The following is a 115,343-nucleotide window of genomic DNA, read 5'->3' on the forward strand; positions in this document are numbered from 1 at the left end:
CTTCCCCCGCTAGTGATGCCAGTTTAGACACTTGGTTAGATTACCTACTTGCTATTCATCCAACAGAAATTGAGATGGGGCTAGGGCGGGTGTCTGAAGTTGCCGACCGCTTAGCACTGAGAGACTTAGGTAAAACTAAAGTCATAACCGTTGCTGGCACTAATGGTAAAGGCACGACCTGTGCCATGGTTGAGCAGATACTCCTGCTTAACGGCGAAACAGTAGGCGTTTATAGCTCACCGCATATGCTTAAGTACAATGAGCGAGTGAGGCTAAATGGTAATGATGCCGCTGATGCGCTATTTATCGAGGCATTTGAGGCTATCAATGTCGCTCGCGGCGAGATATCGCTAAGCTATTTTGAGTTTGCGACCTTAGCTGGCTTATATATTTTTAAAGCGGCAAAGCTAGATGTTGTGTTACTTGAAGTGGGATTAGGTGGCAGACTCGATGCCATTAATATCTTAGATGCTGATATTGCTGTCATCACATCTATCGATTTAGACCATCAAGAGTACCTAGGTGATACACGTCGCTCTGTGGGCATGGAGAAAGCGGGGATATTCCGGTCTAACAGACCTGCAATAGTCGGTGAGCCAGACTTACCTACAAGTGTTATCGAAGTGGCAACAGAAGTTGGGGCGAACCTGTACCGAGTTGCTACTGAATTTAACTACCTTGCTGAGCAAGGTGGCACCACATGGGGCTACCAAGGACAGCATCAGACCCTTGCTAATATCCCTTTACCCACACTTCCACTCCCTAATGCAGCAACCGCCCTTGCAGTCATTGAGCATGGCTGGCCAGATTTAAAGGCTGATACTATTCGTCAAGGTATCGAGATGGCGACCTTAACAGGTCGTTTAGAAGTCGTCAGTCACGACCCCTTGGTTTTACTCGATGTTGCGCATAACCCACATGCAGTCCGTTATTTGCTTAAGCAGCTCGAAAAGCGCCAACCTAAGCGATTAATTGCCTTGTGTGGTATGTTAAAAGATAAGGATTGCAGCGAGGTCATTAAGGTATTAGCCCCGCTAGTAGATGTTTGGGCCTTTACTAGCCTTCAAACCGAACGAAGCGCCTCTGGTGAACAGCTATTAAATTTGCTGGAAGGGAGTGATATCTCAAGTGGCGTGAAAATGAAAGCCGCGCACTATGCAACATTAGCGCATGCATGGGAGTCAATCGAAGCAGAAATAACTCCAACAGATGTAGTAATTGTATTTGGCTCATTTTACACTGTGGCAGAGTTTAAAAATATCCAACTAGGCGGTCGTGATTAATCATGGATACAAAAGAAAAACAGCAAGTTCCAGAGCAAAATAGCAAAGTATCTAACCACTTTCAGAATCGTCTCGTAGGCGTTATCGTATTTGTTGCACTCGGGGTTATTTTTCTACCTGATATTCTTGATGGTAAGAAAGTGCATCAAGAGGAGCAGTTTGCTGAAATTCCTTTAAGGCCTGAAGTGGCTGAGTTGACCTTGCCCGATGATGCCATTCAAGCCGTTGACTTGAGTGATAAAGAGCAGGCTTTTGAAAGTGATGATCAAGCTAGTGAACAAGGTGGTCAAGATACCTGGGAGCTCGTTGAGACTAATGTTGAGACGACAAAGCCTGTAGAAACCGCAAAAGTGAGCCCTGAGACGAAGCCAAAGCGTCTTTCAGAGGCTAAAGCAGAAACTAGCTCCGAGACTAAGCCAAAACAGAAACCTGCTCAGGAAGTGGTTAAACCAACATCTGCTTATACTCTTCAACTTGGTAGCTTTAATAATGCAGCCAATGTAAAAGGCCTAGTAAGCAAGCTTAGAGCGGGTGGCTTTAATGCGTATACCTTGCCTGCAACACCTGTTGATGGCAAGCTGACCAAAGTATTTGTTGGTCCTGAGACCTCAGAATCTAAGATAAAATCCCTTCAGCCTGGTGTCGAGAAGTTGACCAAACTTAAAGGCCGTATTGTCGCTTATAGCCCAACGGCCTCATAGGCAAAAACAGTGGTTAGAGATCGAAACAATAAATTATCCCATTTGGGGGTGAGAATGTGCTCGGTCTCTGTTAAAATCCCGCCGTCTTAACCCTATGCCGGATTATCATTAAATGGTTTGGATCGATTACGCCATTATCGCAGTTATCGGAGTCTCGACGCTAATTAGTCTACTTCGAGGTTTCGCCAAAGAAGCTATGTCCTTAGTCGTCTGGTTTGCGGCTTTTTTTGTTGCGAGTCAATTTTATCAAGACCTCGCCGTTTATCTCACCCAAATGCAAGACGAAATGCTCCGAAATGGAGTGGCAGTTGCTATTCTGTTTATAGCGACCCTGATTGTAGGGGCGTTAATTAATTATCTAATAGGTCAACTGGTCGAAAAGACGGGTTTATCTGGCACAGACCGAGTACTTGGTTTGTGTTTTGGTGCACTTAGAGGCGCCTTAATTGTCAGTGCGTTACTGTTTTTCATGGATGCGTTTACCGGCGCACCCAATACGGATTGGTGGCAAGATTCGCAGCTTGTTCCCGAATTCGGCGTTGTTATCCAGTGGTTTTTTGACTACATAGAAAACACGTCAAGCTTTGTACCCAAAATATAAAATGCAAAAAGCATTATTAGTTTAGCTTAAGTGGATTGTTAACTTATGCGACTGAAATATTATAAATATCAGAACATCTTACAATGAGGAATCTCACCCATGTGTGGTATCGTCGGAATAGTTGGCCGTTCATCGGTTAACCAGCCTATCTATGATGCATTAACTGTACTTCAGCATCGCGGACAAGATGCAGCTGGTATCGTGACTGTTGATGGTAATGCCTTTAGATTACGTAAGGCCAATGGTCTGGTTAAAGACGTATTTGAAGCTAAACATATGCAACGCCTACAAGGTCACACTGGCATCGGCCATGTGCGCTACCCTACAGCAGGCAGCTCTAGTGCTTCTGAAGCGCAACCTTTTTATGTTAACTCTCCATTTGGTATTTCATTAGCCCATAACGGCAACTTGACCAATACTGTAGAGTTACATGAGCGTTTACTTAAGCAACGTCGCCATGTGAATACGACTTCTGACTCTGAAGTTTTATTGAACTTGTTAGCGGATGAGCTGCAACAGTGTAAAGGTGAAAACCTGAGCTCAGATGAAGTATTTGATGCCGTTGCTACCGTCCACAGTTTAACCCGTGGTGCCTATGCGGTTGCTGCTGTGATTATCGGCCAAGGCTTAGTCGCTTTCCGTGATCCTTTTGGCATTCGTCCTTTGGTTCTTGGTAAGCAGGAAACCGAAAATGGCACAGAGTATATGGTTGCCTCGGAAAGTGTAGCACTCGATGCTGTTGGCTTTGAGCTAATGCGCGATGTTGCCCCAGGAGAGGCCATTTATATCACACTCGATGGTGAATTATTCACTCGCCAATGTGCTCACGACCCAAGCTATGCACCGTGCTTGTTTGAGTTTGTTTATTTTGCACGCCCTGACTCAACGATTGATAAAGTCTCTGTCTATGGTAGCCGTGTGAACATGGGCGCTATGCTAGGTGAAAAGATCAAGCGTGAGTGGGAAGAGCATGATATCGATGTAGTTATCCCAATTCCTGAAACTTCATGTGATACGGCGCTAGAAATTGCGCGTCATTTAGAGCTTCCATACCGTCAGGGTTTTGTTAAAAACCGTTATATCGGTCGTACCTTTATTATGCCAGGCCAACAGGAACGTAAGAAGTCTGTTCGCCGTAAGCTTAATGCGATTGGTGTTGAATTTAAGGGTAAGAACGTTTTACTTGTGGATGATTCTGTTGTGCGTGGCACAACGTCAGAGCAAATTATCGAGATGGCTCGTGAAGCCGGTGCTAAGAAAGTTTACTTTGCTTCTGCAGCCCCAGAAATTCGTTTCCCGAACGTGTACGGTATTGATATGCCTACAGCCAGTGAGTTGATTGCTCATGGGCGCGATGTTGACCAAATCAGCAAGATGATTGGTGCCGATGGCATGATCTTCCAAGATCTTGAAGATTTAGCTGAAGCGGTTCGCATGGAAAACCCTGAAATCAAACGATTTGAGACTTCAGTATTTGATGGTAACTACATCACTAACGATGTCGATCAAGCTTATTTAGACCATATCACTCAACTGCGAAATGATGATGCGAAAGCGAATCGCAGTAAAGATATTGGTACCAACCTAGAGCTACATAACGTTTGTCATCCATAAGCGTCAGCGTATGGTCTTACAGACTTAAAAGTCTTAGGTTTAACACCTTCATGACGAAGGTGCAGTATTAGTTAGAAAGCCGACATATCAATGCTGAGTGTCGGCTTTTTTATTGTGCAAATTTAGGGAATCGAGATGGATAAACAAAACAGCTACTCAATTGGTACTCGTGGACAAAAGTGGGGCGAAGCAGAAAAAGCGCAATGGCTGAAAGTACAAACGATTAAGCGCTCTTACCAGCAAGAGGTGGTAGCTAAGATTTTGCCATTGAGTGATCGCTTTCAAGTCGACCAATATGGCAGCTTGTCATATAACCCAAGTGAATATCCGCTGTTTGTGGTGAAATCTAAACAGTGGAGTGAAGATAAGCCTACCGTGCTAGTCACAGGTGGCGTTCATGGATATGAAACCAGTGGCGTACAGGGCGCGATTCGTTTCTTGGAAACGGCTGCGCAAGCCTATCTTGATAGATTTAACCTGGTTGTCGCTCCGTGTATCAGCCCTTGGGGATATGAAACAATTAATCGCTGGAACCCGAATGCGGTTGATCCTAATCGCTCATTTTATCAAGATAGTCCAGCGGAAGAGTCTGCAGCTATCATGGCATATATTGCTGGTTTAGGCGTTGATATCACGGCCCATATCGACTTGCATGAAACCACTGATACCGATAACTCTGAATTTAGACCTGCATTAGCGGCTAGAGATGCTGTTGAGCATACTAATTGGAATATTCCTGATGGGTTTTACTTAGTTGGGAATACTGAGTTGCCAGCAGATGCGTTTCAGACTGCGATTATCAAGTCTGTTGAACAAGTCACCCACATTGCCCCTGCTGATGATGCAGGTAAGCTGATTGGTGTAGAGCTTTCACAATTTGGCGTGATTAATTACCCAACGAAAGCGTTAGGTTTATGTATCGGCTTTAGTGACAGTGTTTATGCTACGACGACAGAAGTCTATCCTGATAGCCCTCAAGTCGATGATGAAAACTGTATCTTAGCCCAAGTCGCTGCTATTACTGCGGGTCTAGATTACATCTTGCCTTTGGACTAACGCTAAAAAGCAATTCTAAAACTATACAAAAAGCGTTAACTCTGTTGTGGAGCTAACGCTTTTTTGTGAAGGCTTATCAGTATTAAGCTAAGTGAACACACCAGACGAGCATCCAAACAGCAAAAAGAAGACTCGCCGCACGTCTATTTATGGTATGTCCCATACTTAAGCCTATCAAGGTACTGATGCAGGTTAGGGCAATCTGCATACTCACTAATAGCATGAGTTCAAACAACTTGTTATCAGTGATCAAAGGCGTGATAAGTAATGCAACCGCTGTCACCATCAGAAAATGATAGAGTAAAATTTTATCTAAGCTAGTGCCGCTTTCAGTTGTCGTTGCAATCATGATGCTACTCCTTCAATGCTGTTCAATGGAGGAATAATACCTAATTGATAATCATTCTCAATTGAATTTACATTATGACACTGGTATTTATTGCCTCTATATCTTGCTTAGGTTAAAGTTACTGGTAATTTGTACAGTAGTTTAAGCCCACACTCTATGATCCTCTATATTGCTGAAAAACCATCACTTGGCCGCGCGATTGCCGATGTTCTGCCAAAGCCGCATAAAAAAGGCGATGGCCATATCATGGCTGCTAATGGAGATTGCGTTTCCTGGTGTATTGGCCACCTGTTAGAGCAAGCTGAGCCAGATAGCTATGATGCTGAATATAAGTCCTGGAAGTTTGAGCACCTACCTATCATTCCCGAAAAATGGAAGATGAAAGCTAAACCTAAAACACGCAGCCAATTAACTGTACTTAGAGGCTTAGTAAAAAAGGCATCACACTTGGTTAATGCTGGCGATCCAGATAGAGAGGGGCAGCTGCTGGTTGATGAGGTCATTGCACACCTTGGGGTAAAAGGCGAAAAGCTTAACAATACTCAACGACTGTTGATAAGCGATCTTAATCCTCAGGCTGTTAAGCGAGCATTAGGGCAGATGCGAAGCAATCGCGAGTTTATACCGCTATCAACCTCAGCATTAGCACGCTCACGTGCAGATTGGCTCTATGGTATGAATATGACCCGAGCCTATACCTTACAAGGGCGCAAAGTGGGATACCAGGGAGTGCTGTCAGTGGGGAGAGTACAAACTCCCTTACTCGGGCTCGTCGTTCGCCGAGATGAAGAGATTGCCAATTTTGTCTCAAAACCGTTTTATGAAGTGCTAGCAAATCTAACGACCGAACAAAACGAAGCGTTTAAAGCTAAGTGGCAACCCAGTGAAGCCTGCCAGCCTTATATGGATGAGGAGGGCAGAGTGCTTGCTAAGGGGTTAGCGCAAAATGTTGTTGGCCGTATCACTGATAAAGCGGCAAAAGTGACTCAAGTGATCGCAAAAGATAAGCAGCAAAACGCCCCTTTGCCCTATAGTCTATCCTCTCTACAGATTGATGCGGCTAAGCGCTATGGCATGAGTGCCAAAGAGGTGCTTGATACCTGTCAGTCACTGTATGAAAGGCATAAACTGATCACATATCCCCGTTCTGATAGCCGCTATCTACCTGTGGAGCAGTTTTCGCAGGCTTCGCAAGTGATAAAAGCGGTGAGTTCTGGGGCTGCAGAGCTGCTTGATAAATGCGAGCTGCCAGATGCTAAAAGAAAGTCAAAGGCTTGGAATGACAGTAAAGTCGATGCTCACCATGCCATCATCCCCACAGAGAAAACAGCTAACCTGACCGCTCTCAATGTGCGTGAGAAGCAGATATACCTGCAGGTGGCCAGGCAATATCTTGCGCAGTTCTATCCGCCCTACCTTTACAGTGAAACCGAAGTTCAGATATTGATTGAAGGTGGACTGTTCAAGACCAAGGCCAAGCAGGAACGCGCACTTGGCTGGAAGCAACTTTTTAACCGAAATAGTGAAAAGAGTGCAGCAAAAGCGAACACTAAAGATGGCAATGATGAGGATGAACTGGCAAAGCAGAACTTGCCATCACTTAAGAAGGGACAAGTACTAGCTTCTGGGCAAGGCGAGCTTATTGAAAAAAATACTCAGGCCCCGAAACATTTTACCGACGCGACGCTGCTAAGTGCCATGACTGGGATTAACCGTTATGTGACCGACCCTGAGGTTCGTAAGATCTTAAAAGATACCGACGGGATAGGCACTGAAGCGACCCGAGCTGGGATTATCGAACTGCTTTTTAAGCGCAGCTTTTTATCAAGACAGGGTAAGTCTATTGTGGCTACTGATGTCGGTAGTGGTCTGATTAACAGTCTACCTTTAAGTGCGACAACACCAGATATGACCGCACTTTGGGAGAGCAACCTTGATGCCATTAGCCGTAAAGAGGCAAAATATGCCCATTTTATGATGCCGTTAGTGGACTCGCTTAAGGGGCTTATTACACAAGCTGGTGCCCAGTTACCCACCTCTTTACAAGGTGTTAAAGCGCCCGCGAGTAAGTTTAAAAAGCGGCGGTATTCGAAAAAGAAAACAACTAGAGCGGCTAAGTAACTTAGTTAGATAGACACAGCTTTATATTTTCCTTCATGGTTTGGTAACGCTGGGCAAGCTGGCGGTTTCTTTTTTGAACCAGATATACTTGCTCTGTGACAATGTTCTTTGGCTGGTGGATGTAGAGCTGTGCTTTATTTGGGAAGCTATCGAGTGCACTTCTCGGTAATACAGTAAAGCCGAGCCCCAGAGAAACTGGTAATAAGATCTGACTTAACTGGTTGACGTAACTGCTTGTCGTCAAACTCTCAATTTCAAGTTGAGCCAACTCAGGCTCTCCGCTGTGCTCAAAATATAACGATAGGTAATGCCCTGCATCTGGATGGGCGACAAGACCGCAATGTTTTAGTTGCTCAGCATTAATAGGTTTGTCTTTATATTGATTAGGTAAGATCAAACAAAGGGGTTCATAACCGATTACCTCTGAGGAGAATTGGCTTGCAGCAGGTAGGTGAGTCACTAAGCCTAAATCGATATTACCTGCTTGAATATCATCGAGAATCTTATAGTTGGGCGCTGCTTCAAGGTGGAATGTTATAGCCTGATGCTCAGCTTGAAGCTTGAGGAGTTCAGGGTAGAGCCGTAGCGCTAAGGCCCCTGAGCTTGCGAGTTTGCATAACCCTGAATAGGGGTTATCGAAGTTGAGTTTTTCCAGTAATTCAACGTGGTTATTTGCCATTTGAATAGCAAAATCATAGACCTGCCGACCTTGCTCGGTGATCTCAAAGCTTTTATTTTCACGCTTTATCAGTGAGTGGCCACAAGCTTGCTCTAGCTTTTTTATATGCTGGCTCACCCCAGGTTGCGTCATATGAAGCTTCTCAGCAGTATGCGTAAAGTGGCCGATGTCGATTAAACTTTTAAAGGTGTGTAACCATGCAGGATTTAGCATATGCGTACTTAATACAGAGTCATAATTAAAAATTATTATAATGAGAGCATTTAATAAATTCTAACTGTTATTTCATTTGGCTGTTTTATCTTATTGAAACAAGCTTGCTGCTTCTTTGAGATACGAGACGCACAGTTAGCATCATCATCTAAGGTTACAAGCGATGATAGTGCCCATGTTCGTAATAGTTACAAGGTCTTTAAGTCTGTTGCTATTTGAGTGCTCGATATTGATTACTTAGTGCATCATATTGAAAACCTGCATCGCTAAGCTTCTTCTCCAATTGGCTGATGGAAATATCCAGATCGTAATACAGTGCTTGTTGATCTTTGCAGTTCAATCTTAGGTGTTCATTGGCAATGCCCACTAAGATCTCTCCAGATAAGTTACATAGTTCAGTACTGATCATAAGCTCCTCCCAACATTCCAATACAAATAGTATTTCACACTGCTCTTTTAGTATGAAACTAAAGTCCAATATTACCAATAGCAGGGGGGAGTGAGGAGTAGAAGGTGTAACTGGGCGAAGTAGAAATCATAGTGAATAGGCATGTACTATGATTTCTACATGATACAGGTAAGCTAGAGTATCTTTGTGAGTTTTAATGCATACCCACCATTTTGTGCCATATTGATCTTTACAATATCCTGTTTGGTGACGGTTTTAGTGATTAACTTATAATCTTCAGCAAAATTATCGGCGTTAATACCATCCTTAACTAATTGCATCTGATACTCGCCTGCATCTAAGAAGCTTAAAGGTATCTGTTGCTCTCGTTGTTGCTGATTGGTCATGCCGCCGATGTACCAATTTTTTCCAGAGCGTCTTGCGATGGTTAAGTATTCTCCTATGCTGGCATATAGCACCTTATAGTCATCCCATACTGTAGGAACGCTGGAGATGAATGTCGGGATTTCAGGTTCAGACTGATAACGGGTTGGTGTATCAGCGAGCATTTGCAGTGGACTCTCATAGAGGACATACATAGCGATTTGATGTGCACGTGTGGTTAAACTCATGGGACGTGACCATACTTCATTAAAGTTTTTCTTTTGAGCATTTGCCATTGCGCCAGGGGTATAGTCCATTGGTCCGGCTATCATACGAATAAATGGCAGGTGAAGGTTATGAGTCGATGTTACCTCTGACCACTTATTGTTTTCTAATCCTCGTACCCCTTCTCGTGTCATGACATTGGGGTAAGTGCGGTGGATCCCCGCTGGTTTATATGAACCATGGAAGTTGACCATGATCTTATATTTTGCAGCCATGGCTGCTGCACGCCAGTAAAAATCGACACGCTTGATGCTATCGCTGTCCATAAAATCGATTTTTACGCCATTGATCCCCCATTTGGCATAAAGGGCAAAGGCAGCTTCCATATCTTTGTCTAATGCATCGAATGGCACCCATAGCTGGACGCCGACGTCTTTAGATTTAGCGTGTGAGATGATGGCTTGCATATCAATATTTGGTAGAACTGTGAGCACATCATCTTGAGATGACCAACCATCATCAATGAGAATATTTTCAATACCGAACTCGGCAGCAAAATCGGCGTAGTATTGGTACGTTGCAGTATTTATCCCCGCTTTAAAATCGACCCCTTTGAGGTTATTTTCGTTGTACCAATCCCAGGCAATTTTTCCTGGTTTTATCCAAGATGGATCCTTAATTCGACTAGGCTCAGCTAAGGTGTAACTCATCTGATTGTCGAACAAGTCAGCATCAGTTCTAGCGATGGCCATAATGCGCCATGGGTAATCACGTTGTTTGCTGACTAGCCCAAGATCTTGAGTAAACTCATCCTTATCATTTAAATCAAAAGGATGTACACCATAGATTCCTCCATCGCTGCTACCTCTAAGCCATAATCCCGGAAAGCTTTGCAGATCTGTTTCCGTTAATAGCACATTGACCCCATTGACGACAAATAATGCTGGCAAACTGCCGAGTTCATCTGGGTCAATACTTTTAGCTGATACAGGAGTAAATCGGGGTTGAGTCGCGGTTCGGAATTTTTTCTCAAAGGGGAAGTAGGAAAAAGCACCATCGACGAAGTTGAAATGAGCAGTTTCAGATTTAAGGTGGCTTTCACCAGTTTGATTGGCTGAAAAGCGATAGGCTACGCCTTCATCAAAGGCTCTAAATGATACGTGGTAGTTATCGTTAAAATTGACCGTTAATTGGTTATAGCGATTGTCGATCTTGGCCGTTCTGATTGGGAGCACTGGGGTGAGTGTTTCAGAAACCGAATGGCGTTTTATATTTTTAACTTTAGGGCGTGAGCCAAATTGGGAGCCGTCTGTAAATGTCATGGCGATATTAGATGGACTGATCAGCTCTCGTCCATCGATACTCACTTGATAGCTTAACTGCTTATCGGTAGATACTGTGACTTGAATACTCCCATCTGGGGAGCGGAGCTGATAATCATCGGCTATAGCGATAGATGTTGGTAACAGGACCAGCCCAATAAGTAGTGGGTATTTACTTGTTGATTTTCCCTTTGAAAAGCACTGCAACATATTTCCTTTCTCCTGCAATAATCGTGGATAGACAGCGGGGCATTCTGCTATGTCTAATTATCATTGAAGCATTTACACTCCAGTGAAGCGCATTAAAAAAGTGTTATTATTTCCCAAAAAATCACCTATGACATTAAGGTGAATGGTGACATGGCATTAAAGTCGGTGAGGTATATATTTGAGGTAGAGAGTGTATATGTTTAAGCACTAAAAAAGCCCATCAAGTAAGTGATGGGCAAATAATGAAACCTGCGATGGAGGCACAGACTTCATTTTCAGGGTTAAAAATTAAAGCGAACACCTGCACGATAGCTACGTCCCCAGCTGGAAATGTAGTCAACGTGGTTTTTATCGCCATTGAGGTACTGAACGTAGTCAGGGTCAAGTAAGTTATTTGCCTCGAATGTTAAGGTAATATGTTCATTGATATCATAGCCAAACTGCATATCTAATTGGCCCCACTCATCAACTTGTAATGTTTCTGATGTGTAATCACTGAGCTCATTAGACCAATACCATTGCTTACCTAAACTGTATTCAGAGCGGTAGTTATAAGCGATATTAACCATGAACCCGTGCTGCTCATAAAAGCCAACAATGTTGTACTGGTTATCTGATAGGCCTTTGAATGGTAGTTGCTCACCATCTTCAGTAAATTCACCTGATTCACTGTTGTTATAAGTATAGTTGGCTGATATACCAAATCCTGCCAGTGAGTCGGGTAAGAGCTCATCAAATGTTTGTAACCAGTTCAGTTCATAACCGCGGATCCTAGACTCATTATCATCGTCGTTATATGGACGTGTTATTTCAAAGTCCGCTCCAGCAATGGTTTCATGAGTTGGTTCATAGATGACAAAACCATGTAATTCTTTATAGAAAAAGGCGGCGTTTAATGTGCCTGTGTCGCTGTAATACCACTCTAAAGCGGTATCAAACTGATCGGCGTAATAGGGTTCTAAACCAGGGTCGTTCTCGTACATGAAGTTTTCTGGTGGGGTTTTCTCCTCGTTTTGCCAAAGTGATGTTACGGGAGACAGGTTGGTCAGTGGCGGTCTGGAGATGGCTTGAGAGAGTGCGACACGCAGGTAGAGATCGTCAGTTAGACCTAGTTTAGAGTTTATACTGGGAAGGAATTTAGAGTAGTTACCTTCAAACTCTACTAAACCAACTTGATCGACGGCATCAGTAAATAAACCGTTTTCATCGAATACAATATTGGCTGGATCTTGGGAGTAGCCCCATGATGTAACGGTGGTATCAATGTAGCGTAGACCAAAATCAAGCATATATGGCATGCCTGCTATCTCATCCTCAATGATCAGCTCTGCGTAGGCGTGTATGGTTTCCTCCTTTACACCATAAGTGTTACCGCCAGACAGGTTAGGGTGTGTGGTTAGGTACTGGTCAAAAGCGTCAGCATCTAGCGAACGGTAATAGTCAAATAGTCCTGGAATATTTATTCCTGCCCAGGTATTCGGTAAGTTTGCACCTGTGCCGCCCATGAAGTCGTCAAAGCTCCCAGGGTTGATTGCACTATCAGGCAGTGGCCCCCAGAGGGTATTACCGGCAATATCTACTTTTTCACTGTCAGGTGCATTAACCCATTCACTGTCTGTTGCGCCATTACGGAAAGTATAAGCACTGGCATTTTCCTGATCCCAGAAGGTTTTTCCCTTATCCTGCATGTTATAGCCAGTTCCAAAAAGAACTTTGCTTATGAAGCTATCTTCAGGTTCATAGGTACCATCAAAAATAAAGTTTCCAGTCTTATCTTTTATCTTGTCGCCGTTGACCCGAGCATACCAACCACCGTAATCAATGTTCTCATCTAAAGTTGTATCACCAAAGCTAATATCAGGTACCTGTTGGCCGTTATCCCAATTCATGGTTAAGGTATCAATGGCGGTACGGATCACTACCCAGCTCACTGCGGCAGAGGAGTCTTCAGCTTCAGAGTATGCTGCGTCAAAGTTGAAGTTAAAATTGTCCCAGATATAGTTAACATTCAGACCGACTTGGTAGGTTTCACTGTCACGGGGATTTTGTGCTTCAAGTAGTTCCGCGATAGCTGGTGACCCCATGTTGCCTGGTTCACCAATGGTGATGCTGTTTGAATGGCCATCTTCACCGAAAGACACATCTTGGATATTGTCCATATTGGTGCCTTCAAATAGAGCAAGTGAGATCATATTACCAGTCGATTCAATCTCATATTTGGTATATAGCGCATCGAAATTTATGTCTAGTTCAGACGTTGGACGCCATTGAATACCTAAGGTTCCACCAGTACGCTCTCGCTTATCGGTGCTAACCATCACATTAGGCCAGCTAGGTAAGCGACCAGCAATTTCAGGGTTGCCCCCCTCCATCAATTCAGCTTCATTCCATTCATTCCAACCCCATTGAGCGCTGTGGCTATCAAACCGGGTGAATGAAGAAGTACGGTTGGCTGAAAATAGGATCCCTAACTCCTCATCATTGAAAGTCTCACTAATTAAAAATGAGGCTTGGGGATCCACTTCTCCAGCTCGTTCGTTATAGTATCCCTCAATTGAACCCGCAATTTTGCTACCGACATTGAGTGGCTTTAGTGTATCAATGTTGATGATTGCACCAATGCCGCCTTCAGGCAGTGAGGCTTGTTGGGTTTTGTTGACCTGAACACCGCCAATCAATTCAGCTGCAATCAAATCATAATTGAAATCACGGCCAACGGTTTCGGAAGCAATTTTTCGTCCGTTAAGTGTGGTTACGTTATAATCGCCACTTAATCCTCGAACTGTAATGCTTTGCCCCTCACCTCGTAACCGATTAACGCTGACTCCTGGGATCCGCTGCATGGCCTCTGCGACATTACTGTCAGGGAATTTTCCGATATCTTCGGCAACAAGCGCATCAACGACATTATCGGCTTCTTTCTTAATAGATTGGGCTTCTTTGAGACTGCTCAATACGCCTCGAACTTGAATGACCTCTATCTCGTCTTCCTGGTTTTGAGTGTCGACTTCCTCAGTGGAATAAGCAGAGGTAGTCGCCAATGCTAAGCTGATCGCAATGGCAAGGTGATTTCGTTTCATAGTGTTCCCTTTTATTCTAGACACAGCATGTGTTTTTATCGTTATCTTGGTTTGAATTAATAATTTCCAAACTCAGCAAGCCAATAGTTATTCAGCTCACGTTAATATTTATATCGCTAGAACACAGGCCGATACTTCCCGAAATGATGCCTATCGTTACTGTAAAATATCCTTAACATTTTTTAGCCTGCGATGGACGCAGTGGTCATTTTTAATGCGATTCATCTAATGGGATGGACAGTTATTCCTACTTACTGGCTATTTATTCCTGAAAAATAACTTTGGTTTGTTAATGAAATGTATTTATTGTAATTTATATTTTTCTTTATTAATCAGGGAATGATCATGTTTGAATGGGTTGAAAGAATTTCATTTAATGAAGAAAGTCCGTTAACAGTTCAAGCACAAGATAATAAATTTGGTTTTCATAGGAAGACGCCTGAGATCATGGAACACAGCCATTGGCACGGGCATATTGAGATTAATTATTTGTTCGATTGTTCTGCTGACTACCTGATTAATGGAAAAAGAATTACCGTACCAGAAGGAAGAATGATCATCTTTTGGGCCTCATTTCCGCACCAGATGACTGCATCACGAGGGGAGGGGGAGATCGTCAATATTTACATCCCCTTGCAAGCTTTTTTGACCTGGATGCTGCCGAGCAGTTTTGTCAGCCAGCTATTGCATGGTGAGGTTATCGTATCGGACAGCCTGTATTCCTGTGATCAGGAGCTGACCTTGATTTGGGAGACCGATATCAGCAGTAATAAACCCTTGCTGGCTACTCAAGTTATCAATGAACTTCGAGGGCGTATTCGTCGTATGGCCATTGAGGATTACAGTACCTATGACTTGGCTAATAAAGTGGCGACGGGTGGCGATAAACCTGTGTTTGGTGGCTTGAGCCATATCCAGTCAATGTTGCGTTATATTGCCGATAACTACGATCAAAAAATTACCATTGAAAATGTATCCACTTCGACGGGCTTGCATAAAAACTATGCCATGAAGCTGTTTAATCGAGTGATGAAGGTGTCGATAAAGCAGTACATTAACCAATTGCGCTTGCAGCATGCGCAAGCGTTGTTGATTGATACGGAGAACCCTGTGCTCAATATTGCCCTGGAAGCAGGCTTTGGTTCGGTCAGCCGATTTTATGATATTTTTCAGCGTGAATTTGGCATGTCACCGTTAGAGTTTCGCCGTAAAGTTAGCTAGCGAGGTGATTTTTCAGGACGGTTTTATTGTGTTTTAGTAAGCCTGTTGCTAAATGTTCATGCTTCAATCAGTCAATCTATTTTCCTTACTCCCATTTGATGTCGATATGCTCAGTCGATGACGTCATCAATTGGGGGATGCCACTACATAATAACAACGCTAACTATAAAGAGACCATTATGAGATCTGTATTTTTGTTGTCAGCCTGCGCCATTGCACTATTATCAGCCTGTTCAAATGAATCGCAGCAGGTCACCACGGCGCTGCCGTCAGTCGATAACAACGTTGCCATCAATGCATTGGCTGATACGTTACAAAATCGCTGGACCCTATCTGATAACACTCTGATTTGGCAGGTCAAAGACAGCCATGAAGATCATATTGAATTCAGTGGTGAACAGGCCTCAGCCATTATCTATTACGGCAGTGATGAGCAGGGCCTGTTAACCCTTAAGCGAAAACTCGTTTGGCCTATGTTGCGGACGATCCCCAATGATACCCATGCCAGTTTAATTCATGACTTTCCATTATCGGTGTCACCCAGTGTAGAGATCAATGGCCAAGCGGTGAGCCAAGAAGCCCTAAAGCAGGTGAAACTCGACGGCAGACTCACGCTTAAGAGCCAGCTCAATCAAGATGTCAGCTTAACCCGTACGTTATCACCGAGTCCGACGCAGCCGTTAATGGTTGAGCGACTCGTGTTTAGCAATACGGGCGCGTCGACCATTAATCTCTCGCTGACGGCTTTAGATTATCAGGTTGATACGCCAGCGGATGAAGGGGTCTATGGCAGCTATAACATTCAGGCTAGCAGTGATAAAGCCGGTGAGTTTGCGTTAGCGTCAGGTGAAAAATTAACAGTCTATGTTGATTTCAAAGCCACAAAAGCGGGGCAGAGCAAAGACTTTGATGCCGCGAAAGAGATGGAGTTACGTCAAGATTATGTGGCGGGTTTACGCCAAAACCTGCAACTAGTCACGCCGGATGACAACATCAATAGCATGTTTGAATTTGCCAAGTTGCGCAGCGCTGAGTCAATTTTTAGAACCAAGGGCGGGCTAATGCACGCGCCGGGTGGTGGGCGTTACTATGCAGCGATTTGGGCCAATGATCAGGCGGAATACATCAATCCCTTCTTCCCTTTTCTGGGTAATAAAACGGGTAACGAATCGGCCATCAACAGTTTTCGTCATTTTGCTCGCTTCATGAACGATGAAGGCCACGCATTGCCGTCATCGATTATTGCCGAAGGCGATGATATTTGGAATGGCGCGGGGGATAGGGGGGATTGTGCCATGATTGCCTACGGTGCCAGTCGCTTTGCCTTAGCCTATGGCGATAAAGAGCAAGCGCGTGCTTTGTTACCCCTCATTGATTGGTGTATTGATTTCAGCTATGCCCAACAAACGGCCCATGGTGTCATAGCCTCTGACAGTGATGAACTGGAAGGGCGCTTCCCTGCGGGTGATGTGAACCTGAGCACCAATATGCTTACCTATGGGGCGCTTATCTCCTCGGCGCATCTTAACCGTGAGCTTGGCCGAGCCGAAGAGGCTGCGGATTATCAACAAAAAGCGAAGTTGTTAGCGAGCAATGTCGAGCGTTACTTTGGCGCAAACGTACAAGGCTATGAGACCTATCAGTACTATGAAGGTAATGACAAGCTCAGAGCCTGGATCGCATTGCCACTGACCTTTGGTTTGTTTGAGCGTAAAGATGACACCTTAGATGCGTTACTGTCTGAGCACTTGTGGAGTCCTGAGGGGATCTACAGCGAAGCGGGCAACAAGACGTTCTGGGATCGCGCGACATTGTATGCGTTTAGAGGTATTTTTGCCGCTCAAGAAACGGATACGGCGATGCGTTATTTTAAGTACTACTCTCGTAAGCGTTTGCTCGGCGAGCATGTGCCTTATGCGGTAGAGGCGTGGCCAGAAGGGAATCAACGCCACTTATCAGCGGAAAGTGCGCTGTATGCACGTGTGGTAACAGAGGGGATCTTCGGCATTGAGCCCACCGGCTTCAACCGCTTTAAGCTGGCACCATATTTACCTACAGGTTGGGATAACATGTGTCTCAAGCACATCCGCGCCTTTGAAAGTGACTTTGATGTCTGTGTGACTCGTACTGAGGGCGCTAATAGCCAAGGCTATCAGGTGGTTATCGAACAACATCAAGGAGCGCGTCAGCAGATCAACTGGGATGGTCAGGCGCCGATCAGTGTAAGCCTTTAATTACAAACAAGGCAGGAGGCAGGGATGCGCATTGAACATATTGCGATTGTGGGTGGAGGCACTGCGGGCTGGTTGGTGGCGAACCATCTGGGTAAAGCCCTGCTGGCCCGACGAGAGGCGGGAGATCCTGTCAGTATCACTGTGATTGAGTCGCCTGATATTCCTATCATAGGTGTGGGGGAAGGCACGGTTCCCACCCTGCGTGAGTCACTGCAAGGCTTTGGCATTGATGAATCCGAGCTGTTCCGCTGTTGTGACGCATCCTTTAAACAGTCAATTAAGTTCGTCAATTGGCGGGATAAGGTGGCATTTTCTCAGCCAAATATGCAGGAAAATGCGTTTCATCATCTGTTTGATAGCCCCAGTCCATTTGGTAAAGACTTGTCTGATTATTGGTTGCAGTTGGCGGCCAATACGAATATGACTCGCCCTTATGCTGAGTTCGTGTCGCCGCAGTATGCCAGCTGTGAGCGAAATCTAGCGCCAAAAACCGTGACATCGGCGCAATACAAGGGCGCTCATGGCTATGCCTACCATCTTGATGCAGCCAAGTTTGCCAGATTACTCAAAGATAATGCCATCAATAAATATGCAGTGAAGTGTCTGTCCGATACCGTTGTTGAGGTCGAACTTGCTCCGAACGAGGAGGGGATCTGCGCCCTACACACGAAACAGAAAGGCCGTTTGGCGTTTGATTTTTTTGTTGATTGTTCTGGTTTCGCCGGCTTGCTGATGGAGAAAGCCCTCAAGGTGCCGTTTGAGTCGAAGGCAAAAGCGTTGAGAATGAACAAGGCGCTGGTGGTGCAAGTGCCCACCGACGGGCAACAACCGCTGCCGCCCTATACGTTGGCTACGGCGCATCAAGCGGGCTGGATCTGGGATATTGCCTTGCCGGAGCGCCGTGGTATCGGTTTGGTGTATTGCGATGACTACTTAAGTGATGAAGAGGCAAAAACCAAGCTAAACCACTACTTGGGGACAAGCGATTATCAAGCAAACTATCGCTTCTTACCCATGCGCGTCGGGCATTTGCAGAAGTTTTGGCATAAAAACTGTGTCGCTTTGGGACTCGCACAAGGGTTCTTAGAGCCGTTAGAGGCGACCTCTATTTTGCTGACAGACTTTGCCGCCAGTTTTTTAGCGAGAAAGTTTCCGATGACTGTAGATGATATGGCTCCACTGCAACAGCGCTTTAATCGGGTGATGGACACAGCATGGCAACGGGTGATTGACTTTATCCAGCTGCATTACTTCTTGTCAGACAGGCAGGATTCCGGCTTTTGGCGCGATAATCATGCATCTTGGCTGGATAAAAGAGCGTTGTCTGACATTGTGATAGAAAGGCTTTCTCTTTGGCAGCAGTTCCCGCCTCATCCTGATGACTTCTTTGCTCAGTTTGAGGTATTTGGCGTCGATAACTATCTCTACCTGCTTTATGGCATGCAGTTTAGTACACGAAATCGTATCTTCACTGGCAGTGAATGTTCCGATAGTGAGGGACATGTACAAAAAATACGTCACGCTACTCAATTTCTCCAAGGAAAACTCCCTGCACACAGGACCTTGATAGAACAGATTAAACAATCTGGCTTTGAAAAAGCTTCCTTCTAGGAGATGAGCTGCGTTCAGTTTTAAACTTCTAGTCCCTAGTCCCTAGTCCCTAGTCCCTAGTCCCTAGACCTAAGATTTAAGCCCCACGTAATAAGTCCCAAGCGCTAAGTCGTAAGCCCCAAATCATAAGCCCCAAGTAATAAAATAAGTCATAAACCATCAATAGAAAGCGGCACTCATAGAGTGCCGCAAAATCACCTTTTCACCTCGTTTGATATCAATTACTTAACTAATCGAGGCTCTGCCCAATCAGCATGATCGGCATAGTTGCCATCTCCGCCATCAGTGGCGATAAGCTTAAGCTCGTGCGCGCCCTGTACATCGATATCTATGACTCGGCCACCATCGGCTAAGGTCAGGACGCCTGAATCAAACGCCAGCACGCCATCGACATAGACCTCGAAGCTGACTGAGCTGCCGTCATTGCCCTCATCATCCACACCGACAATACTGCTAAAGCGTTGGTATTGTGCGTTGAGGTCGAAGACCATTTCACTGATCGCATGGGTGCCAAACCCTTCACTGTAAATCTGTTGTTCAATGGACAGCGGATTTCCAGCAATGCTGCGGTTCACCTGGGTAGTGCCCCAACCGCTGCTGATACTTTCTGCTGGAAAGTACGTCAGTGAAAGGGGGAGTGCGCGGCTTAATGTGGGGGCGGCCCAGTCTGCGTGATCCCAGCTGATGCCATCGCCAGCATCTAGGACCTGTAGAGTGAGTGTCTTACTGCCCAGTATGGCGAGTTGTACCTGCTGACTTTGGCCGCCAGTCATGGTGCCACTGCTAAAGGCAAGTTGATCATCGAGTAAGATTTGAAAGACCACTGAGCCATTAGTGCCCACTTCATCATCTAACCCTATGGTGGTCGTGAATGTTGAGTATTGCCCGTCAAGTGGGTACACCAGCTCACTGTATGCATGGGTGCCGATGCCTGTGTCATAGGTGACCCCCGCAATGGTGAGCGGGTTTTGATACACGCTGCGGTTAAATTGGGTGACGCCCCAATCCGTTCGATTCACAATAGGTGTCAACGCCATTAATGGCACAGGAGCTGGGTCTAAAATTGTAACGGTACTTGAATCAAGCGTACTGAGGCCTTCATTGTCGGTTACCGTTAAGCTGATACTGTACTGACCAGCATTGATGAACACATGCGATGGGTTGGCGGCATTAGAGACCATTCCATCACCGAAATCCCACAGGTAGCTGACGATACGGCCATCACTGTCATCGCTGCCCGCACTGCTAAATGGCGTAGATGCGCCAGTGACGGCACTGTCGGGGTGGGTGAGTTGTACGGTCGGGGCCACATTAGCGATCTTTATGCCGACCATTGCGGTATCAGTGGCAGTGTGATTGTCATTATCGGTGACGGTTAACGTCGCGGTGTAGTTGCCATTGGCGTGATAACTATGCGTAGGGTTGGCATCAACGCTATTAGTGCCATCACCAAAGTCCCACAGGTAACTGACGATATGACCGTCAAAATCGGTACTGCCAGCACTGCTAAAGGCAATGCTTTCATCGATCGCGGCGTAATATCCGCCATTGGCTTCGGCGACAGGCAGCGTTGAATCGAGCTGTCTTTCATAATAGACCTGCAAGGTGGCTGAGTAGTCACTAAATGGGTCAACCATGACCTCTAGAGTGTTGCCTCTGGCATCAGCGCCGAAGATACACAATTCACTTAATCTAGCACTCATGTAGGGACGACAATGGTATTGCTCTAACGTGGGCGCGCTATTGATGGCTACAAAGAGATCGGGATCGCCCTGATAACCGCCGGGCAGCACCACCGTAGTGTTAATCGCATCAGTTGGTATGGCAAATTGATAGCGAAGCGGCGTCTCACCTTGTGTGCCTGAGAGTGAATCGTCGGCGAGGAAGATGCGCTCACAGCCTTCACATAAACTGCTGTCATCGACGGCAATGATGCTGAATGTGGCATTGCTGTAGGCCGAGAAGGCATCAATGGCTGTGTGGTAGTTTTGATGTGACGCCGGGGAGGTGATGGCAACTAACTCTGGGGTGCCCGTTGCTTGAAATGAGATAAAATCGGCTATCCAGGTATCACCATTTTTATAGGGTGCACTGCCTTTTGAGACATACAAATCGGGATCTTCGCTAAAGCCATCAAGGTAAAAGGCGACAGCTTCAGTGCCTTGGGGGATGGTGATTTCATAGTGGTCGATGTCGCCCAGTGTCGCGCTCAGTGGCGTGTATTGCTCTAATAATTCGCCTTGGGGGACATAGTCAGCGCCTGAGCCATCCCAGACATGCTCAACGTGACTGGTCAGTTGGACTAAGCCTGTGTCGATGAGGTTGCTGTTACTCCACAAATTAGCTCTAACCGGCCCGTGTAGCGCGGCGGTCATGCGATTAACCTGGCCTTGGGTGTACATGGCATAGTTATCTGAATAGTGCATAAAGTTTTCGGTGTTGGTGGCTTGCCCTAAGCAGTTAGGGAAGTTGTTTTGTAAACTGCTGAGACTGATCTGCGGCGTATCGCAGTTATTGTCGCCAGTCGCCTCACAAAAGGCGGCCTGATGTATGGAGCAGCTACCGCCTTCGAAGGTGTGTGGCAGATTGAGCCAATGGCCAAATTCATGGGTGAACACCGAGCGAAAGTTTTCATTGGTATTGTCACCGAAATAGTGGCCGTTATAGACCACCCTGGCGGTGCCTGCAGCTGACATGCCTTGCTCTGGATACCAGGCTACACCGGAGTTATTGGTGGCGCCGTTATTGTACAAGTCATGTTGAATGTAGATATTCATGTACTTGAAGTTGTCCCAAGAGTCATCAGCAATGGCTTGATTGAAATCAGCCCAATGGCCATATCCTGCCCCCGTTTCATACCTGACTATACCGTTGGTTGGGTTGCCATTAGGGTCGAGTTTGGCCAATACAAATTCAATGTCCAGGTTGGCGCGAATCGCCTTGAATTCATCGGCGATAGGCCCATCAAACTGATTGAGGCCGCGAAAGTCCTCCGTGGTTTGGTTTAAACCCGCAATGATTTTCTCTTCGGTCAGGCAGGTCGATGCGGCGTCATCACAGTTGTATTCATCGCCATAGACGTGAACAACCACGGGAATGTAGTAGCGACCCGGCTCGCCTTCTCCTTGGTCAATGAGCGCATTGCGCTGCGTTACCTGTGCAGAGGATAGTGTGCTGGCGCGTGACTGGGCCTTTGATGCGTTTTGGCTTAATGCGTGTTTATTGGTGACCTGTAGTTGATGCCAATTTTGGTTGTTGGTGTCAGTGCCGCACAGGGAGCTTGAGGGGGAAGTTTGGGCGTTCAGGGCAGGTTGCTCACTCAGCCCTTGTGTCATTTTCGACGCAGTTTGTACTGGGTTATGAGGTAACTGTTTTGCTGGCTTTTCCCCTACAAAATGGGCACTGGCATTGGAGTCTGTGTACGTTGGGGAGGCGATGGTTACACTGCCTGCGAGGGTATAGGCGCTAGACAGTGCGATCGCGATTGCACTCAAGCCGATGGCTTTTTGAGTTAATGTCATGATTATGTCTCTTATTAGCGGTTAATCAGAGAGTCGACGGTCGCCTCTGTGGGCAACGCGCCGAGTTAGGGCTTTAAACCAACCTACATAAATACTGATCATTCTTACTGGTTAAAACCGCTGATAACTACGTTATGAGTTTTGTAATTAGAATAACTAGTTATCTGCAACTCAAGCCTTGTTCTAAGCGGTTTTTCCTGCGTAATGTTATGAACACTTACTTATCCAGATTGGTATTACATTATGCTGGGATGAACGGAGCACTTATTGGCGCAGCATTGGCGCGCCCCAGTCTGCATGATCATGATTGATATTATCGCCGCCATCGGTGGTGATAAGTGTCATCTCAATTGCACCTGAAATGTCGATATCGATGTCATGGCCTGCATCCGTTCCCAGTAGCACCGGGCTGGCGTAAGCGAGGGTTCCATCCAGGTAGATCTCAAAGGCCACACTGCCGTTATTGCCGGTTTCATCATCGAGTCCGACGGTGGTCTGGAACCGCTGATACTGTCCTTGGAGATCATAGACAATCGCGCTGGTGGAGTGCGTGCCAATGCCGTCGCTATAGACGGTGCCATTAATGGTGAGCGGATTACCTTCGACGCTATTGTTAAAGTGGGTAGTGCCCCAGCCTGTGCTGATACTGGTGGGGGTGAGTGTGAGTAGCGACACATCGCTATCGACAGTCAGCTGAGGGGTTAACCAATTGGCATGATCGCTGTTAATGCCGTCACCGCCATCCTCAACCACTAAACGCAGTTCAAAGGCGCCACTGACATCGACACTGAGAGGGACGGCGCCATCAGCTCCGGTCAGTACGCCGGAATCAAACCCTAATACCCCATCAAGGAATACCTTAAATTGTACCGAGCCACCGTTGCTGACCTCATCATCGACACCCACACTGGCGTTAAACTGACTGTATTGGCCAGCTAAGTCATAGACGATTTGACTGGTAGCGTGTGTGCCGATGCCCTTGGCATAAGTTTGTCCGCCAACCCTAAGTGGATTGCCATTGACACTTTTATCGGTCTGAATAGTGCCCCAGTCTGCTTGCTGACTTACCGGGGTTAAGCTGGTGAGATCAGTATCGGTAGGCAGTGGCGGCTCCACAGGGGGAATGACAGTACCATCGTTAGTGGATATGGTGATCGTCTGTCCCGCATCAATATTGAGCTCGACATAGGAAAGGGCTACGCCATTGATACTCGTACTGCTGGCCGTGAAGGGGGTTTCATCGACATAGAGAGTGTCAAAGCTTCCGGCAAACTGGGCTTTCCAGATTAAGGGCTGGCTCGAAGTGGCACTGTTACTCAGGGTACTGGTGTGTGAGCTTTGATGGCGTAAATTGACCATATCATCGATGTTACGGCTGTAATCATTAACATCCATTATGCTCTGACCGACGGGTAAGTTATCGACTTGCACAAACTCCATGGTGGCAGGCAGACGAGACAGAGTTTCGATCTTGCCTTGATGCACTTTGGGCTGATAGCCCATCATGTGGGTGATCAGGTTGGAGACGTTAGTAAATGCAATCTCCGGGTAAGTTTTAGCTTGCTGCTCTGGGGTTCTGTCGCTAAAGAAACGCTCTAATCCTGTCTGCATCCAATACCAACCGCGGTCATTTTGGCCGTAGTTAAAAAAGGCTTCGGGTAGATAGGTTTTGGCTTCTTCATTGAGGTTCTCTGAATTATCGTGGATAAACTGCAGATAGTCGTTGGCTTTTTGGCCCGGTTCTAACAACTCCTTCATCGGCATAAAGAAACTGTTTTCATGACCCCAACCGAAAATGGCGTTGCCGTAACCATCAAATGCACGGGCATAAGTGGCGCTGTTGTCGTCATACCAGTCTTGTTGAAATCGGTTGAGTAATAGTGCAGCCTTGGCCTGATAGGTGTCAGCATCGGAAATGAGTTGATCAACAATCTGCTGATCGGCGACTAAGTCGGCCTTAGCACGTAACATTTTCTCATAGGCAAGTGTGGCTTGATACTGTACACCGAGTGTATCGCCGGCTTCGACGACGCGGTTCATGCTGTTTTCAATGCGGTACAGATCGCGGTTATCCACCGGAGTGTCTGAAAAATCAAGATCAAGCACTACATCGGTTAAGTTATTCCAATCAAGATCAATGGTTTTAAGACTGAGGATATCTTTGGCGTAGGTACGTGAGCCCGCTTCAACCACCATTCTTTCGGTATTGCCATCGGAGAAGGCAAAGCCGAACGAGAACTTATAGCGGTAAGATTGGGTGCGCAGTAGATTATCCATGTAACCACTTTTGAGGGTGATTACATTGCCCACTACTGTGTAGTCGATGCCCAGGGTTAACAGCGTATCTCCATCGGTGACGCCTTGTAGTGACACGCCATCTGCAACTGTAAAGGTCAGAGGGATGTCCGGCACTGTTTGGGTGTTTTCAAAGAAGAAATAATCATGATTCAGAACTGGCGCGTCATTATTGGCGTCGGTGAGATTATTGATCCGTACGCTCAGGTAATCGTCCTTACCATTTCTAAAGCGCACTTTGAGCCCCATATCTTGCACGCCGAGCCGGGCAAAATACTCTTTTTTAATGATCAGTTGACCCGTTTGTTCGTCGGCCTCCAAGGTGAAAGTCAATTCATCTTCGGCGATGTGACTCGCGCCTTCAAACTCCCACAATGTTGGCAAAATGCCCTCATTGCCACGATTATCCACGATGCCATTGCCATTAAAATCGTAACGACTGGCGAACTGTTCATGCAGTTGCTTGCCATAATCCATGAAGGTGTCATTTAACCAACGGGGATCGCCTGTTTGCTCATACATGGTGTAGATTTTTTCGAGCAGTTCCAGTGGCGCCGGCAGTTCTTGAAACCCAGCGTCCATGTAGTAAGGTGCGCCATAAAAGTTGTACGACCATAGTGTCCAGTATTCCTGCCAGAAACTTTTAGTTTGCGCCGTAGCCCAAGGGTCAAGGGGGTCGAGGTTTGGATCGCTGATCTGCACGCGCTTATCTTGCAAGGCATCAAAGGCGAAGCGCTGCAACATATCAAAATTTTCTTCATTTAAGCTGAGGATTGAGGCACCTTCGGTTTGATGGGCGACGTCGCGCAAACAAAAGTTTTCTCGGTAACCCTGCGCGTTAGAGGTCGGTGTGCCGTGATAACTGCCCCACAGTGATGGCACTGCGGGGACGCCCGCATCTCTGAATTTAGTTATCCTGTCAGCGACTTCAGTGGTGGGATACTGCTGCGGGCCAACCACAAGATAGTCATAAATAAAGTTAATTGAACCGTCTATGGCATGGTCTAACTCCGCATTGCTTGAGCTTATCTTAATTTCGGTTGCTGGACGGATTCGAGCATCGCGGATCAAACCGTCGGCGTAAGCTGGGAGGGTGAAAGTGCCAAGGGCTAATCCAATGGCGATAGAGAGGCTTGCATAAGGTTTGCGATTTAACATGATGTTTATTCACTCCTGGATAAATGTTCTATTGTTTTTATTTATCACATCAGCAACTGCAAACTTCTATTGATGCCTGGTTATTATCCAACCATCCGTTAGCAATACTTACCACCGTAAAATAGACTAATGATTATTGAAAAATAGTCTGTTTATATTCCATCGAATAGTTATGTAGGTATATCGCATTGAATATATAGGTATTTAATTACTTGCCTTCGGTGTGATTAAAACGGGGTATGCAACAGTTAGGTATATTGGTAATAAAATTAAATGACATCATTGATAAATATAAATAACGATGAATTATCTGTTGGGTTATTTAAATTATTGCTGACAATTATTATCAGCATTCCATTTCTGGAGATGGTGTTCTATTCAGGCTATTCACCGTTGTTGTGCATTTTTATATTTAGTATTTGCCCACCAATTCAGTGAATAACCAGGTGGATATCGTTAAATGGGAGATAAAAGCGCCTTTTCAGGAATGACAGGCGCAGGGATCTAACCGAGCATACTAGCTATCCAAAGAATGACGGAAAGAATCCAGCTATGGCGCAAGATAAAAAACCTATAGAGCAGTTTTCCGAGGTTAAGCATGCTCATCGACGTTTCAATCCATTAACCGCTGAGTGGGTCTTGCTTGCTCCACACAGAGCAAAGCGCCCCTGGCAAGGTCAAGTCGAGGCTAGTGCCCTTATTGAATCGACTGCCCATGACGCCAGTTGTTTTCTGTGTGCAGGTAATACCCGCGTTAATGGTGAAATCAACCCTGACTATAACGCCACATTTGTGTTTAAAAATGATTTTTCAGCTCTGCTCCCTGAGGGGCCTAAAACCCATCAAGATGACCCTCTGTTTCAACTGAGTACGGAGCGAGGTGAAAGTCGGGTGATCTGTTTTTCACCCCATCACAGTAAAAGTTTACCAGAGCTCGAACTTGGCGAACTCGAACAGGTGGTCGCCACTTGGAAAGAACAAAGTGCAGAACTTGGCAAAGAGTATCGCTGGGTACAGCTGTTTGAAAATAAAGGCGCGGCGATGGGGTGCTCCAACCCTCACCCCCATGGACAAGTGTGGGCACAGACCCAGTTGCCCAGCTTGGTGGAAAAAAAGCAAAAACATTTATTGGCTTACAATCAACAGCATAACAGCAGTTTGTTAGCGGACTATGCACAGCGTGAACTGGCTAATGAAGTGCGGCTGGTGGTCGCTAATGACGACTGGCTGGTGGTGGTACCGTATTGGGCGGCTTGGCCATTTGAAACCTTATTATTGCCGCGATTTCCCATCAAGCGGATGACCGAGTTGACCCCTGCGACGCAAACCTCATTGGCTGACATCATCCAACAATTGACAGTCCGTTATGACAATTTATTTGAATGCTCTTTTCCTTACTCAATGGGTTGGCATGGGGCGCCTTACGATCGAAAGATCCATTCAGAATGGACCCTGCATGCGCATTTCTATCCGCCATTATTGCGCAGTGCCAATGTGAAGAAGTTCATGGTGGGATATGAACTCTTGGCTGAGGCGCAACGTGACATTACCCCTGAAGAAGCGGCGCAGCGGTTAAGGGATGTGTCGGCTATCCATTATAAAAAAAGGGACAATCAATGAGTTCATTAACGATCAAGGCTGCCCGAGCTGAGCAGGCGTTTATCCTGGCCTACGGCAGCGGATCTGAGCTGCAGGCCTATGCACCCGGTCGGGTCAACCTGATTGGCGACCACACCGATTACAACCAAGGATTTGTATTGCCTGTGGCCATCGATATGGGCACCACGGTACTGGCTGCCAAGCGCAGCGATAATTTGATCAATGTGATCGCTATGGATATGGGCGGTGAGCGTGTGAGTTTCAGATTGGAGCAGATAACCTTTGATGAGGCAGTGAGCTGGAGTAACTATGTCCGTGGTTCAATATTATGTCTGTTACAGGCACTGCGACTTAACGACCATGATAAGGATAGGGCTAAAGCGGTGGGCGGCGCCGACCTATTGATACACGGCAACATCCCTCAGGGCTCAGGATTGAGCTCATCGGCCTCCCTTGAAATTGCCGTGCTTAAAGCCATGTCTGACCTGTATGGATTAGGCATTGATGGGGTGCAGGCTGCCAAATTGGGTCAGCAAGCAGAGAATGAGTTTGTCGGCTGTAACTGCGGCATCATGGACCAACTTATCTCCGCATTAGGCCAAGATAACCGTGCCATGTTGCTCGATTGCCGGGATCTAAGCTACCGCTATGCGGCGTTACCCGATGATGTGGTGATGGTGATTATTAACTCCAATGTGCAACGAGATCTGGTTGAGAGTGAATATAACTTGCGCCGCCAGCAGTGTGATGAAGCTGCGGAATTTTTTGATAGACCCTCCTTGCGTGATGTCAGTGTTGAGAGATTATGCGCCGTAGAAGGGCAGCTTGAATCGACTCTTTATCGCCGTGCCCGTCATGTGATTAGTGAAAACGCGCGAACTGAGCGCACCTTTGATGCCCTGAAAAGCGCCGACTTTCAGCGACTGAGTCAACTGATGAGCGCATCGCATGCCTCATTGCGGGATGATTTTGAAGTCACCACCCCAGAGATTGACTTTTTAGTGGCGGTGTTAGCTGAGCGCCTCGGCTGTGAGGGCGGAGTCAGAATGACCGGTGGGGGCTTTGGTGGTTGTGTGATTGCCTTAGTGCCTAAAAAGCATGTCGTCACTGTTGAAGAGACCGTCGCCGAGCATTATCAGGTCAATACCGGTTTAACCGCAGATGTTTATGTCTGTTCGGCGCAAGCTGGAGCCTTTAATCGCTGATGGCTTAAATAGCAGGTTTATTGTCAAGGAATAACAGGTCGTTGGATTATTTTTTGGCGGGATAATTAACGATAACAATAAGAGACAAGGACTATGTTAAACAATATTGATATTGCGATTTTCGTTGGGTATGTGTTGGGCCTGCTTGTGCTGGCCCTGTATATCTCCCGTAATGATAAAGACCACGAACGAAATACCCAAGACTATTTTCTGGCCAGTAAATCTTTGCCTTGGTGGGCTATAGGGGCCTCATTGATTGCTTCTAATATCTCGGCTGAACAGATCATCGGCATGTCTGGCTCAGGTTATGCGATTGGGTTAGCGATAGCCTCTTATGAGTGGATGGCAGCCATTACGTTAATCTTGGTGGGGAAGTACATGTTGCCCATTTTTATTAAGAACGACATCTTTACCATGCCACAATATTTGGAGCAGCGGTTTGATAAGCGGGTCAAGACGACCCTCGCGCTGTTTTGGTTATCTGTGTACATTTTTGTCAATTTAACTGCCGTTTTATGGCTTGGTGGCTTGGCCATTGAAACCGTCGCAGGCATTGATTGGATGTATGGCATGATTTTTCTGGCGATGTTTTCACTCGCCTATTCGCTGTACGGCGGGTTAAAGGCAGTTGCGTACACCGACATTATTCAAGTGGTATTGCTGATTTTTGGTGGGTTACTGCTCAGTTACTTAGCGCTCGATGCAGTGTCTGACGGCCAAGGAGTAGTAGCAGGGTTTACGGTATTGGCTACCGGCTTGCCGGGTCATTTTGAGATGATCCTTACCGAGAGTAATCCGCATTATATGAGCTTACCGGGTATATCAGTTTTAGTGGGTGGCTTATGGATCATGAACATCAGTTACTGGGGGTTTAATCAGTACATCATTCAACGGGCACTAGCGGCTAAAAGTATTCAGGAAGCGCAAAAAGGCATCGCCTTTGCTGCCTACCTGAAACTGTTGATGCCACTAATTGTGGTGCTGCCCGGGATAGCGGCGGTGGTATTACACCCTAACCTGACCACGCCCGATCAGGCGTATCCGTCGATGATGGCGTTAATGCCCACGGGGATTAAAGGCTTGGTCTTTGCTGCGCTGGTGGCCGCGATTGTGTCATCACTGGCGTCTATGACCAATAGTATCTCAACCATCTTCACTATGGATATCTATACCCAACTTAAGCCTGAGAAAAGTCAGCGTCATTATGTGTTTGTCGGGCGCTGTGCCAGTTTCATTAGTCTGGTGATAGCCCTACTGATGGCTGAGCCGTTACTGGGTAAGTTCGATCAGGCCTTCCAGTATATTCAGGAGTTTACCGGAGTATTTACTCCGGGGATCGTGGTGATATTTCTGACCGGGATGTTTTGGAAGAAAACCACCTCTCAGGCGGCCTTAGCTGCCGCACTTGGCTCAGCGCTGTTTTCCTTTGCACTGCGGATGTATTGGCCGGAATTGCCCTTTATGGACAGGATCAGCATTGTATTCCTTCTTTGTCTGGCAGTGACTGTGTGTGTCTCCTTGATGGGCAATGCGACGACGAGTGATCAAAGTGTCGATCTGAGCCACATTAGCTTTGGCACTCAGCGTTCATTTAACGTCTCGGCATTTGGGGTGGTCGTTATCCTTAATACCTTGTACGTGACGTGGTGGTAAAGGCCTAACTCTTACCCAACATGGAGGCCTAGCCTCCTTATTCTGAATAACTCACACTCTCTGTTCAGCGGTGAGTGTCAACATGAGCAAAACATCGATGAATATTTTAGTGACAGGGGGCGCGGGTTATATTGGCTCTCATACCTGTGTCGAACTGTTGAATGCCGGTGAGCAGGTGATCGTGCTGGATAATTTTAGCAATGCTAAGCCGGAGGCGCTTAATCGGGTTATAAATATTACTGGCCAACAGATGATCACGATTGAGGGTGATATCCGTGATGCTGCTTTGTTGGAAACGATATTTAGCCAGCATAATATTGACGCCGTTCTCCATTTCGCAGGGCTTAAAGCGGTGGGGGAGTCTACGATGGATCCACTTAACTATTATGATAATAACGTTAATGGCTCCCTATGCTTATTGAGGGCGATGCAAAAGCATGGCGTGAAAACGCTCATTTTCTCATCGTCAGCAACTGTTTATGGCGATCCCGATAGTGTGCCTATTTTCGAAAGCTCACCGTTAAGAGCCACCAACCCCTATGGACAAACGAAACTGGTTATTGAGCTGATGTGTCAGCATTGGGTCGAATCAAATAGTGAGGTATCGGTTACCTTGTTGAGGTATTTTAATCCAGTAGGCGCACATGACTCAGGAACCCTTGGCGAAGACCCTCAAGGTGTCCCAAGTAATTTGATGCCTTTCATCGCTCAAGTTGCAGTAGGTAAGCGGAAAAGTTTATCCATATTTGGCGATGATTATGACACCCCAGATGGCACTGGTGTCCGAGATTACATTCATGTGGTGGATCTCGCCCAAGGGCATGTTGCTGCCCTCAAGCAACGCAATGAACAAGCTGGTTGTCATGTGTTTAATTTGGGTACTGGCCAAGGGGTCTCCGTTTTGGAGATGGTCACTGAATTTTCTAAAGTGACAGGTCAAGATATTCCTTATCAGATAGCAGCGAGGCGGCCTGGAGATATTGCTCAGTGTTATGCCAGCTCACAAAGGGCAAGGCTGGAGCTGGATTGGTCATCTAAGAGAGAGCTTCAACAGATGATCGCCGATACATGGCATTGGCAACGCCTTAATCCTGATGGCTATGTTTAGTCATGTTGGAGGCTTGTATCGCCTCCTAGCATCAGTGAGCTTGCTCGACTCTTGTTAGTGGAAGTTTGGCTAAGGTATGATTGACGCCGCTCGCTTCACTACTACAATTATAGGGTTAACAATTGAGCCGCTATGGGGTGGGTTGTGGGTTTTCTTTCATGTTAATTGCCAAAGTGGCAATAGGCTTCAGTAGAAGCGCAACCTTAATTTTCTCTCTTACCTGCTTATTGGCTTGTGAAGTTGAGAAGAGCAGTGATTATAGGCTTCATTTCTCGCCAAGCTCTCCAGTGACAAAAACAGATTATATTTTTGGTATACATCCACTGCACAATCCTCAGCGGTTATTTGAGATATTCAATCCCTACATGCAGTACCTGTCAGATAATATTGAGGGGGTTAGTTTTAGTCTTGAAGCTTCTCGTAATTATGAAGCATTCGATGAAAAACTCTATTCAGGTAAGCTAGATTTTGCTCTACCTAATCCCTTTCAAACATTTAATGCGATGAGTAAAGGTTATCGTGTTTTTGCCAAAATGGGGGATGATGAAAACTTTAAAGGGATTATTTTAACGCGCAGGGATGGCGGCATAGAGAAGGTGACAGATCTTAAGGGCAAAGCAGTAAGTTATCCCGCTCCAACAGCCTTAGCCGCAACTATGATGCCGCAATATTACTTGCAAACTCATGGTGTTGATGTGACTGAAGATCTAGATAATCGTTATGTCGGCTCCCAAGAGTCTTCAATTATGAATGTATACCTAAAACAAACTTCAGCAGCTTCTACTTGGCCACTTCCATGGATTGCCCTGTCTAAAGAGCGGCCAGAGCTCGCTGATGAGTTAGAGGTGAAGTGGTCAACGCCACCTCTTATCAATAATGGTTTAGTAGCTAAACATGATATCCCTAATAGTATTGTTGAACAGGTAGCAAATTTAACCGCTGAGTTGCACCTTCATCCCGAAGGTGTGCTTATGCTCGAGGCAATGGCATTAAGCCAGTTTGAGCTTGCCACCAATGAAGATTACTTAGTCGTGGATCAATTTTTAATAAAATTTAATGAGCAGGTAAGGCCAATTAATTGAGCAAGATATATTGCTAACCTTCAACCTTGATGGAGCCAAATCGCAGCAAGATGCTTTTATCAATTAAAGAGTTCTGGACCAAGTCAATTACAAGACAGCTGATTTTGGGCATGGCGCTGACCCATGCCGGCCTAATGACTATTTTTGTGTTTGATCTCGTTCATAGACAGCAAGCGTTTATGGTGTCACAGAGTCAAAGTCAGGCTGTCGGGTTAAGTAATACTTTAGCGGCCAATGGTGTTTCTTGGGTGCTTGCTAATGACATTGTAGGTATTGAAGAGATCATTGCATCCCAGTCTGACTTTCCTGGACTGACTTACGCTATCTTTCTAGATATGAATAACCGGGTTATTGGGTTCACTAATCGAGAAAAAGTGGGTCAGTACTTAGATGATCCTATTAGTCTAACCTTGTTAGAACCCTCAGTGGTGAGCAAGGTACTTGTTGATAATCAATCTTTTATCGATGTGGCATCGCCAATTATGTTTAAGGAACAACAGATAGGCTGGGCACGGGTTGGTATAGATAGAAAAGAGATAACCAACAACCTTAAACTGGTGACTCGAAATGGTTTGTTATACACGCTATTAGCGATATTGGTAGGTGTTATTTTTGCCTATTTAATGGGGAGAGGTTTAACACAAGCTATTCGAACTTTAGTCGAGTCAACAAACCAAGTTGAACGCGGTAAACCTGATGTCGAGTTTATCCTTGAGAGAAGCGATGAGTTAGGAAAACTGAGCCAGTACCTTGATAAAACAGTTAAAACCTTAGCCAAGAATGAGGTTAGTTTAAAACAGAATCAACGCATACTCGAATCTCAAGTTAAGGACCGCACATTTAAACTAGAGCAAGCCAACCTTGAGCTGACTGAATATAGTCAAAAAGTAAAAGACGAAAAGGATAAGTTAGATCAGGCTTATCATCAACTTAAAGCACTACAGCAACAGTTGATAGAGTCTGAAAAATTATCAGCCTTAGGCTCTTTAGTTGCAGGTATCGCCCATGAAGTGAATACTCCGCTTGGTGTTGGATATACTGGAATATCAAGCTTACAAGAGCAGCTAGATATCTTACACAAGCATATTGTCGATGAGACGCTAACGGCTGAAGATATCACTGAATTCCTTGAGTACTCTAATGAAGTCGTATCTCTTATATCTAAAAATATGCAGCGAGCCACCCAGTTAATTAAGAGTTTTAAGCAGATTGCAGTGGTGCAAACTTCTGAAGCACATTATGACTTTTCGCTAAAGGAGATAGTGGCTGATTGTGTACTGAGTTTGAATAACACGCTTAAGCAAAAAGCGATAAAGATAGATATTGATATCGATGAACAGCTTAGTATTGATTCTGAACCTGGGCCCTTTGCTCAGGTGATCAGCAACTTTGTGATGAACTCGGTGATACATGGCTTTGAGGGGCTCAACACTGGCGAGATTAAGATTCATGCCTCGCTCACTGATAGTGAGCTAATAATTGATTACACTGATGATGGTAAAGGAATGAGCAGTGAAAATGTCAAAAAGGTCTATGAGCCTTTTTTTACCACAAAAATGGGTAGTGGGGGAAGTGGTCTCGGGATGCACGTGGTTTACAATATTATTACCCAAAGGTTTAAGGGGAAAATCCATTGCAAAAGCACCCTAGGTGAAGGAGTGTCGTATCACATTATCATTCCTATCTCTGCGCTTTAACACCAAGCTTAAAATCATTCACTTCATTCATCACCATACCGTCTCTGGTATACAACGATATTTAATTTTTAACACGATATTTAACGATGTTGATTGACGATATATCGTGTTTGACCGATCTAGCTCCTAATTATCTGGCGATCCCACCTCTATTTACCCTATGGCATACAAGATGCTGTTTCCCACTTAGTTTTTAAATGTTTAAAGGCGTAACAATTATTTTAATTAAGCGCCTATTCAAATAATAAGTAAGGGAAAGATGTGATGAAAAAGAAGGTATTAGCGCTATTGGTTCCAGCCTTGCTGGCTGCGGGAACTGCTCAGGCTGCTGAAATTTATAAAGATGATACCAACAGTATTAACATGATGGGTTGGTTGGGTTTTGCTGCGCTCAACGATGGCAATGATACTGCGGTGGTCGACAACTTTTCCCGTATCGGTTTTCGATTTGACCGTCAGGAGAAAAATGGTTGGCGCAGCTTTGCTCATACTGAGTGGGGCATAAATATGGTGACCAGTGATGACAGCCTAAAATATGAAGGCGGTCAGTTAGGGGCAGAGAAAAGCTCAGACTTTTTATTTAACCGTTTAGGCTACGTTGGACTTGCCCATGACAAGTGGGGAAGTTTAACTTTTGGTAAGCAGTGGGGAGCCTATTATGATGTGGCTTACACGACCGATGTGCTTAATGTGTTTACTGGGTACTCTGTGGGGGCTTACACCTTCGGTGATGGTGGCTTAACTGGTGCGGGTCGTGCAGATTCAGCCTTTGTCTACCGTAACTCTTTTGGAAGTTTAGATATCGCCCTGCAATATGCTGCCAAGCAAAATGGCGATGTTGCGCTATTTGATAAAGACGGAATGGCGATAGATGATGGCTCACACATCAGTTTTGATACTAGCTATGGTGCCAGTTTAACCTATCACTTTACTGACAAGTTTAAGGTGTTAGCAGGCTTCAACCGTGGTGATTTTGAAGGCCGTTTAGCGGGCGTAGCTGTTGATGATACTAATGAGATCCTTGGTGTTGGCGCGCAGTATGGCTCGTTTTATCAATATGCGCCAAATCGTGAAGCCGATGGTTTATATCTAGGCTTTAATGCTCACCAAAGTAAGCAAAATGAGCTTGTTGCAGGCCAATTATATGATTCAACCGGAGGTGAGTTTCTCGTCGCTTACCAGTACGATAATGGCTTTGTGCCAAGCTTCTTACTCTCATACCAAGACTTAGATACTGATGAGAATACGGCTATCAAAGGGCAGTGGACGCGACAATTTGCTGTGCTGGGGCTACATTATCGCTACAGCAATGACACTGTGATGTACGCCGAAGCCAAGTTAGACTTCAGTGAGATGGATGATAAGAGCTTTGAAGCGCTTCAAGATAACAATTATGCGATAGGTATTAGATACTTCTTCTAAACAGCTGTATACCGAATACCTACCAAAAAAACACCTCCTTTGAGGTGTTTTTTATTTTCTGCCCTAAACCACCTACTTCAGTAGGTGGTTATCATCCATAGGCTTTTCTTGAAGTCGTTAATAGAGCCTTTTTATGCCGAACTTTGTGCAGAGGTTTAGTGAATAGTGTAGTGCAAGCTTCTAAATCAGTGCTGGAACTGTTCCATTCATTTACCTGCATTCCCTGCCATCCATAGCGGTCAGTGATTTAGTAGAGCCTATAGGGATATATCAACGGCGACTTGCAGGTGCACAGTAACTAAAGATCCCTTATAGGGAGTCATTTTAAAGCCACCTTCTTCAGAAGGTGGATTATTTACACCTGAGAACGAGTGAGTTTCAGCAGATCCCAAGTTTTTTCATTTTGCTGCGCAGGGTGTTGGGGTTGATATCTAACAGCTCTGCGGCGCCGCCAGTCCCATAGAGTTTTCCGCCAGTGACACGCATTGCATGTTCGATATATTTACTGATCATAGTATCTAGCGGAACCAGTTTGTCTGAGGCATGACTTGGGTCGATAACTATCGTCTCGCCAGAGCTACTTTCGACAGCTTCTTCGCTATGAGTGGCTGAGATAAAATCAAAGTTTAGTGGCCCTTGGGGGGATTGAATAATGGCTCTTTCTAGCACATTAATTAATTCACGCACATTACCAGGCCATTGATAGCTATTGAGTGCATCTAGCTGCTCGGTGGAGACTCTAGGGAGTTTGCTCAGGTTGAATTTTGCGCTAAGAACCTCGAGAAAATGTTGCACTAGTAGGGGAATGTCCGAGCGTCTTTGCCTTAATGAGGGGATCTCTATTGGGAATATCGCTAAGCGATACCAGAGATCTTCACGAAACTCACCACTGTGTACCATAGCTTGTAAATTTCTGTGGGTAGCGGCTATCACCCGAATATCGAGTTGAACACTATCATGGCCGCCGACTCTTGTGATGGTACTGTTCTGTAATACCCGCAGTAAACGGACCTGAGCCGATAACGGCAGCTCGCCAATTTCATCAAGGAAAATGGTCCCGCCATTGGCTTGCTCAAAGTGACCCGCTTTGCGTTTTTCAGCCCCTGTGAAGGCGCCTTTCTCATAACCGAATAGCTCTGAATCAATCAATGTGTCAGGGATTGCCCCGCAGTTGACCTTGATAAAGGGTCGGCTTGAGCGTGAAGATTGTTCATGAACCGCATTGGCAATGACCTCTTTACCACAGCCCGTTTCCCCTTGGAGTAATACGCTTGTGTTAAGTTTTGCGATGGCCTCAACTTGGCTCATCACTTTTTTCAGCCCTGCATTTCCGCCAACAACGCCATTGGGGGTAAAGATAACGCGCTTGAGTGAACGGTTCTGCTGAGTCAACGCTTGATTCAACATGAGTAGATTTCTGTCTTTGAGGTTAAACGCCGTGATCAAAGAGAAGGTCTGCATATGTGGCTCAATCATATCCCCATGCTTAGTTTTGAATACTCCAACGTTTTTAGCGTAAAAGCCAACTATGCCTAGGTGCGTATTCCCTGAAACCATCCTCATCAGTATCAATGATTTAATGTCAGGAATGACCTTAGGGGCAACAAACTGCGTCACGCTATCTAATGAAATGTCATTGACAATTCTGATGACAGGACGGTCCGCTTGCTGGAGTAACTGCTCCATCTCTTTTGAGATAGGCACTTGGTTCTCTAGAGGCGTTGCCACCTGCTCATTAACATGAGCAAGAAACTGAATGTCACTGAACTCAGGTCGATAAATATTGAGGAAGATCCCATCGATAGGCAAAACTTGCTTGATGAGCTCAAAGTAACTTTGCAGTGACTCCTCAAGCTGCAGACTGCTACATAGACGTTGAGTTGCGTTGTAATAGAATTTTCTTTCCATTGATATTTCATATTAACCACGAAGTTTCGTGATTGTAGATCATTATATATCGTGATTCTGTGTCCCTCTTCAAACAATCATTTCTCTACACCTCTTTTTAGGTAGTTGGCATACCTGCTGCACTGTTCATAGGCATCAGCAGAACAGAAATTAGCTAAGTACTAACAGGTTTAGTCTGACTATTTTCTTTCAAATTAATACGTTGAATTCAATTTCTAGTGCTAGTTCAGAGTAAGAAGAATGAGAAGAGGGATGATGAAACATGAGTGAAAAACAGAAGATGGATCATAGCCGGCGTCAGCTATTAAAAGGGGGCGCAGCCCTAACTTTAGCTGGCATAGGTAGCGCAGCGACCTTACCCGTGATGGCTGCAACACAAGGTAAAGGTCAGACTAAGTTTGATGAAGTTGTCGATATTATCGTTATCGGCAGTGGCTTCGCCGGTATGTCTGCAGCGCTTAAGGCTAGAGAGTCGGGTGATAGCGTGATGGTGATCGATAAGATGCCAGTGTTCGGAGGTAACTCGACCATCAACGGTGGCGCTATGGCGGTTGCGGGTTCTCCCTTGCAGAAGCAAGAGGGCATTGAAGACTCTGTCGACACTATGGTCGCCGATATGCTGGAAGCAGGCAGAGGGATGAATGATGTTGAGATGCTCAAGCTTGTCTGTAATGGCACGGCAGAGTCATGTGAATGGTTAACCGAACACGGGGTTAAGTGGAAACCTTTTGTACAGCATTTTGGTGGACATTCACTGCCACGTGTTTTGCAGACGGTTGAGAGCTCGGGTGCTGGCATTATTCGTCCTTTAATCAAGGCGGCGAAGAAGGCGGGTATCGATATGCGAAATCAGACTAAGCTCGAATCTTTCGTCAAAAATGATGAAGGACGTGTGATCGGCATTAAGGTTCGAGATGGCTTTTATTTTCCCAGAAATAAAACAGGTAAAGTACGCCTGTTTGGTGCAAGTAAGGGAGTGATCATGGCCACAGGAGGCTTTGGGCGAGATATCGAGTATCGTCAGATGCAGCAGCCAAAATTGACCAAGGAGTTGGACTCAACCAATCACCCAGGAGCTACATCTGAAGCACTCAAGCAGATGATGTTAATCGGGGCTAATCCTATTCATCTCGATCAAATTCAGCTAGGCCCGTGGGCATCTCCTGATGAGAAGGGCTTTGGCACAGCTTCTCAGTTCAACACCATCGCAACTTACCCAAGCGGCATCGTCGTCGATTCACGTACCGGTGAGCGCTTCTTTAATGAGCTGGCTGACAGAAAGGCCCGTGCTGACGCCATCATGACCCGCCGCGATGAGCAGGGAAACCCAGTATATCCGATAGGGTTTACTAATGCCCAGGGCGCTAAAAAAGCGCAAACATTAGCTTGGGGGCTTAAGTATAAGGTGATTCAAAAGGCGGAAACCTTAGATGAATTAGCTCAGCTTTATGGCATTCCAGCAAAAGCGCTTAAAGAGCAGGTTGCACGCTGGAATCAGGCGGTATCGGCGGGCAAAGACAGTGAGTTTGGCCGTCCTATGCAAAAGGCGATGAAACTAGAGCAAGGTCCTTGGTATGGGGTGCGCATGTGGCCAAAAGTGCATTACTGCATGGGCGGAGTCCGAGTAAACACACACTCTCAGGTGCTGCACCTTGTCACAGATAAGCCTATCGAAGGTTTGTTCGCAGCCGGTGAGGCAACTGGTGGCATTCATGGGGCAAGTCGCCTCGGAGCCTGCGCCGTTGCCGAAGGTGTGGTAACTGGACGTAATGCCGGTCAGATGTGTACACAGTCCAAGCGAGTCGAGCTAGCGCAAGCCTAGTGACTGTTTTGATAGCTAATGAATTTTAATCGTTTCAGTTGAAACGTAATGGATAGACAGATGAACAATAACAAACAGATGATTTTGATTGCCGCTGCACTCAGCTTACTTTCTGGTAGTGCGTTGGCGATGGACAGTGTGGTACTCGATGGTCAGCACCTGACTCAAGCACAGGCTTGGGAAATTGCAGATGGTGCAGAGGTCAAAATTGCTAAACAGGCAAGAAAGCAATTGGGTAAGGCGCATTCACTGTTGATGGACGCCGCTCGACTAGGTAAGCCTGTGTATGGACTGACCGTCGGCGTTGGGCTAAACAAAGATCATAAACTCTTCTCTGCAAATGGTGAGCTAAGTGATGAAGTGATTAAGGCATCTAAATCCTTTAACTACAGTACCCTTCGCGCTCACAGTGCTGGTATTGGTGAAGCGATGCCTGTACGTCTGACGCGCGTTGCTTTAGCGGTAAGGCTTAATACTATCTTGTCGGGTCATACTGGCGTACAGCCTTATGTTGCCGACCTCTATCAAGCTTATCTAAATGAAGGCATTACGCCAATTATTCCATCAAGAGGCACAGTGGGCGAAGCTGATATCTTGCTTTCATCCCATGTCGGCCTTGCCATGATTGGCGAGTGGGATGTGATGTATAAAGGTAAGCGCGTTAGCAGTGCCAGCGCAATGAAAGCGGAAGGTATCAAACCGTTAGATCCCGTGGGGAAAGATGCGCTGTCAATCCTTTCAAACAACTCAGTTGCAGTCAGTTACGCCATGAAAGGCTACCGAGACGCCGCTAAGTTGATCGATGTGACTCCGACTGTGTTTAGCTTGAGTCTTGAAGGTCTTAACGGAAACGTGGCGCCATTCCTGCCACAAACAAATAATATTCGCCCGTTCCCCTATATTAAAGAAGCGACAACTGAGATCTTAGCCGATCTTGATGGCAGCTATCTGTGGAATGTTAATGATGAGCGTTCGTTGCAGGACCCGTTAAGCTATCGCACAACGGCTTATACCTTGGCTAGTGCTAAAGATGCACTGGATAATTTAGGTAATGTGATTGAGGTCCAGATAAACCACTCTGATGATAATCCTGCCGTTGTGATGGGCGATACCGCTGATTATTCGCAGCATTCTCAAGTGAATAAGTACCTGGTTGAAGGTAAAGGCGGCGTGTTCCCAACTACCAACTTTGAGCCGCTTCCTGTCGCATTAGCTACGCAGCAGTTAAGCATCGCTTTGACTCATATGTCTCATAACAGCGCCATGCGTACCATTCACTTGTCAGATGATCACTTTACTCATCTGCCACGGTTTTTGAGTGCGCCGGGCAACAATGGCCATGCATTTGGTGCAATACAGAAGACGTTTGTTGATATGCAGGTGCGCAATAAAATGTTGGCAAATCCAGTATCGTTCGACGGTATTGCTATTGCGGGTAATATCGAAGATACCTTCACGAACCTAAAGCTCGCTTCTGACAACCTTATTCAGATTGTTGATAACACCAATGTGATGTACGGGCTCGAGTTACTGCACTCAACGCAGGCCATTGACCTAAGAAAGCTGGCAAACAGTCAACTTAAGCTAGGCAAGGCGACTCAAGCTATGTACCAGGCTTATCGCAAAGAGGTGCCATTTGTCAGTGTAGACCGTCCGTTTACACCTGATATTAGCGCATCTCACGCCTTTATCATGAATTATTAATCAATCGGTTAACGACTCATAAACTCAAATTAATCAAGTGGGAGGCTATGACTCCCACTGTGAGACCTTGTAGGATCCAACATGTTTAAAAACTTATCAGTGCTCTCATTGAGCCTTACACTTGCCTTTTCCCTAGCGACTGCATTTTCACCTTTTGCGAATGCTATGAAAATCAAAGATTATCATAAAGAGATAATGACAGATGAAAGTGGACAGGTTGAATGTGCAGCCTGCCATGGGGATGTGAAACGCAAAACCATTCCACAAGTTAGCGCTTGCGAAAGTTGCCATGGCAGCGTCGAGGATGTGGCTGCACAAACTAAGCGACCAGCTGATGCAGGCCATACCGTTGAGCCAAATCCTCATGATAGCATGCATTATGGTACAGATTTAGCCTGTACTTACTGTCATCAAGAGCATAAACAGAGCAAGGTGTACTGTAATCAGTGCCATGAGTTTGAATACCCAAATATGAAGCGTTAAGCTAATATTTTATCATCGTCATATCCTCTATCTGTTGTAATAGATTCTGTAGTAATAAATAGTTCCAAAGCCACTGTTAAAGGTGGCTTTTTGCTCTTTACTGATTTTATTGAACATTGCTATCTCTAGCGTAAAAGAGTGTAAAACCCTTTGAATCTACAGCAAAGCTCACTATGTTAAGTGTATTAACATGATTGAGTTGGAGAGGTTGAATGTCATTAGAGGCTGTGATTGCCGTTAACCGTTTTGGTTACGGCGCTAAAGTGGGCGAAATAGATAAGGCATCTACTGATCCTAAAGCCTTTTTGATTGCTCAGCTACAGCCAATCACATTCGATGCTAAGCTGCCTCACTCTGAACAACTCCTACAAAAACTGGCTTTATACAGCCAACAAAAAAAGCTGCGTAAAAAGGAGGGCAAGGCAAATACAGCCAAGGAGGAAGCAAAAAAAGAACGGCCCTTTTTTAGACAAAGTTATAGCCAGTTAAGCGCAGACTCTATTAATCGAGCGATTAACTCATCAAGCAGCATGATGTGGCGGCTATTGGACTTTTTCTCCAATCATTTCAGTGTGTCTGCACAAGGGGCGATGATGACTGCGCTCGCACCTACCTTAGAGCGTGAAGCCATAGCGCCTCATCTGTTGGGCTCCTTTTCTGATATGTTATTCGCTGTCACTCAGCATCCGGCGATGCTCAAGTATCTCAATAATGAAAAATCATTTGGGCCGAACTCAAAAGCGGGAAAACGTGGCAAAGGCCTTAATGAAAACCTTGCCCGTGAAATTCTCGAGTTACATACCTTAGGTGTCGATGGGGGTTATGTTCAAGGGGATGTCGTAGAGCTTGCAAAAGGGATAAGCGGTTGGAGCATTGCTAAGCCATCAATCGATGGCAGGAATGGTTTTTATTATAAAGAGCGAGGGCATGAGCCCGGTGAGCGGGTGTTATTAAATAAAACTTATAGTGAAAAGGGGGAAGCTCAAGGGCGCGCTATGCTACAGGATTTAGCCATGCACCCGAAAACCGCTGAGCATGTATGTTATAAACTTGCGCGCCACTTTATTAGCGATACGCCCCCTCAAGCCTTAGTTCAGCGATTAACTCAGCGTTGGTTGATGACTCAAGGCAATCTTAATCAAGTGATGCTCACGCTTATCGATAGCCCTGAATCTTGGCAAGCCAAATCATTAAAATTTAAAAGCCCTCGGGAGCACCTTATTTCGAGCTATCGGGGCTTATCGTTACCAGGTGCTAAACCGAGAAAGCTTATCAATGAGCTTAAAATACTCGGGCAGCAGCCATTTAAAGCAAACTCGCCGAAAGGGTATGGTGATACTGAGCTTGACTGGAATGGACCTAGCGCCTTGCTCGCAAGAATCGATTGGTCTGCTAACCTTGCTAATAAACAGCGAAATATTGAGGTGAAACCATTGATTTCTCAACTGCTTGGCAGGCAAATTACTGAGCGGTCATATCTCACTATCACCAGAGCCGAGAGCCGTGAAAATGCCTTGGCGCTGTTATTAATGAGCCCTGACTTCTTAAGAAGGTAGGCGTTGAGAAGGTAAAGAATGAGCATATCTGCTCAAAAGGTAAGGGAGGGGGGGAAGTTTGAAAGCAGCGATTAAGGAGAATAGAGATGCATCGTAGAGAGTTCGTTAAGCTTCTTGGTGGCAGTTTAGTCATGATGCAAAGCCCGCACCTGGCCTTGGCTGCAGAGGGGAAATCTGCTCCCAAATACTTTATCTGGATAGTGCTGCGAGGCGCGCTTGATTCATTACACACAGTTATCCCCGAGTTCGACCCTCAATTTAAACTGTTACGACCCAAGCTATCAGCCAAACTTTCAGGTACTGGCCTGCCTTTATCGAAAGGCTTTAGCTTAAATCCAGCATTGAGCAACCTGCATAGCTGGTATCAGGCTAAAGCGCTATTGCCCATCGTTGCTGTCTCTACGGGCTATGAAAGTCGCTCACATTTTGATGGTCAGGATTACCTTGAGAGTGGCACTGGCAGCCAAAATTATGATTCTGGCTGGCTCGGGCGTGTGATGGCCATACAGCAAAATGACTCGATAGCGATTTCGCAAACCACACCAATCAGTTTGCGCGGCAGTGACAAGGTCAGCACTTGGTATCCCTCTAATTTGAAAACGGCTGAAGATGATGTGTTACAAAGCTTGATGCAGATGTATCAAGATGACGAACTGCTGCATACTCATCTATCTAAGGGGATAGCGTTGAAAGAGAGCGCCATGTCATCAGGTGCAACCTCAAAAAAAACGGGTCGTCAGTTTAGTGAACTGGCAACGGCTTGTGCCAATTTATTAAAGGCAAATAAGCAGATGGATTGTGCCATGTTAGAGCTAGGTGGCTGGGATACTCACAACAATCAGCACAATCGTCTGCAGCGACAACTGACTCAACTAGATACGGGCTTGGCAGCGCTTAAGTCTGGCCTAGGTGCGCAGTGGCAAGATACTGTGGTTGCCATCGCCACTGAGTTTGGTCGTACGGCGAAAGAAAATGGCACAGGAGGGACCGATCATGGTACTGCTAGCGCGATGTTTCTCGCTGGAGGCGCTGTCAAAGGTGGGCAAGTATTAGGGAGCTGGCCAGGCTTGAAGGCTGAAGCCTTGTATCAACAAAGGGATCTTATGCCAACCAGCAATACCTTTAGTTGGCTAGCTACAACTTTGAGTCAACATTGGCAGTTGTCACCTACACAAATTTCACAGGTATTTCCCCATAATGAGCTATACCCACAGCAAGTTAGCAGGGCTTAACTGTCTGTGCTTCCTCTGTTGAAGCCTTTATTTACACTCACTTTACGTGTAACTTTCGACTGGTAACTTTCGCTAAACGTGTTGACTATACAGTGTGAATGCGACTTTAAATCGTGGTTTAGCGGCTCTGAAATGGAACTGGGAGTCATATAATTGATTGAACGAAAAAGTGGGATATTTAATGGACGCAGTAAGTCATCAGCATACAAAGATTTAGTTTGGACAGTCGCAACATCGTCAGATACAAGAATACCAATCAGTATAAGAAAGTGATCTACTCAGAGTTATTTTTGGCGAGTGATTCAAGATGAATAGTTGATGGAATGGTTATTCCATTGCGAGGCTATTCAGCGAAGAAGCAGGCGGCCAAAAACACTCCTGAAAGGCGAGTTTTAGCGCATCCGATGCCGTGTTAACGAGCTAGAGCGTAGAATAACTATGCCCTTCACTCGTTGCCTTGTCTCTGAAGCGCTAAACTCTCGCTGAGCGATCAAGTCTTTATGCTGATTGGTATTAATCCAAGGGCAAACAAAGCTCACGCTATCGACCATTGAGAATAATTTACAGGAACTTAATTCTGACAAGCACCACATTGTCTCAGCGCAAGTGTATATTGCTAATATGGCTGATAAACCTTTAATGGATCACGTTTGGTGTGAATGGATAGGAGAGCAGCCTGAACATTGGCCTCAAAGAACGTGTTTAGGTGTAAACCTTGAAGGTGATGTGCTCATAGAGGTGACTGTTACAGCGGTGAGTCATTTACCTGTTAAGTCATGAGAACGATTAATGAAATTTAAATTTATCCAAGCAACACAAGATGATAGAGCTTATCTATTAAAGCTACGCAAGCTGACTATGGTTGAGCATCTAGAAAAATCCGGTCAGTTTTTATCGGAGGCTGAGCATGAATTCCGCCTCGATGATGCTTATGAATGTTCACACTTAATCTCACAACACACAGATAATAAGGCTCGGATGGTGGGGACATTAAAGTATCGAGAGGATAATGACAAAATTGAGATTATGCAGTTGCAAATACATCCAGCCTTTCAAGGTCAAGGCATAGGTAAAAAAGTGGTTGAAGAGGTTTTACAACAAGCTGACACAAAGAGAGTTGAGCTCACTGTATTGAAAGATAACCCCGCTTTATCACTCTACCAAAGGCTTGGTTTTACCATCACAGGTGAAGATGAGTTTGAGTTCCATATGCAGGCTGTTAACAGTTAAAAGAGCAAGCCGTTAGCAGTTCAATGAGTTATTGAGCTGCATAATTAAGCTGAGTAAGTCCAGTAAGTAAGCCATGTTATCGAGGCCCCATGTTAGAGAATATCAATCGTTTGTTTCCTGTTTTTGCACTTATTGGTGCGCTTACCGCTTACTTTATGCCCCAGTGGTTTGTTGAGCTTAAGTTTTTGATTGTCCCTCTTCTCATCATTATCATGCTGTCGATGGGACTGACGCTCAACGTCAGTGACTTCTCAAGTGCTTTACAGCAAAAGCGCGCTGTGCTGGTTGGGCTGCTTCTGCAATTTTCTATTATGCCAGTCAGTGCACTACTGATTAGTTTAGCCTTAGGCCTTGAACGTGACATGGTGATAGGCATGGTGCTAGTGGGCAGTGTTGCTGGAGGGACTGCGTCAAACGTTGTTTGCTATCTAGCAAAAGGTGATGTGGCGCTGTCAATTACCATGACGGCATTGTCGACCTTAGTCGGCGTATTATTCACACCTCTGCTTATCGAGTTACTTTTAGGTCAGATGATTGATATTCCGCTATCGGCAATGCTAATAAGCCTAGTGAAAATTGTATTACTGCCAGTTACCGTTGGTGTGCTGATTAATCACTTTTTCAAACCCCAAGTCAGTAAAATAACGCCTGCTTTGCCCTTAGTGTCAATTATGGCCATAGTGCTGGCTATCACCATTATCGTGGCATTGAATGCGGGCCAGTTTGACAAGGTTGGTCCCATTATCTTTGTGGCTGTGTTCCTTCATAACAGTTTGGGCTTGATACTTGGTTACAGCTGTTGCCGACTACTGGGTTTTAGCCATACCGTTTGTAAAACCATCTCCATTGAGGTTGGCTTGCAAAACTCAGGCTTAGCGACTGCCTTGTCGATTCAGTTTTTCAGCCCATCCTCTGCGCTACCTGCGGCAATATTTTCAATTTGGCATAACTTGTCAGGTTCACTGGTAGCGGGATATTGGTCTAAAGAGCGGCAAGTGATAAAGCAAGATGTTGTAGAAAACAGCAGTAGGTAGAACATTCAATAGCATTCAATTTGGTTTAAGGAGCGAGTCCATGGCTGATAAGCAAGAACACAAGCATGACCACAGCGCCCCAGGGCATAGCCACGGCAGTGGTAATCAAAAAGCAGTAGGCATAGCTGCTGTGCTGACCGGCACCTTTATGATTGCCGAAGTCGTTGGCGGGATAGTGTCAGGATCACTTGCCCTGATCGCAGATGCTGGGCATATGTTGACAGATTTTGTTGCGCTGAGCTTAGCTTGGTTTGCTTTTCATCTCGCTAAGCGACCAGCTTCTTGGCAAGCTACGTATGGCTTCGACCGTTTCTCGGTACTCGCCGCTTTGGTGAATGGTTTGTCACTATTTTTGATCGCCGCATGGATCTGTTTTGAAGCCTATAAGCGAATTAGCGAGCCTGTAGAAGTGCTTGGTGGCACCATGTTGCTGGTTGCCGTGGGTGGCTTGATTGTCAATATTCTCGCGTTTTGGATCTTGGCCCGCGGTGAAAAGGATAACCTTAATATCAAGGCGGCACTATTACATGTCGCCGGAGATCTATTAGGATCGGTTGGCGCTATCATCGCCTCTATAGTGATTATCTACACTGGCTGGACGCCTATTGATCCGATTTTGTCGGTGTTTGTTGCGATCATCATTTTACGTTCAGCATGGCACGTGGTGAAAGAGAGTGGGCATATCTTACTTGAGGGGGCGCCTCGTGGCTTTGATAGGCGTCAGCTCATTGAAGCCTTAGAAACAGAGATCATTGAAGTGGTAAAAGTGAAACATGTCCATGCGTGGTCTATCACTCAAGAGCGCCCCATGGCCACACTCGAAGTGGATGTTAGCGAAGGTGCTGACATAAGTCAGGTTAAACTCGCCGTTAAAACCTTACTCAAAGAGCGTTTTGCCATTGCGCATTCAACCGTTGAGATAAACCTGTATCGCCAGCACAGTGAAAGCCAGTAGAGAGCAAAATAGCACCCTAAAACGCCTCAGCTTCTATAGTTAGATAATACTCAAACGATAGGATAGAAGCTCATGAGTTTAGCAGACGTAGTACAGGCGGGTTGGGAAGCAGTTGGTGCTGGAGATTTTGATACCTTGGTGGCTGATTACACTGAAGATATGGTGTTCGTTATGCCGGGGCAAGGGGATATATTATCTGGTCTCTATTCTTGAGTGGAAATCGGCTAAAGTTGCCGCCTCACAGTTGACGGTCTTATTTAAGTTCGAGGGCAGCAAAATTGTTGAGGAGCGCTGGTTTATCGACACCGAGCAATGGAGGAGTGCATTCTGATTTAGCTTGGATGATGCTGTAAGCGTAGGAAGTCGAAAGTGATATCCAAAGCGCCTCTTATTCAAACTGGCTACCTTACTCAAGGTAGCCGCTCACTTAAAATTAAAACACGGCTATTTATGTACTGCCTTTTTGCTCTGCAGCTGAGCGAGTTTTGTCTTGTGTAGGCACTTCGAATTTTTCTCTTACTTTTCTAACTGACTCAGCTTTGCGTATTGATTGAGGAACAGGGCGGGGCAATAGTAGGTTTACCATTAATGCCGTTAAGCCTCCTGCAATGGCTGGGGTACCAAGCATTTTTTGTAGCATAGGTGGTAGTTGGGCTATCGCATCCGGTACGAATGCTGCACCTAGCGCAACCCCAATAGAGACGGCAATAATCATACTTTCGCGGCGATCGAGTGTCACTTGGGTGATAATGCCAATACCCGCAGCGGCCACTGTGCCAAACAAGATCAAGGTGGCTCCGCCTAAAATAGGTTTAGGCAGTGAGGTGAAAATAATGGAGATCACCGGGAATAGGCCGAAAATAATCAGCAGCGCCGCGACAAACAGACCGACTTTACGACTGGCGACTCCTGTCATCTGGATCACGCCATTGTTCTGGCTAAATGCAGTCAGCGGAAATGCATTGAAAACCGAGGCGATAGCAGAGATCACACCATCTGCGAGTACCCCACCAGAGATCCTTTGATTGTACTCCTTGCCCGTTATGGGTCTATCACAGAGCATACAGGTCGCGGTTAATGCACCGACAGCCTCAATAATCACCACCAGGTAGACAAAACCGATGAGAAAAAAAGCCTGCCAGTCTATTTGAAATAGCCCAAATTTAAATGGCACAGGTAGATTATACAAAGGCACATTATTAAACGCGTTAAAATCGGTTTTGCCCATATATAGGGCGACTAAATAACCAATGGTCATGCCTAAAATGATGGCACTCATTCTGACATACTGGCTGCGACTACGAAAAAAAAGCAAAATACTGGCAAGTACAATAAAGCCTAACAACAAGTTTTCCATAGAGCCGAATGAGCCATCAAGCTTACTGGCATAGCCGCCGGCAAAATCTGTCATGCCCACTTCGACTAAAGATATGCCTATGAGCATCACAGTGATGCCAGAGACCGTCGGTGATATGACTTTGCGAAGCATGGGCAGTAAGCGGCTGGCAAAAATGGTGACGAACGAGCCTGCAAATAGTACCCCAAATATGGTGCTTAGCATCTGATCTTGGCTCATGCCTGCCGCTAAAAAAGAGGTGCCAATTGAGATGATGGTCGCAGGGTAGGCAAAGCTGGTGGCTTGTACTGTCAGTAAACCTGATCCAATAAACCCGCCGAGGCGTTTAACCTGTACAAAGGTGCCAATGCCAGACATAAACAGTGACATGCTCACCAAGTAGGTGATGTTTTCAGGGCTTAAATTAAGTGCGCTACCTATTAATATCGGTGGCGTTGCGACACCAACAATCATGGCGAGTAGGTGCTGCATCGCGGCAAAAAGTGAAGCAAGAAAGGGCGGCTTACTATCAAGAGCGTGAGTTAATTCGATACTGGTAGATTGGGTATTTTCCATAATGGACCTTAAATATCTGGCTGACTCTAGGCAGAGTCACATATAAAAATTAAGGTAGGAAAAGCAAGTTATGAGGTGCTAGTTGAGTATTAGCACAGGTAAAACTTAATGATCCTCCTCTATGTGACAGTTGCGATAGTGGCCCAATCTATTCATCCACCCGCCGGTAACTGGTTGGCTTCCCTTTAGAAACCGTTAATATATGACTACATTGTGTGCAGTTATTGAATCAATTGCATTGATAAAGATCAATAACTTGCTTGCTTCCTGTTTGCAAAGTAATCAAGAATTTATCCCATTTGACGGTATATCGGCATTGCTTCATGCCCCTTTATTATCTGCATCGGATGCAAAGCTTTGATGAATACTATTAATGGAATGCGCTTATTGGAATGCGTGAGTGAATGCTGTGCTTGGTTGTGTTTCACGGTTAAAAGCTGAAGGGGGGGCCAAAGAGCGTGTCGTTATCAGGTGTCATTATTAGTAAAACTGAGTAGCGGGTTAATACTGTGGCGGTCAGTTAATCATTGAAGCGGGTGTATGACCCGCGACATAGGTCGATGGTTAGATTGCAATACTTATTGCGAGGTCTCATCGGCTTGCAGTTGTCCTACCAACAAAACAGGTGCAGCGTCGAGCTCGTCTGCATCCATCATAGAAGCAATACGTTCAACAGCTGAAAGTAACTGTGTTTGCTCCCACTCTTCAAGGTTTTGATAGCGCTTGATAAAGTGCTCTTGAAGTGGTTTTGGCGAGTCAGTTAATAACTCTCGGCCCGCATCACTCAATGATAAATGCACTTTACGTTTATCTGTTTCACTGCGCGTTCTGATAACTAAACTACGGCTTTCAAGCCTATCAATTATCGTCGTGACGGTCGCTGGGCTTAAGGTAATTTCTTGAGCAACTTGTTTTGCAAGTGGCGCTTCTAGCTGACCAATTTTACGCATGACCATTAATTGCGGTCCGGTTAAGCCTGATTCTTTATTTAACTGTCGAGAATGTAAGCTGATCGCTCTGATCACACGGCGCAATGAAATTAATAGTTGTTCGTACTTTTCCATAATTCCCTCTTTATTTTTGCGTACCTTAACAGAAAATTTCCTAAGTCTCATGCGCAAAATCAAAAAATGCAGGCCGATACTAAATATTTTTTGTTCGTCACAAAATACCTATACTAACCAATGTGTTATCCGTGTGCTATCTATGCGTTATCTATGAGTCAGTCTACTTGTTTTAACCCCCTCAGTGCATTGCTTTAGGCTGAGTTCACAACCGTTTATTTCAATGGTGTGCTCGCATCATTAAGGCGCTTACGCCGAAAAATTCGTTCAGTTAAATATGTAATAAATCAAATTCAACGGTGACCAAGGGGAGCTAAGTAATCTAAATAAATAATTAGTGTTCTAATTATCAAGTGTAGGGCTAATTGTGATCTGTATTGAGTAATAATCAAGTCGGCTGGAGTAGCTTAGTAATAGCGAGTAGCCTAACCCTTTAGTTTATTGCCTTGCATGCGCTAGCTTTGTTGTCTTACCAAAGATACTAGTGGCTTACTGTATGAATTATTTCAACTGTGATTATTTGAGTTCTAACTACTTTGAGTTTGGCTGTTTTAGCTTTAACTCTTTTAGCTTTAACTCTTTTAGCTTTAACTCTTTTAGTTTTAACTCTTTTAGTTTTAGCTCTTTTAGGCCGGGTTGTTTTAGTTTTGGCCGTTTTGACTGCTGCTATTTTTGAGCGCAGAGGCGGACTAATACTGAGTAAGCCCCTTTTTTGAAAATGCTGCGAGAAGAATATGCGCACCCATCTAGCCTAATGGCGAAGCAATAGCGACTAAAACAACCTTTCTAGCCAACAGTGGCACACATAAATCTAGACTGCGTCAGGTTTACCTGAATGCGTTCGCCGATAAGGTGTCTACTAATACCAAGGAGTTGTAACCTTGATTGGAAACACGTTTAGCCATCAAGAAAAACTACAGCAGATGCCTGTGCCAGAGTTAAATCAAACTTGCCATAAACTCATAGAGTGGGCTGAACCGTTATTAACGCAAGATGAATTAAATAAGACCCTTGAGGTGATTGAACGGTTTTTACAGGAAGGTGGTGAGGGAGAAAAGCTGCAAAATAACTTGGTTGAATGGTCTCAGACCCCTTCAGTTTCAAACTGGTTCGCGCCAGTCTGGCGTGATTTTTATTTAGACTGCCAAAGATCATTGGTCATCAACAGTAACGTATTTTATTACTTAAAAAGTAAGCTTGATGTACACACCCACTCACAAGCCCGAATTGCCGCAGCACTTATCAGTAGCGTTTATGACTTTATCGCTTTAATTGATGAAAAAAAGCTGACTGTGGATGTGCAAAAGGCGAGGCCGCTTTGCATGAATCAATATCGTCATCTGTTTTCCTCAACAAGAATACCGAGGCAAGGGACAGATGAGTTTAAAGTTTCATCGAATAGACAGCATATTCTTGTGATGTTCAATCAGCGTATCTATAAACTCAACATCATAGATAACAGTGGCAGTGTCAGCTCTCTTTCTGCCATTGAGTTTGAGCTTAATCGTATTCTTTCTCTCTCAAGTAAAGGGCAAAATTTTGGTGTACTTAGTGCCATGCCTCGCGAACAGTGGGCAGTAAGCCACGCCGAATTACTGGAGATTTCGACGCATAATCAGCAAGCGATGCGCACTGTAGAGGAAGCCTCTTTTGTATTGTGCCTCGATGAACAAAGCCCTGAATCTCTCACTCAAGTCTCAAAACAGCTACTCCATGGCGTAGGGCAGGACCGATTTTTTGATAAATCACTGCAATTTATCGTGTTTAAAAATGGCAAGACAGGGATCAACTTTGAGCATACTGGGGTAGATGGTTCTGTGATGCTGCGATTGATTGGGCATATCTATGACACGATTGATAGGGGTCATCTTGATAAAAGTGTTGTTGAAAGCGCTGATGCAATTGAAGCTGAGTTGATTAAAACAGATCAGTTAGCTAGCCCAAGCGCCGAAGAGATTGAGTTTAACTTCAATGACAGATTAGAACAGGCCATTGGAACCGCAGAAGATTTTTTCATTCAGCACACGGAAGATACCCAGACAAAGGTGTTGAATTTTACGGCCTTCGGTAAAGAGAAGATTAAGCAGTTTGGCGTCAGCCCAGATGCCTATGTTCAGATAGCGCTGCAGCTGGCAGAATATAAGCTATATGGGAAATGCTATAGCGCCTATGAAGCGGTAATGACGCGCACATTTCTCGATGGGCGTCTGGATGCGTTACATACGATTTCGCTTGAATCGATGGCGTTTATTCGCAATATGCTCGATGCTGATTGCTGTGTTCAGGTTAAAGTCGACTCACTGATTAAAGCAGCGACAAAGCATATTGAAAGGGCAAATGAGTGTAGGTTAGGTCATGGGATATACGCCCACTTTATGGCGTTACAATACCGCTATAAAAAGGCTGGCAGTCACATTGGACTAGAAACGCTACCAGAACTATTTACAGATAAAGGGTATCAGACGTTAAATCACAGCGTAGTGTGCACCAGCACCACATCTGATTATGGTGTAGAGCTTGCCGGTTACGGACCCATTGTGGATGACGGATATGGCATTCGATACTTTAAGGGACGTGACTCCATCATCTTTAATATGACAAGCCGGAGCGCAATGCAGGGTAAGCTAGAGCAGATGCATCATTACATTGAGCAGTCACTGCTTGAAATGGCAGAGTTGATGCAAAGACGAACAACACTTTAACCTGAAGCATACCAAGGTTTTAGCTGATATTGATAATATGCAGGCCTTCGAATGAAGAGGAGAGTCGTTGATATAACGGCTTTCCAGTAGCGCTTTTGAGCCGGAATCCAGCAGTGGCTGGGGTGTATGGTGGAAGGTCATACCTTCAGCCTAACCAATTGCCTGGCCAGCGAGGCATATGTATTCTGCAAGATGCCGAAGTACAATCCCATAGGGCTCTGCCAAGTCGCCTGCTTTTTGTTGCAAGTCATTGAACATGTGATGATTCTGAGTTACGTTCATTACATAAAAATAACTTGGCTGTATGTTCTTATTCGAAATTCAGTCTCATATACTGTTATGTTTTTCTAGAGTTTGGGAATTAAATGGAAATTAATACTAACCCTCCAAAAGGTATGAAAACTGTTCTGTGTGACAACAAGCCTATTGGTTACGTCAAAGATGTTGCCGATCCCAAAGAGGCTGCTAAGTTAGCTAATGACCTTATGAAGTCAAAAGGACTTTGGCGGGAAATACCTAAATCTCAATCAATCTATAACCAAGCTCAATCATTTGCTAATACTTCTGCTTACCTTTATGAAAAAGATTTAAAGTCATTGCCAAGAAACCCTCAAAGTATTACACCATTTGTTGTAAATGCGGCGTTTAGCGCTGAAATGTACCTAAAATGCTTACAAGAAATTCATGGTCAATCTACAGAGTCACATGTATTAACTGCTTTGTATAAATCATTACCAAATAAAGTTAAAGACAAAATAAATAAGACATCAAAAAAATTTGAAAGCCAATATCAAATTGCTCAAGGTATCCTATTTAAAGAGCACTTAAAAAACATAAATAATGCCTTCGTAAATTGGCGTTATATATATGAAAAAAAGAACGAACATGTAAGCATTCAACAGACTATTTTTGTTTTGCAAGTTTTGCATGAATTCTCGGCAATAGAGCGTGGCTTGAAAACATAACCAACTGTTAAATTAGGACAAATTACAGTTGGTTGTTGCACCTGTATCGCTTATTTTAGCCAATAGTCATTTGCCCATTAACGAAGGCGTTAGCTTTCAGTATATTCAAATAAAAAGGAGTTTATATCTTGAATAAATTACAAAAAATAGGGGGTGTTGCCGCTATTTTTGAAGCCATTATTTACGTATCTGCGTTTGTATTCTTTGGTGCGTTCTGGCACTTCCCTACCGATGCTGATTCTGTACAAAAGTTTGCTTTTCTAGCTGAAAATCAGGCCATCCTGTCCATCGTAAACCTCATTATGTACGTAGTTTTTGGGATTTTTCTGGCGGTACTAGTGCTGGTGATTAATGAACGTTTAAAAAGCCATACTCCAATCCTTTCACAAATCGCCTCTCTATTTGGTGTTGTTTGGGTGGGCTTAGTCATTGCTAGTGGAATGATTGCCAATATAGGGTTATCTGCTGTTTTGGAGCTAGCAACTAAAGATCCTGAACAGGCTATGACAGTCTGGCGGGCTATTTACTCAGTAGTTGAAGGTTTAGGTGGTGGAAACGAAGTTGTTGGAGGGCTATGGGTGCTATTGTTAAGTTTTGCCGCTTTAAAAGGTAATGAGCTTTCTAAAAGGCTTAACTACTTCGGACTTTTCGTTGGCATTGTTGGCATTCTCACCGTTTATCCTGCTGAAGTGCTTACAGAAATTTTTGGTGTAAGCCAAATAGTATGGTTTTCTTGGTTGGGAGCAACCATGGTAGCGAGTAGTAAAAGCAAGATTAGTGGGGTCTAGATAATTGGGGCAATGTGTTGAGATGTTGGGAGCACTTGTGAACGGGCTTCGTAAACCCATTTACAGCACCTACTGCTAGCAACAGATAACCTTGAAGCTATGTCTGTCAGGCTAGTGTCAGATACAACACTAGCCAAATCAATCCTACATAAAAGCGTCTTGAAACCTGCTAGCAGCAAGTTGTTGAGGAACGGCTACCTTAATATCACCCCCCGATTAAGCCCTATCAGCTTATCAAGAATATGCTCACCATCCATACGGATACCGTTATGTTCATACTCAGAAGTTAACCAGTATTTAAGTGACCCTACTTGCTTAGTGGTTTCCAAGCTGTAGTTCATCTCAACAAACATATCTTCGCTGTAGATGGCTGCAGCCACGGGCACTTGATTATTTGCTAGTGTGTCTAAGTCATATAGTGGTGACCAGTCAGATTTTTCGGCTAACAGGTTGGCAGCATGCTTGAGTGGCTTGAGGTTAGTGAACTGCTCGAAAAACCATGGGTAGACCATCTCTCCAGTAAACAGAAATGGTTTACCTGACTCATAGTTAAACTCACTGTATTGGCCACGAACGCGCTGGGCTGACCAGTTTGAACCGGCATTTTGACAATAGATACTTTCATGCAGTAGGGCAAAAATAGGGTTAGTGTTAAAGTCGAGTAGCTGACAGAACTGGGCCAAGAAAAGCGGGTTTACTTGGATGCCGGACTCGGTTTCGATTAACGCCTGCTCCAGTAAGTAATAGACAGATTCAGGGCCCTGTTCCATGCCGATGTTAATGCCTAGCAGCTGTAACATCTCAACGGTTAAGCGCTCGCCTGTGGCGATACGGACGACATTATTACTGATATGCTCTGCAAGCTGATTGATCAAGTCTTGTGCGTCACTAAAGCGGCTAAAGAAGTCTTGGTTTTTGGCTAAAACACGCTTGTAAGTGGCTTGGTAGACCTCATCACTGTGACGGGTCAGTGAAGGTATCCCGCCAGTGATATAAGCTTCGCTAAGCCCTTGTGGTGCATCGCTTAGGTATTTTAGTACGCAGAACCCACCGAAGCTTTGGCCTAATATGCTCCATGGTTCATTAGGGCTCAGCTTGGCGCGTATTGCTTCGGCATCTTTAATGATATTGTCAGCGCGAAAATGAGTCAGATATTCAGCCTGTTGCTCTGAGTTAAGATGTTCTAAACTCAGGTAGCTAACTGGGGTTGAAAGGCCTGTACCACGCTGATCTAAGAGTAAAACTCGAAACTCTTTTAGTGCTCGCTTTATCCAGCCGCCGTTCGCCGCAGGGCGCACTGCGCCAAACCCAGGTCCACCTTGAAAGAATACTAGGTAGGGAAGTGGTTTCCCTTGGTTTTTAGGTGAAACAAGTTCACGGGCGAACACGGTTATCTGTTGACCATTTGGCTGAGAATAATCGAGTGGAAGTGTAAAGCTGTGTTTAATGGCTTTTAGTCCTGCGAAGGTTAAGTCAGATTTCATGGCGGCCTTGTAGTATGCAGTGAAGTCTTGATGCGCTTTTGACTATATAGTTAATAGCGTTAAGCATTATTATCGGTAAATTGTATACAAAACTTCAGTGGATACAAAGCTAAAAGCTCAGAGGAATGTTCAAGTTTGATTTTGCATAAATTGATCTTGATCAATTTATAGCTTTGAACGATGGAGAAAATGATGCAGTTAACCCATCCTTAACTTACTATCAGTATAAATAGCAATCTAACTCTGTGAGTTAGTGTCGATATAAAGGTCACTTTAGGCGAAACTTAATGAAATACCAGATTATTCCTGTCACCCCATTTCAGCAAAATTGCAGCCTTATCTGGTGCAGTGAAACCAACAAGGCCGCCGTAGTCGACCCAGGTGGGGACATGGAGCGTATTCTTGAAGCGGTTGAAAAAGTGGGAGTAACACTTGAGAAAGTGTTGTTAACTCATGGGCATATCGATCATGTTGGCAGTGCAAAACAACTAGCAGATGCCTTAGACATTCCTATCGTCGGGCCTCATAAAGCCGATAGCTTTTGGCTTGAGAGTTTACCTGAGCAGAGCCAACATTTTGGTTTTACTCAGTGTGAGCCTTTTGTGCCGACTCAATATCTTGAGCAGGGCGATCTCGTTACTATCGGTAAACTTGAGCTTAGCGTGCTTCATTGTCCAGGACATACACCAGGCCATATCGTGTTTCACTCTGCTGCGTCTAAAACTGCTTGGGTGGGAGATGTACTTTTTCATGGCTCGATTGGTCGTACTGATTTTCCTCAATCGAATCACCAAGATTTGATTGATTCAATCACTAAAACCCTTTGGCCATTGGGCCGAGAGGTGGAGTTTGTACCAGGACACGGCCCTATCTCTACCTTTGGGACGGAGCGAGATCAAAACCCATTTGTTGCCGATCAGCTCTTTTATTAATACCTTAACATTGATTTTTTGAGTCGATAGGACTCAGCAAAAGCCCTTTGCACTAGTAAAATAGTCGTGAGGGCTTTTTTGTTTTCAGTGGTGCCTCTATAACTGGCTCTCATCAACAGCTAGACATATTTTGCAATGCATTGCTGCTTTTTAATCCAATTTATCTCTGTTAGCTTAGATTTTCTGTAACCATACTAATAAGAGACAAAAGGATATGTCCAACCATATAGCGGATATACTCGCCCAGTGGCAAATTAACCCAACTGATGATTGGGTGCTCGCGGTGATCACTCAAGTACAAGGCTCTTCATACCGCAAAGCGGGGGCCATGATGTTATTTCATCCTCTAGGACGTTCAATTGGCATACTCAGCGGCGGCTGTTTAGAGGCTGATCTGCGTCGGCATGCACAGATGGCACTACAGAGTAAGCAGGCGATATTAGTGCAATATGATGCCAGTGATGAGTCTGACGCCAGTTATCAGCTTGGTTGTGGCGGTATAGTCGAGCTGATGTTGGTTCCCCTGAGTCGTGATAATCATTATCTTAATTTTCATCAGCTGACAGAGCAGTTGTATCACGGTGAGCCCTTCTTTTATCAACTGTCCCTGCCAAGGCGAAACACTTCACTTGCTAATATCAGCGCTAAAATAGTGCCAGTCAATGAAGCCTGCTTTCCGCCGGAAGACTTTAAGCGAGCAGGTATTTTACAAACTGAGCGCACTGAATTAATCGTGCCTATGCGCTCTCGATACCGTATTGCTATTTTGGGTGGAGGATTAGATGCACAACCTATGGTGGCTATGGCTATTAACTTAGGTTGGCAGGTCGATTTGGTGGATGAGCGTACAGCTTATGCAAGAAACCATGACTTTCCGGGTGCGCGTATATTTAAGCAATCGATTGAGACATTAGCCGAGAATTTTACAGAGCACTTAGATGGCATTGTCATCATGCACCATAACTTAGCCTTAGATGCTAAAGCGCTTAAATACGCAAAAGCCATTGCAGATAGAGACCAAAATAGCGCTCATTCATCGCTAAAATACATCGCTATGCTTGGTCCTACGCATCGGCGTGAGCGAGTACTGCAAAAAGCTGAGCTAACCAGTAAACAAATTAACTGCTTTTTCTCCGCGCCAGCGGGGCTTGCCTTAGGCGGTGAACTGCCTGAGTCGGTGGCGTTAAGTATTTTGTCTCAGTGCCATGGGGTATTTCATCAAGCAAGAATCATCGCCCTCGACAAAGTCATGCTGTGAGCTTTCTAATTCATTAATAAATAATAATTCGCCTACCTGCTGTGGTGTTAGGCACAAAGGAGTGTGTAATGTCTGATAACGATCTGACACTAAAGATAAACGGTAAGCTGTTTACCCTAGATGCAGACCCAAAAATGCCTGTGTTGTGGGCGGTTCGCGATATGCTTGGACTCACAGGCACGAAATATGGCTGCGGCGCAGGCCTTTGTGGCGCTTGTACGATACATGTTGATGGCGAGCCGGCTAGAGCTTGTTTAACCAGCTTAAGCCAAGTGCAAGGCAAGTCTCTGACGACGATTGAAGGTTTAGAGGCGGATAAACTCAAACAGGCGTGGACCGAGCACAATGTGCCGCAATGTGGTTATTGCCAATCGGGTCAGTTGATGTCGGCGGCTGCGTTACTCACGACGAACAGTAGTCCAAGCGATAGCGATATTGATGAAGCCATGGCAGGTAATATATGTCGGTGCGGTACCTATACTCGCATCAAGTCTGCGATTAAGAGTGTTTCAGGACAAGGAGCTATAGCGGAGAATACTGAAGTAAAGCTTGGTTATGAGCAGGAGGTGACGGCATGAGTGACTTTACCGCTACGCAAAACTTCAGTCGCCGCGATGTACTCAAACTCTTTGGCGCTACAGGCGGTGGCCTAGCCCTCGGGGCATCGGGACTGAGCTGGAGCCCTATGGTGATGGCGCAAAGTATTGAGTCACGCCTTAATCTGTTTATCGCCATAGGTGAAGATAATAAGGTGTATCTGACTTGTCATCGCTCTGAAATGGGCCAAGGGATCCGTACTGGGATCCCACAGGTGCTCGCCGATGAACTCGGCGCCGCATGGGATAATGTGGTTGTGGTGCAGGGCTTAGCCGATAAGCGTTATGGCAGTCAGAATACCGATGGTTCACGCAGCATTCGCAAAGGCTTTAACAAGATGCGCGAAATGGGCGCAATGGCTAGAACCATGCTTGAGCAGGCGGCTGCTGATAAATGGCAGGTTGAGCTGCCTGAGGTCTCGACCAGTGAGCATCGCGTCAGCCACGTTAAATCGGGTCGAAGTGCTAGCTTTGGCGAGCTAGCGCTAGCAGCATCAAAAGTCACGATGCCAGATATTGAAACGTTAACTTTAAAGTCACCCAGTGAGTTTACCCATATCGGTGCGTCACACACCATAGTCGATATGGCCGATATACTCGCAGGTACAGCTACCTATGGCTATGATGTGCAGGTCGATGGCATGTTATGCGCGAGTATTACTCGCCCGCCCGTCTACGGCAGTGAAGTGGTTAAACTTGATGATAGCGCTGCCAAAAAAGTAGCCGGAGTTGTGGATGTGATCCAACTCGCGCCCACCAAAGGCGCGCCTATGTTTCATCCCTTAGGCGGGGTGGCTGTGATTGCCAGTAATAGTTGGAGTGCACTTGAGGGACGAAAAGCGTTAAAGATTGAGTGGGCGAAAACACCTAACGATAATCATGACTCTCAGGCTTATTTGAATACCTTAAAAGAGCGGGTGACTCAGCCTGGTAAATTGATACGTCAACAGGGAAAAGAGAACACCGATTGGCCGGCAACAAGCACTGTAAGCGCGCTATATACCGTGCCTTATTTGGCTCATGCTCCTATGGAAGCGCCATCGGCGACAGCTAATGTGACTAAGGATGGCTGTGAAATATGGGCTGCGACTCAGACACCACAAAGTGTGCAGCAAAATGTGGCCGCAGCTTTAGGTTTGAATGAGGAGCAAGTGCTGGTCAATGTGACCTTGCTCGGTGGTGGTTTTGGACGTAAATCAAAACCTGATTATTGTGTCGAAGCGGCACTTTTATCTAAAAAAGCCGGTAGGCCTATCAAGGTGTGTTGGAGCCGAGAAGATGAGATACAAAATGGTTATCTGCATGCCATCAGCGCCCAGCACTATCAGGCAAAGTTAGCTGATGACAATATGCCTGAAGCGATACTGCAGCGCTCAGGTTTTCCAAGCATTGGCTCAACCTTCTCCGAAGGGGCGGACTATCCCGCTACTTGGGAGCTAGAACTTGGCTTTATTGATGTGCCGTTGGCGGTAAAGAGCTTAAGATGTGAAGCGGTTAAGGCTGAAGCTCATACTCGAATAGGCTGGATGCGCTCAGTGTGTAATATTCAACATGCTTTTGGCATTGGTAGCTTTGTTGATGAGCTAGCGGTAAAAGCTGATAAACCTTGTACCCAGATGTGGAAGTTGCTGTTGGGTGATACACGTCAAGAGACCTTTGCCGATCAAGGGTTCAAGTATGGGAATTATGGTGAAGACTTAGCGCGGCACCCAGTCGATACAGCAAGGTATCATGGCGTGATAGATGCGGTAGAGCAAGCCATGGCTAAATCGATTAAACCGGGTAAAAATCAAGGTTGGGGTTTTGCCGTTCACCGAAGCTTCACAGCATTTGTGGCCACAGCGCTGTTAGTAGAGGTCTCTGCTGATAAACAGCTTAAGGTCATCAAGGCGATATCTGCCATAGATGCTGGTACTGTGGTGAATCCTGATAGGGTGAAATCTCAAACCGAGGGCGCTGTGATGTTTGGTCTGAGTTTAGCCATGATGGGAGAGGTTGACTTTAAAGATGGCAAAGTAGTGCAGTCGAATTTTCATGATTATCCACTGCTTCGTATAGGGCTGTGTCCTGAGATAGAGACGATTATCGTTCGCTCTGATGCACCTCCTGCGGGTGTCGGTGAGCCAGGAGTTCCGCCCGTGGCGCCGAGTCTAACCAATGCCATCTTTGCCGCATCAGGAATTAGAATACGGGATCTGCCAGTCAGTAAGCAGCTCAAGCTGTAGCGTTTTAGTTTATATCTCTGCCAGAGAGATGACATAAAGAGATACTCGCCTTGTCGGTTGGTATCTCTTTTTTGTTGATCATTTTACGACAAATTTTCTAGCTGATAGTCCGTGAAGTTGCGATAAAAGCCGCTGATGAGCCATTTGAGGGCAAAAAAACAGCAGTTAATACTGGTTCTATGTCCTAGATCCTATTTTTGTTTTACAAAAAGGAGTAATTTAACCAACAAAACGGCCAATCAAAAAATCAGAATTGGCCATCTTCCTATGTAATGAGGGGTCAATACATGGAAAATCGTTGGCAGATCGCTATTTCGGCGGGTCTACTCGCGGCTGTCTGGGCTGGTGTTGCTGATGCGTTCAGCTTTGTCACTTGGATAGGCTTTTTAGCATGCAGTACTTTTTTCGCTCAAACTAAAGTGGGTTTTCAAGGTGTGTTGATGAGTTGGGCGACTAACTTATCCGGTGTCTTTTGGGCCTGGCTAGTGATCAGTGGCAGCGGTTACTTTGAGTCAGCTTACGTTAGCTATCTGTTAACTGGCATAGTCACATCGGCTATGTGTCTGCAAGCGAGTTACGCTAAGCTATCATTTATTCCTGGCGCCTTTATCGGCTGCTGTATTACCTTCGCTATGGCTGGCGATATTGCCAATATCCTGCCAGCATTAATACTGGGTGCACTGCTCGGTTACTCCATGACCTTACTTACCGGACAGCTTGTTAACCTCACTCAGTGGTGGCAAACCGTTTCGGCAAGGCCAAATGCAAATAAAGTCACCGCTCAAACGACCACAAGCGAATAGCAAAGTGAGATTGTGTCGCTTATTAAAGAGTGATTAGCCAAACTAGGATTAGGTTACCAATATGAAACAGATTGAATTTAGAAAGATTGATGCCCTGATGATCAAGCTCAGCTTAAACGGTAAGTTTTGGCTAGTGTGCACTATGGTGACGTTAATCACCGCAAGTATTGCCTTGGTCAACTTAAATCATGCTAAAGATTTTGCAGCTCAACACTCTCAATCTCAGGCGCAAGCAATGGTCGATACTTTTGCGGCGGTGGCTAAGTCTCAAGGGTTAAAGGGGAGTGAGTTAAGTCAGTTCGCTTCAGCACAAGGCTTACGGGTTGTTAGTGGTATGAATTCGTCTCGTCAAGGGGACAATGTGACTGTAACGGCACCGGTTGGCAATCAATACATACAGCTCAATACCAATGTAAAAGCTTGGGAAAGTGATGTTAACAGTGATGCTAACTTTATGTTTTGGATAGCCCTTGCGGGTTTACTGCCTCTGTTTCAGTTAAGCTATTGGATCTCAACCTCTTTAGGCGGCGGCCTGTGGGATATGTATATTGCTATCAAACGACTCGCTGATGGGGATCTGTCGCAGCGACTAAACTTTTTCGGTAAAGATGATTTCTCTATGATCGCAACTGAGATTGATCGCAGCGCCGATAACATGAGTGAGATGGTGTCCGCTATTGGAAAGAATGCCGGTACCTTAGCCCAAGCGGCAGATGAGTTTAACCAGCAAGCGAAGCAGAGTGATGAGCTGATTGGTTTTCAACATCAGTTCCTTGATACCGTTGCTGTAGCAATGGATCAGATGACAGCTGCGATTGAGGAGGTATCTCGTAATGCCGCGAATACGTCTGATCAAACTAAAGATAACTCACATCAAGCGGAAGAGAGTAAAAAGCGTATCTCAGAAGCGGTTGAGCGTATCTCAAGCTTAGTGGCTAAAATTGGCGCGGCTTCAGACTCTGTGTCTCAGCTTTCAAAAAATGCCTCAGAGATTGGTGCTGTAGTGACCACCATTAACAGCATTTCAGAACAAACGAACTTGTTAGCACTAAATGCCGCTATTGAGGCTGCCCGTGCTGGTGAGCAGGGAAGGGGCTTTGCTGTTGTTGCCGATGAGGTGAGAACCCTTGCAGGTCGTACTCAGCAAGCCACGGTTGAGATTCAAACTATGATTGAGGGACTGCAGTCTGGTTCAACTACGCTGACGTCAGTGACTCAGGAGATAGTCGATCAAGCCGATCAAGGGCGCGGCGCTATTGTTTCAGTCGGTGAAGATGTAGATTCTATGGCCATATCGACCAATGATGTGTTTGATATGAGCTCGCAAATAGCGGCATCGGCCGAGGAGCAGAGCGTGTCAGCCAGAGAGATAGCGTCTCAGCTTAATGATATTCGAGATCAATCTGAAACCATCAAGCAGACAGCGCAGCGTTCAGTCACTTTAGCCAATGAGTTGAGTCAATCTTCGGTTGAGTTAGAGGGGATCTTAGGGCAATACCGAACCAGTTAATCGTCAGATCACAAAGTAATATAAAAAGAGCAAAACCTTGGTTTTGCTTTTTTTTTGCCTATTATTTATCACATAGGTTTGATGTTCTTACTCAAAATGCAATTTGTTAGCGGCATGTGAAATTTCTTTCTGTTTAGTCCGTTCTTATATCGGCGAGAGAAACTGAATAAACATGCTAAATCGGCCTTATACAATGGCTATTAGCTTAGCTCTCTTTGCTGATAACACGTTTTGTAATGATAAGAGTTGAGGTTGATGTGATAAATCATCGGGCAGTATTACTTTTCGCAGGGCTTTTTCTAGGGCCTTTAATCTCAATGAGTGCTCCGCTCTATGGCGCGCAATTTCACTTAGTGGATATTGATAATAAACCCATGGTGAATATGGTGGTTTATCTTCAAGCTAAACAAAGTGACGGTTCAAAGCCTGTTCAGTTAAAAAGCACGCCCAATCAAATCTCGCCGCCTGTGGAGATCCACCAGAAAAATAAACAGTTTACCCCATACATAACCGTCATTCAGAAAGGGTATAAACTGCAATTTATTAATGATGACGATATCACTCATCATATCTACTCAGCTGCAGGAGCAAAACGCTTCTCCTTTAAGTTACGCAAAGACAATAGCACGAAAGATATGTTGTTCGATCAAGTCGGCCACATCTCTATGGGGTGTAATATCCATGACTGGATGAGTGGCCATGTCTTAGTGGTCGACACCCCATTTTTTGGGATCACAGATGAAATGGGCAGAGTGAGTTTTGATGATATACCCGATGCTAATTACGATTTGGTGATCTGGCACCCTCAGTTACTCACACAAGATAATCGTTTAATACACAAGGTGAGTTTACCCATAACCGAAACGTTAACTATCACTGTGTCAGGTTTGATGGATGAGATCCCCGCTCAGCAAAGTCTAGATGATTTTGAATTTCTGGAAGGTTATTAATGTCCGGGTTATTTAATCGCATACAGACGCGCATATTTGCCTTTTTCGTGATCTTATTGATTGCGGTGCAGGCTATCTCTTTTTCTATCACCTTCTATGCCAATAAACGTCTCGAGCAGGAGCAGCTACGCAATCAACTTTCTGTGGCTGAACTGGTGTTTAAGTCTGAGTATAACGATCGTAATTATTACCTAGCCGCTTTCGCTGAAACGGCAGCGAAAGATTTTGGCCTTAAAGATATCTTTATCGATGACGACAGCCGCAGTTTTTTGGTTGCGCTCAATAACCACAGAAAACGTATTAATGCAGATATCGCTATCGCTGTGGACAAGCAGGGAGAAGTAATTGGTCAGTTGATGCTAAATACCCGAGGGGCGAATAAGGGCAAAGTCAAAGTAGGTCCCGAGCAGGGCAAGGCATTTCGCTATCCCTTAGATACCGAGTTTCAGGATACGAACCCTTTATATCCCTTAGATGATCAGATCTATCAGATTAAATTTGCGCCACTCACCAGTGGTGCCAGTAATGTCATTGGTTGGGTTGGGTTTGGTTTTATCGTTGGTGATGAGTTAGCACGCTCATTGCAGATGCAGACTGGGTTAAACGCAGGCTTTATGCTGACATCTGACGGTGAGGAGAACGTGTTTCTTAGTCTCTCTGTTGATGAGGTTAAAGCGGCCGATTATCAAGCTGTGTCGCAGTACATACGAAACCAGCAAGCTAATGACGAGTATGTGTTGTGGCATGAGGCGCTAGGGGAGGTCAATGACAAGCAGATACATGCTTTTATGTATCTGACTCGCCATGACGTACTTGAGTCATATCAGAAACAATGGCTGCAGCAACTTGGTCTGATTGTATTAATGTTACCTATCTCCCTTTTGGTGGCATTTATCATATCCAGTGGCGTAACTAAGCCCATTAAGGTGTTGATTGAGCAAGCAAGGTTTATTGCAAAAGGTAACTATAACTCTAAAGTGCAAGTTGGTAGCAGTATCGAGATGCAGCAACTTGCTGATGAGTTTACTGTGATGCAGGAAGCGATTGTCAGTCGTGAGAGTAAGATTGCTTTTCAGGCTTACCATGATCCGTTAACTAACTTGGGGAACAAGAACGAGCTTGAGCGTGTGACATTAGCTTGGTTTGCTGAAAAGTCGCCAGTGGGTCTGTGTTTAATAAATATTAAGCGTATGACAGAAGTTAACGGCACCTTAGGCCATGTGGTTGGCGATCAGGTGATTAAAGAGATAAGTAGGCGATTGTCTTCAGTTGATAATATCGATCTGGTCTGCCGTATCAGTGGTGATGAGTTTGCCTTAGCTTTCAAAAATACCTTCCCTAAAGCGCTAAGAGCATCAATGGCGCAAGTACAACAAACCGTGGAGTCTGAGTACTGTTATCAAGATATATCCTTACATCTACAACTGACTGTGGGAATTAGTTTTGTTCATTATCCCAGTGACTTAGAGACTTTGCTTCGCCAGGCCGATACAGCCTTGAAGCATGCTAAGAAGCATAAATTAGATCAGCAGATCTATAATCAACAAATTGATGTGAATACCATAGAGAGGTTGCAGCTCATTAATGAGCTGAAATCTGCCATAGAAAGTGATGAACTGGTACTGTTTTATCAACCTAAGCTCGATCTTAAACTCAACAAAGTCACCCATGTCGAAGCGCTAGTACGTTGGCAACACCCAGATCGTGGCATGATCCCCCCTGATACCTTTATTCCGATCGCCGAGCAGATGGGGCAGATGAACGCGTTAACGCGCTGGGTGATCAATGAATCAATCGATCAATATTTACGCTGGAAAGCGCAAGGAGTTGAGCTGGGTATCGCTATCAATATCTCGGCAGAGAATCTAAAAGATAGTCATTTTTGTCAGTATGTCTTAGATGTGATCGCAGACAGAAATGTGCCAATCGAGGCATTAACCTTAGAGATCACTGAGGATGCGGTGGTGTCAGATCCTGAAAATGCGATTAAGCAGTTGAAGGTGTTAAAAAAGTATGGTCTTAAACTCTCTATCGATGATTACGGGACAGGCTATTCCTCCTTAGCTCAGTTAAAGCAGCTGCCTGTGGATGAGCTAAAAATCGACAAATCATTTGTTCAGAATCTAATGGTTAATTTAGACGACCAAATCATCGTTAACTCAACCTTACAGCTCGCTCACAGCTTGGGCTTGCGCGTGGTTGCTGAAGGAATTGAAGAGGAGGGCGCGTTGAAGTGGTTAGCTGAACGCGGCTGTGAGATGGGGCAGGGTTACTTTTTATCAAAACCTGTTGATGCAGAACAAATTGTTGACTGGTTAGCGAGTTCGCAATATGCATAAGTTGGTCAATTTAGATCTATTGTTATAGGTGTATCGTGCTCGTTGTACGGGGCTTTATCAACATAGGGGAGCAGGGATGAAATTTGGGGTATGGATACTGGGTTTATTCTCGCCATTAGTACTGGCAGCTGAGCATCAGGTTTCAGGTGTTATTGATGTGAGAGCTAGCTATACCGATGGTATTCAAAGCTATGTTGACGGTGGACTGGGCAAGTTTAGGTTTAACCCAGATGGGCAACTCTCGCTCGCTCAAGCTGGCTTTAGTTATAAAATAGACTGGGATAACCCTTTATCGGCACATGTTGTGGCTAATGCTTATTGGGATGGCGTGCGCGATAGTATTGGCATTACCGAAGCATACCTTAAATATAAGGGGCTGCCTTGGGACAATGGTTTACGTCTCGGCGGAAAATTTGGCATCATCTACCCTGAGATCTCGATGGAGAATATCGCTACCGCTTGGTCATCGCCTTACACATTAACCTATTCTGGCATTAACAGTTGGTTAGGCGAAGAGGTTCGTCATATCGGAGCACAAGTCAGCCTAGATCACTTAGGTAAGTTTCGTGGCTCACGGCATGACTTTAACCTCACCGTAGAATTCTTTCAAAACAACGATACCACTGGTGCGATGCTTGCCTGGCATGGTTGGACCAACAGCTCGCGCCAAACACTTTGGCAGGAGACGCTGCCCTTGAGTTCACTTCCTAGTTTAGATGGAGGCTCACTTGGCAGTCAGGCTAAGGAGTCAGATCCTTTTTTAGAACTTGATGATCGTATTGGTTATCATGTTAAAACTCAGTGGCGTATGCAGGGACTAGGTCGTTTGGAAGTGGGCTATTATGACAATGATGCTGATACTCGAGTCGTCAAAAAGGGTCAATATGCTTGGCTGACCCAATTCATTCATATCGGTACTAAGTGGCGTCTTCCATATGATTTAGAATTAATCGCTCAATATATGAAGGGCGATACCTTAATGCAATCACCTGATGGCAGAAATATTGTCGATAACGGCTATGATTCTGCTTACATACTGCTTAGTCACAGGTGGAAGAAGCACAGATTGTCGGCGCGTATTGAAGACTTTAGCGTAGTCGATAACGATCTTACCTTTGACGATGATAATAGCGAGCAGGGACAGGCAATGACTGTTTCCTATAGTTACCAATTGCGTAAAGGCTGGTTTTTACAGGCTGAATATAACCGAATTGATTCGATACGCGCCGCTCGCGCCGAGCAAGGTCACCCGGCAGACTTAGTTGAGCAGCAGTGGCAGTTGGCGAGTCGCTACTATTTTTAGTGAAGGACCTAGAAACTAGGATCTAGTTCCTATTCTAGTTCCTATTCTAGTTTCTAGGTTGATGTAAAGGTTATAACGCTGCAGCAACCTCTGTGCCTTGCTTAATTGCGCGTTTTGCATCAAGTTCAGAAGCAATATCAGCACCGCCAATCAGAGTGACCTTGATATTTTTTGCTTGTAGGCAGGATTCGAGCTCGCGATGTGAATCTTGTCCGGCGCAGATGATGATGTTATCGACCTCTAGTAGCTGCTCTTGCTCATCGATTAAGATATGCAGACCAGCATCATCAATCTTGTTATATTGCACGCCCTTAATCATTTTTACACCCTTGTTTTTCAGTACGGTTCGATGGATCCAGCCCGTGCTCTTTCCAAGTCCTGCGCCCACTTTGGATGTTTTACGTTGCAGCAGGAATATCTCACGGGGTGAGGGCTCACATTTGGGCTCTGTTAGCCCCCCAGGCGTTGAGCAGGTTAAATCCACTCCCCACTCCCTCATATAAGCATCTTTATCTAAGCTAGTCGAAGGACCTTGATGAGACAGGTATTCACCCACATCGAAACCTATCCCGCCAGCACCTATGATAGCAACGCGTTTGCCCACGGGCTTTTTATCCTTTAATACATCTAAGTAGGTCAACACCTTGTCATGGTTAATGCCAGGAATGTCTAGCTGACGTGGCACGATACCTGTTGCGAGTAATACCTGATTAAAGCCAAGTAGATCTTGCTCTGTGGCCTTAGTGTTCAGTTTGAGGTTGACGCCAGTTAGCTCCAGCTGCTTTTTAAAGTACCTGAGCGTCTCTGCAAACTCCTCTTTTCCTGGTACCTGTTTAGCAATATTAAACTGGCCACCAATCTTGTTATCTGCTTCAAAAAGCGTGACATTATGGCCGCGCCTTGCAGCCGTTGTTGCGGCTGCAAGTCCTGCAGGCCCCGCACCAACTACAGCTACCTCTTGAGGCTCAAGAGTGGGTTTAATGATTAACTTGGTTTCATGACAGGCTTGGGGATTAACCAGACAGCTAACTAGCTTCATCTGGAAGATATGATCTAAACAAGCCTGGTTACAACCGATACAGGTATTGATCTCATCGGCCTTATCCGCGGCGGCTTTATTGACAAAATCTGGGTCGGCGAGCATAGGGCGCGCCATGGAGATGATATCAGCATCACCGCCAGCCAGTATCTCTTCGGCCACCTCGGGGGTATTGATACGGTTTGTGGTACAAAGTGGAATACTCACTTCTTGCTTCATGCGCTTGGTCAGTTCGACAAATGCGCCTCTAGGTACGCTGGTGGCGATGGTCGGCACGCGGGCTTCATGCCAGCCAATACCGGTATTGATGATACTCGCGCCGACCTGCTCAATCCCTTTAGCTAGCTCAACAACTTCCTGCCAGGTACTGCCGCCTTCGACTAAATCCAGCATAGAGAGCCTGAAGATGATGATAAACTCTTTGCCAACGGCTTCTCGGGTACGACGTACTATCTCTAATGCGAGTCGGGTGCGGTTCTCATAGCTGCCACCCCAACGGTCTGTTCTGTGGTTTGTGCGCTTACAGATGAACTGGTTGATGAAGTAACCTTCAGAGCCCATGATCTCAACACCGTCATAGCCAGCGGCTTTTGAGTTAAGTGCGCAGCTCACAAAATCTGCTATCTGTTTTTCTATTCCCGCTTCATCTAACTCTCTTGGCACAAATTGGTTGATAGGCGCTTGCAGTGGGGAGCAGCTCACCAGCTTAGGGTGATAGGCGTATCGGCCGGTATGCAGTATTTGCAAACAGATTACGCCATCCTCTTTGTGTACCGCTTGAGTAATGAGCTTATGTTTTTCAATATCCTCATCGGTGGCAATCATAGTGGCATTAGGCATGCCACCACCTTCAACATTAGGAGCAAAGCCACCTGTGACTATCATGCCAACGCCACCTGCAGCGCGTGCTGCATAGTAAGCTGCCATGCGCTCGAAACCGCCGGGGGCTTCCTCAAGGTTAGTGTGCATCGAACCCATTAAGCTACGGTTTTTAATGGTGCGAAAGCCCAAGTCTAGTGGTGCCATCAGATGTGGATATGCATTGCTCATCGTCTATTCCTAGTGCTTATGTAATTGATATTTTTATTGGTTAAAGATAGAGCGAATGCTAGTATTGGCCAATGACCAATCATTACAAATCGATGACTATAATTTGCTTAATTGGAAGGTTTTAGTCGGGTTAAGCTTATCAATTTAAGTTTTAGCGCTTTTTGTACAGTGAAAGTAGGGAAACGGCATGAAGCTCGGTGATATCTCAGTGTCCTATATCGAGATAATGATTAAGGCGATGGAGCATCTCGATAAAGATGTGAGCCCTTTGCTTGAGAAATATTCGATAGATGCTGTCTCTTTATCTTCTCCTGATGCAAGAGTGAGCATTCCTAAGTTTATGCGACTGGGTTATGACTGCATTTCGCTAAGCGGTTCACCTTGGCTTGGACTCGTTATGGGGCAAGTTACCACACCAACCAACCTTGGTATTGCGGGCTTACTGGCATACTCCTCTGAGAACCTTAAACAAGCTTGCGAGCAAATAGCGACTTATGAGCCGCTCAATAAATATAACTCTAGAGGTCAATCACAGTTCTTTGTTAATCAAGTGTTTGGTATGGAGCAAGATAAATATCGCGAGTTGAGCCGTGGTTATGGCGCGGAAAAGGGGCAGGGAGTTTTAATGTTTTATTCGATTAACCCCTACAACGATTATAACTATTTTGTCGTCGACTCTGTCTTATCAGGCTGGCAGCAGGTGATTGAGCAGCTAACTGGCAGGAGTGATGGAATTGAAAAAGTCTGTTTTGAGTTCCCTGCACCTGCATATATCGAGCAATACCGCGCGCAATTTAGCTGTCCTGTGCTATTTGAGCAACCCAGCAACTATATCGTGATAAAAGCAGAAGCGTTAACTTGGACCTGCATAAACCGCAGTGCACCCACATTTGAATTGCTCAGAAGAGGAGCCGATGAGGAGCTTGAAAAAGTGCGCTTAGGATTGAGTTTTAATGAGAAGGTCAGTCGTGTCATAGGCCCTTTGTTAGATGGCAGTACACCGACTCTCGAGCAGGTATCAGAGCAGCTTAATATGGCGCCATGGACAGTAAGGCGTAAGCTTGTTGAGGAGGGAGGCAGTTTCCAGAAAACGCTAAATGAAACCCGTCGAAGCTTGGCCATTAGTTATGTACGCGATACCGCATTAACGTTAGGGGAGATAGCTTATCTATTAGGTTTCGGCTCGCCTACTGCTTTTCAGCGAGCCTTTAAACGTTGGACTGGAGAAGCGCCAGGGCGCTTTAGAGCATTAGATAAATACAGTGCAGGTTAAGCGCTCTTTTTAGCGGCAGCAGCATCTTCTAAACTGTCATCTTTTAGTTTTCGTCTGAGAATTTTGCCGACGGGTGACATGGGAAGTTCACGTCTGAACTCAAACTGGCGGGGGATTTTATAGCCTGTCAGCTTGTCTTTGCAAAAAGCACGTATCTCTTCTCCTGTTAGCGTCACACCTTCGTGGGTCACGATATAGAGCTTTACCGCTTCACCAGTTTTAACATCAGGAACGCCTATGGCAGCGCAGTTAGTGATATCAGGATGCTCAGAAACAACCGCTTCAATCTCATTAGGGAAAACGTTAAACCCAGAGACGATAATCATATCTTTTACTCTGTCTACAATGCTGATATAGCCATCTTCATCGATAATGGCCACATCGCCGGTTAGCAGCCACTGGCCATCTTCGGTGAAAGATTCTCGGGTTGCTTTTGGTCTGTTCCAGTAGCCCTTCATCACTTGTGGACCTTTTACGCAAAGCTCTCCGCGCTCACCAACGGGCACCTCTTCGCCAAGGGCATCGATACACTTGAGAGCCGTATGTTGTAGCGCTTGCCCCACAGTGCCAAGGCGCTCAAGGCCATTAATCGGATTCATACACACGGCAGGTGAGCACTCTGTGAGTCCATAGGCTTCTGAGATCCCAACCCCTGTCATCGCCTTCCAGCGATTAGCGGTATCGTCCATCAGTGCTGTGCCGCCTGACAGCGTAAACTTCATGCCACTGAAGTCGAGTTCTTTAAAGCTTGGGCTTTCCATCAAGGAGACAAAAAGCGTGTTAAGCCCCATCAGGCCAGTGATTTTGAATGGTTTCATCGCTTTAATGAAGGTTTCTGTGTCTCTTGGATTAGCGATAAGCACGCTATGCTCACCCATTCTGAAGAAGGCCATCAAGTGAACTGTAAATGAGTAGATATGATAAAGCGGCAGGGGAGCAACCATTATTGACTGCTCATCTTTCATCATAGGTTGGCCGTTTTCATCATGTTGTAGCATCACAGAGCCTGCTTGTAGCATATTGGCAATAATGTTGCTGTTGGTGAGCTCGGCGCTTTTAGCAACACCTGTTGTGCCACCTGTGTATTGCAACACAACGGTGTCATTAGGCTCGTTAAGATGAGCTGGGGTGAAGCCTTTTCCAAGGTGTTGTTTAAGCAGTTTTCTAAAGCAGAGCGCTTCGGGAAGGTGGTACTTAGGTACCATCTTCTTGATATGTTTAACTGCTGAATTAATTAAGATGCGCTTAACATTAGGCAGCATATCGGCAAGCGTGGTGGTGATAACCAATTCAAGATTGGTTTCACTCTGAATGTTCTCCACCGATTTGGCAAAAATATCCATGCACAAAAGCGCTTTTGCACCTGAATCATTAAACTGGTGGATCATTTCGCGTTCGGTATACAAGGGATTGGTGTTGACGATTCTGAGGCCAGCTCTTAAGGCGCCGTATATGGCAATGGGGTATTGCAGTGTATTGAGCATCTGAATGGCGATGGCATCGCCAGCTTTTAGTGAGGTTTGTGTTTGAATGAAATGGGCAAAACTGGCGCTGTAAAGGTCGATATCTTGATAGGTTAGGGTATGCCCCATGCTAGTAAAGGCGGGCCTATCTGCAAATTGACTAAAGGCTTCCTCTATCGCTTCGACCGCTGAATTATACTGGGATAGGTCGATTGAATCAGAAATTCCGGGGGCGCGCTTACCATTCCAAAAAGATGCTTCCATACTTGCCTCAATGCTTGTTTGTGAGATTATTTAGCGATATTAAACAGGCCAAATATCCACTATTTATTATTTTATCCTTCGTTTTATCTTCTGACTATTACCTAGTTTTAGGGAAATGATAAGCAAACGATAATGACTAAAGATGACAAATTAATACCCTTGAGCGACAGGGATAGTTTGTAGGTGAGTAAAAGCTCTATATTCTGAGGTGCGAGGGTAGCGAAAAACACAAAGAAGAGAGAGTGTGGCTGGCGCATAAAAAAGCCCACTGTAGCATTGAGCTGCAATGGGCCTAATAATACCAATCAGTGTAAGAAATTGATCTACTCAGAGCTATTTGGGGCAAACTAATTCGAGGCGAATAAGTGATGTAATGGTGATCCCTTATGAGGTTATTCAACGAAGAAGTAGGCAGCCCCAAAAGCTCCTATAAGGCGAGTTTTAGCGCTTCTGAATGCTGCGTTAACGAGCTTAAACGTAGAATAACTATGCTCTTCACTCGTTGCCTTGCCTCAGAAGCGCTAAACTTTCGCTGAGCGATCAAGTCTTTATACTGATTGGTATCAATTAGCTTTTTAGACTATTTAAAGCTGCTCCAGATAGGCGCGTGATCCGATGGCTTCTCTATTGCGCGAAGCTCGTAATCAACATCCGACTCGACAAGTCGCTCATTGAGTGACTTTGTAGCTAGGACGACATCGATGCGCAGGCCGCGATTATCAACAAAACCTTTGCTGCGATAATCGAACCACGAGTAACGATCGACGCGCTCAGGGTGAAGTTCACGGAAAGTATCGAACAAGCCCCAGTCCATTAAGGTTTTCAACCACTCACGCTCTTCTGGTTGGAAGCTACACTTACCCGTTTTTAGCCAGCGTTTAGCATTCGGTGCACCGATACCAATATCGAGATCGATAGGTGAGATATTGATGTCACCAATCACAGCTAAGTCTTCATCTGGGTTGTGATACTCATTTAAGTAAGTCATTAGGTCTCTATAAAACTTACGTTTAGCTGGGTACTTGGTTTCATGGGAGATGTTATCGCCCTGAGGGAAGTATCCGTTGAGTACAGTTAATGGGCGGCCATTTTCCTGCTCAAAAGTGCCCATGATCATGCGGCGCTGAGCATCATCTTCATCCGTTGGAAAGCCTTTTTGAACCTTGATGGGCTCAAGTTTAGATAACATGGCTACGCCATAGTGGGCCTTGCCACCGTGGTAATGCACCTTGTAGCCCATGGCTTCTACATCGGCGACTGGAAACACATCATCGTGTGCCTTTGTCTCTTGCAGGCCGATAATGTCCGGTTGTTGTGTGTCGATTAAAGCCTGCAGCTGGTGCAGTCTGGCGCGAATACCATTGATATTAAAAGAAACTATTTTCATTATTTGATGTTCTCCCTATGGCAGGACGCGTTTAAAAGGCTTAACGATCACGCTCTGGTATACATCTGCAGCGATATAAGGATCGACATCAGCCCAAGCTTGAGCATCTTTTAAGGATGGGAAGTCCGCCACAACCAGAGAGCCGGTAAAACCAGCCTCTCCAGGATTTTCATTGTCTACAGCTGGGTGAGGGCCCGCTACCAGTAGACGGCCTTCATCGGCAAGGTGCTGTAGACGCGCTAGGTGCTCTGGGCGAGCTGCAAGGCGTTTCTCTAAACTGTTCTCTACATCTTGAGAGGAGATCATATACCACATATTTTTAGTTCCTTTTGTTGGTATTTGTCCGCTAGTCGTCGTTACTTTTTGTGAGCTCTTTCTTGTGCTCTTCAGGCATGTTCTTAAACAGGTAAACCACTGTAACAACGGTATTTAATAGGGTCAGTGCCGTTAAACCAAACACTTTAAAGTTCACCCAAGTTTCTTGGGATAGGCTAAATGCAATATAGATATTGATAAGGCCGCAGGCTAAAAAGAAAGTTACCCAGTACCAAGTAACATGAGCCCAGATTTTATCTTCAACCACCATCTCTTTTCCTAGCATGCTTTTTAAGATGGGCTTGTTGATGATTTGGCTAACAGCGAGGGCTATAGCAAACAGCGCATAAACGACTGTAACCTTCCACTTGATGAAGGCGTCATCATGGAATATTAATGTTAAGGTACCGAAAAAGGTGACCATCACGAAGGTGACAAGGTGCATCTTCTCGATCTTTTTATAGAGTGCGTAAGTGACGATTAACTGTAGGGCTGTCGCAGCAATTAAGGCGCCACTGGCGACATAGATATCGAAGAGTTTATAAACGGCGAAAAAGATGACTAAAGGCAGAAAATCGAGCAGTTGTTTCATAGGATTATTATCAAAATAGCAGTTCAAAAAATGGTGCCTGAGTGTAACACGGGTGGCTATTTTAACAAATGGCAATAGCCCATCCTACTAGCTGTAAGTCGGTACCGCTCTTTCATTGATGCAATCATAGGAGCCCATTTCGAATTCTCGGCAATTCCAAGGGCGATTTTCATAAATTGTGCACATCAATGTCTCTCGATCTAATGCCGAGCACCAGCCGTCGTCTAAACGCATCATTGTCTCGCCGCCCCACTGATCGATTGCAATATGCTCATCAGGCACCCCAGTGTCCGTGATTATCATAACCTCTAAGCGGCAGCAGCAGGCTTGGCAGTTTGAACAGCTGACCTCGGTTATTGGCACGTTCTTAATATTAATCGTCATGAGCATCATCTAATAAAATAATTGCGCATCTTACCCCAAAACTAACCACATTCGTAATAGATCGAGTCTGTAATTAACCAATACTCCTGAAGATGAATTATTATTGTTGCATATGAAACAAAGCTGAGTATACTTGGCTTTGAATAATATTGTTGTATAGGTAACAAAAATGAGTCGAGACAAAATTTATCAATCTGCGATCTACTTGGTCTTTGGATTGTCATTTCTTTTTTCCCTGTTTCTGATCGCTTCAGACAATATATCGCCCTTTACGACCCAAGCTTCGGTTCATCGAAATGTCGCTAATATCGCACCAGAGGTTACTGGGGTCATCACTGGCGTTGATGTGGAAAATGGACAGCATGTTAAAGCGGGTGAACGCTTATTTACGATAGATAAACGACGGTTTGAACTGGCTGTTGAGCAAGCAAAAGCTGAGTTAATACAGGCTCAAGATGCAAATTCAGCCAAATGGCAAGAGCTGGCATCATTAGAGCAAAGCTTTGAGCAAAGAGAGGTTGAGTGGCAAAACGCGACGATAAAGCTCACTCGTTATAGAAAGCTGCAGGGTAAAGGGCTTGTCACACAAGAGGAACTTGATGATGCAGTTATGAATGTCAATCTTGCTCAGAGCGCAATCAAGGCGGCAATGGCTGAAATTAAGCGTATAGAAGCTGAGTTAGCGAGGGCTGATAACCTTTATACAGCCAATGGTAATACGTCAGGTATCACCGCAAGTAATGTATTAACTCATATGCAGGGTGAGGGAGGTGAGAGTGCTGCAATTGTGTTAGCGCGCAGTAAGCTTGCTCAAGCAGAGCTTGATCTTGCCCATACAGAAGTTAAAGCAAAAATTGATGGCACTGTGAGTAACTTGCAACTTCAAAAGGGCAGTTATCTACAGCAAGGCAATGTAGCAATGTTCTTGGTCAATGAAGCTTCAGTGTGGTTAAAGGCGGACTTTAACGAGAAGGGCATGGCATATCTTCATAAAGGTAAACCAGTGATTATCTCTTTTGATGCACTGCCTGGGCAAGTATTCGAAGGTGAAATTATTAGTCAGGATAGAGCTATCTATGATGCATCAAGCCAGTCTAATCAGCTTGCCGAAGTGAGTAATGATACTCGATGGATCAGAGAGCAGCAGAAAATCCGCACTCAAATAAGTGTGCAACGTATTGATGCTGGGCTTATTTCAGGCTCTAAAGCCAGTGTTATGGTTAAAAATGGTAACAGTGTCATTGATACTCTTGCCACAGGCTGGATCACCTTAGTGGCTTATTTTCGCTATATCTATTAGCCGGTCGGTAACTTAATGAACTGTAATTTAATGGCCAGTTATTTAAACGCTGAGGAGTTGACGAGTGAAAGATAGTCGTAATGAGATTTTACAAATCAGCCTGACTATTACTCTGTGTATGTTAGTTGGCCGAGTTTTAAGCCTAGAGTCTAGTGTTTATCTAGCGCTTTTCCCAACCATCTTGATGACCAAGGCGAAAGATCATAGTTGGATTGGATTGTATAACACTTTTAAACCGGCGTTTCTTGCTGCCGTTGCCGCTTTGATAGTTACAGAGTCATTTCAGGACCATCCATTTATTATCTGGACCATTAGTCTGTTTTTTATCGATATGATGCGCCGTAAAGCGGATAATCCCGCCAAACTGGGCCAGATGATTATGCCCTTATTTAACTGGATTTTGATTGTCGTGTTTGCTCAAACAAGTGACATGGATATGCCAGATAGGATCAGAGAGATTTTTATCTCAATGGTGATCACCGCACTTATCGCTAGAGCTATGGTGGCACTTTTTCCTAAGTGGCGTGATAAGCCTAAAATAATGGCGACTAAACTCTCCTTGCCTGCAGCGCAGCAAGTGAGTTATCAGCATAGATTTGTTTCGCTGGCGTTGATCGGCACAGGGCTTGCCATATTAATGAATATTGACCTAATATCGGCAACCTTTTGTATGGTCCCTGTGATTGCTGCAGCGAGTCAGTTCAGCCGTAAAATGTATGCAGAGGTTGTGAGTCGGCGCTTTATCACTCAAATTGGTGGTTGCGCGTTAGCTGTGATTTTTAGTGTGTTAATGGCTGGACACCAAGGTGTGTTGCTTTACTATGCTGCTGTACTTGGGGCGCTAGTTTTTGCCATCACTAAGTTGATGGTAACGTCCAATGTGAGCTCACGAGACATTCATGCTGATGCTCTGTTAGCAACAGTGCTGCCGATACAGCTCTATCTTGATAGCAGCCATTTAGGCTTAGAGAGCACTTTTTCAAGAGCGTGGGAGCTCACTGTGACATTGGGGATCCTATATGCTGCTTTTCGTTTAACTCAATATCGAGTTTTCAGCCATCAAGATAACTAATTACCAGCTGGTATAAATGATAACAATAGAGAATGCTATGCAAAATGAAACCATAATAGCCATACCTGAGTTAGACAGCAGTCCCTCGTTTATTATGGGGTTAGCTTATAAGCAGTTTAGAACCATAGCGAGCCAGATGCTCAACGCTGAATTTGATATTACCTTAGAGATGCTCGGTGCCTTACGTGTATTAACTCATTTAGGTGAGGTACCTCAACAAACATTAGCTGAAACGCTTAACCGAGAACGCTCAGTGACTAAACGTTTAGTGGACAACTGTATCAAGCGAGAATTGATCATTGCACGGAAAAGTGACACCAACAAAAAGGCGCGTTATCTCGTCGTGACGGATAAAGGCTTGCTAGTGAAAAAGCAGGCTAGTGCCAAGTTGCAAAAAGTGATTGATGATTTTTACTCGCCACTGACTTCAGATGAGCAAAAACTGCTTTTGTCATTGTGTAAGAAATTAATTAAAGAAGACTTTTTACTCAGTGAATAGTTAACACTGCAGGGATAACTGCAACTTGTAGTGGATTAGGTTTGCCAAGATTTTGGGAGAGGCTTCACCCAAGCATCAAGCTGACACTGGTTGTTGATTGATTTTTGAAATGTTTTCGCATCGGCCAAGGTTAAGTTGGGTGAAGTGATATAAAAGGTATCTGTATGGTGACGAACAAGCGGTTTATTGTCGCCACAGGTAAATCTATCTAAACTTGTTGGTTGCTGCTTACCTGCGTATAGCTGCACCACATACCAGCTTACTTTACTCTTGCTGCTTGTTACTGCTTTAGCTACAAGCTTAGCCTCTTTCTGATTTCCACCTATGACAACAGGCTTAACTGCTACCTCCTGCGGGATAGCTGCTTGGATCGAATGAGTTGGCTTATTATCTAATTGGTTTATCTCATCTAACTCATCTAACTCATCGAGTTTATTTAAGTTACTCAGCTTCGCTAAGTTTATGTTTGACGTCTGGTCTATCTTTTGCGTGGTATTTTGTTTGGTATTTTGCGTCGTTTTTTGCAAGGGTTGAGCGAGAAGCGAAGAGTCGATGGTCGGCTTTGTTACATGTTCTTCTTGCGTGATGTTTAGCGATTTTGCAGGAGTGATCAACATAAAAAGGACGACAGCGAATACAGAAACAAGAGTAAGCGAGGCTACAGCAAGGTAACTAAAGTTGTCGTTCATCTGATTGCTTTCAACGCCTAATGCCTCCTTAATAGCAAGGCGAGCAATACTTGCATCTATTTGCATGCTTGATTTGCCATAACCTATCATCATAGCCCGCTCACATATCTGATTTATTGTTCTAGGGTTGCCATCGCTATATTTAAAGATAAGTTTAATCGCAGTATTTTTGAAAAGCGGCTCATGGCGGCCTGAGATTCTGAGTCTGTGAGCGATAAGCTCTTGAGTTCCTGTGAGGTTAAGCGGCACTAAATGAGATCTAACTGTGATCCGCTGAGCTATCTGTCTTAATGAATTTTGATTGAGATGCTGTTTGAGAGTTGTATCGCCTACTAAGATAATTTGCAGCAGCTTAGTGGTATCCGTTTCTAAGTTAGTCAATAGCCTAAGTTGTTCAAGTACGGCTTCACTGAGATGTTGTGCGTCATCTATTACCATAACGGTTTGACGTCCATCTTTGTGGTTGTTTAGTAGATATTCACTGAGTCGGTCTATCAGGTGCTTTAAGGTATGCTCACTAAAAGTGAGCGATAGCTCATCACAGAGCTTAGCCAATAGGGCTATTTCGCTCATCGCAGGGTTACGGATCACTGCAACATCAGTACTTTCGGGAAGCTGCTTGATGAAGGCATTTAATAATGTGCTTTTGCCTGAGCCTTGTTCACCCGTAAGTAAAATAAAGCCAGCCGTCTGCTCTACGCCATAGTTCAAGTGCGCGATCGCCTCTGAATGGCTTGTACTCAAGTAAAGCCATTTGTGACTAATATCTGCAGTAAAAGGGTGTTCATTTAGCTGATAAAACGCATTAAACATATGTGTTATCAATGGCTTTAATTGAGATTAAGCATAAGAGCTGATTAGTAATTAGGCAAGCTTAGGAAATCAATTAGCTTAACGCAGATGTTTTTTGGTTTTAACTTGGTGTTAGTTATTGTTTTTATTGTTTTTTTGTATTTCTTATTTGTTTGTGTTAAGTCTATTGCGAATTTTTAGGTTTAATCGCGGTTTATATACTGACTTAAAGGGGGGGGCTAGTGAAAAATGGAGCTTGTATGTTTTTGTAGGTGATTTCTTTGGCTGCGAACTTTGTATCATATAACTCGATTTAATAATCTTGTATTATATAGGTGTCAGTGTTTGTTTATTTATTAGTATTAATTAGTTCGGTGAAATAACACCATCGTTTGCAGGTCAATGGTGTTACTTCTATAAACAGTTTGTGATTAACTTTATATTGCTTATGTTTATTTCGTACTGTACTTTACTTTTCCTCCTTTGTTTCCTTTTTGTTCTTGTTTTAAATTAACGTTAAGGTTGGGTTTTCTATGGATAACCCAATAAGCAAATCCTACAAATGCTCCCCCTCCAATAATATTTCCTATAGTGACTGGAATTAAATTATTGAAAAAGAAGTTTCGAATAGTAAGGTCTGAAAATTCACTCGCTGTATGGCCTGTCATCTGCCAAAATTCAGGGGTTGCGAAGTTTTGAATAACGATACCCGTTGGGATCATAAACATGTTTGCGATACTGTGCTCAAAGCCACAGGCAACAAACATAGAGACAGGTAAAAGCATGACCAATACCTTGTCAGTGTTACTGCGACAAGAGAAGGTCATCCAAACTGCTAAGCAGACTAACAAGTTACACAGAAGACCCAGTATTACGGCTTGCAGGAAGGTATGGTGGATCTTATGTTGGGCAACCTTCATTGCATTGATCCCCCATTCACCGCTATTGCTCAAGTAAGTGCCCGCTAAGTAGATGATGCAGACAAAGAATAGGGCACCAGCGAAGTTACCTATGTAGACGGTAGTCCAGTTTTTGGCTAACTGAGCGTTGGTGATACGGTTACTGGCTCGTGCGACAACGGTAAGTACTGTTGAGGTAAATAACTCGCCACCACAGACTACAACTAATATTAATCCAAGACTAAACGCTAAACCGCCAACCAGCTTGGTCATGCCCCATGGTGCGTCTCCTGCACCCGTTGTCACTGTGATGTAGAAGACAAATGCAATTGAGATAAATACGCCTGCCGACATAGCAAGAAAGAAAGCTTGAATGGGATTTTTGGTGGCTTTTCCCACACCTACATCTTCAGCTTTTTTGGTCATTTCGCCCGGTAGTAACGCATCGAACGGATTATTGTTATCCATATTGCACCCTCCTTTAGGTTGCTTTTATGGTTTAATTATTTACCTTTAAGGTTTCGTTATCTTTGGTCGTAAATTACTCAAGTGTCAGCATCTAAGCCATAAACGTCATTGAGCAAGTTTTCACTCTTCTTCGTTATACGGGTTATGAATAGCAATACCGATGCCAGTATTCATTACTTGATGTTAGTTGTTGTTAATATTGGGAAAAACATGTTTACTGAAACAGGGTTTATCTTGAGTTAATGAAGATGTCGACACTATTGTCGACACCAATTCGACTTAGGTGACATGAGAGTCTAGGTATTGTCTCTCTAGCTACTGGGCCTTCAGATACTGAGTCTCCAGGTACAGTGTTTGCGGTTAGGGTGCTTAAAGCATGAACCCCTCAAATAGGCGGTAAAAGTCTAAAGTTTAAAATCTAAAGTTAAAGTCTAAAATCTAATGTCGAACAGTTTGCTGGGATTTAGGTGCTGGGATTTAGTTGGTTGGATTTGGCATGTAGGATTTTAGTTTGCAGAAAGGAGAAATAACAAAGGGCGACGAATGCTTAGCCGCCCTTTGTTGTTAAAGTAAGGTGTTAAAGTCAGAAGTTAAAGCTAGATATTAATTTATTTGATAATCAATCAATTAAACCGATTTGCTTAGCGACATCTTCAACGGGTTGATAGTCACTGTTGTCAGCTTCGACAAAGCTAGCTCTAGGAAAGCTTGCAAGTAAGTCGGCATCATCCATATTGAGTAGAGCTTGTTTAACTTTCTCTGTAAAACCTTCACCAAATTGCGTTTCGACACCAGAGCGAATTGTCCACTGATAGTCTGGATATACAGGACTTTTCCAAATGACGCTCACTTTAGATGGGTCAATTTTTCCTGCAGCCAGTGAGCTTTCCCACACCTTGTAGTTAACAGCGCCTACTTGATATGCCCCAGCTTGCACTTGTGCAATCGTTCTACTGTGATCACCTGAAAAGCCAACACGTTTAAATGCATCTTGCGGCTTTTTCTTAAGTTGTTGTTCGATAAAGTATTGCGGCATTAATCGGCCAGAAGTTGAGCCTTTTGAGCCAAAGGTAAATGTGAGATCTTCAATTTCAGGGAACTGCTCGCTACTCTTTAGGCCTGTGCTGCTGTGCGCTATGATATAGCTCTTAAAAAATTGGTCCTCATATCCCTGAGCAATCGCTTCAGAACCAGGCACTAGGCGTCTTGCTTGAACACCTGACAACCCACCAAACCAAGCGAGTTGGACTTGATTGTTTCTAAAGGCGGTAACCGCTGCTGAGTATGATTTAACTGGTACGTAGTTAACATCAACCCCTAGCTCCTTTTCAAGATAAAGAGCGACTTTATCAAATCGGGTTCTTAGTTGACTTTCATCTTCGTCAGGAATTGCGGTAAAAGTAAAGCTGGCGGCCATTAATGATTGTGAAAATAGCAGTAGCCCTACTGCAGGTATAAAAGCGGTTTTATTCATAGTGTTTCCATATACTAATTATAGTGTGATATATAATTTAGTTGTATTCTATATGAAAGGGGGCGACTTTGCTCACATTAATCAACAGTGTTTATATCTCTTTGTTATAACCGATAACGCCTATTGAATTTATTTGTTTAAATATGTTTTGTTATTTATTTTTATATAAAGTTTAGTGGTTTTTATATATTGAGATCTAGTTCAAATTATTATTAATTTAAATATATATACTGGATTCAAATTAAGGAAGTAGATGAGGTCTGGTGGCCTTCTCGGTCTTCAAAACCGATGTGAGTCTAATAGACTTTGGCAGGTTCGATTCCTGCCTCTTCCGCCAATTTTTAATAAAGTGATGGTTATGGCAGTTTAGTCGTGAATTTGTAGCTATTTGCACTTTTATACATGTTTGCTGATTTTTTACTGTGCATGAACTTCGAAATATTTCTAAGGAGTACATGTGAGAGCGACTCAAAACAGGACTCAAAAATCAGATCAGAAAGTTAACCATCGCCTTCCTCAAGTTGAGCAATTGCTGCAACACAGTTTTTTATCCTCCTTTATAGCAAAGTTGAGCCGGCCAGTTGTCACAGAAGTCATTCGTGACTACTTTGCACAAATCCGTCAAACAGACAGGTTTAAAAACGAGGGGGTCGATGGGATTGATGTCACTACCGATTTGACACTCGCGTTACAAAAAATACTGCTTCAGCGACAAACTTCGGTTATCAATGCAACCGGAACCATCATTCACACCAATCTCGGTCGTTCACCGATAGAGCCTTCACTGTGGGATGCCGTAAAAGGGGTGAATACTGGCTATAACAACCTAGAACTTAAGTTAGAAGATGGGAAGCGTGGCCAAAGAAAAGGGCTGCTTAATACGCTCATCGCTACACTGACTGGCGCAGATGCAGGGCTTTTGGTTAATAACAATGCCTGCTCTATCTACCTGTTGCTGCATGAACTTGCCAAGGGCAAGGAAGTTATTGTGTCACGGGGGGAGCAGATCCAGATAGGTGGTGGTTTTCGTATCCCTGATATTTTGGCGCTCTCTGGTGCCAAGCTGGTTGAAGTTGGCACCACAAATATCACCACTGCTGACGATTACATAGAGGCAATAACAGAAAATACTGCCATGGTGCTGGTTGTCCATCAGTCAAACTTTGCTATTCGTGGTTTTACTGAATCAGCTGATATTAAAGCCCTTAGCCGTCGATTACCCAAAGAGGTTATTCTTGCCGTCGATCAAGGCTCTGGCGTAACCAGCGAATGCCATTTTCCTGAAGAGAAATCAGTAGGTAAGTATATCTCTGCTGGCGCCGATCTCGTTTGTTTTTCCGGTGATAAGATTTTAGGCGGCCCGCAAGCTGGGATTATTTGCGGATGTGATGCGTTAATTAAACGCCTCGAAAAAAATCCTATGATGCGTGCATTTCGTCCAGGCAGAGTCGTATTGTCATTAATTGAAGAGTTACTTGTTCGTAAACTCAACGAGCAGGAAAGTGGTAAGGGGATCTCTGAGCGCTTGATTTCACAGCTATCTATGACCCTCAGTAAAGCAGATAGGTTAACGCATCTGTTCCCCAACCATATAGAGATATGTTCACTTAAGGCTGTGGTTGGTGGTGGCACGCTGCCTGACATTGATTACCCATGTTGGGGCGTTACTTTAGCGGGTGAGCCGAACAAATTGAGCCGTGAGCTTAGACTCAGACCTACGCCGGTTATTGGCGTTATCCATAAAGAGCAGTTTATGCTGAACCTCGCCAGTGTCACAGATGCTGATTTCGAGCTTTTGATTATCCAGCTTGAGGAGTACCTCTTGCTAAAACAGGGTTTCAGCGATGGCCATTGCAAAGGTGAGCAAGTAAGGACTGTGATTTGAAGGAGTTCAAATGAAGCGCTCATCAACACAAGTCATCCCAAATAATACTCATCACGTATCTGAGCAGTTTGTTATTGCTATGGCCGGCCATGTTGATCATGGTAAAACCGCTTTAATACAAGCATTAACAGGCATCATGACTGCACGTAGCTTTGAGCAAGCCTGCGGTATGACTCAAAACCTAGGCTTTGCTCACTTTGTTGGCAGTGAAGGGCAGCAAGTGGGCGTGATCGATGTGCCCGGGCATGAGCGTTATATTCGAAATATGGTTGCCGGACTGTGGAGCATTGAGCTTGTGGTACTCGTTGTTGCGGCCAATGAAGGTTGGATGCCGATGACCCAAGCGCATCTTGAAGTCGCTAAGGCAATGGGAAATCGTCCGGTAGTCATCTGTATCACTAAAAAAGAGTTAGTGGATGATGAACAGTTACTTGCGTTAGAGGAGGAGCTGCTTGAACGCGTGATGGATTGCTGTGATGAAATCGCTGAAGTGATCTGTGTATCTGCGGTAACGGGCGAGAACATAGAGCAGCTAAAACAGCTGATTTGTCAGCAGCTGAGCGTAAACACTGCGCCCATAGCCAATGGAGCTATTACAGGTGATATTAGTTGTCAGTCTCAAAATGGCAAAGCTCACCTTTATGTGGACAGGAGTTTTAGCGTACCTGGGATAGGTACTGTGGTGACAGGCTCGCTTGTCGGCGGCAGTGTAGACGTTGGTACGGGTTTGACCTTGATGCCCAAGGGCTTGGCTGTAAAAGTGCGTAGCTTACAGGTTTATCATCAGAGCGTTGAAAGGGCTGAGCCAGTTTCAAGAGTTGCGGTAGGCATAAAAGGGGTTAACTACAAAGCGCTTTCCCGAGGAGATTGTTTGGTTGTAGACCCTAAGATGCACAGCGCAACCAGTGAAATTATAGTACGCCTAAATCAGCTACCGCCTAAACTGAAAAACTGCCAGCTTGAGGTTGCGATTGGCAGTTGGCATGGTGTTGGCCAGCTAATAAAAATTTCTAATACTCAATTGGTCAGGGTTAAGCTTAAAAGTGAAGTTTGCTGTCACTTTTCGCAAGCAATTGCTTTTATTCAAAACGGAGGCAGTAAGCTGATTGCTAGCGGGTGCTGTGTCTGGTTACAGGAGATTGAGCGATGGCAAAGACGTCAGCTCTATGGCTTACTCGATACACTGCCTGAAGTTATTGATGACTCTCATCAAGTTCAGCTTCAATTGCAACTCGAGGGTTATATTGTTCGTAGCGAAAATCATCAGTTACCTGAGCAGTTCGAATATATTAACCTCGGTGATTTAGCTGTCCTTAAATCATGGTATCAGCAAACCGAGGCCTCTGTATTATCACTGCTAAATCAACCAAACGCTGCACTTTCAAGTGCAGAGCTTGCCAGTCAGTTACGGGTAAACCTCACGGTATTGACCGAGGTTCTTAAGCAGCTAAAAATGCAAGATAAAATTTATCTGAGTTATGAGTGCTGGCTTGCGGGTAGCGGAAGTAGTGAAGATGACCTCTGTGCAGAAAGTCAGACATTACTCAGTCACATTCGTGCTGCTCAACGAGCAGGATATATTGTCGATAAGCAGGCGAGGGGCGATCTTAAAAAACAGTTAAAAAACTTGGCTCGGCTTAAGTATGTGACCCAGTTAGAGGACAACATCTATTATGACCAAGGTTTATACCAATGCTTAATTGAAGATGTTTTAGCAGGCTGTAATAAACACGATAAATTAAGTATGGCTGATATTAAACAACGCTCAAAATTAAGTCGTAAATATGCCATTCCTTTAGCCAATAAGATGGAGAGAGATGGCTGGGTAAAAAGAGATGAAAATGACAGGGTCGTATTGAAAAGCTTATTTTAATCACTACAGGGTTAACCTGTTTGCTTTTTATCACACCTTACTCCCTATCGATATTAGATTTCCTATTCATTATTAAATATTGCTCTATGAATACCTTCCCCTAATTGTTTTTACCTTTAAACGCGGAAACTTATAACGGTTTTTTGTGTACCCTACTGATTTGTATGTGTTTGTAGTTGTGTGTTCTAGCTTGTTATTATCCCTGCGTTATTATGAGATACCAATCACAAACACGGTATTTAATAAATGTTATTGGCATGATGAAATTTATTTATATCGTTTGTGTCATTGCTGTTTTATAAGTGTCGTCATAAGTGTCGACACATATTCCTATTGCGATTAACCCCCTTGTTCATTAATTAGAAGTCGTTAAGTTACTAAGTTTAAATTCTAGTGCTTACAGTAACTTAGTTAAGTTTAGGTTGATTATTTATTTCTGTGTAAAACTTGGTGTGAAAATTGTAATAAGCCTTAGTTAAGTACTGCAATATAACTAAGGCTAACTATGAATAGTTTTCTTATTGCAGATCCTAAGCTATGTATTGGGTGCGGGACATGTATGGCGGCATGTTCTACGGTACATAAGTCTAAGGGACTGCAAACAAAACCAAGATTGACGGTAATGCGGCATCAAAGCGCAACTGCGCCAGTGATGTGCAGGCATTGCGAAGACGCCCCCTGTGCCACAGTTTGTCCAGTAAAAGCCATTACCCAGGAGGAGGGTAAGGTTTTACTTAATGAAACCGTTTGTGTCGGTTGTACCTTATGTGCAATCGCCTGTCCTTTTGGTGCTATCTCACTTGATGGTAGCCGCCCAATAGCGATGGCGAACTCCTACGATATTCATATTCCATCGAATATTCACTCCAGTAACCCATCAACATCGACACCAAATTGCTTTGGCAAAGATATTTTGGCTTGGGAGCCAGGGGTTAAGAGCATCGCCATTAAGTGCGATCTTTGTCATAACCAGCCTGGTGGTCCAGCATGCGTTGCTGCATGCCCAACTCAGGCGATTTTCCTTGCTAAGGATGATTCACTGGAAGATGTCTCTAGGCTTAAGCGTGAACAAGCTGCGACAAATACCGCTCAAGTTAGCCTCACATCTTCAGGTAAGGGAGGGGCGGCCTTATGATGTCACTCGATTTTCTACTCTTAGCTATCTTGCTTTATGTTGTTGCAGCAATAAGCTCCTTGCTCTGTTATAAGCAGGAGTCGCTAGCCATAAAACTCTCTGGCTCAATAGGGGCGTTGGCAGGTCTTGCTGGAATTGCAGCTTCTTTGCCAGCCTTACTCTCTGGCGAAGTCATTGTTAAACAGATCTACAGCCCGTTTAACTTTTCAGACTTTATTATCCGTATTGATGGTCTGTCAGCATTTATGGTGCTGGTGATATCTTTGCTTGTGGTTGCTACCGCTATCTACTCAATCTCCTATATGAAGGAGTACTTAGGTAAAGGTGCGTGGGCGATGGGCTTTTTCATGAATACCTTTATCGCTTCTATGGTTGCGTTGGTGGTTTGTGATAATGCTTTCTACTTTATCGTCTTCTTCGAGATGATGTCGCTAGCCTCCTATTTTCTGGTTATCTCTGAACAAAATGAGAAAGCGGTTAAAGCGGGTCTTCAGTATTTTTTGATTGCCCATGCAGGCTCTGTATTGATCATGATAGCGTTTTACATCCTCTATCGTGAGACAGGCAGCCTTAACTTTGCCGACTTTGCGAATGCTCAGTTAAGTGACTTCCAGGCATCAATGGTATTTTTACTCGCCTTCTTTGGCTTTGGTGCTAAGGCGGGGATGATAACGCTACATGGTTGGTTACCTCAGGCTCACCCGGCTGCGCCATCACATGCATCAGCAATGATGTCTGGTGTTATGGTCAAAATCGGTGTCTTTGGCATCATTAAAGTCAGCATAGATTTCCTCGGCGCCGAAATTGCCTGGTGGGGATATCTGGTACTGGCCTTTGGCTGTGTCTCATCTGTGTTAGGCGTACTCTATGCACTTGCCGAGCACGATATCAAACGACTACTTGCTTACCACACGGTTGAAAACGTGGGCATTATCTTAATTGGTGTCGGTATCGCCATGATAGGTATTGCCAATGAGATGCCTGTACTGGCGACCTTAGGTTTGTTGGGCGCCCTTTATCACTTGCTTAACCACGCGGTTTTCAAAGGCTTACTCTTCTTAGGTGCGGGCTCTGTGATCTACCGAGTTCATACCAAAGATATGGAGAAGATGGGTGGTTTGGCAAAGTTAATGCCCTTAACGGCTATCGCTTTCTTGATCGGTACTATGGCTATCTCAGCGCTGCCACCGCTGAATGGATTTGTTAGTGAGTGGTTTATCTATCAGTCACTATTGGCAATGAGTAAAGATGGCGGTATGGCGATGCAAGTTGCTGCGCCTTTTGCTGTGGTCATGCTGGCCATAACAGGCGCGCTAGCCTGTATGTGTTTCGTTAAAGTGTTCGGGATCTGTTTTACCGGCGCGGCGCGAAGCCAGCAAGCGACCAAAGCGACAGAGGTACCATCAAGCATGATTTTTGGTACAGCAAGTCTTGCCATTTTATGTATTGTACTCGGTGTTGGCGCCCCTTGGGTCGCTCCGGTTATCTCAGGTATCGCATCAGCTCTGGTTGATACTCAGACGGTCAATGTCACTCAAGGCATCGCACTCATTCCGAGTGAGCCTACTCAAGCCATTCTCTCAACTCCCGTTATTGCCTTTACTTTGCTTGCTTTGCTGCTCGTCCCTGTCGCTATTTTGGCCATCTTCAAAGGCCCTAAAATGGCGCATCGAAATGCGGGAGACCCGTGGGCATGTGGTTATGGCTATGAGGAGAAGATGTCTGTCTCTGCGGGGGGCTTTACGCAGCCGCTTCGCTCTATGTTTGCGCCGCTTTACACCATGAGGAAAAAGCTAGATCCAGCGCCGCTACTGGCCAAGTCACTAGAGATAACAAGCAAAAGTGCAAGCCAGTTGGAGCCTGTACTTGATAACAAGGTGATTTTGCCAACGGTTTCAATCGTGAAACGGATCGGTAGAGCTGTTCAATGGCTGCAGTACGGTGATTTTAGAACCTACTGCATCTACATAGTGGTGGCCTTACTTGTGCTGCTATTTGTCCCGATTAACTATTTCTCTCAAATATCTTAGGAGTGAACTGATGCAAGGGCTTGAAATGCCAAGTCCTGAATGGATCGCATTAGCTGTCGTTCAGGCATTAATAATGATTGGTCTTGCTCCCTTGGCCACAGGTTTTACACGAGTACTGCGTGCCAAGATGCACTCTCGTAAAGGCCCAGGGGTACTGCAAGATTACCGCGATATTCGCAAACTATTACGTCGTCAGGAGGTTGCACCAAATCCATCGGGGATCATCTTTAAGGTGATGCCATTGATCTTGATGTCCAGCATGTTGCTGGTTGCTATGGCGCTGCCAACAGTGACCAACTACTCACCCTTTCCTATTGCAGGGGATGTGATAACGGATATCTATCTGTTTGCTATTTTCCGCTTCTTCTTTGCGCTATCAGGCTTAGATTCGGGCAGTGTTTATGCGGGGGTTGGCTCTGGCCGTGAATTGACTTTAGGTGTGCTCGTTGAGCCTATCTTGATGCTCTCTATTTTCACCATGGCGCTGACGGCTGGCACCTTTGACCTTGGTTATATCAGTACTTATATGGCGACTGAAAGCTGGGCAGTCCCAGGCGCTGTGTTGCTCGCCGGTGCAGCCTGTGCTTTTGCGGTATTTATCGAAATGGGCAAACTGCCTTTCGATAGTGCAGAAGCTGAGCAGGAGCTGCAAGAGGGGCCTATCACTGAATACTCAGGTGCAGGTCTTGCCATGGTGAAGTTAGCGTTAGGGCTTAAGCAGCTTGTGGTTGCACAGCTGTTCCTCGCTATCTTTGTGCCATTTGGTAAAGCCGCAGAGCTCACCTTTGCTGCTTTGTCTGTTGCCGCTGTGATCTTGTTTATCAAGCTCTTTGTAGTCTTTTTGATTGCAGGTGTGATTGAAAACAGTGTTGCTCGTACGCGTTTCTTAAAGACGCATCATCTCACTTGGGTAGGATTCGGCATCGCTGTGCTTGGATTTGTCTTCTACCTGATTGGTCTATAGGGAGCGAAAATAGCTATGTTAGAAACTATTGCTCTACTCACCATTATCTCCCCCTTTATCGGGGCGATATTAACAGTCATTGTACCTAAAGAGGCCGCTAAGTGGGTATGTCAGCTCTTTGCTGGTATTGCATCACTGGGCGCTATCGCGCTGGCGGTTGTGTTTTTAAATGGTAGTGAACCTAGTGTTAGCTACTCACTGATTGCTATTGGTCAAACTGAATTGTTTGGTGTCACCATAGATAAGGTCAGTACCTTAATTACTGTGGCTGTGGTTGTACTTGGGCTGTTAGTGAGTATCTACTCACTGGGTTATATGTCTAAGGGAAACCGTGAGCATCCACATACAGGTCAGCCGAGATATTATGCGTTTTTGCTGATATTTATCGGTGCGATGGCAGGTTTGGTGCTTTCATCAACCATCTTAGGTCAGCTGTTCTTCTTCGAAGTGACTGGTGCCTGCTCATGGTCTTTGATTGGCTACTATCAGTCACCTAAGTCACTAAAAGCGGCGCTTAAAGCACTGCTAGTGACGCATGTTGCATCTATCGGTTTGTTTGTTGCTGCAGCTTTTGTCTTTAATGCGACCGGCACATTTGCTGTCAGTGCATTAGCTTCGCTCGATGAGCAGACAAAAACTATCGTATTCTTGGGGATCTTGTTTGCGGCTTGGGGTAAGTCAGCCCAGCTTCCGCTACATGTTTGGCTTCCTGATGCGATGAATGCACCGACACCCGTGAGTGCGTACTTACACGCAGCGTCTATGGTCAAGGTTGGGGTATACATCTTCGCCAGAGCCATCATGGAGGGCGGCCAGATCCCTGAGATTATTGGGGTTATCGGTGTCGTTGGCGCCATCATCACCTTGATCTACGGTTTCGTGATGTATCTGCCACAAAAAGATATGAAGCGCTTGCTCGCATACTCAACCATTACTCAACTTTCCTACATCTTCCTGGCGCTCTCTTTGTCGATTTTCGGCTCTCAGATGGCATTTGAAGGTGGTATTACCTACATCTTCAACCATGCCTTTGCTAAGAGTTTGTTCTTCTTAGTGGCGGGTGCGCTGAGTTATAGCGTAGGGACCCGCATGCTGCCGCAACTGAAAGGTATCGTTAAAAAGTCACCTTTGCTGGCGGTCGGTTTCTGTGTGGCAACGTTGGCTATTACTGGTGTGCCACCATTTAACGGCTTCTTCAGTAAGTTCCCACTATTTGCTGCAGGTTTTGAGTTGACCTCGACCCATAGCTGGTTGATGCCAATCATGATCTTAGCCCTGATTGAGTCAGTAGCGAGTTTCGGTTGGATCTTGTACTGGTTCGGTAAGTCTGTGGTTGGTGAGCCTAGTGATGCGGTGGCTAAGGCTAAGCCTGTGCCTGTTTCGATGAAGATTGTGCTGGTTATCTTAATCGTCATGTCACTCTGCTCAAGCTTTATCGCAGCTAACTGGTTAGTTTAAGGAGGATTTATGACTGGAGATATTTTAATAAACAATTTGGCGGGGTTACTGATCATCACCTCTGTGATGGTGATTGGCGCACGTAAAGCCAAAACGGCAGCCTTGCTCTACTCAGTGCAATCGTTCGTGTTAGTGCTGACTTTCTTGGCCATTGCCAAGTCGGTCGATGCTACTGAGCTATACCACTGGTCCATCACAGCGTTCATCACTAAGGTGATAGCGCTGCCGGCCATACTCTATTACGCGTTCAGTAAGATGAGTGACCCACAAGCTGATAAACCTGCAATCCATTTTGGCTGGTTAATCCCTATCGCTGGTGTCATCACAGTGGCGAGCTTTCTCGCCGTTGAAAGTGTGCAACTGCCATTAGTCGAGCACTTAAAGCCCGCTTTAGCTGTTTCACTGGGTCACTTCTTCCTTGGTCTGCTCTGCATCGTCAGTCAGCGCAATATTCTTAAGCAGCTGTTTGGTTACTGCTTAATGGAGAACGGCTCATCTCTGACCTTGGCACTGCTGGCAAATAAAGCACCGGGTCTGGTTGAAGTGGGGATCACAACTGACGCTGTTTTCGCTGTGTTGTTTATGGTGATTTTGGCTCGTCAAATCTACTTCAAGTTGAACACGCTCGATGTGAATCAACTGACTTCATTAAAGGGGTGATAACAGATGTCTCCTACTGAAATTTTGCTACTACTTATGGTGGTCCCATTTGTTGCAGCTCTGGTGTCATTTTTAACTGTACGAGGTGGCGAGAGCGTGAGAAAGCTCGCCATAGGTTGCCATGCGCTTTCTATGGTGTTGATACTTATTCTATCCCTGACTGTGGCTGGTTCGGTATTTGTCGATGGTCCATTATTGGCCCTTAATAACTGGCTCCACCTTGACGGGCTATCTGCACTGTTTCTTGGTGTATTAGGTGTGGTTTCGTTCTTAACCGGCATGTATTCCATTGGCTATATTGGTCATGAGTATGAGCATGGTGAGTTATCTGGGACAAAAGTGGCTGTTTATTACGGACTCTTTAACCTGTTTATCGCTTCAATGTTGCTGGCGGTGACGGCGAACAATGTGATTATGATGTGGGTAGCCATTGAAGCTACTACCATCTGCTCTGTGTTCTTGGTCGGGCTTTATGGACAGCGCTCATCACTAGAAGCGGCTTGGAAGTACATCATCATCTGTACTGTGGGCTTAGCATTTGGTCTGTTTGGCTCTATCTTGGCCTACTCAAATGCCGCTGCTGTGTTTGCCGATCCTGCTAATGCGATTTTCTGGACCGACATCCATCAAAATGCCCAAGCGCTGGATCCAACATTAGTCCACATCTCCTTCATCTTTGTGTTGATAGGGTTTGGTACTAAGGTGGGTCTGTTTCCCATGCACGCCTGGTTGCCAGATGCCCACTCTGAAGCGCCAAGTCCTGTCAGTGCGCTGCTTTCGGCAGGGCTGCTGAACTGTGCACTACTGGTGATTTTGCGTTATTACATCATCACAGTAAAAGCCATTGGTCCAGATTTCCCTCAAACCTTGCTGCTTGTGTTTGGCTTCTTGTCGGTGGCTACCGCGGCGTTCTTTATCATCACTCAGCGTGATATTAAGCGCCTGTTAGCTTACTCAAGTGTCGAGAATATGGGGTTAATCACCTTGGCAATTGCTCTGGGTCCACTCGGGGTTATTGCAGGGCTGATGCATGTGATTAATCACAGTCTGGCCAAAACCTTAATGTTTTGTGGTGCTGGCAACATCTTGCTCAAGTACGGCACTCGAGATATTGGCATCGTTAAAGGGATCTTACGCGTCGCGCCCATCACAGGTGTACTTGTGGTGATTGGTGCACTTGCTCTTGGCGGTGTACCACCATTTAGCATATTTATCAGTGAATTCACTATGGTGACTGCGGCAATTGGCGAAGATAAGTTGTTCTTCACAATCATCTTGTTGCTACTGCTGACCATAGTGCTTGGCGGCCTAGCTTATATGGCGGCTCAGTGTGTCATGGGTGATAAGCCTGAAGAGGTAGAAAAGGGCGAGCTTGGCTTTATGACCTTAGCGCCTATGGCTGTCATTGTGGTGATGCTCTTTATTATGGGAACCCAAATCCCTACCTCGGTACTACAGGGCATAGATAGTGCAGCCCTAGTACTCCTCGATAGCGAAGAGTCCAGCGTGCTTAATACGCTCAATCTTCCTCTCAATTTAGAACAGCAAGCGACGGCGCTTTCTGAATCTACTCTATCGCAGCAATAAGCGAGGACTCTTTGAATATGAACAGTTCAAATACTCAGCAACATCAGCAAACCACACAGCCTGGCCAGAAGGGACTAGGTTATGTGGCCGGCGTTCGCCAACTCTTCCCATCGGCCGTTATTGATGAGGAGTGGCAAACAGATAATCAGGTGACGATTACCGTGAAACCGACGGCTCTAATCGATGTAATGAAGTGGCTCTACTATGACCAAGGTGGCTGGCTTGCCGTCTCGTTTGGTAATGATGAACGTTCACTACATGGACACTTTGCAGTTTATCACTCCCTATCAATGGAGGGGGAGGTTAAGAGCTGGGTGACTGTGAAGGTGTTTGTTGATGCTAACACTCAAGAGTTTCCCTCTATCACGCCTTTCATTCCCGCCGCTGTGTGGGGCGAGCGTGAAGTGCGTGACATGTATGGTCTTCGCCCCGTTGGCCTGCCTGATGAGCGTCGTTTAGTCCTGCCAGATGATTGGCCAGAGGATCTGCATCCACTTCGTAAAGATGCGATGGATTATCGGCAGCGTCCCATGCCAACGACCGAAGCTGAAAACTATCCGTTTGATAATCAGCTCGGTGATGACTCAAACCGTATTATTCCCGTAGGCCCGCTGCATATTACTTCAGATGAGCCAGGGCACTTCCGCCTGTTTGTGGATGGCGAAGATATTGTCGATGCCGATTACCGTATGTTTTATGTGCACCGCGGTATGGAGAAGCTGGCTGAAACCCGTATGGGCTACAACGAAGTGGCCTTTTTAACTGACCGAGTATGCGGGATCTGTGGTTTTACCCATAGCGTAGGTTACTCAAATAGCATCGAGAACTCCCTAGGCATTGTGGTGCCGGAGCGCGCACAGATGATACGTACTGTGCTGCTTGAAGTTGAGCGCCTACACAGTCATATGCTCAACATAGGTCTCTCTAGTCACTTTGTGGGTTTCGATACCGGCTTTATGCAGTTCTTCCGCGTGCGAGAGAAGACCATGGAGCTGGCTGAGTTATTAACCGGGGCACGTAAAACCTATGGATTGAACCTTATTGGCGGGGTGAGACGTGACATTCTCGGGCCACATCGTTCTCAAGGGATCAAGCTAGTACGTGAAGTGCGCCAGGAGTTTGCGGAGTTAGTGGACTTTCTTATGGCGACCCCAAACCTTGAGAGCCGTATCTCAGGCGTTGGCATATTAGATAAGCAGATCGCCCGTGACTTTAGTCCGGTTGGCCCGCTTATTCGTGGTAGCGGCTTTAAACGTGATGCTCGAATTATCCATGGTGAGTCTTTGGAGGCTTATTCACAGATGCCAATGGAGCTGCAAACCGTCGACTCAGGTGATGTGCAAGCTAGGGTATTAGTGCGGATCCGTGAAGTGTTTGACTCTCTAAATATGGTCGAATGGGGACTAGATAACCTAGCGGGCGGCAAGTTGCTCATTGAAGGGTTTGATTACCAACCTAACAAATTTGCGCTTGGTTTTACTGAGGCGCCCCGTGGTGAGAATGTGCACTGGAGCATGACCGGGGATAACCAGAAGTTATTCCGCTGGCGTTGCCGTGCGGCCACTTATGCTAACTGGCCTGTACTGAGGTATATGCTCAGGGGGAATACCGTTTCAGATGCGCCATTAATCATAGGCAGCCTAGATCCATGTTACTCCTGTACGGACCGTGTGACCGTAGTTGATAGACGTAAGAACAAGAGTAAGACATTTACTTATAAAGAGTTCGAACGTTATGGCATTGAGCGTAAAAACTCACCACTGAAGTAGGGGAATCGCATGTTTAAATTGTTAAAGACGATTGCTAAAGCGGGCGAGTCGACGACTAAGTATCCGTTCGCTCCGCTAGCGATGCCTGAAGACTTCAGAGGTAAGCCGGACTATCAGCCTGAGCAATGTATTGCGTGTGCTGCATGTACAAGAGCGTGTCCTGCTAACGCCTTGATCATGGAAACCAATGAACAAACAGGTGTCAGACGCTGGCAACTCTCCCTTGCGCGCTGCATCTATTGCGGCCGCTGTGAAGAGGTTTGTCCTACAGGCGCTATCGAGCTGTCGAAAGAGTTCGAGCTTGCGGTTGCCAATAAAGCTGATCTCTACCAGCAGGCGGAGTTTTCACTGTGCCTCTGCCAGGCTTGCGAGCAAGCCTTTGCACCAAAAAAGGCGGTGCAGTATGCCCTAGATCTGTTGATCCAAGATGGCTTAGATGACAGCCAGATAGAGCTCAGAGCCAAGCAGCTCAATACTTGTCCAGAATGCCGACGCAAGCAGAACATGCTTGAAGGTGAAGGCATTTGCCAAGGTCATATGTTAACTCAGGAGTCTACTGATGAGAGGAATTAAACCATTAATCGGTAATGATCATACTCAGGCTATCCCTTTAGCCGTTGATGAGCATACAGCAAAACTTAAAGGCACCTTGCTTGAAGATATAAAACGCTCAGCCTACGTATACCGTGTGGATTGCGGCGGCTGTAATGCCTGTGAGATTGAGATTTTTGCGGCTATTACCCCCGTATTTGATGCCGAACGGTTTGGCATCAAGGTGGTCGCCTCTCCACGTCATGCGGACATTTTACTCTATACCGGCGCGGTGACTCGCGCGATGAGAATGCCAGCACTGCGAGCGTTCGATGCCGCGCCTGATCCTAAAATTGTTGTCTCCTATGGTGCCTGTGGTAACGATGGCGGCATCTTTCATGATCTCTATTGTGTGTGGGGTGGAACAGACAAAATTCTGCCTGTGGATGTTTACATTCCTGGGTGCCCCCCAACACCGGCTGCCACCATCTACGGCTTTGCTGTTGCACTAGGCCTGCTTGATCAAAAAATTAAGGCTAAGCATCACATTGAGGGAGAGAAGGAGGCTGCGACGCTTAAGCATACCGGCATTCCGCTTGAGCTTAAGGTGTTAATTGAGCGTGAAGCGCGCCGATTTGCCGGTTATCGCCATGGTCAAATCATTGCTGATGAATTTATGGATATTCTGGCTGATGCAAAGCCTGAGAATGTAGATGCCAAGATAAAAGCCTATCTCGATGAGCGTGGCGATCCACGTTTAAACGAGATTATCACTAACTTAAATGCTGCTGTACTTGAGCGTTTAGGTCAGGGGCAGGCTGTTCATCAGGGTACTGCTGAGTTGGAGTGCTAACTATGACCGTTAAGTCAGTGCTAGTTAAAACCGATCTAGTTAAATCAGAGTCAGTTAAATCTGTGTCTGATAGCGTTGAGTCGGATAAGCCAAAGATACCAGATATGTCAACGATGTCAGACAAGGTGCTGTTCTATTCCCTGAGTAGAAAGTTTGTTGATGAAAAAGATGATGTTCCAGAGGAGGCCAAAGAGATTATCTATTATGGCTTAGCCATCGGTCATCACCTTGGCATTGTCGATTGTCTAAAGGTTGTCGTCAGTTGCAGTCGTCAACAATATCAAGATTGGCTTGAGTATCTGCCAAAGGGAAGTGAGGCTAGGCAGAAAATGGAGGGATTTTTCACCTTCGGTGAGATCACCATATTCCCAGAACATATCAATATGTTAGCTAATGCATTTCAGGCCGTCATCTCTGAACAAACGCCTGAGTTTAAAACCTTAAGTGACTCCTTCATTACCGCGCTTGGTGCGCTGCACCGTGAACCAGATGTTTACATCATGGTAAGGGGGCGCTAGTGGCTCAGATATTTGAGATTCGTTTATCAAAGGCTCAGTTACTAGAGGGACTGGGGTTAACAGCCGCTCAGCGAAGCATTTCAATTAATTTAGATAGAGGAGAGTAGTCATGGCTACTAACGTACTTTTAGCTGTAGGTAATAGCATGATGGGCGATGACGGTGCGGGCCCGCTTCTCGCTGAGATGATGTCGAAACATCCGATTGATGATTGGGCTGTGGTTGATGGGGGCAGTGCACCAGAAAACTGCGTGCATCAGATCCGTCAGCTACAACCGCAAAGAGTCATTGTTTTCGATGCCGCTGAAATAGGTGAAAAAGCGGGTGAAGTCAGGGTTATCGACCCAGACTCCATCGCCGATATGTTTATCATGTCGACTCACAGCTTACCGCTTAACTTTCTAATCGATGACTTAAAGACCTTTGTACCTGAAGTGCTGTTTGTCGGCGTACAGCCTGCCATCGTTGCCTTTTCATTCCCGATGACAGAGATGGTTGAAGAGGCGGTATCACATCTCTATCAACAGCTACCGACTTGGCGAGGTAACGGCGGTTACGCCGTGATCTAATGAGTTGGTTGAGGAGTTAACTGAAATGCGTGGTGACGAACACTAAATATCTCGTCGTCACTTTTGCTGCAATGGTGTCGATATCGGCACCATTGCTGTAATTAATCACTGAGTCTTTTGAGTTTTGTTGTCATAACTGATTGATAAGTAGTGACTAAAAAACAAAGTGAGGCGTAATGCAATAACTGGTACAGATAATGCTTTTACTAAGTGTCAGCGATGTTGTCGTTAGGCCTGATTAAGTTCTTAAGGCTTGAATTCGAAAATGATCGATTGAAGAGGATTAAGTTATGAATCGGTTTGTATTTGCAGACCCCAATCAATGCATCGGATGTAGGACGTGTGAAGTGGCCTGCGTGTTATCACATCAAGATGATAGTCGCATAGCATCACTGGACCCAACACGTTTCTATCCAAGATTAAATTTGGTGAAAAATGGGCTCGTTACAACGCCTATCATGTGTCGGCAGTGTGAGGATGCACCATGTGAACAGGTATGTCCTAACAATGCTATCTACCGTGAAAATGGTCAGGTTCATGTGATTCAAGAGCGGTGCATTGGCTGTAAAACATGTGCGGTTGCATGTCCATATGGTGCAATGAATGTGGTTGCGTTTCCGGTTGAAAAGCAAACATCAGCGCTTTTTACCATGAATACAATAAAAGCTCAGGCGTTAAAGTGTGACCTTTGTGATCATCGTCAGCAAGGCCCAGCTTGTGTTGAGGTCTGCCCAACGAATGCATTAAGGGTCATAGAGCCTGAAGATATGAATAAGCTCAATCAACAAAAGCGTCAGCAAGCAGCAGTTGCAGCACTAGCCGGCGTACCTTTGTAAATATTTTCTTTAACAGTGAGAGTGTAGCGATGAAGAAAACAATAACAGTATGTCCGTACTGCGGTACCGGATGTAAGCTAAATTTAATTACCGAACAAGGTAAGTTAGTGGGCGCAGAGCCTGCTGATGGCCGAACAAACCAAGGTGAGCTTTGTCTCAAGGGATATTACGGCTGGGATTTTTTAAACGACACTAACTTGCTTACGCCAAGGCTTAAGCACCCGATGATTAGACGCACTAAAGAGTCAAAGTTAGAGGCGGTATCATGGGAAGAAGCGATAAAATTTGCTGCTGACAAGTTAACCAATATTAAAAAGCAGTTTGGCCCTGACACCATTATGACAACAGGCTCTGCAAGGGGACCTGGAAACGAAGCAAACTATGTGATGCAGAAGTTTGCACGTGCCGTTATCGGCACTAACAATGTCGATCATTGTGCTAGGGTGTGACATGCCCCTTCAGTTGCCGGTCTGGTAACAACAGTTGGAAACGGTGCTATGAGCAATGCCATCACCGAGATACAAGATACAAAATGTTTATTAGTGTTTGGCTACAATGCTGCGGATTCTCATCCCATCGTAGCGAAACATATTCTTAAGGCGAAGGCCAATGGCGCTAAAGTGATCGTGTGTGATCCACGCATGGTTGAGACAGCCCGCATCGCCGATCAGTGGTTACCACTGAAAAATGGATCGAACATGGCTCTGGTTAATGCATTTGCCAATGTGTTGATTGAAGAGGGATTGTATAAAGCTGATTTCGTAACCGAAAATACTGATAATTTTGAGCAGTATAGAGAGGAAGTCAAAAAGTATACCCCTGAATATGTTGAGTCAATCACAGGCCTGAAAGCCGATGATATCCGTAAGGCTATCCGTACTTATGCCAACGCATCAGAAGCGATGATTTTGTGGGGCATGGGAGTAACACAATACGGCCAAGCGGTCGATGTAGTTAAAGGTCTTGCGAGTATCGCTGCTATTACAGGTAATTTTGGCCGCCGCGGCGTGGGTGTAGGCCCAGTACGGGGACAAAATAATGTTCAAGGTACCTGTGATATGGGCATGCTGCCCAATGTGTACCCTGGCTACCAAAATGTTAATGATGACCAAGTCAGAGAAAAGTTTGAAAAAGCATGGGGCGTTCCCTTATCACCTAACCCTGGTTATACCTTAACAACGCTAGGTCATAGGGTGAAAGATGGTAGCTGTAAAGCCTACTACATCTTTGGTGAAGATCCGGCGCAGACAGAAGCCGATCTGGCTCACTTGCGTAAGACGATTAAGGCGATGGATTTAGTTATCGTTCAAGATATCTTTATGACGCAAACCGCTGAAATGGCCGATGTGATCTTCCCTGCAACCAGTTGGGGTGAGCATGAATGTGTTTATTCAAGCGCAGACCGTGGCTTCCAGCGTAGTTTTCCGGCTATCAACCCGCCTGAAAACGTTAAGCCTGATTGGGAGATCTTCAGCCTAATGTCGACGGCGATGGGTTATCCCATGTCTTATAAAAATACCCAAGAAATTTGGGATGAGATAAGAAGCGTAGCGCCATTATTTGCTGGTGCAACCTATGAGAAGATGGAAGGGCTTAAATCAGTTCAGTGGCCTTGCCCAACGGAAGATCACCCAGGTACCTCTTTCTTGTTCGAAGGCGCTAAGTTTACTACGCCGAACGGCAGAGCTCAGTTGTTTGCTTGTGAGTGGCGACCGCCCTTAGAGCAGCCTGATGAAGAGTACCCGCTCGTCTTGTCGACAGTACGGGAAGTGGGCCATTACTCATGTCGCTCTATGACGGGTAACTGCTCTGCATTGCAGACGTTAGCTGATGAGCCTGGTTATGTGCAGATACATCCTGACGATGCACGTGCTTTAGATATTCGTGATCAACAGCTTGTATGGGTGTCGTCCCGTCGAGGTAAGGTGATAACCCGTGCTGCGGTCAATGAGCGAGTCAACATGGGCGCTGTATATATGACCTACCAGTGGTGGATAGGAGCCTGTAATGAGCTGACCATCGAGCACTTAGATCCAATCTCATTTACGCCAGAATATAAGTACTGTGCGGTTAAGGTTGAGATCATTAAGGACCAAAGCTGGGCTGAGAACTATGTTCAAAGTGAATATAGTGCACTTAAGTCAAAGTTGAGAAAAACGGCAACTGCGACAGCCTAGTTTGAAAATAACTCTCGGTATAACTTTTTATTGAGCTTGTATCGAGAGTATTTATTCTAAGTTTTATATATAAAAAATGTAATAGTTGTAAAAAAAGGTAATAGTTTGACTAGCGTCACTGTAATCCCTTAATGAGTATGGAGATTAAGATCTCTATCACTGTGAAAATAAAATGATTTCATATACTTTTATTTAAGCAGTTAGTACCAGAATGGGGAAGTGATGTTAAGAATACAGTCTGTACCTTTAATGGATGAAATCACTGCTGAATGGGATCCAATATTTCTGGATGTAGCGCAAGACCTATTATCAGTAAAAAATATTTCATCCTTTATGACTCAGTTAAATAATTATGAGTTTGACTTTATACAACTAAAAAATATAAATGTTTTAATAAATCATTACCATGATGATAAAAATGTACTGTTTTATATTGAACCCGAATTTCAACGCTGTGAAAAACTATTAACAGAATCGATTAAGCAGGGGCGGATTCAAAGAGAGAAGATAGATATTTTAGACCGGGAGTCATTTGTACGAGAGCACTCTCGGGTTGCTAATAATAAAATATACATGAGGTTAGCGTCATATTGTAGACAGCCTCTTATATCAGATACAGGTTTGATTGGTGCTGTGGAGTACCTAAGTGAGCGAGTAGGTGAGTTTGATGATGAGCGGTTAAAAAAGCTTAAGCAGCTGACAACGATTATCGCTATTTCGTTAGAGAATGTGCTTGAGAAGGAGCAAGCTCATACTAAAGAACTACGCCTAAGAAGTGAGCGCGAAAGCTCAAAGGTATTAGTAGATATTACTAATGCAGTGATCAGTCAACGATGCCTTAAAGATCTATCAAAGACTTTGCATCTGCACCTTAAAAAATATTTCAATATTGAACATCTCAGTTTGATGTCTATTGATACCAGTTCAGAACAATTATTGTGTCATGATGTATCAGCTGAAAATAACCTTGATAATAGTTATCAAGAAAGAAGAATAAGTTTAATTGATACGCCAGCTCAAATAGTTATAGAAAATAGAACACCGCTCCTTATTAGCTTTAATGATTTAATTCGTTATCAAAATAAATATAAGTATTGTGAGCAGATAATAGAAAAAGGATTGAGTTCCGCATGTGTTTTGCCTCTTATATTTCGTGGCCATATGTTAGGAGCGATAAAGTTTTGTCATAGCGATCGCGATTACTTTAATAATTGTGATCTAGAACTCTTAATACAAGTGGCTGCTCGTGCAGCGATGGGCCTTAATAATTTTCACCTTAATCAAGAGATCTCAGCGGTCACCGAGGCAAATGAGCCCATTGAGATAGACAGTGATATTAAGTCTAACAAAGCATTTAGCGAAATTGTGTATAAAAGCAATGCGATGAATGAGGTGCTTAAAAAAGTGCAGATGGTGGCTCAAAGCGACTGCACGGTATTGATTTTAGGTGAAACAGGCACAGGAAAAGAGCTTATTGCTAAAGCGGTTCATCATTTGAGCCAACGCAAGCGTAATGAGATGGTCAAGATGAACTGTGCATCGGTGCCAGCAGGGCTATTTGAGAGCGATCTATTTGGTCATGAGAAGGGCGCATTTACCGGCGCATTGACTCAGCGTATAGGCCGATTTGAGAAAGCAGATAAAGGCACTTTCTTTCTTGATGAAGTCGGTGATATGCCACTGGAGCTGCAGCCTAAGCTGCTGAGAGTGTTGCAAGAGAGTGAGTTTGAACGGGTAGGCAAGCATCAGTTGATCCCCGTTGACGTCAGGTTAATTGCGGCCACTAATTGTGACCTGCTTGAGATGGTCAACAACAAGGAGTTTAGAGGGGATCTCTACTATCGGCTCAATGTGTTTCCGATAGTGTTACCGCCTCTTCGTGAGCGAAGAGAAGATATTGTGCTGTTAGCTAAGCATTTTGTGAAAGAGATCTCGGCCAAGATGAACCGCAATATCACCAGTATTTCATCTGAGACTTTGCGCTTGTTATCTCTATTACCTTGGCTTGGCAATATACGAGAGCTCAGGAACGTGATTGAGCGGGCGGTGATATTGACCAGCGGTAAAGTACTTAATTTACCCGCTGATGAGTTAAAAGCGTTATTACCTGTTGATGGCAGTAGTCGCTTTAATCAAGTAGAGGAGGAAACGGCTTCAGTTTCAACTCAAGAGGTACAAACCGAAGTTGATATTGAAAGAGAACATATCATTCAGATATTAAAAGAGACCAATGGCATAGTTGCAGGTCCCAAGGGCGCAGCGGTCCGATTAGGACTAAAGAGAACGACACTGCTGTCTAGAATGCAACGCCTAGGGATCTCTTCGAGAAGTTATGCAAATATGAGCTAACATTTCGGCCTGTTAATACCTGAACTGTTCATCAATATCGACATGAACATCTTCACTTAGTAATGGGCTGGAAAGGTATGTTAGCAATGAATGATTCAGAGCAGCAGACTGGGGTGATCAACCCTAACTGCGTGCATCAGTACCGTAAACACACAGACTATAAGCTTGAGACAGATCTCTTGGTTGTCGAGACCCCTGTGGCACTGATCTATAACGGTATCTCTCATGTCGTACTCATGTGTACGAGTGATGACCTTGAAGAGCTTGCTGTAGGCTTCTCATTAACAGAAGGGATTATCGAATATCATCACGACATTCATGATATTGAGGTTGTGCGAGGGTGTAACGGTGTCGAGCTGCATATTGAGCTCGCTAATCGCTGCCTAAGTAAACTCAAGGGGCAAAGGCGCAATATGGTGGGCCGCACAGGCTGCGGGATATGTGGTACAGAAAGTCTAGAGCGTTTTGAAAAGCCGTTACAAAAACTGGACTTTACGCTTAATTTTTATGTGGATCATATCGATAGGGCATTAGAGCAACTTGAGCAGCATCAACAGCTTAATGAGTTAACCGGTGCCACTCATGCTGCGGCCTATGTGAGTGCTTCAGGCGAGCTAATCGCTATCAGAGAAGATGTTGGGCGCCATATTGCACTGGATAAGCTTATTGGTTATATCGCGATGAACAAACTTGCTGGTGGGGCTATTCTAGTCACTAGTCGTGCCAGCTATGAGATGGTTCAAAAAACCATTACCGCAGGTATTGAAGTGTTATTGGCCATCTCTGCAGCCACTGAAATGGCGGTGACACTGGCTAAAGAAAATAACTTAACACTTGTTGGTTTTTGTCGTCCAGGCAGAGCCAATATTTACAGTCATATTGACCGGATCAAGCAGCAAGCTGGAACGGTAGAGTTGGTGATTTAAATAAGTAAGAGCCATAATCTTGATGGAGATTGCTGGATAACGTGACGCTAAAATGTGCTCTGCGTGCAAATAATGTACGCAGAGCTAATGACTAATGGCTAATGGCTAATGGCTAATGGCTAATGGCTAATGGCTAATGGCTAATGGCTAATGGCTAATGGCTAATGGCTAATGGCTAATGGCTAATGGCTAATGGCTAATGGCTAATGACTAATGACTAATGACTAATGACTAATGACTAATGACTAATGACTAATGACTAATGACTAATGACTAATGACTATGGGTTGAGGGTTAATCATTAGTTATCGGACAATGGGGTCAGTCAGCGCTGTCTTGAGGCACCACAAGCACATTGCTGCGGATCCGAGTTAAAATAGCCTCAGAAGTATTCCCCACTACATGTCCCAATATGCCTTGTCTTTGACGGGCCCCCATCACTAAGTATTGCGCCTTTAATCGACAGCTAAGCTCAAACAAGCACATATCTGCATCACCAGCCATGATATGCACATGACTGCTATCTAGCCCAAGCTGCTCAATGGTTTGTTGATGTTTCTGGTAGGCCTCTTTTATCAAGGTGCGACTATTGACCAGATCCATATCGCGCAATATTTTTGGCAAGCGGATCACAAAGGCAAGGTGGAGCTCATAACCTGTAGCAGTTGCAAGTTGACTGGCTTGCTTGATAACGGCTTGATTGAGCGCTTGTTTTGCCGTGTTATTACTGCCTAAGTCTACAGCCATCAAAATTGATTTTGCACGATTAAGCGGGTTATTGCTCAGTAACATGAGCGGCACTTTAGTATGCCGGATGAGTTGCCAGTCCACAGGTAGAAATCGCTCTGACTCATGAATTGATTTAACGATCATGGCGTATTCACTCGCCTGAACATGCTCACAAGCATGCTCGGAGAGGTTTTTACACCACATACTGTTAAAGGGGACGTGAGAGGCATTTATTTCACTTAGTTTTTGCTGAACATAAGCAGTATCATCAGCCAGTACCTGTGCCCGCACCGAAGCGGCAATGCGCGGGTTATAGTAGGCGTCGCCACTGAACGATTCATAGCTGTAGGTCGCAATTTCAGGGAGTAAATCGAGCTGATTAGCCAATAAAATGCCTGTCGTGATTGCATCGGTTTGTCGCTCTTGCTTCTGTGAAATGATAAATAACTTTTTCATAGTCATCTCCCTCAATGAAACAAAACAAGCTTAAAATAAACCTAAATTTAACATAACAAATTTCTGAATTTACTCCTTGATCTTCATCATTAAAGCGCTCAATATTTATACCAACAAGCATAAAGATGTGATCGCTCAGCGAGGTATTAGCGCTTCAGAGGCAAGGTCATTAATTGCTCCTGCATTAACGACATTCAGAACATCCATGTTCTTTGCAACGAGTGAAGAGCATAGTTATTCTACGTTCGAGCTCGTTAACACAGCATATGAAGCGCTAAAACTCGCCTTACAGGAGTGTTTTTGGCTGCCTACTTCTTCGTTGAATAGTTTCACAAGGGAATAACCATTCCATCACCTATTCGCCTTGAATTAGTTGCCAAAAAACACTCTGAGTAGATCACTTTCTTATGCTGATTGGTATTAGTCAGTAATAGCAGTGGTTACGAGGCGAATATGGCGGTTGATCTGTTTGTTATCTCGTTATGCTTGATTCTGTTTTTCGGTAAACTGTTTGGCAGTATATTTGCGCGGTTTGGCTTGCCCGCGGTGGTCGGTGAGATTTTAGCGGGTTTGCTGCTAGGCCCGACGCTATTGAATCTAGTGACTCCCGATCCAACCTTAGCGATTATGGCTGAGCTTGGGGTTATCTTACTGCTATTTTCCATTGGCTGTGAAACGTCCATTAAACGCTTGTATCAAGCGGGAGGACGTGCAGTTTGCGTTGCATCTTTGGGGATCATAATACCCATACTTGTGGTCGGGCTTAGTAGTGCCTATTACCTGACTGATTCAAACTTTACCGCGCTGTATTTAGGCTGTGCTTTAACTGCAACAAGTATCGGTATCTCTTTACGGGTGCTTGCTCAAGCTGGTCATGCCCAAACTCCAGTGGGTAATATTATATTAGGCGCCGCTGTTATTGATGATATTGCTGGCGTGATATTGCTCAGTGTGCTGTTTAATTTTGCGACTCAAGGTTCACTCGATCTTGCTAGTACCTTGTTATTGATTGCTAAAGTCCTACTATTTCTATTTCTTACACCGCCACTGGCTCGGGGGTTACTCTATATCGCCAGAGCGCTTAAACCCATTGCAGATAAATCTGGTTACGAAGTGATTATCACCATGGTGCTCATTTGTCTGTTTGCTTGGCTTGCCCATCTATTTGGCGCGCCGGCGCTGCTCGGCGGCTTTGCAGTAGGAATGGCACTTAGCAGGCAGTTCATCTCCCCATTTAATCGATATCTTGTTAACCCTTTTACCTTTACTCACAAGATGGAGTTATCGACCAAGGCGATAGTCGATCTATTTGCGCCAATCTTTTTTGTCTATGTCGGGATCAGCCTTGATTTAAGCCAGCTCGATTACAGTTTTGGTGGAGTCATGCTACTGGTTTGGTTATCCCTTCTGGCTATTATCAGTAAGCTTGCTGCGGGCTGGGTTGCTGGAGAAGGTTGGCAAAATAAACTTGTTGTCGGCAGTGCTATGGTGCCTCGCGGCGAAGTGGGATTAGTGTTTGCTGAGTTAGGCCGGAAAATGGAGATTATTGATAGTAAATTGTTTACCGAGCTTGTGGTGATTATCGCTATCACCACTTTAGTGGGGCCATTGCTGTTGAAGTGGAGTTTGAAAAACAAAGACCCTCACCAGAGCTGAAGTCGTTGCTGTGATTGACAAGTGTCACCAATAAATTAAATCTTACTCTGTGGCTGAGCATCGTAAGTGATAGGGGGCATGTGATTAGCGCGCCTTAAAATAGCGCGCTGTACCAAACTATCTTTACTCGCGCTTATGCCTTAGCTTTGTGATCTGCTTTTAACTCCTCTTCCTCCAAAGGGCCTACCTCTAGCTGCATCAGATACATATCCTCACCGTCGAGCACCTTGGTGTTGTTACCCCTGCAATCGGGGCAGAGGATGTTGTATTCAGTGATCGTTTGTTTGATATCACAGTCGCGGCAATGTAGCACCAGCGGCTGAACATGCATCTCAAGCTCTGCCTCCTTACAAATACCATCTAGTTTGAAGGTATCAAAGGCGCTTTTGAGCAATTCTGGCTCAACGCCGCTCAGGACTCCGACTTTGATGGAGACGCGTTTAACACTATTAGCTTGATGCTGAGCCGCGTGCTGCTCACACTGCTCGATAAGGGCGAGAACAATCGAATACTCATGCATCAGCAGATCCTTGGTAAAAGTTCACCTTGTGGCAAGTCAAGATAACGACTACTTCCCCAGGGTGTTTTGAGAATAACCTTACCGGCACGCTCGATGCCTACCGTGCCGATAATCGCTGCCTGCTCTTTGATTATTCCGCTATTGCTAGCTTCCTCCATGTTGTTGGCACTTTCGTTTGAGCTATAGGCACCTTGCTGATTAATAATCTCCACCGCCTTGTTGGCATACTCTTGAGGTAGGGCAATCACAAAGGTACCTTCATTGGCGAGATCTAATGGCTCAAACCCATAGAGTTCGCACAGACCTTTTACCTCATCGGCGACGGGTAACTGGGCATCATCGATAGCTATCTCTACATTTGAGCCCACGGCCCACTCATTAAGCACTGCTGATATACCGCCACGGGTTGCATCACGCATGGCATGGAGTGGGATGTTTGCATTGAGGAGTGCCTCCACGATAGGCCATAGTGTGGCGCAGTCACTGGTGAGATCAGATTCCAGTGTCAGCCCTTCACGTGCCATTAAGATTGCGGCGCCGTGACGGCCAATATCCCGGGAAACTATAATCGCATCTCCCTCTTGGATATTTTTTATTGATATGCCTGTTTGCAGTATCTCACCAACACCAGAAGTGTTGATAAATATCCCATCGGCGCAGCCTTTAGGGACAACCTTAGTATCACCACAAACAATCTTTGCGCCGCTTTTCTCCATCTCAGATGCCATAGAGTTAACGATAGTTTTAAGCTTATCTAGCTCAAATCCCTCTTCGATGATAAAGCTGCAACTCAAGTATTCAGGCCTTGCAGCCATCATAGCTAAGTCGTTGACGGTGCCGGCGATGGCTAATTTTCCTATATCTCCGCCAGCAAAAAACAGTGGCGCGACGGTAAATGAATCTGTTGTAAAAGCGGTAGGCCCTTTAAGCTCTAAGTGAGCGGCATCCTCTTCGCTTTTTAGGATAGGGTTGTCGAAGGCTTTAAAGAAGAGATCTTTAATCAGTTTATTCATCTCTTTGCCGCCACCGCCATGGCTAAGTTGGATCTGTTTTTTCATTTTATTGTCACCCATTGCTTTACTCATCACTGACTCCGTTATAACGGTAGTAGGCGTTACAAGCTCCCTCAGAACTCACCATACAGCTCCCCATGGGGGATTCAGGACTGCAACCGCGGCCAAAGACTTTGCAGTCTTTAGGCTTGCAAAGACCGCGTAAAATATCGCCGCACTGACAGGCCTTATGGTCCTCAATCGCTTCGGTAGGTAGTATCGAAGCAAAATGAAGTTCAGCGTCTCTATGCTGGTATTGTTCTCTTAACATCAAAGCAGAGCTTGGGATGGGGCCTAGTCCGCGCCAGCGAAAATCGGGTCGTACGCACAGGTACTTGTCGATCACAGCTTTTGCGGCAAGATTCCCCTCAGGTGTCACTGCGCGGCTGTACTGATTATCTAGCTCGGCAATCTTGTTTGCTTTTTGTGTGGTGATCCGCAGAATTGACTCCATCACATCGACAGGCTCAAAGCCTGATACCACAACGGGCGTGCCATAGTTTTCAACGGCTGAACGGTATATCTCACTTCCCTGAATGACACTTACATGCGATGGACCAATAAAGGCATTGACTCTGACCTTGGGATCGGCCATCACTGCATCGATAGCAGGCGGCACCAACACATGGTTGATATGGAAATACAGGTTGTTGATATCTAGCTTTTCAGCCTGTTCAATCAAAACGGCAGTCATTGGCGTTGATGTTTCAAAGCCGATGGCAAAAAACACCACGGTTTTATCTGGATTGTCGCAGGCAATTTTGATGGTATCGAGAGGGTCATAGATAGGGCGAACATCACAGCCGCTGGCTCTGCTTTGGGCCAAAGAGCCTTTTGAGCCGGGCACGCGGATCATATCGCCTAAGGTCACTAAGATCACATTGTCTTGATTTGCCATGGCAATAGCATGGTCAATACGCTCTTTAGGCATGATACAGACAGGACAGCCAGGACCATGAATAAAGTCGATATTATCAGGGAGTAGCTGATTGAGCCCATACTTCATTATGGTGTGGGTATGACCACCACACACTTCCATAATTCGAATGTCGCCATCGAGTTGAGCCGCTTGTTGCTTTATCTGCTCGGCTAGGCTTGCAATGGTTTTAGGATCTCTAAAACCCTGATATAGCTGTTTTAGTTCAAGCATCACTTTACTCCTAGCTCTGGGGTTCCATCTTCTGGGCGATCTCTTTATAGAGCTCAAGGGTTTCTAGTGCGTCGGCTTTATCTATCTTATTCATGGCAAAGCCGATATGGATCAGCACATAATCATCAAGCTCAAGTGGCTCATCAATAAGGTGGCAACTGACCTTACGTTTAACGCCCATGGTGTCGACGGTGATGCTGGTCTCTTCTGGGTGTAGCTCAATAATTTTCGATGGAATGGACAGGCACATTAGCTTACCTCACTGGCTTGAGTGGTATTAACTTGGTTGGCCTTCAGCCAATGTGATACGGCTTGCAGAGACTCTGGAGACTTGGTTGAAACTTCAAGGATATCCGCATTAGGATTGAGCTTGAGGATATGTGCTTTGGCATCTTCAATATCGAAGTCAAAGTGGGGGAGCAGATCACACTTGCTGATGAGTACTAGGTCTGCACGGCGGAACATGACAGGGTATTTCTCGACCTTGTCATCGCCTTCAGGTATCGATACAAGGACGATATTTTTATGCGCGCCAACATCGTAACTGGCAGGGCAAACTAAGTTGCCGACGTTTTCAATAAAGCAGATATCCAGTGGCTTTAAGTCGATATTATGCAGCGCGCTATGCACCATAAAGGCGTCGAGGTGACACGCTGAGCCGGTTTGAATTTGAAAGGCATCAATCCCTTTGGCTTTTAAACGGTCAGCATCTCGTGATGTTTCAAGATCGCCCTCAATAACGGCATAGTTCAAAGCAGTATGCTCATGGAGATGCTCTAGTAAGGTGGTTTTGCCGCTTCCTGGGCTACTCATGAGGTTAAAGGCGGTGACGCCACTTTGCTCAAAATGGTCGCGGTTATGCTGCGCCTCGATATCATTTTTATCTAAGATCTTATGGATCACCGAAAGCGTTTTGGCGTCATTGAGTTGAGGGTTACTGTGGATCTCGTCATGGTGATGATGACCGTCCCCAGTACGAGTTAGTGAACAGCCGCAATCTTTACACATGTCATTACTCCGTTATTATTATCAGTTTTTCACCTAATCACTGAGTGTTAACTAGAACCCAAATCGTGTTTTTGATATGTATCTAGTTTGTGCTGGATTAGTCATAAATTTATGAATTATCAATACGTTTTGTGAGCCTGTTCTCGGCATTTAGCTGTTGCTATGACAAATTGCATACCAGAGCTGCCCGAGTGCAATACCGCCGTCATTGATAGGGATAAGCCCTGGTGACAACAGCTGATGTTTTTGCTTGGATAATTGGGTTTGGCAATATTCATTGAGGTATCGGTTTTGAAATACACCGCCGCAAAGCACGACGGGGTATTGCGGATACTGCTGAGCGAGTTGCGTGATAGCGGTTGCTAGTGCTTGCAAGAAACCAGCGGCAATCTGGCTTACCCTTTGCGCGGTGAGCGGCTGTTTGATGATGGCCTGAACAATTTGCGCCATAAGCTCACCTGCTTGCCACTGATTATTTATCAGTGTGAGAGTGAAGCGTTCGCTCGTTGATGTGAGTCGATTGGCCGCTGCTTCAATCAGCATGCCAGCTTGCCCTTCAAATTGTGTGGTCTCAATTAAGCCTAATGCGGCGGCAACGGCATCGAATAAACGCCCTGCAGAGCTAGTGTTAATGCCATGACTCGGGCTTTGCCATAATTTAGTTAAGTTATTAAGCTGATGCTCAGACAGGTTGACTAAGGCTGGTAGCGCCATCTGCTTTATCTGCGCGAGGTCGTATTGCATAAGCAGCAGGGCTAACAGTACTCGTCTAGGATCTTTTATGGCCTGCTCGCCGCCAATTAATTTAAAGGGGCTAAGCTGCGCGAGTGTCTTGTAACCTTCGGGGCTGGCAATCATCGCCTCACTGCCCCACAGGTTGCCATCATCCCCAAGCCCAGTGCCGTCGAAACTAAAGCCTAAAACGGGAACTGTGACATTGTTGACCGCCATTACGCTGAGTACATGGGCAAAATGGTGCTGAACTGATACCAGTTCGCTTGTTTTATCGCGCTGCTGACACCATCTCGTTGGCGCGTAATCTGGATGCTTGTCGTGGACTAAGGTTTGCGGCGATAACTGGTAGAGGCGTTTAAACGTACTTATCGTTGATTCAAAGTAAGTTTCGGCTTCTAAGCTGAAAAGATCGCCAATATGTGGGCTGACAAACAGGCTGCGGTTAAATCCAAAAGCGATACTGTTCTTTTGTTGAGCGCCAACGGCCAATACTGTGCTCGGCAAGGTGTGTTGTAGCGGCAGACTTAAGGGAGCGTAACCTCGGGCTAAGCGCATGACTTGAGTCTGTTTAGCAACAATTTGCACAACACTGTCATCACAGGCGTTCACGATATCGCGGTTATGATCCAGTATGGCATCGACCACAGTACTCAGCTGACGCTGTATCTCTTCGCCACAGGTGATTATAGGCTCACCACTGCGGTTAGCGCTGGTTGCGACTATGGGCCTATTTAATTGACTCAGTAGTAATTGGTGCAGTGGGGTATAGGGCAGAAAGAGCCCCAATTTATCGATACCTGGCGCGATAAGCTCACTGAGGTGGTGAGTCAACTCTTGGCGTTTATTCATCAATGTGATGGGGCGCTCTTGAGATTCAAGCAGTTGCCACTCCTCATCACACCCTGTGACGAGTGACTTTGCCATCTCGATGTTGGGTACCATAACGGCGAACGGCTTTGCCGGGCGTTGTTTACGTGTTCGTAATCTTGCTACGGCTTTTGTGTTAGTGGCATCACAAACCAGATGAAAACCACCAAGCCCCTTAATTGCCAGCACTTCACCGGCTAAGAGGCGTTCGATACATTGAGTCAGCGCTTGCGCTTTGTGGGCAATATTTTGTCCCGTTGGCGAGGTTAAAGTGAGAACCGGACCACAATCTGGGCAACTGACGGGTTGTGCATGGTAGCGTCTATCGAGCGGGTCTTGATAGCTTGCACGGCAGGCATCACACATACTGAACCGCCCCATCGAGGTCTGCTTTCTATCATAGGGGAGGGCGTTTATTAATGTGTATCTGGGTCCGCAATTAGTGCAGTTGGTAAACGGGTATTGATAGTGGCGATTATTTGGGTCTAACACATCGTTATTACAGGCATCACAACTACTTTTATCGGTTGGAACTATGACTACAGCCTGAGATTGCTGCTTGCTTTCAATGATCTTGAATTCGCTACAACCTGAAACGACGGGAATGGAGTCTTGTTTGAATTGATCAATGCGCGCCAAAGGCGGAGGGGAGTTTTTGAGTTGTGCAATAAACGATTGCAGCTGACCTGCTTGGCCTTGAAGCTCTATGGTGACGCCTTGGCTGTCATTAAGTACGGTACCGGTTAAGTGATTTTGCAGTGCATAACGATACACATAAGGCCTAAACCCGACTCCCTGCACTATGCCATTGATAAATAATCGTGCCCTGTTTATCTCTGCGTTCACTGGCACACTTGTTTGAGCGTCAACGCTTTGTTTCTTATCATGAACCATAAGCAGTAACCGACAGCCTTATACATAGTTATAGGTACAGTTTCTATCCTGACAGCTGCAAAATGAAAATTCTTAGCGCTAGATCAAGGTGTAGAAAAGCGATGACTTGAATAGTAATTTATGGGAGCTTCATCGAACTTTGAGCGCCCCCATTAGGCTAGTTTGCGCTAGATAAACGATTAGAACAGATAGCGATATTGCATCTGGACGGTGCGCGGCGCTCCTAAGGTTTCAATGGGATATTCAGCACGGTGACCATGCTTAAAAATACTTTGGGTTATCTCGCTATCAAGCAGGTTATCTATGCTGAGTGATAACTGCTGGTTTTGCGCCGGTGTTAAGTAGTATTGCGCCCCCAGACTGGCGATAACGTAATCGCCTGCCGTTAAGCCATAATCGAGAAACTCGCC

At 45.1% G+C, this 115,343-nt stretch carries 88 protein-coding genes, 1 tRNA gene and 1 pseudogene (2 of these 90 running past the window's edge); 61 read left to right on the plus strand and 29 right to left on the minus strand.

The window, feature by feature from the left end:
• The 5 genes from folC to BM736_RS03920 form a co-directional block, all read left to right on the plus strand.
• Nucleotides 1–1,283, plus strand: the 3' portion of a protein-coding gene (folC, locus tag BM736_RS03900; protein ID WP_076408851.1) for a bifunctional tetrahydrofolate synthase/dihydrofolate synthase. The gene continues 7 nt to the left of window position 1, outside the view; the window shows 1,283 of its 1,290 coding nt (coding positions 8–1,290); the start codon falls outside the window, past its left edge; it ends in the stop codon at nucleotides 1,281–1,283.
• Between the two features lie 2 nt (nucleotides 1,284–1,285).
• Nucleotides 1,286–1,984 carry a cell division protein DedD gene (dedD, locus tag BM736_RS03905; RefSeq protein ID WP_076408852.1) on the plus strand — a complete coding sequence of 233 codons (699 nt, stop codon included), beginning with the start codon at nucleotides 1,286–1,288 and terminating at the stop codon, nucleotides 1,982–1,984.
• A 112-nt stretch (nucleotides 1,985–2,096) separates the two neighbouring features.
• Complete coding sequence (locus tag BM736_RS03910) at nucleotides 2,097–2,585, plus strand: CvpA family protein (protein WP_076408853.1); 489 nt, start codon at nucleotides 2,097–2,099, stop codon at nucleotides 2,583–2,585.
• Nucleotides 2,586–2,684: 99 nt separating this feature from the next.
• Entirely contained in the window at nucleotides 2,685–4,199 is a 1,515-nt protein-coding gene (gene purF / locus BM736_RS03915) for an amidophosphoribosyltransferase (RefSeq protein ID WP_076408855.1), read from the plus strand.
• Between the two features lie 135 nt (nucleotides 4,200–4,334).
• Entirely contained in the window at nucleotides 4,335–5,255 is a 921-nt protein-coding gene (locus BM736_RS03920) for a M14 family metallocarboxypeptidase (RefSeq protein ID WP_076408857.1), read from the plus strand.
• 82 nt (nucleotides 5,256–5,337) lie between these two features.
• Here the strand turns inward: BM736_RS03920 and BM736_RS03925 are convergent, their stop codons facing one another.
• Nucleotides 5,338–5,604, minus strand: a complete 267-nt coding sequence (locus BM736_RS03925; RefSeq protein WP_076408859.1) for a hypothetical protein — start codon at nucleotides 5,602–5,604, stop codon at nucleotides 5,338–5,340.
• A 156-nt stretch (nucleotides 5,605–5,760) separates the two neighbouring features.
• Between BM736_RS03925 and BM736_RS03930 the strand changes: the two genes are divergently transcribed.
• Nucleotides 5,761–7,725 carry a DNA topoisomerase III gene (locus BM736_RS03930; protein ID WP_076408861.1) on the plus strand — a complete coding sequence of 655 codons (1,965 nt, stop codon included), beginning with the start codon at nucleotides 5,761–5,763 and terminating at the stop codon, nucleotides 7,723–7,725.
• Between the two features lies 1 nt (nucleotide 7,726).
• Here the strand turns inward: BM736_RS03930 and BM736_RS03935 are convergent, their stop codons facing one another.
• The 4 genes from BM736_RS03935 to BM736_RS03950 form a co-directional block, all read right to left on the minus strand.
• A complete protein-coding gene (locus BM736_RS03935; protein ID WP_076408864.1) occupies nucleotides 7,727–8,617 on the minus strand; it encodes a LysR family transcriptional regulator in 891 nt (296 codons plus the stop codon).
• 211 nt (nucleotides 8,618–8,828) lie between these two features.
• Nucleotides 8,829–9,026 carry a DUF4250 domain-containing protein gene (locus BM736_RS03940; protein ID WP_076408867.1) on the minus strand — a complete coding sequence of 66 codons (198 nt, stop codon included), beginning with the start codon at nucleotides 9,024–9,026 and terminating at the stop codon, nucleotides 8,829–8,831.
• 173 nt (nucleotides 9,027–9,199) lie between these two features.
• Nucleotides 9,200–11,143, minus strand: a complete 1,944-nt coding sequence (locus tag BM736_RS03945) for a glycoside hydrolase family 97 protein (protein ID WP_179079004.1) — start codon at nucleotides 11,141–11,143, stop codon at nucleotides 9,200–9,202.
• A gap of 284 nt (nucleotides 11,144–11,427) precedes the next feature.
• On the minus strand, nucleotides 11,428–14,226 hold the full coding sequence (locus BM736_RS03950; RefSeq protein ID WP_076408873.1) for a TonB-dependent receptor: 2,799 nt from the start codon (nucleotides 14,224–14,226) through the stop codon (nucleotides 11,428–11,430).
• Between the two features lie 345 nt (nucleotides 14,227–14,571).
• Between BM736_RS03950 and BM736_RS03955 the strand changes: the two genes are divergently transcribed.
• From BM736_RS03955 to BM736_RS03965, 3 genes are all read left to right on the plus strand, one after another.
• Nucleotides 14,572–15,447, plus strand: a complete 876-nt coding sequence (locus BM736_RS03955; RefSeq protein ID WP_076408875.1) for a helix-turn-helix domain-containing protein — start codon at nucleotides 14,572–14,574, stop codon at nucleotides 15,445–15,447.
• 179 nt (nucleotides 15,448–15,626) lie between these two features.
• Complete coding sequence (locus BM736_RS03960) at nucleotides 15,627–17,681, plus strand: hypothetical protein (protein ID WP_076408878.1); 2,055 nt, start codon at nucleotides 15,627–15,629, stop codon at nucleotides 17,679–17,681.
• Nucleotides 17,682–17,705: 24 nt separating this feature from the next.
• Entirely contained in the window at nucleotides 17,706–19,292 is a 1,587-nt protein-coding gene (locus BM736_RS03965; protein WP_076408881.1) for a tryptophan halogenase family protein, read from the plus strand.
• 221 nt (nucleotides 19,293–19,513) lie between these two features.
• On the opposite strand, the gene BM736_RS03970 is transcribed toward BM736_RS03965, so the two are convergent.
• Nucleotides 19,514–22,813: an NPCBM/NEW2 domain-containing protein gene (locus BM736_RS03970; protein ID WP_076408884.1), complete on the minus strand. Its 3,300-nt coding sequence runs from the start codon at nucleotides 22,811–22,813 to the stop codon at nucleotides 19,514–19,516.
• A 264-nt stretch (nucleotides 22,814–23,077) separates the two neighbouring features.
• Nucleotides 23,078–25,630 carry an NPCBM/NEW2 domain-containing protein gene (locus BM736_RS03975; RefSeq protein ID WP_179079005.1) on the minus strand — a complete coding sequence of 851 codons (2,553 nt, stop codon included), beginning with the start codon at nucleotides 25,628–25,630 and terminating at the stop codon, nucleotides 23,078–23,080.
• A gap of 1,188 nt (nucleotides 25,631–26,818) precedes the next feature.
• On the opposite strand from BM736_RS03975, the gene BM736_RS03980 reads away from it, so the two are divergent.
• The 7 genes from BM736_RS03980 to BM736_RS04010 all read left to right on the plus strand — a co-directional run bounded on the left by BM736_RS03980 (nucleotide 26,819) and on the right by BM736_RS04010 (nucleotide 36,032).
• Nucleotides 26,819–27,886, plus strand: coding sequence for a UDP-glucose--hexose-1-phosphate uridylyltransferase (locus BM736_RS03980; RefSeq protein ID WP_076408888.1), 1,068 nt, complete (start codon nucleotides 26,819–26,821; stop codon nucleotides 27,884–27,886).
• Nucleotides 27,883–29,070 (plus strand): galactokinase, encoded by a 1,188-nt coding sequence (gene galK / locus BM736_RS03985; RefSeq protein WP_083699822.1) that lies wholly within the window; start codon nucleotides 27,883–27,885, stop codon nucleotides 29,068–29,070. Before BM736_RS03980 ends, galK begins: the two co-directional genes overlap by 4 nt.
• A 93-nt stretch (nucleotides 29,071–29,163) precedes the next feature.
• Nucleotides 29,164–30,723 (plus strand): sodium/sugar symporter, encoded by a 1,560-nt coding sequence (locus BM736_RS03990; RefSeq protein WP_076408890.1) that lies wholly within the window; start codon nucleotides 29,164–29,166, stop codon nucleotides 30,721–30,723.
• 97 nt (nucleotides 30,724–30,820) lie between these two features.
• Nucleotides 30,821–31,831, plus strand: a complete 1,011-nt coding sequence (gene galE, locus BM736_RS03995; protein WP_076408893.1) for a UDP-glucose 4-epimerase GalE — start codon at nucleotides 30,821–30,823, stop codon at nucleotides 31,829–31,831.
• 158 nt (nucleotides 31,832–31,989) lie between these two features.
• Nucleotides 31,990–32,913 (plus strand): phosphate/phosphite/phosphonate ABC transporter substrate-binding protein, encoded by a 924-nt coding sequence (locus BM736_RS04000; RefSeq protein WP_076408896.1) that lies wholly within the window; start codon nucleotides 31,990–31,992, stop codon nucleotides 32,911–32,913.
• Nucleotides 32,914–32,963: 50 nt separating this feature from the next.
• On the plus strand, nucleotides 32,964–34,610 hold the full coding sequence (locus tag BM736_RS04005; RefSeq protein ID WP_179079006.1) for an ATP-binding protein: 1,647 nt from the start codon (nucleotides 32,964–32,966) through the stop codon (nucleotides 34,608–34,610).
• Between the two features lie 264 nt (nucleotides 34,611–34,874).
• Entirely contained in the window at nucleotides 34,875–36,032 is a 1,158-nt protein-coding gene (locus BM736_RS04010; protein WP_076408901.1) for a porin, read from the plus strand.
• Between the two features lie 378 nt (nucleotides 36,033–36,410).
• Here BM736_RS04010 and BM736_RS04015 read toward each other — a convergent pair whose 3' ends face one another.
• Nucleotides 36,411–37,940 carry a sigma-54-dependent Fis family transcriptional regulator gene (locus BM736_RS04015; protein WP_076408903.1) on the minus strand — a complete coding sequence of 510 codons (1,530 nt, stop codon included), beginning with the start codon at nucleotides 37,938–37,940 and terminating at the stop codon, nucleotides 36,411–36,413.
• Between the two features lie 262 nt (nucleotides 37,941–38,202).
• Between BM736_RS04015 and BM736_RS04020 the strand changes: the two genes are divergently transcribed.
• The 10 genes and pseudogenes from BM736_RS04020 to BM736_RS04065 all read left to right on the plus strand — a co-directional run bounded on the left by BM736_RS04020 (nucleotide 38,203) and on the right by BM736_RS04065 (nucleotide 48,287).
• A complete protein-coding gene (locus BM736_RS04020; RefSeq protein ID WP_076408905.1) occupies nucleotides 38,203–39,762 on the plus strand; it encodes a flavocytochrome c in 1,560 nt (519 codons plus the stop codon).
• A 60-nt stretch (nucleotides 39,763–39,822) separates the two neighbouring features.
• Entirely contained in the window at nucleotides 39,823–41,466 is a 1,644-nt protein-coding gene (gene hutH / locus BM736_RS04025; RefSeq protein WP_143562314.1) for a histidine ammonia-lyase, read from the plus strand.
• Between the two features lie 81 nt (nucleotides 41,467–41,547).
• On the plus strand, nucleotides 41,548–41,949 hold the full coding sequence (locus BM736_RS04030; RefSeq protein ID WP_076408907.1) for a cytochrome c3 family protein: 402 nt from the start codon (nucleotides 41,548–41,550) through the stop codon (nucleotides 41,947–41,949).
• Nucleotides 41,950–42,161: 212 nt separating this feature from the next.
• Complete coding sequence (locus tag BM736_RS04035; protein WP_076408909.1) at nucleotides 42,162–43,505, plus strand: DUF1800 family protein; 1,344 nt, start codon at nucleotides 42,162–42,164, stop codon at nucleotides 43,503–43,505.
• A gap of 86 nt (nucleotides 43,506–43,591) precedes the next feature.
• Nucleotides 43,592–44,737: a DUF1501 domain-containing protein gene (locus BM736_RS04040; RefSeq protein WP_076408912.1), complete on the plus strand. Its 1,146-nt coding sequence runs from the start codon at nucleotides 43,592–43,594 to the stop codon at nucleotides 44,735–44,737.
• Nucleotides 44,738–45,244: 507 nt separating this feature from the next.
• Nucleotides 45,245–45,517, plus strand: coding sequence for a Rid family hydrolase (locus BM736_RS04045; protein ID WP_083699824.1), 273 nt, complete (start codon nucleotides 45,245–45,247; stop codon nucleotides 45,515–45,517).
• A 9-nt stretch (nucleotides 45,518–45,526) separates the two neighbouring features.
• Nucleotides 45,527–45,967 carry an N-acetyltransferase gene (locus BM736_RS04050; RefSeq protein ID WP_076408915.1) on the plus strand — a complete coding sequence of 147 codons (441 nt, stop codon included), beginning with the start codon at nucleotides 45,527–45,529 and terminating at the stop codon, nucleotides 45,965–45,967.
• Between the two features lie 89 nt (nucleotides 45,968–46,056).
• On the plus strand, nucleotides 46,057–47,001 hold the full coding sequence (locus tag BM736_RS04055; RefSeq protein WP_076408918.1) for a bile acid:sodium symporter family protein: 945 nt from the start codon (nucleotides 46,057–46,059) through the stop codon (nucleotides 46,999–47,001).
• A gap of 40 nt (nucleotides 47,002–47,041) precedes the next feature.
• Entirely contained in the window at nucleotides 47,042–47,956 is a 915-nt protein-coding gene (locus BM736_RS04060; RefSeq protein ID WP_076408920.1) for a cation diffusion facilitator family transporter, read from the plus strand.
• Between the two features lie 72 nt (nucleotides 47,957–48,028).
• Nucleotides 48,029–48,287: pseudogene (locus BM736_RS04065) on the plus strand (nuclear transport factor 2 family protein).
• 117 nt (nucleotides 48,288–48,404) lie between these two features.
• On the opposite strand, the gene BM736_RS04070 reads toward BM736_RS04065, so the two are convergent.
• Together BM736_RS04070 and BM736_RS04075 are read right to left on the minus strand one after the other, a co-directional pair.
• On the minus strand, nucleotides 48,405–49,868 hold the full coding sequence (locus tag BM736_RS04070; RefSeq protein WP_076408923.1) for a nucleobase:cation symporter-2 family protein: 1,464 nt from the start codon (nucleotides 49,866–49,868) through the stop codon (nucleotides 48,405–48,407).
• Nucleotides 49,869–50,446: 578 nt separating this feature from the next.
• The gene (locus BM736_RS04075; RefSeq protein WP_076408926.1) at nucleotides 50,447–50,932 is read right to left on the minus strand and encodes a MarR family winged helix-turn-helix transcriptional regulator; all 486 of its coding nucleotides are present in this window, start codon (nucleotides 50,930–50,932) and stop codon (nucleotides 50,447–50,449) included.
• Nucleotides 50,933–51,813: 881 nt separating this feature from the next.
• On the opposite strand from BM736_RS04075, the gene BM736_RS04085 reads away from it, so the two are divergent.
• The 3 genes from BM736_RS04085 (at nucleotide 51,814) to BM736_RS04095 (ending at nucleotide 55,387) form a co-directional block, all read left to right on the plus strand.
• Entirely contained in the window at nucleotides 51,814–53,634 is a 1,821-nt protein-coding gene (locus BM736_RS04085; protein ID WP_256717702.1) for a choline/carnitine O-acyltransferase, read from the plus strand.
• A gap of 365 nt (nucleotides 53,635–53,999) precedes the next feature.
• Complete coding sequence (locus BM736_RS04090) at nucleotides 54,000–54,599, plus strand: hypothetical protein (protein ID WP_076408931.1); 600 nt, start codon at nucleotides 54,000–54,002, stop codon at nucleotides 54,597–54,599.
• A 128-nt stretch (nucleotides 54,600–54,727) separates the two neighbouring features.
• Entirely contained in the window at nucleotides 54,728–55,387 is a 660-nt protein-coding gene (locus tag BM736_RS04095) for a DUF4386 family protein (protein ID WP_076408934.1), read from the plus strand.
• 194 nt (nucleotides 55,388–55,581) lie between these two features.
• Here the strand turns inward: BM736_RS04095 and BM736_RS04100 are convergent, their stop codons facing one another.
• Nucleotides 55,582–56,871 carry an alpha/beta fold hydrolase gene (locus BM736_RS04100; protein ID WP_076408937.1) on the minus strand — a complete coding sequence of 430 codons (1,290 nt, stop codon included), beginning with the start codon at nucleotides 56,869–56,871 and terminating at the stop codon, nucleotides 55,582–55,584.
• Between the two features lie 287 nt (nucleotides 56,872–57,158).
• On the opposite strand from BM736_RS04100, the gene BM736_RS04105 reads away from it, so the two are divergent.
• From BM736_RS04105 to BM736_RS04145, 9 genes are all read left to right on the plus strand, one after another.
• Nucleotides 57,159–57,803: an MBL fold metallo-hydrolase gene (locus BM736_RS04105; RefSeq protein ID WP_076408939.1), complete on the plus strand. Its 645-nt coding sequence runs from the start codon at nucleotides 57,159–57,161 to the stop codon at nucleotides 57,801–57,803.
• 214 nt (nucleotides 57,804–58,017) lie between these two features.
• Entirely contained in the window at nucleotides 58,018–59,061 is a 1,044-nt protein-coding gene (locus tag BM736_RS04110; RefSeq protein ID WP_076408942.1) for an XdhC family protein, read from the plus strand.
• Between the two features lie 68 nt (nucleotides 59,062–59,129).
• Nucleotides 59,130–59,639 carry a (2Fe-2S)-binding protein gene (locus BM736_RS04115; RefSeq protein WP_076408945.1) on the plus strand — a complete coding sequence of 170 codons (510 nt, stop codon included), beginning with the start codon at nucleotides 59,130–59,132 and terminating at the stop codon, nucleotides 59,637–59,639.
• Nucleotides 59,636–61,882, plus strand: coding sequence for a xanthine dehydrogenase family protein molybdopterin-binding subunit (locus BM736_RS04120; RefSeq protein WP_076408947.1), 2,247 nt, complete (start codon nucleotides 59,636–59,638; stop codon nucleotides 61,880–61,882). The genes BM736_RS04115 and BM736_RS04120 overlap by 4 nt, the downstream gene beginning before the upstream one ends.
• A gap of 287 nt (nucleotides 61,883–62,169) precedes the next feature.
• Complete coding sequence (locus BM736_RS04125; protein ID WP_076408950.1) at nucleotides 62,170–62,685, plus strand: DUF1097 domain-containing protein; 516 nt, start codon at nucleotides 62,170–62,172, stop codon at nucleotides 62,683–62,685.
• Nucleotides 62,686–62,746: 61 nt separating this feature from the next.
• Nucleotides 62,747–64,195: a methyl-accepting chemotaxis protein gene (locus BM736_RS04130; RefSeq protein ID WP_076408952.1), complete on the plus strand. Its 1,449-nt coding sequence runs from the start codon at nucleotides 62,747–62,749 to the stop codon at nucleotides 64,193–64,195.
• A gap of 317 nt (nucleotides 64,196–64,512) precedes the next feature.
• Entirely contained in the window at nucleotides 64,513–65,145 is a 633-nt protein-coding gene (locus BM736_RS04135; RefSeq protein ID WP_256717706.1) for a hypothetical protein, read from the plus strand.
• A complete protein-coding gene (locus tag BM736_RS04140; protein ID WP_076408955.1) occupies nucleotides 65,145–67,484 on the plus strand; it encodes a GGDEF domain-containing phosphodiesterase in 2,340 nt (779 codons plus the stop codon). The genes BM736_RS04135 and BM736_RS04140 overlap by 1 nt, the downstream gene beginning before the upstream one ends.
• 76 nt (nucleotides 67,485–67,560) lie before the next feature.
• Entirely contained in the window at nucleotides 67,561–68,787 is a 1,227-nt protein-coding gene (locus BM736_RS04145) for a hypothetical protein (protein ID WP_076408957.1), read from the plus strand.
• Between the two features lie 70 nt (nucleotides 68,788–68,857).
• Here BM736_RS04145 and BM736_RS04150 read toward each other — a convergent pair whose 3' ends face one another.
• On the minus strand, nucleotides 68,858–70,876 hold the full coding sequence (locus BM736_RS04150; protein ID WP_076408960.1) for an NADPH-dependent 2,4-dienoyl-CoA reductase: 2,019 nt from the start codon (nucleotides 70,874–70,876) through the stop codon (nucleotides 68,858–68,860).
• Nucleotides 70,877–71,063: 187 nt separating this feature from the next.
• On the opposite strand from BM736_RS04150, the gene BM736_RS04155 reads away from it, so the two are divergent.
• Nucleotides 71,064–72,149, plus strand: a complete 1,086-nt coding sequence (locus BM736_RS04155; RefSeq protein WP_076408963.1) for an AraC family transcriptional regulator — start codon at nucleotides 71,064–71,066, stop codon at nucleotides 72,147–72,149.
• Here BM736_RS04155 and BM736_RS04160 read toward each other — a convergent pair.
• The 5 genes from BM736_RS04160 to BM736_RS04180 all read right to left on the minus strand — a co-directional run bounded on the left by BM736_RS04160 (nucleotide 72,146) and on the right by BM736_RS04180 (nucleotide 76,554).
• The gene (locus BM736_RS04160; protein ID WP_076408965.1) at nucleotides 72,146–73,876 is read right to left on the minus strand and encodes an AMP-binding protein; all 1,731 of its coding nucleotides are present in this window, start codon (nucleotides 73,874–73,876) and stop codon (nucleotides 72,146–72,148) included. The two genes, BM736_RS04155 and BM736_RS04160, sit on opposite strands and share 4 nt — an antisense overlap.
• Nucleotides 73,877–74,456: 580 nt before the next feature.
• A complete protein-coding gene (gene xthA, locus BM736_RS04165) occupies nucleotides 74,457–75,263 on the minus strand; it encodes an exodeoxyribonuclease III (RefSeq protein WP_076408968.1) in 807 nt (268 codons plus the stop codon).
• A 15-nt stretch (nucleotides 75,264–75,278) separates the two neighbouring features.
• A complete protein-coding gene (locus BM736_RS04170; protein ID WP_076408970.1) occupies nucleotides 75,279–75,578 on the minus strand; it encodes a YciI family protein in 300 nt (99 codons plus the stop codon).
• Nucleotides 75,579–75,609: 31 nt separating this feature from the next.
• Nucleotides 75,610–76,170 (minus strand): septation protein A, encoded by a 561-nt coding sequence (locus BM736_RS04175; RefSeq protein WP_076409904.1) that lies wholly within the window; start codon nucleotides 76,168–76,170, stop codon nucleotides 75,610–75,612.
• Nucleotides 76,171–76,257: 87 nt separating this feature from the next.
• Nucleotides 76,258–76,554: a YkgJ family cysteine cluster protein gene (locus BM736_RS04180; protein WP_076408973.1), complete on the minus strand. Its 297-nt coding sequence runs from the start codon at nucleotides 76,552–76,554 to the stop codon at nucleotides 76,258–76,260.
• A 169-nt stretch (nucleotides 76,555–76,723) separates the two neighbouring features.
• On the opposite strand from BM736_RS04180, the gene BM736_RS04185 reads away from it, so the two are divergent.
• From BM736_RS04185 to BM736_RS04195, 3 genes are all read left to right on the plus strand, one after another.
• Nucleotides 76,724–77,854, plus strand: a complete 1,131-nt coding sequence (locus BM736_RS04185; protein ID WP_076408976.1) for an HlyD family secretion protein — start codon at nucleotides 76,724–76,726, stop codon at nucleotides 77,852–77,854.
• Nucleotides 77,855–77,918: 64 nt separating this feature from the next.
• Complete coding sequence (locus BM736_RS04190; protein WP_076408979.1) at nucleotides 77,919–78,926, plus strand: DUF2955 domain-containing protein; 1,008 nt, start codon at nucleotides 77,919–77,921, stop codon at nucleotides 78,924–78,926.
• A 37-nt stretch (nucleotides 78,927–78,963) separates the two neighbouring features.
• The gene (locus BM736_RS04195; RefSeq protein WP_076408982.1) at nucleotides 78,964–79,425 is read left to right on the plus strand and encodes a MarR family winged helix-turn-helix transcriptional regulator; all 462 of its coding nucleotides are present in this window, start codon (nucleotides 78,964–78,966) and stop codon (nucleotides 79,423–79,425) included.
• A gap of 35 nt (nucleotides 79,426–79,460) precedes the next feature.
• On the opposite strand, the gene BM736_RS04200 is transcribed toward BM736_RS04195, so the two are convergent.
• From BM736_RS04200 to BM736_RS04210, 3 genes are all read right to left on the minus strand, one after another.
• The gene (locus BM736_RS04200; RefSeq protein WP_076408984.1) at nucleotides 79,461–80,927 is read right to left on the minus strand and encodes an ExeA family protein; all 1,467 of its coding nucleotides are present in this window, start codon (nucleotides 80,925–80,927) and stop codon (nucleotides 79,461–79,463) included.
• A gap of 431 nt (nucleotides 80,928–81,358) precedes the next feature.
• Entirely contained in the window at nucleotides 81,359–82,273 is a 915-nt protein-coding gene (gene focA, locus BM736_RS04205; protein WP_083699826.1) for a formate transporter FocA, read from the minus strand.
• Between the two features lie 619 nt (nucleotides 82,274–82,892).
• The gene (locus BM736_RS04210) at nucleotides 82,893–83,747 is read right to left on the minus strand and encodes a putative selenate ABC transporter substrate-binding protein (protein WP_076408986.1); all 855 of its coding nucleotides are present in this window, start codon (nucleotides 83,745–83,747) and stop codon (nucleotides 82,893–82,895) included.
• 245 nt (nucleotides 83,748–83,992) lie between these two features.
• Here BM736_RS04210 and BM736_RS04215 point away from each other — a divergent pair.
• The 12 genes from BM736_RS04215 to BM736_RS04270 all read left to right on the plus strand — a co-directional run bounded on the left by BM736_RS04215 (nucleotide 83,993) and on the right by BM736_RS04270 (nucleotide 98,492).
• Nucleotides 83,993–84,084: transfer RNA gene (locus BM736_RS04215), tRNA-Sec, on the plus strand.
• A 120-nt stretch (nucleotides 84,085–84,204) separates the two neighbouring features.
• Nucleotides 84,205–85,632, plus strand: a complete 1,428-nt coding sequence (selA, locus tag BM736_RS04220; protein WP_076408989.1) for an L-seryl-tRNA(Sec) selenium transferase — start codon at nucleotides 84,205–84,207, stop codon at nucleotides 85,630–85,632.
• 10 nt (nucleotides 85,633–85,642) lie between these two features.
• Nucleotides 85,643–87,505, plus strand: coding sequence for a selenocysteine-specific translation elongation factor (gene selB, locus BM736_RS04225; RefSeq protein WP_076408991.1), 1,863 nt, complete (start codon nucleotides 85,643–85,645; stop codon nucleotides 87,503–87,505).
• A 505-nt stretch (nucleotides 87,506–88,010) separates the two neighbouring features.
• A complete protein-coding gene (locus BM736_RS04230; RefSeq protein WP_076408993.1) occupies nucleotides 88,011–88,640 on the plus strand; it encodes a 4Fe-4S dicluster domain-containing protein in 630 nt (209 codons plus the stop codon).
• On the plus strand, nucleotides 88,637–90,670 hold the full coding sequence (hyfB, locus tag BM736_RS04235; RefSeq protein WP_076408996.1) for a hydrogenase 4 subunit B: 2,034 nt from the start codon (nucleotides 88,637–88,639) through the stop codon (nucleotides 90,668–90,670). The genes BM736_RS04230 and hyfB overlap by 4 nt, the downstream gene beginning before the upstream one ends.
• A 10-nt stretch (nucleotides 90,671–90,680) precedes the next feature.
• Entirely contained in the window at nucleotides 90,681–91,634 is a 954-nt protein-coding gene (locus tag BM736_RS04240; RefSeq protein ID WP_076408999.1) for a respiratory chain complex I subunit 1 family protein, read from the plus strand.
• A 15-nt stretch (nucleotides 91,635–91,649) separates the two neighbouring features.
• On the plus strand, nucleotides 91,650–93,092 hold the full coding sequence (locus BM736_RS04245; protein WP_076409001.1) for a hydrogenase 4 subunit D: 1,443 nt from the start codon (nucleotides 91,650–91,652) through the stop codon (nucleotides 93,090–93,092).
• 9 nt (nucleotides 93,093–93,101) lie between these two features.
• On the plus strand, nucleotides 93,102–93,752 hold the full coding sequence (hyfE, locus tag BM736_RS04250; RefSeq protein WP_076409004.1) for a hydrogenase 4 membrane subunit: 651 nt from the start codon (nucleotides 93,102–93,104) through the stop codon (nucleotides 93,750–93,752).
• Nucleotides 93,753–93,758: 6 nt separating this feature from the next.
• Nucleotides 93,759–95,339 carry a hydrogenase 4 subunit F gene (locus BM736_RS04255; protein WP_076409006.1) on the plus strand — a complete coding sequence of 527 codons (1,581 nt, stop codon included), beginning with the start codon at nucleotides 93,759–93,761 and terminating at the stop codon, nucleotides 95,337–95,339.
• Nucleotides 95,340–95,356: 17 nt separating this feature from the next.
• Nucleotides 95,357–97,108 carry an NADH-quinone oxidoreductase subunit C gene (locus BM736_RS04260; protein WP_076409009.1) on the plus strand — a complete coding sequence of 584 codons (1,752 nt, stop codon included), beginning with the start codon at nucleotides 95,357–95,359 and terminating at the stop codon, nucleotides 97,106–97,108.
• A gap of 9 nt (nucleotides 97,109–97,117) precedes the next feature.
• Nucleotides 97,118–97,681, plus strand: coding sequence for a formate hydrogenlyase complex iron-sulfur subunit (locus tag BM736_RS04265; protein WP_076409011.1), 564 nt, complete (start codon nucleotides 97,118–97,120; stop codon nucleotides 97,679–97,681).
• Nucleotides 97,668–98,492 carry an NADH-quinone oxidoreductase subunit B family protein gene (locus tag BM736_RS04270; RefSeq protein WP_076409013.1) on the plus strand — a complete coding sequence of 275 codons (825 nt, stop codon included), beginning with the start codon at nucleotides 97,668–97,670 and terminating at the stop codon, nucleotides 98,490–98,492. Before BM736_RS04265 ends, BM736_RS04270 begins: the two co-directional genes overlap by 14 nt.
• On the opposite strand, the gene BM736_RS25535 is transcribed toward BM736_RS04270, so the two are convergent.
• A complete protein-coding gene (locus BM736_RS25535) occupies nucleotides 98,413–98,616 on the minus strand; it encodes a pentapeptide repeat-containing protein (protein ID WP_143562316.1) in 204 nt (67 codons plus the stop codon). The two genes, BM736_RS04270 and BM736_RS25535, sit on opposite strands and share 80 nt — an antisense overlap.
• On the opposite strand from BM736_RS25535, the gene BM736_RS04275 reads away from it, so the two are divergent.
• From BM736_RS04275 to fdhD, 6 genes are all read left to right on the plus strand, one after another.
• Nucleotides 98,606–99,010: a formate hydrogenlyase maturation HycH family protein gene (locus BM736_RS04275; protein WP_076409906.1), complete on the plus strand. Its 405-nt coding sequence runs from the start codon at nucleotides 98,606–98,608 to the stop codon at nucleotides 99,008–99,010. The genes BM736_RS25535 and BM736_RS04275 overlap by 11 nt on opposite strands.
• A gap of 109 nt (nucleotides 99,011–99,119) precedes the next feature.
• The gene (hycI, locus tag BM736_RS04280; RefSeq protein WP_076409016.1) at nucleotides 99,120–99,578 is read left to right on the plus strand and encodes a hydrogenase maturation peptidase HycI; all 459 of its coding nucleotides are present in this window, start codon (nucleotides 99,120–99,122) and stop codon (nucleotides 99,576–99,578) included.
• 290 nt (nucleotides 99,579–99,868) lie between these two features.
• Nucleotides 99,869–100,414 carry a 4Fe-4S dicluster domain-containing protein gene (locus tag BM736_RS04285; RefSeq protein WP_076409019.1) on the plus strand — a complete coding sequence of 182 codons (546 nt, stop codon included), beginning with the start codon at nucleotides 99,869–99,871 and terminating at the stop codon, nucleotides 100,412–100,414.
• Between the two features lie 29 nt (nucleotides 100,415–100,443).
• On the plus strand, nucleotides 100,444–102,591 hold the full coding sequence (fdhF, locus tag BM736_RS04295; RefSeq protein WP_083699828.1) for a formate dehydrogenase subunit alpha: 2,148 nt from the start codon (nucleotides 100,444–100,446) through the stop codon (nucleotides 102,589–102,591).
• Between the two features lie 222 nt (nucleotides 102,592–102,813).
• Nucleotides 102,814–104,940: a sigma 54-interacting transcriptional regulator gene (locus tag BM736_RS04300; protein WP_076409027.1), complete on the plus strand. Its 2,127-nt coding sequence runs from the start codon at nucleotides 102,814–102,816 to the stop codon at nucleotides 104,938–104,940.
• 77 nt (nucleotides 104,941–105,017) lie between these two features.
• On the plus strand, nucleotides 105,018–105,866 hold the full coding sequence (gene fdhD / locus BM736_RS04305; protein ID WP_076409030.1) for a formate dehydrogenase accessory sulfurtransferase FdhD: 849 nt from the start codon (nucleotides 105,018–105,020) through the stop codon (nucleotides 105,864–105,866).
• Nucleotides 105,867–106,187: 321 nt separating this feature from the next.
• Here fdhD and BM736_RS04310 read toward each other — a convergent pair whose 3' ends face one another.
• Nucleotides 106,188–107,051 (minus strand): universal stress protein, encoded by an 864-nt coding sequence (locus BM736_RS04310; RefSeq protein WP_083699830.1) that lies wholly within the window; start codon nucleotides 107,049–107,051, stop codon nucleotides 106,188–106,190.
• Nucleotides 107,052–107,504: 453 nt separating this feature from the next.
• Here BM736_RS04310 and BM736_RS04320 point away from each other — a divergent pair, with 453 nt between their 5' ends.
• A complete protein-coding gene (locus tag BM736_RS04320; RefSeq protein ID WP_076409032.1) occupies nucleotides 107,505–108,707 on the plus strand; it encodes a cation:proton antiporter in 1,203 nt (400 codons plus the stop codon).
• Nucleotides 108,708–108,840: 133 nt separating this feature from the next.
• Here BM736_RS04320 and hypA read toward each other — a convergent pair whose 3' ends face one another.
• The 7 genes from hypA to BM736_RS04355 all read right to left on the minus strand — a co-directional run.
• Entirely contained in the window at nucleotides 108,841–109,227 is a 387-nt protein-coding gene (gene hypA, locus BM736_RS04325; protein WP_076409035.1) for a hydrogenase/urease nickel incorporation protein HypA, read from the minus strand.
• On the minus strand, nucleotides 109,227–110,300 hold the full coding sequence (gene hypE, locus BM736_RS04330) for a hydrogenase expression/formation protein HypE (RefSeq protein WP_076409910.1): 1,074 nt from the start codon (nucleotides 110,298–110,300) through the stop codon (nucleotides 109,227–109,229). The genes hypA and hypE overlap by 1 nt, the downstream gene beginning before the upstream one ends.
• 4 nt (nucleotides 110,301–110,304) lie before the next feature.
• Nucleotides 110,305–111,429, minus strand: a complete 1,125-nt coding sequence (gene hypD / locus BM736_RS04335; RefSeq protein WP_076409037.1) for a hydrogenase formation protein HypD — start codon at nucleotides 111,427–111,429, stop codon at nucleotides 110,305–110,307.
• A gap of 10 nt (nucleotides 111,430–111,439) precedes the next feature.
• Nucleotides 111,440–111,679, minus strand: a complete 240-nt coding sequence (locus BM736_RS04340; protein ID WP_076409039.1) for a HypC/HybG/HupF family hydrogenase formation chaperone — start codon at nucleotides 111,677–111,679, stop codon at nucleotides 111,440–111,442.
• Complete coding sequence (gene hypB, locus BM736_RS04345; RefSeq protein ID WP_076409042.1) at nucleotides 111,679–112,437, minus strand: hydrogenase nickel incorporation protein HypB; 759 nt, start codon at nucleotides 112,435–112,437, stop codon at nucleotides 111,679–111,681. The genes BM736_RS04340 and hypB overlap by 1 nt, the downstream gene beginning before the upstream one ends.
• 150 nt (nucleotides 112,438–112,587) lie before the next feature.
• A complete protein-coding gene (hypF, locus tag BM736_RS04350; protein WP_076409045.1) occupies nucleotides 112,588–114,933 on the minus strand; it encodes a carbamoyltransferase HypF in 2,346 nt (781 codons plus the stop codon).
• A gap of 179 nt (nucleotides 114,934–115,112) precedes the next feature.
• Nucleotides 115,113–115,343: the end of a TonB-dependent siderophore receptor gene (locus BM736_RS04355; protein WP_076409047.1), read on the minus strand. The gene runs 1,686 nt beyond the window's last position; only the last 231 of its 1,917 coding nucleotides appear in the window; its start codon lies off the right edge, out of view — the gene reads right to left on this strand; the stop codon is at nucleotides 115,113–115,115.

It is taken from the genome of Shewanella sp. UCD-KL12, from assembly GCF_001957125.1.
Lineage (GTDB): Bacteria > Pseudomonadota > Gammaproteobacteria > Enterobacterales > Shewanellaceae > Shewanella.

Excerpts from the sequence above, each read along its gene's own strand:
- BM736_RS04210 (WP_076408986.1), bottom strand. The coding sequence starts at position 83,747 with ATGAATAAAACCGCTTTTATACCTGCAGTAGGGCTACTGCTATTTTCA.
- BM736_RS03925 (WP_076408859.1), bottom strand. The coding sequence starts at position 5,604 with ATGATTGCAACGACAACTGAAAGCGGCACTAGCTTAGATAAAATTTTA.
- BM736_RS04340 (WP_076409039.1), bottom strand. The coding sequence starts at position 111,679 with ATGTGCCTGTCCATTCCATCGAAAATTATTGAGCTACACCCAGAAGAG.
- BM736_RS04175 (WP_076409904.1), bottom strand. The coding sequence starts at position 76,170 with ATGAAACAACTGCTCGATTTTCTGCCTTTAGTCATCTTTTTCGCCGTT.
- BM736_RS04110 (WP_076408942.1), top strand. The coding sequence starts at position 58,018 with ATGTCCAACCATATAGCGGATATACTCGCCCAGTGGCAAATTAACCCA.
- BM736_RS04125 (WP_076408950.1), top strand. The coding sequence starts at position 62,170 with ATGGAAAATCGTTGGCAGATCGCTATTTCGGCGGGTCTACTCGCGGCT.
- BM736_RS03975 (WP_179079005.1), bottom strand. The coding sequence starts at position 25,630 with ATGTATGAGCAAACAGGCGATCCCCGTTGGTTAAATGACACCTTCATG.
- hypE (WP_076409910.1), bottom strand. The coding sequence starts at position 110,300 with ATGGGTGACAATAAAATGAAAAAACAGATCCAACTTAGCCATGGCGGT.
- BM736_RS04115 (WP_076408945.1), top strand. The coding sequence starts at position 59,130 with ATGTCTGATAACGATCTGACACTAAAGATAAACGGTAAGCTGTTTACC.
- purF (WP_076408855.1), top strand. The coding sequence starts at position 2,685 with ATGTGTGGTATCGTCGGAATAGTTGGCCGTTCATCGGTTAACCAGCCT.
- BM736_RS04300 (WP_076409027.1), top strand. The coding sequence starts at position 102,814 with ATGTTAAGAATACAGTCTGTACCTTTAATGGATGAAATCACTGCTGAA.
- BM736_RS04145 (WP_076408957.1), top strand. The coding sequence starts at position 67,561 with ATGAAATTTGGGGTATGGATACTGGGTTTATTCTCGCCATTAGTACTG.
- BM736_RS04255 (WP_076409006.1), top strand. The coding sequence starts at position 93,759 with ATGTCTCCTACTGAAATTTTGCTACTACTTATGGTGGTCCCATTTGTT.
- BM736_RS04070 (WP_076408923.1), bottom strand. The coding sequence starts at position 49,868 with ATGGAAAATACCCAATCTACCAGTATCGAATTAACTCACGCTCTTGAT.
- BM736_RS04265 (WP_076409011.1), top strand. The coding sequence starts at position 97,118 with ATGTTTAAATTGTTAAAGACGATTGCTAAAGCGGGCGAGTCGACGACT.
- hypF (WP_076409045.1), bottom strand. The coding sequence starts at position 114,933 with ATGGTTCATGATAAGAAACAAAGCGTTGACGCTCAAACAAGTGTGCCA.
- hypA (WP_076409035.1), bottom strand. The coding sequence starts at position 109,227 with ATGCATGAGTATTCGATTGTTCTCGCCCTTATCGAGCAGTGTGAGCAG.
- BM736_RS03955 (WP_076408875.1), top strand. The coding sequence starts at position 14,572 with ATGTTTGAATGGGTTGAAAGAATTTCATTTAATGAAGAAAGTCCGTTA.
- BM736_RS04195 (WP_076408982.1), top strand. The coding sequence starts at position 78,964 with ATGCAAAATGAAACCATAATAGCCATACCTGAGTTAGACAGCAGTCCC.
- BM736_RS04130 (WP_076408952.1), top strand. The coding sequence starts at position 62,747 with ATGAAACAGATTGAATTTAGAAAGATTGATGCCCTGATGATCAAGCTC.
- BM736_RS04005 (WP_179079006.1), top strand. The coding sequence starts at position 32,964 with ATGCTTTTATCAATTAAAGAGTTCTGGACCAAGTCAATTACAAGACAG.
- xthA (WP_076408968.1), bottom strand. The coding sequence starts at position 75,263 with ATGAAAATAGTTTCTTTTAATATCAATGGTATTCGCGCCAGACTGCAC.
- BM736_RS03910 (WP_076408853.1), top strand. The coding sequence starts at position 2,097 with ATGGTTTGGATCGATTACGCCATTATCGCAGTTATCGGAGTCTCGACG.
- BM736_RS04135 (WP_256717706.1), top strand. The coding sequence starts at position 64,513 with ATGAGTGCTCCGCTCTATGGCGCGCAATTTCACTTAGTGGATATTGAT.
- galE (WP_076408893.1), top strand. The coding sequence starts at position 30,821 with ATGAATATTTTAGTGACAGGGGGCGCGGGTTATATTGGCTCTCATACC.
- BM736_RS04150 (WP_076408960.1), bottom strand. The coding sequence starts at position 70,876 with ATGAGCAATGCATATCCACATCTGATGGCACCACTAGACTTGGGCTTT.
- BM736_RS04140 (WP_076408955.1), top strand. The coding sequence starts at position 65,145 with ATGTCCGGGTTATTTAATCGCATACAGACGCGCATATTTGCCTTTTTC.
- BM736_RS04030 (WP_076408907.1), top strand. The coding sequence starts at position 41,548 with ATGTTTAAAAACTTATCAGTGCTCTCATTGAGCCTTACACTTGCCTTT.
- galK (WP_083699822.1), top strand. The coding sequence starts at position 27,883 with ATGAGTTCATTAACGATCAAGGCTGCCCGAGCTGAGCAGGCGTTTATC.
- BM736_RS04200 (WP_076408984.1), bottom strand. The coding sequence starts at position 80,927 with ATGTTTAATGCGTTTTATCAGCTAAATGAACACCCTTTTACTGCAGAT.
- hutH (WP_143562314.1), top strand. The coding sequence starts at position 39,823 with ATGAACAATAACAAACAGATGATTTTGATTGCCGCTGCACTCAGCTTA.
- BM736_RS04185 (WP_076408976.1), top strand. The coding sequence starts at position 76,724 with ATGAGTCGAGACAAAATTTATCAATCTGCGATCTACTTGGTCTTTGGA.
- BM736_RS04285 (WP_076409019.1), top strand. The coding sequence starts at position 99,869 with ATGAATCGGTTTGTATTTGCAGACCCCAATCAATGCATCGGATGTAGG.
- hypB (WP_076409042.1), bottom strand. The coding sequence starts at position 112,437 with ATGTGTAAAGATTGCGGCTGTTCACTAACTCGTACTGGGGACGGTCAT.
- BM736_RS04230 (WP_076408993.1), top strand. The coding sequence starts at position 88,011 with ATGAATAGTTTTCTTATTGCAGATCCTAAGCTATGTATTGGGTGCGGG.
- BM736_RS04105 (WP_076408939.1), top strand. The coding sequence starts at position 57,159 with ATGAAATACCAGATTATTCCTGTCACCCCATTTCAGCAAAATTGCAGC.
- hypD (WP_076409037.1), bottom strand. The coding sequence starts at position 111,429 with ATGCTTGAACTAAAACAGCTATATCAGGGTTTTAGAGATCCTAAAACC.
- BM736_RS03940 (WP_076408867.1), bottom strand. The coding sequence starts at position 9,026 with ATGATCAGTACTGAACTATGTAACTTATCTGGAGAGATCTTAGTGGGC.
- BM736_RS04000 (WP_076408896.1), top strand. The coding sequence starts at position 31,990 with ATGTTAATTGCCAAAGTGGCAATAGGCTTCAGTAGAAGCGCAACCTTA.
- hyfB (WP_076408996.1), top strand. The coding sequence starts at position 88,637 with ATGATGTCACTCGATTTTCTACTCTTAGCTATCTTGCTTTATGTTGTT.
- BM736_RS03930 (WP_076408861.1), top strand. The coding sequence starts at position 5,761 with ATGATCCTCTATATTGCTGAAAAACCATCACTTGGCCGCGCGATTGCC.
- fdhD (WP_076409030.1), top strand. The coding sequence starts at position 105,018 with ATGTTAGCAATGAATGATTCAGAGCAGCAGACTGGGGTGATCAACCCT.
- focA (WP_083699826.1), bottom strand. The coding sequence starts at position 82,273 with ATGGATAACAATAATCCGTTCGATGCGTTACTACCGGGCGAAATGACC.
- BM736_RS03965 (WP_076408881.1), top strand. The coding sequence starts at position 17,706 with ATGCGCATTGAACATATTGCGATTGTGGGTGGAGGCACTGCGGGCTGG.
- BM736_RS04275 (WP_076409906.1), top strand. The coding sequence starts at position 98,606 with ATGTCAGACAAGGTGCTGTTCTATTCCCTGAGTAGAAAGTTTGTTGAT.
- BM736_RS04015 (WP_076408903.1), bottom strand. The coding sequence starts at position 37,940 with ATGGAAAGAAAATTCTATTACAACGCAACTCAACGTCTATGTAGCAGT.
- hyfE (WP_076409004.1), top strand. The coding sequence starts at position 93,102 with ATGACTGGAGATATTTTAATAAACAATTTGGCGGGGTTACTGATCATC.
- BM736_RS04060 (WP_076408920.1), top strand. The coding sequence starts at position 47,042 with ATGGCTGATAAGCAAGAACACAAGCATGACCACAGCGCCCCAGGGCAT.
- BM736_RS03920 (WP_076408857.1), top strand. The coding sequence starts at position 4,335 with ATGGATAAACAAAACAGCTACTCAATTGGTACTCGTGGACAAAAGTGG.
- BM736_RS03990 (WP_076408890.1), top strand. The coding sequence starts at position 29,164 with ATGTTAAACAATATTGATATTGCGATTTTCGTTGGGTATGTGTTGGGC.
- BM736_RS04035 (WP_076408909.1), top strand. The coding sequence starts at position 42,162 with ATGTCATTAGAGGCTGTGATTGCCGTTAACCGTTTTGGTTACGGCGCT.
- BM736_RS04050 (WP_076408915.1), top strand. The coding sequence starts at position 45,527 with ATGAAATTTAAATTTATCCAAGCAACACAAGATGATAGAGCTTATCTA.
- BM736_RS04055 (WP_076408918.1), top strand. The coding sequence starts at position 46,057 with ATGTTAGAGAATATCAATCGTTTGTTTCCTGTTTTTGCACTTATTGGT.
- hycI (WP_076409016.1), top strand. The coding sequence starts at position 99,120 with ATGGCTACTAACGTACTTTTAGCTGTAGGTAATAGCATGATGGGCGAT.
- BM736_RS03935 (WP_076408864.1), bottom strand. The coding sequence starts at position 8,617 with ATGCTAAATCCTGCATGGTTACACACCTTTAAAAGTTTAATCGACATC.
- dedD (WP_076408852.1), top strand. The coding sequence starts at position 1,286 with ATGGATACAAAAGAAAAACAGCAAGTTCCAGAGCAAAATAGCAAAGTA.
- BM736_RS04245 (WP_076409001.1), top strand. The coding sequence starts at position 91,650 with ATGTTAGAAACTATTGCTCTACTCACCATTATCTCCCCCTTTATCGGG.
- BM736_RS04100 (WP_076408937.1), bottom strand. The coding sequence starts at position 56,871 with ATGAAATCTGACTTAACCTTCGCAGGACTAAAAGCCATTAAACACAGC.
- BM736_RS04320 (WP_076409032.1), top strand. The coding sequence starts at position 107,505 with ATGGCGGTTGATCTGTTTGTTATCTCGTTATGCTTGATTCTGTTTTTC.
- BM736_RS04155 (WP_076408963.1), top strand. The coding sequence starts at position 71,064 with ATGAAGCTCGGTGATATCTCAGTGTCCTATATCGAGATAATGATTAAG.
- BM736_RS04090 (WP_076408931.1), top strand. The coding sequence starts at position 54,000 with ATGGAAATTAATACTAACCCTCCAAAAGGTATGAAAACTGTTCTGTGT.
- BM736_RS04180 (WP_076408973.1), bottom strand. The coding sequence starts at position 76,554 with ATGACGATTAATATTAAGAACGTGCCAATAACCGAGGTCAGCTGTTCA.
- BM736_RS04170 (WP_076408970.1), bottom strand. The coding sequence starts at position 75,578 with ATGTGGTATATGATCTCCTCTCAAGATGTAGAGAACAGTTTAGAGAAA.
- selB (WP_076408991.1), top strand. The coding sequence starts at position 85,643 with ATGAAGCGCTCATCAACACAAGTCATCCCAAATAATACTCATCACGTA.
- BM736_RS04160 (WP_076408965.1), bottom strand. The coding sequence starts at position 73,876 with ATGGAAGCATCTTTTTGGAATGGTAAGCGCGCCCCCGGAATTTCTGAT.
- BM736_RS04120 (WP_076408947.1), top strand. The coding sequence starts at position 59,636 with ATGAGTGACTTTACCGCTACGCAAAACTTCAGTCGCCGCGATGTACTC.
- BM736_RS03970 (WP_076408884.1), bottom strand. The coding sequence starts at position 22,813 with ATGACATTAACTCAAAAAGCCATCGGCTTGAGTGCAATCGCGATCGCA.
- BM736_RS03950 (WP_076408873.1), bottom strand. The coding sequence starts at position 14,226 with ATGAAACGAAATCACCTTGCCATTGCGATCAGCTTAGCATTGGCGACT.
- BM736_RS03980 (WP_076408888.1), top strand. The coding sequence starts at position 26,819 with ATGGCGCAAGATAAAAAACCTATAGAGCAGTTTTCCGAGGTTAAGCAT.
- BM736_RS04260 (WP_076409009.1), top strand. The coding sequence starts at position 95,357 with ATGAACAGTTCAAATACTCAGCAACATCAGCAAACCACACAGCCTGGC.
- BM736_RS04010 (WP_076408901.1), top strand. The coding sequence starts at position 34,875 with ATGAAAAAGAAGGTATTAGCGCTATTGGTTCCAGCCTTGCTGGCTGCG.
- BM736_RS04310 (WP_083699830.1), bottom strand. The coding sequence starts at position 107,051 with ATGAAAAAGTTATTTATCATTTCACAGAAGCAAGAGCGACAAACCGAT.
- BM736_RS03960 (WP_076408878.1), top strand. The coding sequence starts at position 15,627 with ATGAGATCTGTATTTTTGTTGTCAGCCTGCGCCATTGCACTATTATCA.
- BM736_RS04240 (WP_076408999.1), top strand. The coding sequence starts at position 90,681 with ATGCAAGGGCTTGAAATGCCAAGTCCTGAATGGATCGCATTAGCTGTC.
- BM736_RS04270 (WP_076409013.1), top strand. The coding sequence starts at position 97,668 with ATGAGAGGAATTAAACCATTAATCGGTAATGATCATACTCAGGCTATC.
- BM736_RS04040 (WP_076408912.1), top strand. The coding sequence starts at position 43,592 with ATGCATCGTAGAGAGTTCGTTAAGCTTCTTGGTGGCAGTTTAGTCATG.
- BM736_RS04075 (WP_076408926.1), bottom strand. The coding sequence starts at position 50,932 with ATGGAAAAGTACGAACAACTATTAATTTCATTGCGCCGTGTGATCAGA.
- BM736_RS04020 (WP_076408905.1), top strand. The coding sequence starts at position 38,203 with ATGAGTGAAAAACAGAAGATGGATCATAGCCGGCGTCAGCTATTAAAA.